We start from the raw sequence: 115,343 nt of genomic DNA, 5'->3' as shown, positions 1-115,343 counted from the left end.
GACCGAGTTTACCCTGTTTTCGGTGTGATCAAAAGAAAAGCCCGCCATCGGAAATGGCGGGCTTTGGTGTTCTTATTGGTAACTGGCTATCCACCGAGGAACGAGGGCACAAACAAGGTGAGTGCCGGGACGAAGATGATCAGAAAAATACGGATAATCTCTGCGCCAAAGAACGGCATCACACCCCGGAAGGTCTGGCTCATCGGGACACCCTTGGCCAGCGCGTTAATGATAAACACGTTAAGCCCGACGGGTGGTGTTATCAGCCCCAATTCGACGACAATCAGAGCGAGAATACCAAACCAGATTTTAAGGTCCTCGGCCCCCATGCCATAGGCCGCCGTTGCCGCCGTTGCCCAATCGCCACCATTGATGTCAACAAGGGCCGGCCAGAAGAACGGGATCACCACGACGATCATCGACAGGCTTTCCATGAAGCAGCCCAGAACGATCAGGGCGAGGAGCATCAGAACCATGATCAGCCACGGATCAAGGCCGCTGGTGGCCGCAGCTTCGGCCATATAGGCCGGAAGGTTGGCACGGCTAAAGAAGCCTTTAAGGATTTCGGCACCCAGAAGGATGAAGAAAATCATCGAAGACGTTACCGCCGTGTCCTTAAGCGACTGAACCAGCCCCTTCATCGACAGGCCGCCCTTACCACGCCAACGCATGTAGGCGCCATATACCAGAATGGCGAACACGCCAACACCGGCAGCCGGGGTCGGGGTGAACAGACCGGCACCCAGACCCAGAATGATCGCGCCAAAGATCACCATGACAGGGATCAGGCGCAGCAGGGCTTCTTTGCGTTCGGCCGGGGGCATCGGGGCGGGTATCGGGGCCAGTGACGGGTTGATGCGCACCTGAATGGCAATCACCGCCATAAAGAACAGAACCGCGATGAGGCCCGGAATGATCGCGGCTTGAAACATCTGAATGATTGATGCTTCGACGGTGACCGCATAGATCACAAGGGCGACCGATGGCGGGATCAGGATGCCAAGTGTGCCGCCCGCCGCCAGCGTACCGGTTGCCAGACGCGGCGAATATTTCAGCCGGTCGAGTTCAGGCAGGGCGACTTTGCCCATGGTCGATGCGGTGGCAAGCGATGATCCGCAGACCGCGCCAAACCCGGCGCAGGCACCAATGGCGGCCATGGCAACGCCCCCCCGGAACCGGCCAAGGATGGCATTGACCCCCTGAAACAAATCGCGTGACAGGTTGGCCTGACTGGCAAGATAGCCCATCAAGACAAACAGCGGCACGACGGACAGTTCATAGTTCGACACAATCCCGTAAAACAGGGATTTGAATTGCTGCAGATACGGATCAAACCGCAGGAACGGGAAGAACAGGCTGAGCACATAGTTGCCGCCAATCCCGACACCCACCATTGCAAGGCCAACCGGAACGCGCAGTGCGAGAATGAAGAACAGCAGCCCAAGGCCACCAAGGCCGATTAATTCGCGTTCAGACATTGGACTCTCTTTCGAAAACCTGATTTCCGGCAATCAGCGCCCACAGGAACATCGATGCGATGCCCGGCACATAAAACGGCCAGATCTGCCACCCCAGAATTGCCGAAAGCGTATTGTCGCTGCGCACTTCGATCAGTCCATGCACCATCATATAGCCAAGGAACAGTGCCAGCAGCGTCATGCAGATGCCCGATGCCGTGTCGACAACACGGGCAAACCACGTCGGAAACATTTTAATGAACACGTCAACAGCGACATGGCCGTGGCGCGACTGGCAGTAGGGAAAGAACATCAATGCTGCCGAACTGACGATCATGCTGACGAAATCTTCGTAGCCGATGATCGCGGGGACATTGGCGTCAAACAGTCGGGCCAGTTTGTCGAGGCCAAACGCGGTCACATTGACCATCGTCACCACAGCAATCAGCAGGGCAAGAAACCCGCCGGCAACGGCAAACCAGGCGGCGGCCTTATTTAGCACGTTTTTCATATGATTAGGGTCCGGACCTTAACAATCTCGCGGGAAAAACAGGGTCACGCATCGCATGATACGTGACCCCACAAGATTTTCCAGTACCTTGAAAAGGTTACTTGGTATGGGACAGAACGGCTGCTTTGGCGTCTTCGACCAGTTTTGCACCGTCGATACCATTCGAGCTTGCTTCTTCGATCCAGCGATCCACAACGGTTGCGGCCGGGGCATCAAAGGTTGCTTTTTGTTCTGCCGTCAGCTGAACGACCTGACCTTTGCCATCGTTGATCATTTTTTTGCCGACTTCTTCGACGTCGTTAAAGACATCGCCGATATGACCGGCAAACTCACGACCGGAATTGCGATCAAGGATTTCCTTGAGATCATCAGGCAGGCTGTCGTAACGGTCCTTGTTCATCGCGAACAGGAAGGTCGAGGTGCCAAAGCGTGAATTTACACCTTCGCCTTCGACGGAATAGGAAACCAGTTCAGCCAGTTTAAGTGGCGGCACCACTTCGAACGGCACCAGACCGCCATCAACAACGCCAAGTGACATTGCCTGCGGCAGAGCCGGGACCGGCATGCCAACGGGTTCAGCGCCCCATGCTTCGATCATCCATGACCCGGTACGGGTCGGGGTGCGCAGTTTCAGGCCTTTGACGTCTTCAACCGTGCGGACGTCTTTTTCGGTCAGATGGATGGCCTGACCGGCATGAACGTGAACCGCAAGGGTATGAACGTCTTTCAGGTCTTCGGCGTATTCGTCTTTGAGGTCCCACATCGCAAGGTTGGTTGCGCGTGCATCACCAAGGTGAACGCCCGGAAGTTCAAAGACTTCCAAACGCGGGAACACACCCGGGGTATAACCCGGCAGGGTCCAGACGATATCAGCAACACCATCACGGACCTGACGATACAGTTCCGGCGGGTTGCCGCCCAAAGACATGGACGGGAAGATTTCAAACTTGATACGGCCGTTTGATTCTTCTTCGATTTTCTTTGCCCATGGCTCGATCATTTTCGACTGGGCCGGTGCTTTCGGACCCAGGAAATGGTGAACGGTCAGGGTAACTTCCTGTGCGTGTGCGCCGAACGACACCATGGTCGCGACAGCAGCACCAGCCAGCAATTTGGTGATGTGTTTCATTCTTCCTCCTTTGAACGTTTTGCCGCGTTCATAACACTGGCAAACGTTTCAGCCACGATGCGCACCCTTAAAGTACGAAGTTTTCCAAGATATTTTATTCTTGTTTTTAGGACTGTTTTTAGGCGTGGCCTGCGGTTGACGCAGTTCTGCCATGCCGATTTTGAACCAATCTAATGGGCACGAGATGGTTATGTATAATGATATGTAAGCACATATGCATAACCAAACGATTATGACTTCCTGCTCGAAAGTGTTGTGTGATGGGCGGATGCTTCTTCACGTACGGCATTGATCAACATTTCGACGGGGGGCGATACCGGGCTATCAATTCGGGTGGTCAAGCCCACCGGACCAAAGGTGTCGCTGGTATCAATCGGCAGTTCAACCAAGTTACCCTCGGCGATATCGGATGCCACAGCCCCGTTTGATATGATCCAAATCGCATCGGTTTCACGGGTAAAGGCCCGACCAAAAGATGTCGAAACAGTTTCGATCCGGTCCGGTAGGGCACCGATCCCATGGGCAATCAGCATTTTATCAACCGTCGAATGAATGATCGCGTGTTTGGGCGGGACCAGAACCGTAAATTCGCGAATGCGGGTGATGTCGGGGTTTTTATCGGCCAATAATGGATGGCCGGGGCGGGCGACCAGCGAAATATGTTCGGAATAGAGATGGATGAACGACAATCCCGACATCTGATCAGGTTCGGCCAGCCGTCCGACCACCAGATCAAGCTCACCAACGCGTAATTGCCCCATCAACATGACGTTTGGCCCGGCGACAACCTTTACGGTGGTGTCAGGGCTAAGCGCCTTGAACCGGCGAATGGCGGCGGGCATCACACTTGCCGCAACCGTTGGCAAAACGCCAAGATTAATCGACAATCCACCTTGCATGCGGACCTGACTGATGCTGTCGACACCTTGGCGCAAGGCCGTGACACTGGCCCCGGCATAGCGCAGGAACACCTTGCCAAAATCGGTCAGGGTGACACCGCGTTTTGATCGGTCGAACAGCCGCGCATCAAGATGTTCTTCAAGTTCGCGGATGGTTTTTGAGACGGCGGGCTGGGTGATTGACAATGTATCGGCGGCTTTGCCAACGCTGCGTTGGCGGGCAACTTCGAGAAAACACGTCAGGTGGCGAAACTTAATACGTTGGTCCAGCATGCTACCCTGCTACCGTGAGGCGGATCGTTATTGGGATCGTCTTATTTATGGTACTTGTATACTTATATAGTTATGCAAAATACGCAAATCCTCATTTTACATAACCAAAACCGTCTGAGAATGTAGGGCGAAATAGTCAGGGTGGAAACGACATGAGTTTACACGTCGCCCCGATCAACGGGACACATATCCATTATGCCCAGACCGGCCCAAAAGACGGCCCGGTGCTGGTTTTTTCGAATTCTCTCGGTACCGATTTGCGGATCTGGGACGATGTTGTTGCCGGGCTTTCGGACCGGTTTAACATTGTCACCTATGACAAACGCGGTCACGGGCTTTCAGGGATTGGTGATGCGCCATATGACGTGGCGTTGCATGCCAATGACCTGATCGGGTTGCTGGATCATCTTGGTCTTGATCAGGTGATCATTTGCGGTCTGTCGGTGGGTGGTTTGATTGCCCAGAAAGTTATCGCCGAGCAGCCAGAGCGTATTCGTGGCCTGATCCTGTGTGATACCGCATCGAAACTTGGCGATTATGACGGCTGGAACAGCCGGATTGAGGCGATCAAGGCCGACGGGATCGAGGTTCTGGGTGATGCGATTATGGAACGCTGGTTGTCGCCTGATTTTCGTGCCAACCGTCCGCTTGAAACCGCGATGTATCGCGACATGCTGGTCCGCACGACCGCAGATGGCTATATCGGTACCTGTGTCGCACTTCGCGACGGGGACTTGCGCGATGCGGCGGGCAAAATTTCTGTGCCGACCTTATGCATCTGTGGATCAGTTGACCTTGCAACGCCGCCCGATGTGGTGCGCGCAATGGCGGACATGATCCCGAATGCGACATTTGAACTGATCGACGGGGTCGGGCATTTGCCGTGCATCGAAACCCCGGAACAGCTTACCCGGTTGATCGACCGATTTACCAAGGAGAATAACCTTGTCTGAGAGCCGGTATGACGTTGGCATGAAAACCCGCCGTTCTGTTTTGGGCGATGCGCATGTGGATCGTGCATCGAAAAACATCACCGAAATTGACGAAGGTTTTCAGCGCTATATCACTGAAAATGTCTGGAACGGTGTCTGGACGAGTGACAAATTTACCAAGCGTGAACGTTCGATTGTGACCATCGCTCTTCTGGCGGGGCTTGGTCATGAAGAAGAACTTGCCATGCACATTCGCGCGACACTCAATACCGGAGCGACGCGCGATGATATCCGTGAAACCCTGATGCATGTTGCGGTCTATGCCGGTGTTCCCGCCGCCAATACGGCTTTCCGCATTGCCAAACAAACCTATGCCGAGATCGACGCGGCGCCCAAGGGAGAGTAGTCACATGTCCGTTTTCAAACCGCGTGATTGGGGATCCCACGCCCCGCTTATTGCGCCGGGTTACAAGTCCACCTTGTTGCGTGGCCCGTCGCGTCCGCCGCTTGCGATCAAATCAGGATTGACCGAGGGGACAGGCCCGCGCTTTGCCCCGGCATCGGTGCGTGAATTTGATTTCGATCTGACCAAAAACGGCATCACCAATGGTGAGCCGCTTGGCGAGCGCATTGTGGTGCATGGGCGTGTGCTTGATACCGATGGCCGCCCGCAGCCCGATATTGTTGTTGAAATCTGGCAGGCCAATGCGGCCGGGCGTTATGTGCATAAAGTTGACCAGCATGACGCACCGCTTGATCCGAACTTCCGGGGATCGGGCCGGTGCATCACCGATGCCAACGGCAATTACATGTTCTATACGATTAAGCCCGGCGCCTATCCGTGGGGCAACCATTTCAACGCGTGGCGTCCAAACCATATCCATCTGTCGGTGTTTGGTCCGGGGTTTGCCACCCGTCTTGTCACCCAGATGTATTTTCCGGGCGATCCGTTGCTTGATCTTGATCCGATCTTCCTTGAAACCAAGGATGCGGCGGCGCGCGAACGTCTGATTGCCAAATTCTCGATTGAGAAGACCGAGGAGGGCTTTGCCCTTGGTTATCAGTTTGACATTGTCCTTCGCGGACGCAACGGCACCCCGATGGAGAATTAAGTCATGGCATATGGTGAAACCCCCTCACAGACGGTTGGCCCGTATTTCGCCTATGGCCTGACCGCTGGACAGTATGGATACGACTTTAGCGATATCGTCAATCCGACCGTTGCCGGCCCGGATGCCGATGGCGAGCACATCCGCATTACCGGCACCGTTTTTGACGGCGAAGGTAATCGCGTAAATGATGCGATGATCGAAATCTGGCAGGCCGATGCCAATGGTGTTTACAGCGAAAATCCGGTTGATGTTGCCGATAGTGGTTTCCGCGGCCTTGGCCGTTGCGGGACGGGCACGGATGCCGATAACCGGTTCTGGTTTGAGACGATCAAACCCGGTGTGGTCGAAGATGCCAAGGCACCGCTTGTCAATGTGATTGTCTTTATGCGCGGCATGCTTGTTCACGCCTTTACCCGGTTTTATTTCGATGATGAGGCCGCGTTGAATGCCAAGGACGATGTCCTGCAATCAGTACCCGCCGATCGTCGCGACACCTTGATTGCCAAGCGTGTCGAAACGTCGACCGGAATTGAATACCGGATCGATATCCACATGCAGGGGAATGCGGAAACCGTGTTCTTCGACGTGTAAGTCGATCTGGCGCGATGGCTGTGGGTGCTGCTTTGGGGAAAGCCAGCTGTCACAGCCATCGACCCTTATTCCTAACGTTATCAGGGCTCTGGCCCCGCGTTTGTTCTGTTTTGTTGGTTTGATACCACAGGAGTTTTTGCCGTGGTTGCACGTTTCATGACGCTTAAACAAGCCGTCGCATCCTGCATTAAGGATGGCGACACCATCGCGATGGAAGGGTTCACCCATCTGATCCCGCATGCCGCCGGGCATGAAGTGATCCGTCAGGGGATCAAGGATTTGACCCTGATCCGGATGACGCCAGATGTGATTTACGATCAGTTGATCGGGGCGGGTTGTGCCAAGAAACTGGTGTTTTCATGGGGTGGTAATCCCGGGGTTGGATCGTTGCATCGTCTGCGCGAAGCGGTTCAGGAACACTGGCCGCATAAACTTGAAATCGAAGAACACAGTCACGCGGCGATGGCAAATGCCTATGACGCCGGGGCGGCGGGCCTGCCGTGTGCGGTATTTAAAGGATACCGTGGTGCGGAATTGCCGCGTGTGAACAAGAATATCAAGTTCATCGAATGCCCGTTCACTGGCGAAAGTTTGGCCGCGGTGCCGTCAATCCGCCCGGACGCGACGGTTGTGCATGCCCAGAAAGCCAACAAAAAGGGCGATGTCCTGTTTGAAGGCATTGTCGGCGTGCAAAAAGAAGCTGTTCTGGCCGCCAAGAAATCGATCATTACGGTCGAAGAGATCGTTGATGATTTTGGTGATATTTCGCCAAATGCTGTGATGTTGCCGAATTGGGCCGTGACCGCGATTGTCGAGGTGCCGGGTGGCGCACATCCGTCCTATGCCCAAGGATATTACAAGCGCGACAATGCGTTTTATAAGGCGTGGGACCCGATTGCGCGCGACCGCGAGGCGTTTAAAGCCTGGATCGAAGAACATGTGATGAATGGCGGGCCCGAAGATTTCGCGGCCAAGTGTCGCGCCAACAAAGCGTAAGCGGAGAAAAGATCATGGTTGACTATACCCCGACTGAAATGATGACGGTATCCGCCGCACGTGCGCTTAAAAACGACGATGTGTGCTTTGTTGGTATTGGCATGCCGTCTGCGGCCTGTAATCTGGCGCGGTTGACCCATGCGCCGCAACTGACGCTGATTTATGAAAGTGGCACGATTGGCACCAAGCCAGATGTTTTGCCGTTATCCATCGGTGATGGTGAGCTGTGTGAAACGGCGATGAACACCGTGGCCGTGCCGGAAATGTTCCGTTATTGGCTTCAGGGTGGCAAGATTTCGGTCGGCTTCCTTGGTGCGGCACAGCTTGATAAATTTGGCAACATCAACACCACTGTGATTGGCGATTACGACGATCCCAAAGTCCGCCTTCCGGGCGGTGGTGGTGCGCCGGAGATTGCGACAAGCTGCGGCGAAGTGTTTTTGGTGATGAAGCAAAGCAAACGCGGTTTTGTGCAAAAGATCGATTTTGTGACGTCGCTGGGGCATGGCACGGGCGGGGATGATCGCGCGTCCTATGGTGTGGATACCAAGGGACCGTCGCGTTTGATTACCGATCTTTGCATCATGGAACCGCATCCGGTGGGCAAACAGTTCATCGTGACGTCGATCCATCCCGGTGTGACGCGCGAAGATATCATCGAAAATACCGGCTGGGACGTTGAATTTGCAGACGAAGTTGCGCAAACTCCGATCCCGAATGAAAACGAGCTTAAAGTTCTGCGTGAACTGCATGCCCGTACCGCCAAGGCCCATGAAGGCCAGCAGTAAGACTGCCAGCAAGGATCAAGAACATGGCTGACGCATATATTTGCGATTACATCCGCACCCCGATTGGCCGCTTTGGTGGCAGCCTGTCTCAGGTGCGCGCCGATGATTTGGGCGCTATTCCGCTTAAGGCGTTGATGGACCGCAATCCCGGTGTCGATTTTGGCGCGGTGGAAGACATCATTTTTGGCTGTGCCAATCAGGCCGGTGAAGACAACCGTAACGTTGCACGCATGTCCGCACTTTTGGCCGGTTTGCCTGAAACAGTGACCGGCACCACGGTCAACCGCCTGTGCGGGTCGGGCATGGATGCGATCATTATTGCCGCGCGTGCGATCAAGGCCGGTGAAGCCGATTTGATGATTGCGGGTGGTGTTGAAAGCATGTCACGTGCACCGTTTGTGATGCCCAAGGCATCCTCGGCCTTTTCGCGCAATGCGGAAATCTATGACACGACGATTGGCTGGCGGTTTGTGAACCCGGTGATGAAGAAACAGTACGGCGTGGAATCCATGCCCGAAACCGGTGAAAACGTCGCCGAGGATTTCAAAGTTTCGCGCGAAGATCAGGACGCATTTGCCGCCCGATCACAGGACAAAGCCGTTGCGGCACAGGAAAACGGTATTCTGGGCGAAGAAATTACCCCGGTGACCATTCCACAACGCAAGGCCGATCCGGTTATTGTCGATAAGGATGAACATCCGCGTCCGGGTACCACGGCGGAAAAGCTGTCTAAATTGCCGACCCCGTTCCGCGAAGGCGGATCGGTGACGGCGGGCAATGCATCGGGTGTCAATGATGGCGCGGCGGCTTTGATCATCGCGTCTGAAGCAGCGGTCAAGAAATACGGCCTGACGCCGATTGCCAAGGTTGTTGGCGGTGCGACGGCGGGTGTTGCGCCGCGCATCATGGGCTTTGGCCCGGCACTGGCCAGCAAAAAGCTTTTGACGCGTTTGGGCTGGACCACCGATCAGCTTGATGTGATTGAGTTGAACGAAGCCTTTGCATCGCAAGGTTTGGCGACCCTTCGTGATCTTGGCATTGCCGATGATGATGCGCGGGTGAACCCCAATGGCGGGGCGATTGCGCTTGGTCATCCGTTGGGTATGTCGGGTGCACGTATTGCAGGGACGGCAGCCCTTCAGCTTAAACGCACCGGGGGTAAATATGCGCTGGCGACCATGTGCATTGGCGTTGGTCAGGGCATCGCGATTGCGCTTGAGGCGGTTTAATCTTGACTGATTTTTAAAGCCAAGCCCCTGTGCCGGTTGACGGGCAGGGGCTTGGCTTTTTGCGGTGTTGACCAACGGTGTTGGTGGCGCGACACTCGCACCCTGATTTCACACCTGTTGATGATGGTGGATTAAGCCTGATGACCATTTCGCCCTTTGATTCCGCCCTGCTTGGCGGTCTTTTCGCCGACCGCGAAATCGCCGAACTGTTTGAGGACAGCGCGCAGATTGCATCGATGCTGTTGTTTGAGGCAGCATTGGCCGCCGCCCAAGCGCGCGCGGGCGTGATCCCCGAAGCAAGTGCGACCAGAATTGCCGAGGTGTGCCGCGATTTTCAGCCTGACCCGGCAAGTTTGGCGGCGGGTACGGCAAGTTCAGGCGTGCCGGTTCCGGCATTGGTTAAGGCGCTTAAGGCGGAAATTGATGGCGGTGATGCGCGCTACGTGCATTTCGGGGCGACCAGTCAGGATGTGGTTGATACCGGGCTTGTGTTGCGGCTACGCGATGTCATTTCGATCATGCGGCGGCGCATTCGCAAACTGGCCAAATCGCTTTCGGTCATGTCCGAGACACACCGCAACACTGTGATGATCGGGCGGACCCGATCCCAACAGGCCGTGCCGACGACATTCGGACTTAAGGCAGCGGGCTGGTTAGCACCGTTGGTGCGGATTGATCGGCGGATTGAGGGGCTTTCGCATGATTTGCTGCGCCTGTCGTTTGGTGGGGCTGCGGGGACGCTGGCATCCCTTGGGGGTAAGGCCGCAGCGGTTGAAAACAATCTGGCGGAGGAACTTGATCTTGAAACCAGCGACATGCCATGGCATGCGCAGCGTGATGTTTTGGTCGATTTCGCCAGCCAGTTAACAGCGTTAACCGGCGCGCTGGGCAAGATGGGGCAGGACCTTGTTTTACTCGCGCAGTCGGAAATTGCCGAAGTCCAGCCGGGCAAGGGTGGGGGATCATCGACCATGCCCCATAAATCCAATCCGGTGCAGGCGGAAATGCTGGTGACGTTGGCGCGGTTTAATGCCGGTCAGTTGGGGACCTTTGCCCAGTCGCAGCTTCATGATCACGAACGATCCGGGTCAAGCTGGCTTCTGGAATGGTTGACCTTGCCGCAAATGATTATGGCGGCGGGAACCGCACTTGCGCAGGCAGTCGATATGGTGCCCGCGCTTAAAGTTAATCAGGACCGCATGGCGGCCAATCTTGACCTGTCACGCGGGGCGATGCTGGCCGAGGCGGCGACATTTGCGCTGGCCGATCATGTGGGGCGCGATGCGGCGGATAAATTGGTCAAGGATGGCCTGGCGCGCTCGGCGTCCAATCAATCCAATCTGTTTGATGAACTGCCCAAACTGACCGATGCGCCGGTGGATTGGGCAGCGGTGCGTGATCCAGCCAATTATGTCGGGCAATCGGATGCCTACATCGACCGGGTTCTGGCCACGGCCAAGCGTGGGTTGCGCGATTAGATACTGCTGATACACTGATGTGCGGCAGCGGTTTTCTTGAGATGCGTGGCCTCGAACTTATGGTTGGGAGGGGCGGCGCAAAGCTTCAAGATGTTTGATGCGTGCGCGAACTTGGTCTGGGTTATGTTGACCCACACCTTCGAGCAGGGCTTCAAGCATGACCATGCTGGCGGCCGAGCTGTCCCATGTCGTGCCGGTTTCGATGCGCACCGGGAAAACGTGGCGGGCAAACTGGGCGATGGGGCTTAGCCACTGGTCGGTAAACAGGATGATCTTTGCGTCCTGTTTTGAGGCGGCTTCGGCAAAGGCAATCACATCAGACTGATAGCGACGGACATCAAAGATAACCAGAACGTCGCGCTTGCCGATATCAAGAAGATCTTCTGCCCATTTTGCACTTTGGCCCGACACGCGGCGGACATGGCTTCGCATGGTGCGAAGATGTTCATAGGCATAGACCGCCAGTGCTGATGTGAAACGCCCCCCCAGCAAATAAACAGATCCTTTGCAATCACCGATCAGTTTGATCGCGCTTTGCAATTCCGCCGGATTGATATTGGCAAGGCTGGTTCGAATGTTGTTGGTTGCTGCTTCTGCGATTTCATGAAGTAGTTCACCCATCGGATGGCTGGACCGGTTGCGTGACCGGGGCAGGCTGCTTCGGGTCAAGGGTGACTGAAGGCGTGCTTCGAGTTCGCCACGTAGTCTGGCCTGCATGTCGGGGTAGCTGTCAAAGCCGATTTTACTGGCGAAACGCAGGACCGTCGGGGCAGAAACGCCGCAACGATCAGCAAAAGTCGCAACCGTCTCAAGCCCGGCCATTGGATAATTGCCAAGCAGGGCATGGGCCAGCTTGCGTTCCGATGCCGTCAGCGTATCAGCCTTTTGCGTGATTTGTTCGGCGACGGTTGGTTTTGTGTCCTGCTGCGTCACGTCCAAGTGCAACTTTCCCCGTTCATACCATTCACCCAGAATGGTCAAGTACCCCTGTATAGGTAGGGTCAGGCGCGGTTTAACCTGCCTGTCATACAAATACAATGATTGTAATGAATTTTACAACAACTGATGTTCTTGTCATGAAAATTGAATTCATGTAACGTTCATTACAAAGGGTTAAACCCATGCCGCGAAAAGCAGCAAAATAATTCAATGACTTGGTGATTGTTCGGTCTTTCAGGGAGGCGGGTTATCACGCGGCATGTCCCGTCATGGGGGCATGCATTCAAGGGGGCGTAATATGGGTTGTCAGGGCCTGAAGTCTTTCCGTTCAAAGCAGACGTCGATACTCGATCTGTCCGCACATGGTGTGGACGGCAACAGGTGTGTTTGCGTCTGACCGGGGCGTTACGGGCCGTTACGACCTATAAACTGGGAGATGTTGGAGTGGCGTTAAATGCCTGAGTTTATCAAAACCTATGTCAGATGGGTGGATCGCGTTAATCGGATTATTGGCCGGTTTGCCATGTATTTGATTTTCGCAATGCTTGCCGTGCTTATTTATTCCTCGGTCACCAAGCTGATGGAGTTCCCGGCTCTTTGGACGCTGGAAGCCGCACAATTTATCATGGTGTCGTATTTTCTGCTGGGGGGCGGCTATTCCATGCAACTGGACTCACATGTCCGGATGGATTTGCTGTATGGCGCATTGTCGCCGCGCAAACAGGCCGGACTTGATGCGATTACAATCCTGTTTCTGATCTTCTATCTGGCATTTTTGCTGTATGGCGGCATTTCGTCGACCTCTTATGCTTTTCAGTATAACGAGACCAGCTATTCGGCCTGGTCGCCACCCATGACGCCGATAAAGTCGATCATGACATTTGGCGTGTTTATGATGTTACTTCAGGCGATTGCGACCTTCTTTAAGGATCTGGCCGCAGCCCGTGGGGAGAGCCTTTCATGAGTTATGAAATGATTGCTCTTCTGATGTTTTCCACGATGATGCTGATGCTTCTGACCGGGAAACGGGTTTTCGGTGCCATTGGTTTTGTCGCGGTTGTTTTTGCCCTTGGCATGTGGGGCGACGGCGGATCAGAAATGGCGTTCAGTGCCGCCATGAAGTTGATGAAATGGTATCCGCTTCTGACGTTGCCGCTGTTCGTTTACATGGGCTATATGCTGTCGGAATCCGGGCTGGCGGATGATTTGTACCGGATGTTCCATGTCTGGATGGGGCCGGTGCGTGGGGGCCTTGCCATCGGGACAATTGTCTTGATGGTTGCGGTTTCTGCCATGAATGGCCTGAGCGTTGCGGGCATGGCCATCGGCGCCAGTATCGCCTTGCCGGAACTTTTGCGGCGCGGTTATGACAAAGTCATGGTGACCGGGGTGATCCAGGCGGGCAGTTCGCTGGGTATTCTGGTGCCGCCAAGCGTTGTTCTGGTGCTCTATGGCATGATTGCGCGTCAGCCTGTCGGGCAACTCTGGCTTGCGGGCGTATTCCCCGGTTTGATGATGGCGGGGATGTTTATCCTTTATATTGCCGTTCGGTGCTGGATACAGCCTGATATGGGCCCGGCACTTAGCAAGGAAGAACGTGCGGAAATCACGTTGTCGGAAAAGATCGGCTTGCTCAAGGCCGGGGTTGTTCCGCTTTTCATCTTCTTCTCGATGACCGGTTTGTTCCTGATGGGGATTACATCGCTTGTTGAAAGTTCGGCTGTTGGCGCACTTGCCGCAACCCTTGCGGCCTTGGCCAAGCGTCGCCTTAATCGTTCGGTCATGGAAGAAACCCTTCGCAAGACGTTGTCGATCAGTTGCATGTTCATGTGGATCATTTTGGCGGCCCTCGCATTCGGGGCGGTGTTTGATGGCTTGGGCGCAGTCAAGGCGATTGAGGGTTTCTTTGTTGATAAGCTGGGACTTGGTCCTTGGCAGATCCTGATCATGATGCAGATTTCCTTCATCCTGATGGGAATGTTCCTTGATGACACCGCAATGCTGGTGATTGTCGCGCCGCTTTATGTGCCGCTGGTCGGCGCACTTGGTTTCGATCTGGTCTGGTATGGCGTGCTTTATACGATCACCTGTCAGATCGCCTATATGACACCTCCGTTTGGGTACAATTTGTTCCTGATGCGCGCCATGGCGCCGCCAGAGGTGACGTTAAAGGACATCTATAAGTCGATTACGCCGTTTGTGATCATTATGGCGATTGCGCTTGGCGTTGTGATGGTGTTCCCGCAAATCGCGCTGTGGCTGCCAGAATGGCACTACGCCCGGTGAACAGCCTGAAGACCCACTACTGGCGGGGTCGGATTGGCCCCGCCAGCCACTAAAAAAAGCAATTCAGGGGAGGTGTTGATTTTCAAGAAGAGGAGGCGCTGTCGAGCCCGATTGACGGGCAGGGCAGTACAACAAGTGCGTTAACAAACTTCATCGATCAGGGAGATGATACAATGACGACGAGACGCGACTTTATGAAAAAAGCCGGTATTGTAACTGCTGCAGCCGGTACCACAGCGTTCGCTTCGCCTTACGTCAAGGCGCAGAACGCAAAGATCACTTGGCGTTTGCAGACATATGCGGGCCCGGCACTGGGCGAGCATGTGATCAAACCGGCGATTGATGCCTTTAACAAGGTCGCCAATGGTGAAATGGAAATCGAGCTTTACTATGCCGATCAGCTGGTCCCGACCGGTGAACTTTTCCGTGCCATGCAGCGTGGTACCATTGATGCGGTTCAGTCAGACGATGACTCGATCGCAGCCCCAGTTGATGTTTCGGTCTTTGGCGGTTATTTCCCATTTGCCACCCGCTACAGCCTTGATGTTCCGGTCCTGTTTGAAGAATACGGCCTGAACGAAATCTGGGAAGAAGCATACGGCGAAGTGGAAGGCGTTAAGTGGCTTTCGGCTGGTTCGTGGGATCCTTGCCACTTTGCAACTGTTGAGCCAATCCACAGCCTTGCCGACCTTAAGGGCAAGCGCGTCTTTACCTTCCCGACGGCGGGTAAGTTCCTGTCACGTTTCGGGGTCGTTCCGGTGACGTTGCCATGGGAAGACATTGAGGTTGCAGTTCAGACCGGCGAGCTTGACGGCATCGCATGGTCGGGCATTACCGAGGATTACACGGTCGGTTGGGCTGATGTGACCAATTACTTCCTGACCAACAATATCTCCGGTGCCTGGTGTGGTTCGTTCTTTGCCAATGAAGAACGCTGGAACGAGCTTCCGGACCATCTGAAAGTGCTGTTTAAATTGTGCATGGACAGTTCCCACTATTATCGTCAGCACTGGTACTGGGGTGGCGAAGCCAAACTCCGTACACAGGGCACAAAGATGAAGCTGACCTCAATCCCGGACAGCGAATGGGCAACGGTTGAAGCCGAAGCACACAAGTTCTGGGATGAAATCGCACAGACCAGTCCGCGTTGCGCGAAGGTTGTCGATATCTTCAAGCAGTATGCTGCGGTGATGGAGAAGGCTGGTAAGCCGTATCGTTACAGCTAAGCCGATCAATTGAGCGGGCAGGGCACCAGATGTTTCCGGATATTCGGTGCCCTGCATCTACTTGAATTTGAAGTATTTTTAAGTTGTAATAAATAATACAAAAAATCAAAATTTATGTATATTTGTTCGAAAATGTAATATATTTTTCGTTGAGAAAATCAAAAAAATGCGTCGAGAAAGCCGGGAAAAACGACCAATTTGACGTAATAACAAAGCCCAAATAACAGGAGGCCACCGATGCAGGCGCAAGATGTCAAAACCGCCGATGACGCACGAAAACTTATTCAGGAACGTGATATCAAATTCGTCAAAATCGGGGTGTTCGACGTCGATGGAATTATGCGCGGCAAATATATGCATCGCGATAAATTTTTGTCGGCTCTTGATTCCGGTTTTGCTTTTTGTGACGTGGTTCTGGGCTGGGATTCAAATGATCAGCTTTATGATAAATCGGAATTCACCGGCTGGCATACGGCCTATCCGGATGCACCGGTGCGGGTGATCCCGGAAAGCTGCCGTGAATTGCCAATGGAAGACGACACAATCCTGTTTCTGGGTGAGTTCGAAGGACGGGCGGAAACCGTTTGTCCGCGTGGAACGTTGCGCCGTGTCCTCGATAAGGCATCGAACATGGGATACGACGTTTCAGCCGCGTGCGAGTTCGAATTCTTCCTGTTTGAGGAAACGCCGCATTCCGTGCGGGAGAAAAACTATCGCAATCTGACCAACATCACGCCGGGTTTCTATGGGTATTCGATGTTGCGCAATTCAGTGCACTCGGAATTCTATCGCGACCTGCTTGAACTTGGCGAAAGCATGGATTTCCCGATTGAGGGATTGCATACCGAAACCGGTCCGGGGGTTCTCGAAGCTGCGATCATGCACGACGAGGCTCTTATGGCTGCTGACAAGGCGGCACTTTTCAAGACCTTTACCAAGGTTTTGGCGCAACGGGCCGGTTGGATGGCAACCTTTATGGCAAAATGGTCGCCCGATTGGCCGGGACAGTCCGGGCATATGCATGTCTCGATTAAGGGCAAGGATGGCCGTGCTGCATTCTATGACGCTGATAAGCCCGACAACATGTCCGATGAAATGCGCTGGTTCCTTGGCGGGCAGCAGAAACTGATGCCTGAGCTGCTGTCGATGGTGGCGTGCACGGTAAATAGTTATTCCCGTCTGGTTCCCGGTTTCTGGGCGCCAACGACGGCGACCTGGGGTGTTGAAAACCGTACAACGGCTCTTCGGGTCATTCCGGGGAGTGAAAAATCGCAGCGGGTTGAATATCGGATTGCTGCGGCGGACATAAACCCCTATATCGCGCTTTCGGCAGCGATTGGTTCAGGACTTTGGGGGATCGAGAACAAGGTGGAGCCGGGTGAAATGGTTGTCGGCAACGCCTATGAACAAGAATTCCCAGAAGACGTGACATTGCCAGCAACGCTTTTTGAGGCCGCCGGACGCCTGCGCAATTCCGAAGCGGCAAAATCGTTGTTTGGCGAAGAATTCGTCACCCATTACGCCCAGTCACGCGAATGGGAAGAGCGCGAATTTCGCAAGGCGATTACCGATTGGGAATTGCAGCGTTATTTCGAAATTATTTGATCGGGACTATCGAGTGGAACCAACCCTGTTGATACCTCGATCAAATCACTCATCACATCTTTAACTGTGAGGCACTATGTCTGAGAGTTTACGCACTATCTCGCCCGTTGACGGTTCGGTTTATGTCGAGCGCCCGCTTGCTGGTGCGGCCGAGATCAATACCGCACTTGATGTTGCCCGCGCGGCGCAAGCCGAATGGCGCAGCGTACCAGTTGCAACCCGTCAGGAAATCCTGCGCAAGGCCGTTGCCGCCTTTGTCGCAAAGAAGGACGAAATTGCCGCAGAAATCAGTTGGCAAATGGGTCGTCCGATTTCCCAAGGTGCAGGCGAGGTTGCCGGTTTTAAAGAACGTGCCGATTACATGATCGACATCGCGCCCGAAGCCCTTGCCGATTATCATCCGGGTGAGAAGGACGGGTTCAACCGGTTTATTCGTCGTGAGGCACTTGGCGTTGTTGCAATCATCGCGCCCTGGAACTTCCCATACCTGACGGCGGTGAATGGTGTTGTGCCGGCCTTGATGGCAGGCAATGCCGTGGTTCTGAAACATTCGCATCAAACCCCGCTGTGCGCAGAACGCTTTGCACAGGCGTTTGAGGCCGCAGGCCTGCCCAAGGGACTGTTTCAGTATCTGCATCTTAGTCATGCCAATGCTGAAAAACTGATGGGTGATGTTCGCGTCGATTATGTCAATTTCACCGGATCGGTGCCCGGTGGTCACGCCGTTCAGAAAGCTGTCGGCGGTAAATTCATCGCAACCGGCATGGAACTGGGCGGTAAGGATCCTGCGTATATCCGTTCTGATGTCAATCTCGACCATGCTGTGGAAAACGTTATTGACGGTGCATTCTTTAACACCGGTCAATCTTGTTGCGGGATCGAACGTATTTACGCCCACGAAAGCGTCTTTGACGCGTTTGTCGAAAAGGCGGCTGATCTTGTTGGGCAGTACCGACTTGGCAGCCCGATTGATACGGATACCAATCTTGGTCCGATGGTGCGTGCATCCTCGGCGGCATTTGTGCGCGGTCAGATTGCCGATGCCGTCCGTGACGGGGCAAAGGCCCTGATTGATCCGACAAAATTTGCCGCCAACGCAGAAGGGACGCCGTATCTTGCGCCGCAGGTTCTAATCAATGTTGACCATTCCATGCGTGTGATGAGCGAAGAAAGTTTCGGTCCGGTTGTCGGCATCATGAAAGTCAAATCGGATGCAGAAGCCATTTCATTGATGAATGACAGCGAATTTGGTCTGACGGCGTCAATCTGGACAACAGATGAGGATGCGGCCCTGAGCATTGGTGATCAGCTTCAGACCGGGACGGTATTTATGAACCGGGCGGATTATCTTGATCCTGCCCTTGCGTGGACCGGGGTTAAGAATTCAGGACGGGGGTGTACGTTGTCGAAAGTCGGCTATGAGTCTCTTACCCGTCCTAAAAGCTTCCATCTGCGGACAAAGATTTAACGACGCCGATTGGCGCAAAGGATACAGACATGACTAAAAAGATTGTTGGAAACTGGAGCTTCCCGACCTCTGTTCGCTTTGGTCCGGGCCGTATTTCCGAATTGCCTGATGCCTGCAAGGCGACAGGCATGAAAAAGCCGCTTCTGATCACGGATGAGGGTCTTAAAGACCTGCCGATGGTGCGTGATGCGATTGCCGCAAATGAGGCTGTTGGAATTCCGACCGGCCTGTTTGCCGGGGTCAAGGGCAACCCTACGGGCAAGAACGTTGATGATGGTCTGGCTGTTTACCGGGCAGGGAGCCATGACGGCGTCATCGCATTTGGCGGTGGGTCGGGGCTTGATGCGGCCAAGGCCGTTGCCCTGATGGCCGGACAAACCCGTCCGATGTGGGATTTCGAGGATATCGGTGACTGGTGGACGCGTGCGGACCCAGACGGTATTGCGCCGATTATTGCCGTGCCGACAACATCGGGCACGGGGTCTGAGGTGGGCCGTGCCAGTGTGATCACCAAGGAAGACACTCACGAAAAGAAAATCATCTTCCATCCCAAGATGCTGCCAGCCATCGTTATTTCTGATCCCGAACTGACGGTTGGTCTGCCTGCGCATGTGACGGCAGCGACGGGTGTTGATGCCTTTGTGCATTGCTTTGAAGCGTATTGTGCGCCGGGCTATCACCCGATGGCCGAAGGTGTTGCACTTGAGGGCATGCGCCTGATTGCTGAGGCCTTGCCGCGCGCCTACGATAACGGAAGCGACATCGAGGCCCGTGCCGATATGCTGGCTGCGGCATCCATGGGGGCAACCGCGTTCCAAAAGGGACTTGGTGGGGTTCATGCACTGGCCCATCCGGTCGGGGCGATTTTCGATACCCATCACGGCCTGACCAATGCGATTTTGCTGCCCTATGTCATGCAGGCCAACCGCCGCGCAATTGAAGAAAAATGCAAGGTCGTGTGTCGTCTTTTAGACCTTGCGTCACCCGGTTTTGACACCTTGTTTGAATGGGTTATGGCGTTTCGTTCACGGTTGGGGGTGGTTAATACACTGGCCGAAATCGGTGTTGATGTTGATCGCGCCGACGAAGTTGCGGTCAAGGCCAAGGGCGATCCGTCTGATGGTGGCAACCCGATTGAACTTTCGGTTGCCGACTATACGGCGATATTCCGCCGGGCCTGTGTCGGTGATCTCGGCTAGGGGCATCGCGTAAACGCGTCTTTTGCGGGATCAGGGTGTTGGAATGAGGGAAGCATGAAAATTTTAATTGTCGATGGCAATGTGCGTGCAGTGAACGAACTTAACCGTTCTCTGGGCGGAACACCATCTGGCGAGGGATATGAAGCCGCCCTTAAGCACCTTGATCCCGATCTTGATATCACGATCATTCGTCCTGCTGATGATGGTCCTGACTGTTTGCCAAGCGGGGCAAAGCTCTCGGATTTTGATGGCATTGCCTGGACCGGATCGGCGCTGAACGCTTATATCGACGACGAAGCAGTGCTTAACCAGTTACCGCTTGCGAAATTGACGGTCGCCAGTGGTATTCCGGTATTTGGCAGTTGCTGGGGCATGCAGATCGTTGCGCGCGCGTTTGGCGGGCAGGTCCGTGCCATCCCCAAGGGGCGTGAAATTGGCATCGGGCGCATGATCCAATTGACCCCGGAAGGTGTCAGCCACCCGATGTACTCGGGAAAACCGGCGTGTTTTTCGGCCTTGACGGTTCATATGGATGAAGTGTCCGTTGCGCCCGAGGGGGCGGTTATTCTGGCGGGCAACGATTACAGCGACATTCAGGCTTTTGTCATGGAGAATGACGGGCTGCGATTCTGGGGTGTGCAATATCATCCGGAATATACGCTTGCGGAACTGGCGGCAATTTTCCGCCGTTATGGGCAGCGTCTGATTGATGCGGGTCTGTTTGCCGATCAGGGTGCACTTGATCGTATGGCAAACGACTGGGAGACCCTGCATAACCATCCCGGACGGAAAGATTTGGCGTGGCAATATGGCGTTGATGACAATGCGCGTCTTGCGGAACGCCGTATGACCGAATTGGGCAATTGGCTGGCGTCAATCTGAGTTGGTTTAAGCTACTGTCGCGGCCGACGGTGCGCGCAGGCGTTTTTCAACGGCGTAATTATGAATGGCAACGCCTGCGACTTCAAAGTCGCGCCGTTCGACGACCTTAAATCCCTTTTTCAGCAGGAAGCTTTTGGCAAGTTCGCTGGCCTCGCAATACATCTTACCAAGGTTGTCGGCGGTGGCCTTGGCTTCGATCGCGTCATACAGGGTGGAGACGACGCCGGTCCCGGCGACGTCAGGATCGGCATACAGAAATTGGATGTGACCATCCGCCTCGAGATCGCCAAACGCGACGACTGTGTCGTCTGATGTGACGGCCACAAAGCCCGTGCGTCCATCGTTCATCAATTCGGTCAATCGGTCCGCATCAGGGGTAAGCTTTGCCCAGACGGCGACTTGTTCCGGGTGATAGCGAAGCTTGCCAAGTGCGGTCACAGCACGAAGATAAATCGCCGTCATCTGTGGCGCGTCACTATCTTTGAACTGGCGAATGGTCGTCATTCCTGTGGTCCCCACGCGGTATCGAAAAAGGCAACTTCAAGCGATGTCGCGCGGCGGAAATGATCAAGGCATTGCGCGCGGTCATCGGCCGATAGACCCGGGCCACACTGATCAAGCTGATCGTTTAGATAGGCAATCACACTTTCGAAATACGCACCGATGTGAAGATCGAGCCATTCGGAATACCAAAAGTCATCCGGGCGTTTGGCGATGGCCGTGTTGACCCGGTCTGCCCAACCAAGATAGGTGCCTTCGGCAACAGCCAAAACCGCAAGCATGTTGGTGTAGCTGTTGCTGTTTGTTGCATCGGTCATCAGCTGTTTGAAGGCTTTGGTTGCGGGCCAGTCGGGTTGATTTTCGCGGTCCGCGTCTGAAACGCCAAGCGCGTCAAATGATCGTTCGAAATAGGTGTTTTCAGCACCGGTCACAAGGGCAAGGAACTGACACCCTGGAATGCGGTCCTTTAGCGTTGGTGCACGGGAAACTGCCGCGGCCAGCAAGGCAACAAACCGGTCAATAAAACGATGATCCTGAATAAGATAATTTTTCAGGTTGGCGCCGGGCAGGGCACCGTCACCCCATGCATCGGTAAACGGATGGTGTGTTACCCGTTTCCAGTCATCACAGACCGATGCTTTCAGCCAGTCGGAAAATGTGCCAGATGGGTGATTTTCCTGCCAAACCGGAAAGTCATCAGCGGGTTCAATTTTGGGTGCAGGTTGCGTCGCGGCGAGGGTGCTCATGTATCGGATTTCCCATTCAAGTTTCTTGTCTTTTGGCACGTGCGGGGCATCGCGACAAGATACTGGCAGCGTAATTCCATTGTTGGCACAGATTTTTGCGCTACGTTGCGCCATGTCAATGTATTCCATTATTTTATGATGTAATGGTTATGTGGTGTTTTACCAGTATCTGTTGACGAGGAAGAACCATGAAAAATATTGGCGGGTTGGATCGTGTCTTTCGGATTGTTCTTGGGCTCGCACTTTTGGCCATACCGTTCGTGATGGTTAAACCTGATGATGCGATTGTCGCGTTCGGGGCTTATGGCTGGCTGATGGTTGCCGCCGGGGTTGTGATGCTGGTGACGGCAGTATTCCGGTTTTGCCCGTTGTATCGCGTTTTGGGGATACGGACCTGTTCGACGCGAATGTAATAGGCGGAAAATGAAGATAGCCATCCGGTAGATATCTAGTGGACGGACATCGAGGAAGATGGGTTTTTGTCTGTATTTTTCCCACAGGCAGTTGCCATAGCCGCCAGATAATGGCATCGGTTATAGCAACTGCTGTAAGGGGACAGACAAAAATGAAACGCTTGAGTGATGAGCTGACCGTATCGCCGCAATTGCCAATAGAGGCCATTGACGAGATTGCCAAAGCCGGTTTCAAAACCGTCATTTGCAATCGCCCGGATGACGAAGATCCGGGGCAGCCATCATTCGCGGAAATTGCCGCCAAGGCAGAAGCCGCGGGCATGAAAGCGATTTTTCAGCCTGTCGCCAGCGGCAATGTTGCTGATGCTGATGCCGATGCGTTTGCCGCCAATCTTGCCGCGGCAGAAAAGCCGGTATTTGCCTATTGCCGCAGCGGAACGCGCTGTACGATCCTGTGGTCTTTGGCCAGTGCGGGTAAGCTGCCGGTGCAAGACATCATCAAATCAGCGTCAGATGCCGGATATGATATGTCGCCGTTGGTACCACGCATTTCCGCACGCGGCTGAGTGTTGGGTGCTTGCATGAAGTGCCGCATGGCATAAATGCGCGGCACGCTTACCGAAATTGCACTATTGCATTTAAACGTTTCGTGTCGATATGACGCCGTGACATGCTTTGAATGTCGTGGGTGCGCAACGCAGGTGTGATTTTGGGCCAACTTGATGACAGCCAGATCGGGTTTCGATTGGCACATGACGGGGATCTTGATGCCCTGTGTGATGTTGAAAACCGTTCCTTTGACATTGACCGACTAAGCCGCCGGGCGTTCAAACGCTTTATCGGCAGCGAAACCGCACGTCTGCGCGTTGCGGAATGTGATGGCGCGGTCGTTGGCTATGCCTTGGTGGTGTTTCGCAGCAACGTAGCGTTGGCTCGGCTTTATTCGATGGCGGTCGATCCGAACTTTCGCCAAAAGGGCATCGGGCGCGCGCTTGTGGGGCAGGCAGAGGAGCTTAGCCTTGATTACGGCGCGCCGATTTTGCGGCTTGAAGTCAGTCAGGGCAACGCGGTTGCCATCGCGCTGTTTCATGGTGCCGGTTACCGTGAATTTGCGCTGTATCCCGATTATTATCCTGACCATTCCGATGCCCTGCGTATGGAAAGGGTTCTTGTGCCCCAATCAATGCGCCTGCCATCGCCGATCCATTTTTATCACCAGACCCTGCCATTCACCTGTGGTCCGGCGTCCTTGATGATGGCGATGAATGCGCTTGATCCGTTGGTTGAAATGGACAGGAGCCTTGAAATCGCATTGTGGCGCGAAGCCACCACTATTTTCATGACATCAGGTCACGGCGGCTGTGGTCCGTTGGGCTTGGCATTGGCGGCAGATCGACGCGGGTTTAACGTCGAGGTCTTGCGCAGTCGCGACGGGCCGCTTTTTGTTGATTCCGTGCGCAAAGCCAAAAGCCGCGAAGTGGTCGAACTGGTGCATTATGATTTTGCCCGTCAGATCGAACAGGCAGGCATTCCCGTATCTGTTGGTGCGTTTGGCGTGACCGAGATTGAAAACCGTATGCGCAACGGCCAGATGGCGCTGGTTCTAATCAGCCAGTACCGCATTTACGGCGATAAAATTCCCCACTGGGTGGTGGTGTCGGGCTTTGATGACCGGTTTGTCTATGTCACCGATCCTGATATTGGCGATGATCATGACCCGTTTAACGGCAGTGATTGCCTGTCATTCCCGATCCTGCGTCATGAGTTTGATCTGATGGCGCGCTATGGCCGCGATAAAGTGCAGGCGGCGGTGTTTGTTAGCAAAAAGGCCGGGTGATCCGCGCTTTCGATCCCCGGCCTTTGATTTGTCTGCACGCCGCGTGATTAAGGACGGGCGATCTTGCCCAGAAGATGGGCGATGATGCGGCGATAAAGCTCCATCCCAAGCACGGCATCCTCAACCCCGCCGTCGATGTTGGGGTTATCATTGACCTCAATCACCATCGGACCGTTTGGGGTTTCTTTCATATCGACACCATAAAGCCCGTCGCCCATCAACCGTGCGGCGGCAAGGGCGGTTGTGACGATGTCTTGGGGGGCGTCTTCGATGGCGACGGTTTCAAACCCGCCTTCTTCGTAACTTTTACCGTCGTCTTCATGTTTGACGATCTGCCAGTGGCCCGGCGCCATGAAATAGCGGCTGGCAAAAATTGCTTCGCCGCCCAGAACGCCAATGCGCCAGTCAAAGGTGGTTTCGACATATTCCTGAATGACCAGTAATTCGGAATTCTTGAACATGTCGCTGGCAACTTCGGCCAGATGTTCTGGCGATTTCACCTTGCGCACGCCGCGTGAAAAACATCCGTCGGGCACTTTCAGAACCGACGGGAAGCTAAACTGCTGACCGATTTCGCCAATGCGGCGCTTATCGAAAATCGCACTTTTCGGCGCCGGAATGCGGTGCGTGCGGAGCAATTCGGCCAGATAGACCTTGTTGGTACAGCGCAGCATCGAGTCCGGGTCATCAATCACCGGGATGCCTTCCTTTACCGCGCGTTTGGCAAAGCGATAGGTGTGGTGGTCAAGGGCGGTGGTTTCGCGGATCAGAAGAGCATCAAATTCTGACAGATGATGAAAATCCTTTGCCGTGATCAATTCGGCGCGTGCGCCAAGGTCGGCTGCGGCCTGCACGAAAAGGGCAAGGGCGTCTTTGTCTGATGGCGGCATGATTTCGTCGGGGTCGTGCAGGATTGCCACCAAGGCGGTGGGTTGGGTGACGTTGCCCTGTTTGCGCACACGTCCACGTAAATAGGCGCGCAAGGCGGCTTCAAATGCGGTCATATGGCCGCTGTTAAGCTGGCTTAGTGATGGGGCTTCGATTTCGCGCAAGGAGGCTTTGCCATCTTTATTGTTCAGATGCAGCCGCAGGATCGGGCAGCGGAACTGATCAAAGGCCCGCTGGGCGATGTGGCGAAACCGTTTATCCGTGCTGCGCCCGAAATAGACATCAACATAGGTCGGATGATCGCCCGGTTTTGTCAGCGCCTCGGTAATTTGCGGGCCAAGATCATTGCGTGCGGCCTTTTGCAGGCGTTTCCAGTTCAGGTCCAGCAAAACATCGGCTTCGGGGATCACGCGTTCAGCGCGGGCCGCGGCCAGCAGGCTGCAATAATAACCACGCGACAGATATTCATAGGACCGGCACAGGTTGATTACACGGCGGTTGCGCACCCCGTGATCAAGGGCGAGATAATCGCGCACCCGCATGACGCGCGCACCCGAAACGGCAAAGGGGATGTCAGACAGCCGATCAACAAGGATGAGCGGTGCACCAGTTGAAACCGCAGGCGACTTTTCGGCAATGACATCATAAAGGTCATGCTGCAAACGGATGCCATCCGCACCATCTTCATAATATCCGGGCAGGTCGGAAACTTTTTGATATCCGTGACGTTCATAAAGGCCACGCGCGGTATCGTTTTCGATGCGCACTTCAAGGCGAATGCGAAGACAGCCAGCTTCGATGGCAAGGTTTTCCATCCCGGCCAGAAGTTGCGTGCCCAGACCGATGCCCCGCCAGTCTTTGGAAATGGCCAGTGAATATATCCGTGCTGTTATCGAATTTTCGCGCAACAACAACAAGCCGTAGCCGACAACGTTGGGATGTTCGCCGTCGCCGGCGTCCGCGACAAGAAGACGCGCCGAGCTACGGCGCAGAAAACGCAAAAAGGATGCACGTGTGATACCATCACTTGTGAAATTCGCTGTCTCAAGTGCGCAAAGCCCGTCAATATCGGCAGGCATGGCATTACGAAGAATGACTGCATTGGACTGTGTCGATGTCACGAGATGGATCTCCTGCAATTGGGGGCACGCTGCATCGTGCATTCAACCCCCGGTACGCTCAATGTATTTTTCTGACAAGTGCGATTATGGGTCATTGCCATGCCATTTTTACATGCGAGTTGGCACAGCGGGTCCTCGACCTGTAGAGTAATTGAAAATATGGTGTTTTCAGATAACTGCTTTAAAAGTTGTTCTGATCCCAATAGGCGCCATCGCCGTAAATGATAGCAAACCAAAAGACTGTTATCGGTCAAAATAACGGCCCCCAAAGGCCCGGTTGGAACGAAGCAAAAGGATACGACGTTTTTTGACAGACTGCATGTTCCACAACTTCCGGTCTTATGGCCGACGTGTTGCATTTGTACCGCTTTTAATGGCGGGAACGTTGCTTGCAGGCTGTTCGTCGGATGAGGGCGCTGTGGGGTTTGGCTTTGGCGAGGATGAAGCCGTTCAGCAGAACGACCTCCGTTCGACCATTCCCTATGAAGTGGAACTTACCGGTATTGATCCGCAAGAAGAACAATTGATCGCAAGTCTGAATGATGCAAGTACCGCACGGCGTTTGCAGTCGCGCCCGACCGCGTCACGTGCCGGTCTTCAACGCCGGGCCGAAGATGACATTGAACGGTTTCAGGCTGTATTGCGTTCAAAGGGTTTCTATGAGGCGCAGGTCACCTTTGACATTGCTGAAAAGGTATCAGCTGATCCGGTCGATGCCCAATCGCCCGACGCCGAAGATATGCCTGAAAACGCATCGGAAAACCCGACAGAAAATAAAAACGGCGATATTGACGCCAGTGCTGCGGGCAGTGAACAGGCCGAAGGTGCCGATGCGCCAACACCGCTTGTTCTGAGTTATCAGATTGATGTCGGAACACCTTACCTGATCGAGGCGGTTGATCTTAAAACAACTTATCCCGACAAGGTGATCGAGCGCGCCGCAACTGATGCCGAACTTGAAGCAACCCATTTGCAAATCGGACAGCGCGCCACGGCGGAACCGATTATTCTAGCCGAACAGTATGGCGTTGATTTACTGCGTAGCCGCGGGTACCCGTTGGCGAAGGCAGGGAAACGCACCGTCATGGCCAACACCGCCAATAAGACAATTTCCGTAACATATGCATTTGATGCCGGGGCCGAGGCCAATTTCGGCGCAGTCAATGTCAATGGTGCAGAGGAAGTCGATGCCGACTTCATCGCCGGTTACCGGAGTTGGGGGGCGGGCGAAAAATACGATCCCGAACAGGTCAGAACCACGCGACGTGATCTTGCGCAGTCCAATCTGTTTGACAGCGTTATCGTCAAGCCGGTTGGCCCCATCAGTGACAGCGGCGAAATTCCCGTCGACATCACAGTGGTTGAACGCAAACACCGTTCGATCGGTGGTGGTGTTAACTTTTCGACCGCCGACGGGCCGGGGGCCAATGCGTTTTGGGAACATCGCAACCTGTTTGGTGCGGGCGAAAAATTGCGGTTGGGGGTTGAGGCTTCTGGTCAGGAGCAGGGGCTCACAGCAGAGTTTCGCAAACCGCAGTTCCTGCGTCGTCGTCAGGCCCTTGTTGCCGAGGGCAATGCCAAGAACCATGATACCGATGCGTATCAGGGGGAACTGGTCGACAGCTTTGTTGGTGTCGAACGCAGGCTGGGTGAAAACTGGTCGGGGACATTTGGCTTCACAGCGGAATATTCCGACCTGACCGGTGCGGATTCCCCCAATGAGCAATTCTATCTGGGCGGTTTGCGCGGCATTTTAAAGCATGACAATACCGACAACCCGCTTGACCCGACCGAGGGTAACCGTCTTGAACTAAATGTATCGCCCTATGTCGGGTTGACCGATACCGACACCAGCTTTACGTCCGTTTCACTGGGCGGGTCGCAATATTTGTCGATTGATGATGACGGTGATTATGTTATGGCCGCCCGGGCGCGGACCGGAACGATTATCGGGGAAGAACGCGGCAACTTGCCATCGAACAAACGGTTCTATTCCGGGGGTGGTGGTTCGATCCGGGGCTATGAATATCAAAAGGTCGGGCCGCTTGCCGATGATGGCGATCCGGTTGGTGGGCGTTCTGTGCTGGAAGTCGGGTTTGAATTCCGTGCGCGCATTACCGAAAGTTTTGGCATCGTGCCGTTTATCGAAGGCGGCAATGTGTATGAAAGTAACAATCCCGACGACATTTCGTTGCTGTGGGCGACTGGGCTTGGTTTCCGCTATTACACGGCAGTCGGGCCGTTGCGCTTTGACGTCGCCGTGCCACTTGATAAACGTGAAAATGTTGATGACGATTATCAGTTCTATATCAGTCTGGGGCAGGCATTTTGACCAAGTCTGATCCCTTGTCCCCACGTCCCACCCAGCCCGCCGCATCGAAACGCCCGTTGAAAAAGTGGGCGCGCCGAAGTGCGATGGCATTGGGTGCGTTCATCGTGCTTTTGCTGGTGATCATTGGTGTTGCCGGTACCGGGCCCGTTTTGCGTGCGATCACACCGATGCTCAATGAAACGGTTGCTGCGGCCACTGACAGCCAGTTTGAACTTGGCCGGGTTGAAGGCAGCATCTGGACCGGATTGCAGATCGACAGCCTTTTAATGGCCCGCGACGTCGATGGTTTCCATCTTGAACTTAATAACGGTGTGTTTGACTGGTCGCCCCTAGCCCTTCTGATGGGGCGGTTACAGATTGACCGGGTGTCAATGGCGCGCACCAGCGTGATCCTGCCAGATGGAACAGCACCATCCGAACCCGAAGAAGAAACCGACGAAGAAAGTTCCGGATTTTCGCTGCCGCTTGAGATCGGGCTGGATGAACTGGCCCTTGATGAGATCGCGATTGTTGATCCGATATCGGGCAAAAGCTTTTTGTATGAACTGCATGCCAGTGCGGCGGTGGGACGTAATCTTTCGGCCAAGGCGAAACTTGATTTAACCCCGCTTGATGGTGGTGCGGATCGGTTGACGGTTGATCTGGATTTTGATGGGCCAGACCAGAAACTTCGTGCCGACATTGACGGTAAGATTGACCGCGAAGGCCTTGTCATGACACTTGCCGGGCTGGATCCGGAAAGTGCAGCTGACATAACGATATTGCTCAAGGGGGCGGGGCCTGCGAACGACTGGAAGGGTAATATCGACCTGTCGGCCAGTCGTTATGCGACCCTTCGTGGTGATGTTGGTGTGCAACTGTCGTCGGATGCAGTTGGTTTTGGCTTTGACGGCGGGTTGGAACCGCTTGAGCTGATTTCTGATCAATTGCCCGAACAAGTGCGCAAGGTGATCGAGCTTGGCATTTCCGGGGCGTTTGACCTTGAAAGTGACCATCTTTCGTTTGACCGTCTGGCTGTTGAGATGCCCGGTGCGTTGGATGTGTCGGGTACGGCGGATATCGATCTTGCCGAAAGTCAGGTTGCGGCAAAAATATCGGCCAATGTCGATCCGGTTTTATCGTCCCTGATCGATGATCAGGTCCGCTGGGGGATGCTTAATGTTGATCTTGCCGCCAAGGGTGGTTTTGATCTGCCCGACGTGCAGCTTTCGATTAATGGACGCGATATAGAAACGCCGGTTTCAACCATTGCGGGACTATCGGCCCGTGCCGACCTTGCGCCGGTATCTGGCGGGATTATTGGCGATGATGATCTTGCGGCATCGGTTACGGTGACCACCAAAGGCCATGTTTGGCAGGATGATAGTCTTGGTGCGATTGTCGGGGACAATCAGTCTCTGTCGCTTGAAAGTGTGATTTCATCGGACTTTGCCAATATCAATCTGCGTCAGCTGTTGCTTGAAACGCCCGCGATGACGGTGCGGGGGCAGGCAATGCTTGATGATGCCATGGTTGTGTCTGATGCGGGTCTGACGGCTGATGTGGCCGATCTTTCGATCTTTGGGCCCATTTCCGGGCTTGATTTATCCGGGCAGGGGCAAGTTTCCCTGACGGACATAAAATGGTCGATGGAAAATGGTGGCGGTTTTGACGTTGCGGTTAATGGCACGCAAACCGGATTTGGCATTTCTGATCTGGATCGGATTGTTGGCCCGTCACCAACCCTTGCCGGATCGGTTGCGATCAGCCCGGCATTTGATATGGCCATTGACCTTAATCAGGTTCAAACCGCCACAGTGACGGGGGCGGCAATGGTCGATCTGACTGAAACATTTGGTCAAATGGCCATCGACGCCAATCTTGATATCGCGCCGGGAACCGTACCGCCGGGGATCGGGGTTGCGATTGCACCGGCGAAATTGACCATCGCACTTGATGGCCCGACCAGCGCACCAGCCGGGGTGATTAACCTTAGCACCGCCAAGGTCGATGCGGCGGGGCAGCTTCTTGAAAACGTCAAGCTTGTCAGCAAGATGGGATGGTCGGCGCAATCGGTGTTGTCACTGACGAATACGGTCAAATTCAACCGCGCGAATGCCAAATATGATCTTGCGGCCAATGTTGTTCTGCCAAGTGACGCCTTGCGGGTTGAGGGCATTTCCCTGAGCGGGGAGCATATTGACCTTCGCGGGGACATCACCCTGCCTGAATACGCCGTGCCGATGCAGGGCAAATTTGCATTGTCGAAACTTGATGCGGTGATGCTGTCTGATTTTGGTGTGCCCTTTACCAATGGTGCAATGACAGCCGACATCGCGCTGGTGCCTGACGGTACACAGCAAACCGTCAATGTGACGGCGACGACCAAGGGGTTGCGTCTGGAGGCTGCACCGGGTGAAGACCCGGTCAGGGTCGATCATATCAATCTTGCCGCAGACGTTGCCAATGCGTTTGAGGCCCCCGGGATCAGTGCGACCCTTGAAGGCAAAGATATCTTTGCCAGTGACGTTGCGATCAATGACGTGACGGTTGGGGCTAACGGTGGGCTGGACGCGCTTGATGTGTCGCTTAAAACCCGTGGCACATGGCAAGCCAACGTTCCGTTTTCAGTTGATGCGCTTACCAAGCTTGGCCTTGGTGATGATCTGCGCGTGGATGCCAGCAAATTTGATGTCTTTATCGCAGACCAAAAAATTGCCTTGCGTGAACCATTAAGCTTTGTTCAGAAAAGAGATGGTACCCAGCAGCTTGACGCCGATATCACAGTTGGCAGTGGTCAGTTGCGTGCGGTTCTTGACCATAAGGCAAAGCAGATGATTTCTGCGGATGTAACGCTTGAGGGCGTTGATCTTGGCCCGTGGGGGGCGATTGCCGGGTTTGATGGCCTTGACGGGACTGCGAACCTTGCGGCCATGCTGCGTGAAAAGCCGGGTGAGACGCCAACCGCATCGGTCAAAGGTCAAATTGACGGCATTACTGCCAAGGCGGCAAAGGGGCTCAAGCCGCTTAAAATGGATTTGGACGTCAGCCTTAAAGATGCCGAGCTTTCTGGTGCCGCATCTCTGGGCAATGCTGATCAGCAGATACTGAAAGCCAATGGTAAGGTGCCCCTGGCGATTTCAATCCTTGAGCAGGAATTTAGTCCCGATATGTCGGCACCTGTTGTCGGATCGGTGCGTCTTGACGGTGAGATTGCGGAATTCTGGCCTTATGTCCCGGCGCCTGATCATGATCTTTCGGGCAACATCAAGCTTGCCCTTGATGTCAGTGGGCGTCTTGATGACATCGCGTGGAAAGGTGACATCAAGCTTGCCGATGGTGCGTATGAAAACCTTGAATACGGGACCATTATTGATGGGCTGACATTCACCGGTGACTTTGACCAGACCGGGCTTTCGATCCCGTCTATAACTGCGACCGATGGTGGTTCGGGGACACTTGATGGGTCGGTTGACCTGGCCCTTAATCAAGGATCAATGGTCAAATACGATGTCGGCCTTAAGCTTACCAATATGGCGCTGTCGCGCAAAGATGAGCTGCAATTCTGGGCTGATGTTGACACATCTGTCACGGGTACCGAAGGCGGGGCGGACATCAAAAGCACCGTGACGCTTCAGCGCGGTGAGGTCGACTTGAGCCTTGCCTTGCCTGAATCGGTTCCAAGCCTTGATGTTGCCAACCTTCCGGGTGCGCAGGAAGAAGCAAAAGCCAAAAAAGAACAGGAAGCAAAAGGCGGCTTTGTCGGCAATCTGGATGTAACGGTGAATATCCCCGCACGACTTTTTGTCCGCGGTAAAGGGCTTGATTCCGAATGGGGCGGCACGCTTGATATTTCAGGCACAACCAATGATCCGCGCATTGTCGGCAAATTGTCGGCGTTGCGCGGGCAGCTTGATATTATTGGCAAAACATTCGTGATCAAGGATTCCAGCATCACGTTTGCCGGCGCATCCCCGCCTGATCCGATGCTCGACATCAAGGGGGTCTATACAACGTCCGAGCTTGAAGTCACCGCAGGTTTTCAGGGGCCAGCAAGTGACCCTGAGCTTGTACTGACGTCTAATCCGTCCTTGCCGGAAGACGAAATTCTGTCTCAGGTCCTGTTTGGCAAATCGCAAGGCAGCCTGAGTGCGATTGAGGCGGTCCAGCTTGCCAGTGCGGTCAATGAGCTTTCAGGTGGTGGGTCGGGAATTGATGTTGTCGGCAGTGTGCGCCGGTTCATCGGGGCCGATGTCTTGCAAGTTGGTGGTGGTGAAGACGGGCCGGAGGTCAAGGTTGGCAAGTATCTGACCGACGGGGTCTATGTTGGCACCAAGGCCGGTTCAACGCCGGGATCAAGCGGGGTCGAAGTCGAAATTGAAATCACTCCGAACATCAGTGTGACCAGCGAAACCACCGAGATTGATAGTACTGCTGGTATTCAATACAGGTTGGATTATTAGCGGCTGTCTCAGGCGAGGGTGAGCTCGCTGATGTCGACCAATGCCCCGTGACGGCCAATAACTCGGCCTGCAACTTGTTGCGCAATTACAACGGCCTGAGGGGTTGTCTTGCCGTGCGACTTTGCACCAAGGAACGCCCCGTTAAACGAATCCCCGGCTGAGGTGGTATCGACAATGTCGGTGATAACGGGGGGCGTGATCGACCCGGTGTCGCCGGTTTGGGTTGTATAGAATGTCGGATCACCGCCCGACTTTACGATGACTTCCGAAGCCCCGGCAGCCAGCCATCGCTTAGCGGTATCGGTCGGGGATGCGTCACCAAACACGGCCGCATCATCATCAAATGTCGGCAGAACCGTGTGGCATAGCGGGGCAATCGCCTTATAGGCGGTAATGGCGGTTTTGCTATCAGACCAAAGACGCGGGCGGTGATTGGTATCGAAATAAACCTTGCCACCCTGATCGGCGAAATCAGCCACCAGCTTGATCATTTTTGTCCGATCTGACTCCGACAGGATCGCAAGTGTAATTCCCGAAAGATAGATGCCGTCCAATTGTGCAAAGGCGGTTCTGATTTTATCGTCATGACCATCAGACAGCATTTGTTTGGCCGCAGCATGTGCGCGCCAGTACGAAAAGCTGCGTTCGCCATGGGCATCGGTCTGAATGGCATAAAGGCCGGGCAAGGCACCGTCAATCTGGCGCACGAGGTCGGTTCCAATACCGTCTTGCTGCCATGCGTGCAGCATCGCGTTGCTGTAGGGGTCTGTGCCCAATGCGGTGATGTAGGATGCCATGTTAGCGCTAACATCGTTGGTGTTCTGCGCTTTCCCATCAGCAAGAAGACGCGATGTCCGCGCCATATAGGTCGCAGCGTTTAAGGTATCCCCGGCAAAGCCAAGCTGTGCGGCGCCAAAAATCGCATCGGGTTTTGAGCCCGAAAGTTCGATCATGCATTCACCGATAAAGGCAATATGGGACATTTGGGGACCTCTGATGTGCGATGCGGGGGCTGGCGGTGACGGGATTAATCGCCGATGGGTTGGCGACCGGTCGGCGGGTTAAGCGGTAATAACGAAGACCGAATACGGCGCAGTTTTTCCTTGGCCTGATCAGGCATGCGACGTGCAACGGCGGTGGCGATGACATCAATCGTTGCCAGAAATGCGTGTCGGGTGGCGGTCGGTTTATAGATATCGGGGTTTTCAGGCATATCAATCGCCACCACCAGATCGCTCTCGGCCGCAAGGGGGCTGTCGGGATGGGTCAGTGATATGACCTTGGCGCCATATTGCCGTGCAATGGCCGCAGAATGGATCAGCTCGGTCGGTCGGCCGCTGGTGGAAATGGCAAAAATCACATCCTCCGGGCCAAGGGTGGACGCCAGCATGCGCTGTAAATAGCCATCACTTTGCGATTGTGCCGGAATGCCGAGCCGGAAAAAACGGTTGGCGGCATCAAAGGCCACGGTTGTTGAACCGCCCCCGACGCCCAAAAAGGCAATCTGTCGGGCCTTGACCAGAATGTCGGCCGCCTGATCAACCTGATCGGATGAAATCTGATCACGTAGCAGGCGGAGGTTATCAATGATCACGCCAAGAACGTGGTTTGATAAAACATCGGCAGCGGTGGTGTCGTCCGAGATATCCTCGGACGTTAGATATTGCATGCTGACGGCCAAATTTTGCGCCAGCTGCATTTTGAAATCGCGAAACCCGTCACAGCCCAATGTACGACAAAACCGGATCACGGTCGGTTCGCTTACACCAACATTTTCGGCAAGCTCCGACAGGGCAATGGTGGTCACCGCTTCGAGATGCTCGCTGACATAATCGGCAACCTGTTGTTCGCGGTTGGGGAATTTCCCCGATTGACTGCGCAACAGACTGATGATGTCGGCTGTTGGTTGCATGGGTCTTGTCCGGTGCTGTTCAAAGGACGGGCAGGGGTGCCATTAACGGCACCCCCTTGGGAAGTATCACTATTCAGGCTTATAAGCGATAGCTTCAATTTCAATCTTGGCGTCCACCATCATCTGCGATTGTACCGTGGAGCGTGCAGGGCGCTCGCCCGGGAAAAACTCGGCATAGACGCGGTTGAACGTCCAAAAATCGCGTGTATCGGCCAGCCAGACATTCATTTTGAACACATCATCAAGCGTGCACCCGGCAAGTGCCAAGGTCGCCTTGACGTTTTCCATGGTGCGACGGGTCTGATCTTCGATGCCGCCATATTCGATTTCACCATTTTCTTTCATGGCAACCTGACCGGAAATATAGACGTAGTCGCCGGCACGAACGGCGGGTGAAAATGGCAGCTTCTGTCCACCGGCACCGCTGCGTTCATTGCCGTAATGTTTGATCGCCATGGATAATCTCCCTGTTGTGGCTGGTGGGGTCGATTGAAAACGACGCCCGTCTGAAAATGTAGTTTAACTACCTAAATCAGCTTTTGGAGAAGGTCAATAGTGGAAAAATCGCTCGATACATGTCAAAAATATGTAGACAAGCTACAAAATGATACTCAGTATGTAGAAAAATTACATAAAAGATTCATCAGCGGAGAGTTTGGCGAAGATGGCATTACGCCGTGTTGAAACAGCAGCAGCAACCATGAGCCGGTCTTTGAACTGGGTCGTCGAACGCGTTATCGCGGTTTTGATGTTGACCCTTGTTCTCGATGTCTGGCTTGGCGTTATTGATCGATACATCTTTCATTGGCAGTTGCCTTGGCCCGAAGAGCTGGCGCGTTATTTGATGATCTGGTCGGCCTTACTGGCGATATCGGCCGGGATCGCACGGCGCGAACACATCGGCATTGGCATGGTTGTTTTAAGTCTGCCGATGCCGCTGCAGCGATCCATCCTGTTTCTGGTCGATCTGATCGCATTGTCGGCGTTTTTGTATCTGGCGATTTACGGATTTGATTTTGCCATGGGCGGCATGAGCCGACAGGCCATGATTTTTGGCATGTCCCTGGCGCTGCCTTATGCGGCTGTGCCGGTGGCGTCATTGCTGGCGGCCATTCAGCTTTTGCTTGTTGCCTTGCGCGATCAGGGCCGCTTCGTTCCGATTGATATTGCGGAGGGCGCAGAATGATCGTCGCCATTATCTTTGTCGTTCTGATGGTTTTGGGTATGCCGATTGGTTTTGCCCTTGGTGTCGCCGGTGTTGCGGGCCTGTTTGATATGGGCGGGGGGATTTTCTTATCCCAGGGTCCAAGCAAGGTTTTCAACGGTCTGAACGTGTTTCCGTTCCTTGCCATGCCGTTCTTTATTCTGGCCGGTGAGATCATGAACCATATCGGCATCACCAGCCGGTTGGTGCTGTTTGCTCAAGCACTTGTCGGGCATCTGCGTGGTGGCCTTGCGCACACCAATATGCTGGCGTCTGTGTTCTTTGCCGGATTGACCGGGGCGGCAACCGCCGATGCGGCCGCCTTTGGCAAAACCCTTGTGCCGGCCATGGTCGAACGCGGTTATCGCCGTGATTATGCCTGTGCGGTGACGGCGGCGGGATCGATCATTGGTCCGACCATTCCACCATCGGGTTTGATGGTTGTGTATGGGTCGTTGATGGGGGTTTCGATTGGCGGGCTGTTTGCGGCCGGTATTTTGCCCGGGCTTATGATTTGCCTGATTTGCATGACCGTGATTGCCGTAACGGCACGGTCCAAGAACCTGCCCAAAAATGAACGCCGGGCATCGCTTTTGGAAGTCTGGAAGATTTTCAAATCATCGATCACAGCGCTCATCATGCCGTTGATCATCCTTGGCGGTATTCTGGGTGGGATCGTCACCCCGACCGAGGCGGCATCCGTCGCGGTTGCATACGCCTTATTTATCGGTGTGTTCATCTACCGGGCCCTGACATTCAATGCCTTCTTCAGGATGCTGATCAGAACGGCGCGTGTGACCGGGGTGATCTTTGTCATCATTGCCTTTGCATCGATCCTTGGCTGGTGGCTGAGCTTTAACCGCATCCCGCAAGAAGTTGCGAACATGGTTCTGGGCGTTTCGGACAACCGGTACATCGTCATTTTCATGATCGTCGGCATGCTGCTGATGATCGGCATGGTGATGGATATCAACGCGATCCTGATCATTCTCGCCCCGGTTCTGGTGCCACTGACCATGCAGATCGGGATGGACCCGATCCATGCCGGGATCATCTTTGTTCTGGCGCTCAATATTTCACTGATGACGCCGCCCGTCGGGGCTTGTCTGTTTGTGCTGTCATCAGTCACGGGTGAAAAACTTGAAAAAATTGCTGCGCAGCTTTGGCCGTTTTTGCTGGCCGAACTGGGTGTGCTGTTCCTGTTTGCCTTTTGGTCGGACTTGGCCCTCGCGATACCGCGATTTCTGGGTTTCCGCTAAGCACGGGGCATCGAAATAGCCCCCGGTCAGGTCCGGGCCGGGGTGCGACATGAACCAACAATCGGACACCATAAAGTCGTTAATCAAGGAGAGGCAGTATAATGAAAACCGCAAAACGTTTGGGCGCAGCCGCCCTGGCAACCGCAATGCTGATGGGCAGCACGTCAATGGCATTTGCCGAGACGAAAGTCCTGAAATTCGCCCATGATAACAAGGCCGATCCGTTTGAAAATCCGGCCCATGCCTGTACGGCTGTTTTTGCCAATATCGTCGAAGCCGACACCAATGGCGAAATCGAAGTTGAAGTCTATCCGTCCAACCAGCTTGGTTCGGCTGCTGAACATGTACAGATGGTGCGTGATGGTATCATTCAGGCAACCCTGACTTCGACCGGGGCGTTGGCATCCTATTACCCGCGTATCGACGTTTTGAACCTTGCATTCGCCTTTGACAGCAACGCATCGACCTATGATGTGTTTGATGGTCCGTTTGGTGAAAAACTGGCCGCAGACATCGAAGCAACCCTTGCCGATGTCAAGGTTCTTGGCTTCCCCGATACCGGCGGGTTCTTTGCCGTAACCAACTCCAAACACCCGATTGCCAAACTTGAAGATTTCGAAGGCATTCGTGTGCGCACCATGTCGCTGCCATCGCATCAGAAAATCATGCAGGCACTGGGTGCCGAAGCCTATCCGATGGCATGGGGTGAAGTTTATGCCGGTCTTCAGACCGGTGTGATCGATGGTCAGATGAACCCGGTTCCGACCGTGACCTTTGCCAAGTTCAACGAAGTACAGGGCTATCTGACCCTGACCAACCATCTGTTTTCGCCCTATACCATGATGCTGTCAAAAGCATTCTGGGATGACCTGACCGAAGACCAGCAGAAAATCGTGCGCTATGCCGCCCAGTCTTGCGTTGTTGCAAGCCGTGGTGTTTCGCGTGTGATCGAGGCATCTGATCGTGGTTTGGCCGGTCTTAAAGACAAAATGGAAATCACCGCATTGTCGGCTGAAGACCGTGAAAAGTTCAAAGAGGCAACCCAGCCGGTCGTGATCAAACACGTTCAGGAAAGCCTTGGCGACGAAGGTGTTGAGTTGCTCGACCTGTTCAAAGCAGAAGTCGAGAAAGCCAACGATAATCGCTACATGGCTGAATAAGCCTTTGCATTGTTGAAGGGGCGAGAACCTCGCCCCTTCAAACCCTAAACCGTTATTAAAAGACCAAAAACAAAAGGCACGGGCCATGCGGATTTTTTGCGCCTCGATTGCAACCGAGACCAATACATTTTCACCTTTACGGACTGATTTTTCCGATTTTCAGGAAAGCTTTTATGCACCGCCGGGTCAGCATCCGGTCACCCCGACCCTGTGCAGTGCCGTCTTTACCGAAGGGCGCCTGCGGGCCGCCAAAGAAGGCTGGGATTTGATCGAAGGAACCGCTACATGGGCGGAGCCCGGCGGGCTGGTCAACCGCGAAACATATGAGAAACTTCGCGATGAGGTCCTTGGCCAATTGCGGGCCGCCATGCCGGTTGACGGTGTTATCCTTGGCCTGCATGGCGCAATGGTCGCACAGGATTACCTTGATTGTGAAGGCGATCTGATTGCGCGCATTCGCGCTATGGTCGGGCCGGATGTGGTGATTGGTACCAGTTTTGATCCGCATAGCCATTTGACCGATTTGCGCGTGAAAAACGCTGATGTCATTGTCGCGTTCAAGGAATTCCCCCATACCGATTTTGTCGAAACAGGGCGCGCGGTTGTTGACCTTGTCTTGAAAACGCTGCGGGGCGAAATCATTCCGACCAAGGCAGTATTTGATTGCCATATGATCGAGGTGTTGCCGACGTCGCGTGAACCGATGCGATCCTTTATCGACCGTGCCAAGGATATGGAAGGCACGGGCGATATCCTGTCGGTATCGTTCATCCATGGATTTATGGCTGGTGACGTGCCTGACCTTGGGGCCAAGGTGATTGTCACCACCAACAATAACCCTGCGGAAGCCAAGCGGGTTGCAAACGACCTGGGGGTCGAGCTGTTTGGTTTCCGTGGGGCCACCCGACCCAGTTTTGTCACACCGGACGTCGCCCTTGACCAGGCGTTAGCATCGGATGCCAAACCAATCGTTCTGACTGATGTCTGGGACAATCCGGGCGGCGGGGTGCCCGGCGACAGCACCATGTTGCTGCGCGCGGTGATGAAACGGGGGCTACGTGATTTTGCCGTGGGCACCCTTTGGGACCCGATGGCGGTGCGGACCTGTTTTTCGGCCGGTGAGGGGGCGACTTTGCCGCTTCGTTTTGGTGGGAAGACCGGCGCCCATGCCGGCGCGCCAATTGATGCCGAGGTCAAAGTCAAAAAACTTGAACGCAATGCGTGGCAGTATTTTGGCGAAAGCATCGTGCCACTTGGTGATTGTGCGGTGATTGAGCTGCCGGGCGGTGGGGAGGTAATCCTGAATTCCAACCGGTCGCAAAGTTTCGATCCCAGCCTGTTTTCGAATATGGGCATTGATCCAAAATCAAAAAAATATCTGTTCATCAAATCGACCAATCACTTCTACGATTCCTTTGCCAAGATTGCCGGCGAAATCATTTATGTGGATGTGCATGGTCCCTATCCGTCGGATCCTAAAACCAACGGATACCGTCATTTGAACCGTCCTCTTTGGCCAATTGTTGATGATCCGTTTGCTGCCAAGGCAAGTTGATGATCAAATGCCCTTCGCGTCACCACCGAAAATGAAGGACGGTTTTTATGACCCGCTCACCGCAATATTCTGAACTTGATACCCCATGTGCGGTGATCAATCTTGATACCGTGGACCGCAACGTAAATGCCTATCAGGCCTATTGCGACACACATGGTATTGCATTGCGCCCGCACATCAAAACCCACAAAATCCCGGCATTCGCCAAACAGCAACTGGCCGCCGGGGCCAAGGGTATTACTTGCCAAAAAATTGGCGAGGCCGAGGTTATGGCCGATGCCGGGCTTGATGACATCCTTTTGACCTATAACGTGCTTGGGGCGCGCAAACTGGCACGTCTGCGCGCGTTGTTTGACCGGGTGAAAACGCTACGCGTGGTGGCCGATAATGCGGCCGTGGTCGAGGGGCTTTCGCGTGCCTTTGCCGATAGTGACAAGCCGCTTGAAATCCTGGTCGAATGTGACACCGGGGGTGGGCGTTGTGGGGTTCAAACGCCAAAGGCGGCGGTGGAACTGGCGCAGAAAATCGAAAGCCTGCCCGGTGTATCCTTTGCCGGTTTGATGACCTATCCGTCGGCTGGCGGTGGCCCAAAGGTCGGCGGGTTCTTTGGCGATGCGATGGCGTTGCTTGACGGGCTTGGTATTGCCTGCCCGATCAGAAGTTCCGGCGGGACGCCCGATATGTGGAAGGCACACGAAGTTGCCCATGTCACCGAGCATCGCATCGGGACGTATATCTATAACGACCGGTCGTTGATGGCGCGAGATGTGTGCGGTGAAGACGATTGCGCGTTGCGGGTTCTGACCGAGGTGGTGTCGCTTCCGGCACCGGGGCGGGCCGTGATTGATGCCGGGTCAAAAGTTTTGACATCTGATTTGTTGGGGCTTGATGGATTTGGCTATGTCGTTGGCCATCCCGAGGTCGATGTGGTTGGCCTTTCCGAAGAACACGGTGTTTTGCATTTCGAGCCGGATTTGACGCCATTTGAAATTGGCGAACGGATCGAAATCATTCCCAACCATGTTTGTGTGGTCAGCAATATGCTTGATCAGGTGCATCTGGTGCGCGGCGATACCGTGAAAACCGTTAATGTCGCGGCGCGCGGCAAGGTTCTTTAAGGCCGTTAATCTGGATCGTGATTGGGCAGATAACCGGTAAATCCGGTAATCAGCCACTTACCACTGTCCTGTTTTTCGCAGTAATAATGGGTTTTCCAAAGCAGACGGTCTTCGGACCCGTCTGCTTTTTTTATGCGCCCGTTAAAATGTTTGCGGACCAATGCGCGGTTGCCGATGATGTCGATTTTATCAAGCGTGGTGGCGCGAAAGACTGCCGTATAGAGGTCTTCGGCATAGGGCACATCCTTAGTCGCAACTGCTTGGCGCAGCCATTCATCCCGGTAAGCCGCGAGATCGGGGAACATCATTTTCCATACGTCGGGATCATCGGACCTGCAGGCATCAATCGCGTAAAACCCATCGGCCTTGAAATCATCTTCGACCATCGACCAGTCGGCGGCGACAAAGGCGGCAATGTCGCGCGGGACCAGCATGTGCCAAATCTGATTGCGATCAAGGTCGGATGCGGGGAACGGGCTTTGAGTTGGGGCAGTCGTCATGATCTATCCAGTTGATCTGAAATTGCTTTCGCGCATTTTCGCATTCCGGTCGGGTAGGTTCAATCATTGTTGGCCATTGAGTGCAAAAAATACGTAGAGCGCATGTGAAGTATTTGCAAATGGTCAAAAATTAAACAAAGATCGTTGTAGAATAGTCAATCGTATACAAGACAGACCCGTAAATTCGAGGTGGCGGATGAGTTGGGGCGGTTTCACAGCAGCAGAATTGGAATGGCAATATAATCCGCGCGAAACCGTGCCGGAGTTCATGACCCATTTCGACCGCTTCGTGAAATTGTCTGATGAGACGCGGGCACAACTCAAACCTAAAATCGATGTCCGTTTTGGCGACGGGCCAAAAGAAACCATGGATGTGTTTCTGTCGGCCGATGCAGGCGCACCAGTGCATATCTTTTTCCATGGCGGCTATTGGCGCAGTCAGGACAAAAAGGATTATGCCTTCGTCGCCCGTGATTTGGTGGCGGCGGGCTTTACGGTGATTTGTGCAAATTACGATTTATGTCCCGGTGTGACGGTTGCCGACATCACCCAGCAAGCGGTGCGTTGCGTGAAACATGTCTATCAGCATGTGGGTGAGTTTAACGGCGATCAGGACCGGATTTCAATTTCAGGTCATTCGGCAGGTGGGCAGATTGTTGCGCGACTGGCGTCCTGTGACTGGGAAGATATCCTTGGCGATCCCAACCCGTTTTGTGCTGTGGTGCCGATTTCAGGTGTGTTTGACCTTGAACCGGTGCGCCATACAACGATGAATGATGACATCCGCCTTGATGAGGCATCGGCGGCGGACAATTCACCGATGCTTGATGCGGTGCCGGTGGATGTGAAAATGATGGCAATTGTTGGTGGCAATGAAAGCCCGGAATTTGTTCGGCAAAGTGATGCCTATGCCGCGTATTGCAGGCGTTCTGGCCTGACCGTTCCGGTCTATAAGGCGTGGGGGGCCAACCACTTTACCGTGCTTGAAGAAGTTTTTCTGGGCACTGGATCACTGTTTGGCCATCTCAAACGGTTTTTGCAGCCGTAAAACGACGGCAATTCCCAAAAAAAACAGCATAAAAAACCAGTCCTCTTCCTGTGACTGAGACGATGTGACGTGGTATAAAAGAGGCCGCTACCACACTGAAATCAAAAATAGTTATACAGGAAGGCTCATGCGTTTCGTTTCGGCAGAAGATATCGACAAGTTTGTTTCGCCCCGTGATCTGGTCGAAGCCCTTCGTGACGGGTTTGCACAAGGGTGTGAGGCGCCGCTGCGCAGTCATTTCAACATGGAACGCAGTAACGAGGATGATGCGACCTTCCTGATTATGCCAGCCTGGCAAAAAGACGGTGCGGCGGGGGTGAAGGTCGCCGCCGTGGTGCCGGGGAATTCGGCGCGGAACCTTCCGGCGGTGTCGGGGACCTATATTCTGCTTGATGCGGTGACCGGGCAGCCATCGGCGGTGATTGATGGCACCAAATTGACCACACGTCGCACGGCGGCGGCATCGGCACTGGCCGCGGACTACCTTGCGCGTAAAGATACCACCGACATGGTGATGGTCGGGTCGGGGGCGATGGCGCCGCAATTGATCCGCGCACATGCATCGGTCCGCCCGATCAAGAATGTCACAATCTGGAACCGCAATGGCGATAAGGCAAACAAGCTTGCGGGCGAGATTGCCGAACTTGGGTTTAATGCCACCGGCACGGATGATCTTGAAGGTGCGTGTAAAGCAGCTGATCTGATTTCATGTGCGACGCTTTCGACCGAGCCGCTGGTACGTGGCGATTGGTTGCGTGATGGCACTCATGTTGATCTGGTGGGCGCGTTCAAGCCGACCATGCGCGAAACCGATGATGCGGTGATGAAAAAATGCCGCATCTATGTCGATAGTTTTGAGGGCGCGAGTGCCGAGGGCGGTGATGTGGTGCAGGCAATCGACAGTGGTGCGATTGCAAAATCCGACATCATTGGCGATCTGTTTGGCCTGACGCGCGGTGAGGTCAAGGGCCGCGAAAGTGATGGCGAATGCACGGTGTTTAAATCGGTTGGTCATTCACTGGAAGATTTCGCCGCCGCCGTTGCCGTGGTCAAGGCCGTCGGGAAATGATCAGTACGGATCTTTTTGCGCCACAACCGCTTGAGGCATATCGCGGCACGATCAAACCGGAATGGATTGATTTTAATGGCCATATGAATGTCGGCTATTACGTGGTGGCGTTTGATCTGGGCTCGATGGCGTTTTTAAACGCGGTCGGGATGGGGGCAACCTATCCCAAGGAGCGCGGTGGATCGACCTTCGGTCTTGAAATGCATGTGACCTATGACCGGGAAATTCATCTTGATGCGCCGTTTGTGATCCATACGCGTGTGCTAGATTGCGATCCGAAACGCATTCACATGTATCATGAAATGCGCCATGGGACCGAGGGTTGGCTGGCATCGACCAACGAAATCATCACCATGTATATCAATATGGAACAGCGGCGTTCCGCACCGTTTCCCGATGACATTATGGCGACACTCAACAAGATCAAGGACGCGCATGCTGGTCTTCCGGTTCCGACCGGGGTCGGGCGCAAGATCGGTATTCGGCGTTAATCACCAAATTCGGTGACATAGAGGTCACAAACCTCGTCACTTTGATGGTTCACATCCTGTGCGCGGAGGTAGCGCATGCCAAGTTTTTGCAGCAACCTCACCGAAGCCGCATTGTCGGGCAGGGTGTAGCCATAAAGACGCGTCAGGCCGAGATCGGTTTTGGCATATGTCAGCAATGCCGATGTAACCTCAAAAGCATATCCTTTGCCCTGATGCGCGGTGGTGATGGCATAGCCGATATCGGGTGCATCAAGGGCATCACGTTTGACAATCCCGATCAGGCCGATGCATTCAAGACCGGTCTTGTCGGTGACGATATAGGAACCGAAGCCGTTTTGATGGTAGCTCGAAATGAGTCGTTCATCGATATAGGTCCGTGCGGCGTCAAGATCGTGAATATTGCGATCACCGATGAAGCGTATCCAACCGGGTTCGTTGAGCAGTTTTAACATAAACGGCGCATCGTCATGGGTGGCGTGGCGCACGATGGTCCGCGCCGTTTCAAGAATGATCATCAAACTGTCCGTGTTATGGTGGCACGAATGCCATCCTATCTGTCGATCACAAATATAAAAGCAGGCTTTTAATTTTCATCCGGTTGGAGGACACAAATGTCGGGAAAACCCATCAAACTGACTTTCGATGGCGCACATGGAGCCAAGCTCGCAGCACGTCTTGACCTGCCAACTGGACCGGTAAAAGCATATGCCTTGTTTGCGCATTGTTTTACCTGTAGCAAGGATTTGACGGCATCACGCAAGATTGCCGAAGCCCTGACCATGGCCGGGATTGGGGTTTTGCGGTTTGATTTTACCGGACTTGGCGGGTCGGGTGGTGATTTTGCTTCAACCAGTTTCACATCCAACCTTGATGATCTTGAACGGGCGGCTGATTTCCTGCGCGCCGAGTTTGAGGCCCCAAAACTCCTGGTCGGTCATTCGCTGGGCGGGGCGGCGGTTCTTGCGGTGGCGGAACGCATTCCCGAGGCAACCGCAATCGCCACCATCGGCGCACCTGCCGATGTTGATCATGTCACCCATAACTTTGCCGATCACCTTGAAACGATCAAGAAAAACGGCGAGGCAGAAGTATCATTGGGCGGGCGACCGTTTGTCATCAAGCGCAAGTTTGTCGATGATCTGGCAAGCCACGATCTTGCCCGGTCGGTCGCACAGATGAAAAAGGCGCTTCTGGTGTTGCATGCGCCGATGGATCAGACCGTGGGGATCGAAAATGCCGGTCGGATTTTTGATGCGGCAAAGCATCCCAAAAGTTTTGTGTCGCTTGATCACGCGGGCCATTTGCTGCGTGATCCGGACGATGCGACCTATGCCGCGTCGGTGATTGCGGCATGGGCGCAACGTTATATGCCGATGGGCCCTGCAACCCCGGTTGAAATCGGCGAAGGGGTGATGGTGCGTGAAACCGGGCTGGGCAAGTTTCAGTCCATGGTGGCGGTCGGGCGTCATCGCATGCTGGCCGATGAACCGGAATCGGCTGGCGGGCTTGATAGCGGCCCGTCGCCTTATGGCTTTTTATCAACCGCCCTTGGCAGTTGCACGGTGATGACCGTGCGCATGTATGCCGATCACAAAAACATCCCGCTTGACGCGGTTCGGGTGGAGATCCTGCATGATAAAATCCATGCCGATGACTGTTCGGAATGTATCGGTGACCATTTGCAGAAGGGCGGTAAGATCGACCGGTTTGAACGCAAACTGACGTTTATCGGCAATCTTGATGCGGATACACGGGCCAGATTGCTTGAAATTGCCAATAAATGCCCGGTGCATCGCACCCTTGAGGCAACGTCGCTGATTGTGACGCGCGAAGAGCGGGATTGAGCCGTTTGAAGATCAAAAAACGCCCGGTAGATTAATCTGACCGGGCGTTTCTTTTTGGCGTGTCAAAGATTACGGCTTTGCCGCAATAATCATGAATTCGACCAGAAAATCAGGGGTGGCAAGTTTGGCTTCGCCACAGGCACGGCCCGGGGTGTGACCCTGCGGAACCCATGCATCCCAAACTGCGTTCATGGCGGCGAAATCTTTCATGTCTGCCAGCCAGATGGTGGTCGACAGGATGTTTTCTTTGCTCGAACCGCATTCGGCCAGAAGGGCATCAACCTTTGCCAGACATTCTTTGGTCTGGTTGGTGATGTCACTTTTGGCGTCGCCAACTTGACCGGCAAGATAGATGGTGTTGCCATGGACAACGGCCTGGCTCATGCGTGGGCCGGTGTGAAAACGTTGAATGGTCATGAAACTCTCCTTGTGGGGTTTAGTATATATTATTCAATAATACGAATTAGCTAGCACGCTTTTGCACGCCGCACCAGTCGGCAATGAACAGGGCAAGAACCTCGGTGACTTCCATCATCGATGCGATTGAAACACGTTCATCAATGCCATGAATGCGTTCGGCTTTTGGGCCATAGCAGGTTGCCGGGATGTCGCCATAAATCTGGAAAAACCGGGCATCGGTTGTCGCGGTCGAGGCATAATTTTTGATCGCGCATCCGGTGACTTCCTGATGGATGTCGCCCATCATCGTCATCATCGGATGATTGACATCCATCTCGCATCCTTCGGCCTGAAACCCGCGATAGGTGATGTCAAACGACGCACCCTTGCACGCCGGGTGATTGTCAATCGCACTTTGTTTGACCGCCTCAATCGTTTCGCGGACTTTTTCAAGTTCCATGCCGGGGTAAAACCCGACACGAATATCAGCAGTGCATACCGGCGGCACGGTTGATGCCCATTCGCCGCCGTCAATTTTACCAAGATTAAAGTTCACCGGGTGAACATGCGCGCCATAGGTGGCATGACGGTGGGTTGGATGGTTCCAGATTTCTTCGACTTCTTTAAGAACTTCAAAAAAGCCAAAGACGGCTTCAATCGCGTTGCTGCCCGCCGAGGTATCAAGAACATGCGCCGGGCTACCCGACACATGAAGTTGAAACCACATCACGCCAAGCTGGGCGGTCATAAGGGTTTGGTTGAACGGTTCGGGAATGATCGCGCAATCGGCCTTGTACCCGGCATGAAGACAGGCCAGCGCGCCGTTGCCCGTGCATTCTTCCTCAATAACCGATTGTAAAATCACCGGTGCTGCGGGTTCCAGCCCGATATCGTGAAGGGCGCGAAGCGCGTGGCAATAGGCAATGATCCCGGCCTTCATATCCCCGGCACCGCGCCCATAAAGCCAGTCACCCTCGACATAAGGATCAAACGGGCCGCGCCGCCATTTGCTTGCGGGGCCGGTTGGCACAACATCCATATGGCCATTAAGGATCAGGCTGCACCCGGTTGGGTTTTGAGGGCGGTGCAGGCCAATGACGTTCTCGCGTCCGTCATAATCATCAATCACCGGCGGGGAAAAGCCCGGTTGATCGCGCAGCGCGTCGATATCAATTGCAACCCGTTCGACATCAAGGCCCATGTCGGAAAACTGATCGGCAATCCAGCCTTGTGCGGAGGCTTCGTTGCCGAGCAAGCTGTCATGACGCACCAGCGCACACAGGTCATCGACCGCCTGCGTCGTGCTATTTGATACGGCCTTGCGCAAGTTGTTGCGGTCAAAGCGGGTCATTGATGTGTCTCCGTTCAGGCGGTGCAGCCGGTTATTTCCCGGTCACCAGCGACGGGCGGGTTGCCGAGAGCGCATCCTCGGTAATGCCAAGCTTTTGCATATGGGCCGGGATGCCGTCGCCACAGATCAGGCTGGCGGCATATTCCCCCATGGCCGGTGCGGTTTGAATGCCATATCCGCCCTGACCGGCCAGCCAATAGAAACTGCCATCAGCCGGATCAAATGCTGAAACCGGGTCGCCATCTGCAAAGAAGCTGCGCAACCCGGCCCAGCTTTCGCCGGGACGGCGGACTTCGATGCTGGTTGCGGTCATCAGCCGGTCAATCGTGATCGCGATATCGAGTTCTTCGGGCTGAACATCATGGGGTTCGGTCGGGGTGGTATCGGCGGGGGAGACCAGCAACCGTCCGGCGTCTTCCTTGAAATACAGGCTTTCATCAAGGCTGGCGACCAGTGGCCAGCCATGGGCATTCACATCCGATGGCAAATCCACCATTACGGCTGTGCGGCGTTTGGGCGTAATGCCAAGCGGGTTGACACCGGCCTTGGTGGCGATGTCATCGACCCATGCGCCTGCGGCATTAACGATGATATCACCGCTGTGGGTTTGCCCATTGCCAAGGGTTACCTGCCATGTGCCATCGGTTTTAGTGATCGCACTGACATCGGCCTTGGTGATCAACGTTCCGCCCAGTGATTTGAACTGGCGGATAAAGCCCCAATGAAGTGCGTGAACATCAATGTCCATGGCATCAGTTTCATGGGCCGCACTGGCAATCAGATCGGTATTGATCACCGGGATGATTTCTTTGAGCTCGGCCGGGGTCAGGGAAACAAAATTTGCCCCGTTTGCGCGGCCTTCGGTCAGGATTTCGTCAAGTTTGGCTTCTTCGCCGGGGGCGGCGGTCATGATGATGCCGCGCGGGGTCAGGATCGGGTGGTCGGTAAACCCGTCGGGCGGAGTGATGAAGAAATCCCGACTTGCAGTCGACATCTTGCGAATGATTTTGGGGCCATAGGTTTCGCTATACAGGGCCGCAGACCGGCCGGTGCTGTGATACCCGGGCTGGTCTTCGCGTTCCAAAACCGTGACGGACTTTCCGGCCTTTGCCAGAAAGAATGCCGCAGACATACCGGCGATACCGCCGCCAATAATCAGGATGTCGGAATGGGTCATTTGGGGCCTTCTGATGTCTAAGCGTTTTTTGGGGCGTTTTTGTCGTTGGTGGTGCGAAACGCGCTGATGAATTGATACAGGTTTTCTGCCAGCGTGTTACTGACATAACCCCCTTCCTGCACTAGCACGGTTGGGCACTTAAGGGTGCCAATTTTTTCACCGATTTTGGCAAATCCGTCCGGGCTGACGGTCAGGCCGCCAAACGGATCATCGCGCGATGCATCAAGTCCAAGGGCGATGACAACCGCACCAGGATTGAAATCATCCATCACCGCCAATGCCCGGTCAAGTGCGCTGAGAAAGGCCGCATCACCGCTGCCAAGGGGCAGGGGATCGTTATGGTTAAAGCCAACCCCGGCACCTTCGCCACGTTCCTGCGCATGGCCCCAGAAAAATGGATAAAAATCACTGGGGTCGGCATGGATCGAAAGCGTCATGACATCATCACGGTCATAGAAAATATGCTGCGTGCCATTGCCATGATGCAGATCGACATCAAGGATCGCCACCCGGTTATATTTGGCGCGCAATTCCTGTGCGGCAATCGCACTGTTGTTGAGATAACAGAACCCACCGGCGATGTTGGAACTGGCGTGATGGCCGGGCGGACGACACAGCGCATAGGCGGTGTTGGCGCCGTCATCACGGACATGGCGCGTGGCGGCAATGGCGGTTTGCGCACTGGCATAGGCCGAATACCATGTGGTTTCCGATACCGGACAGGACGTATCGCCCAGATGGAAGCCTGCCTTGCCGACATGGTGACGCGGATAGGGACCATTGCGATCAAAGGGATGAATATTGGGGATCACCAGTTCCGATCCACCGGCAGCCTGCCATTGCAGGTAGATGGTTTGAAGGAATGTCAGGTAATTGGCATCGTGAATGGCGGCAATCGGGTCCATCCCGAAATCACGGGGCGCATGCAGCGAGAGCCCAAGGCGCGATACCGCCCCGCTCAGGATTTCGGCGCGTTCGGGGACTTCGGGGATCGGTTTGCGTTCACCGGCAACAATGAATGTTTTGCCGTGATGGCGTAACTGATCGTCTGAGAAATAGGCATGCATCATAGCTGCCGCCTTTCACGTTAAGCGTGGTCGTAACGGGTGATGGCGTCTTTGTTTCTTGGCGCTGGTCGCGCGATGGTGTTTTGGCTAAAAGGCAACCTTATCGCCGCCTTTCAGCCCAAGTTGAGCACGGGCATCATTGGGGGTTGCGATTTCAAGCGATAATCCGTCAAGAACCTCGCGGATTTTACGGACTTGGGATGCGTTATCGGGGGCCAGTTCACCCTTGCGCAGATAGAGGTTGTCTTCCAGCCCGACCCGCACGTTTCCGCCCATGTCGGCGGCCATGCTGGCAAGCGGCATCTGATGGCGGCCCGCGCCTAAAACCGAAAACTGGTATTGGTCGCCAAACAGCTTGTCGGCGGTACGTTTAAGATGGGCGAGGTTATCCGGGTCGGCACCAATGCCGCCCAGAATGCCCATTACAAACTGGATGAAAAGCGGGCCTTTGATCAGGCCGCGGTCAACAAAATGAGCCAGCGTATAAAGGTGCCCGACGTCGTAACATTCAAATTCAAACCGCGTGCCATTGGCATCCCCCAGATCGGCGAGAATGGTTTCGATGTCGGCAAAGGTGTTTTTGAAAACAAAGTCGCGGCTGTTTTCAAGGAATTCTGGTTCCCAGTCATGTTGCCAGTCACGATCCACCACAAGGGCGGGAAATAATCCAAAATTCATGGTTCCCATATTCAGCGATGCCATTTCGGGGGCGGCAATGCTGGCGGCGCGAATGCGGTCCTTGACCGTCATGGTCATGCCGCCGCCGGTTGATATGTTGATCACCGCATCTGTTTCGGCCTTGATCTTGGGCAGGAATTCTAAAAACAGATCGGGGTCGGGGCTGGGAAATCCGGTTTTGGGATCACGCGCATGCAGATGCAGGATCGATGCCCCGGCATTGGCGGCATCAATCGCCTGTTTGGCAATGTCATCGGGGGTGATGGGCAAATGCGGGCTCATGGATGGGGTATGAACCGATCCCGTAATCGCACAGGTAATGATGACTTTGCGGCTCATGAGAAGGCTCCGGCAAGGGCAAGTTCGTCCTGAAGGTCGCTAAGGGCGGCGCGCAGCGGACCCAGAATGTCGGCAAACTGATCCGGGGTGATCGACATCGGCGGGCAGATCATCACATGATCGCCACGATACCCGCCGCGTGTGCGGCGCCAGTAAATGATCAGGCCCATGTCATAGGCGATATCGACCAAACGGGCGGCTGCCGTATGTTTGGGATCAAGTGGTTCCATGGTGCTGCGGTTTTTAACCAACTCAATGGCGAGCAACAAACCAAGGCCGCGCACATCACCGATCATGGTGAAGTCATCGGCAAGTTTACCAAGTTCGGCCTTTAACGCAGCCCCACTGGTTGCGGCATTTTCAAGAAGTCCGTCCTCATCAATGACATCGAGAACCGCATTGCCCGCCGCACAGGCAAGCGGATTTCCGGCATAGGTATAACCATGAATGAACCCGCCGTGATCCAGCACCGGTCCGACAATGCGGTCGGGCGCAATCATCGCGCCAAGTGGGGCGTATCCTGCGGCCAATCCTTTGGACACGGCAAGGATATCGGGCGTGATGCCCCAATGTTCGGCGGCGAAATATTTGCCGGTACGACCGGCACCGGTCATGACCTCGTCATAGATCAGAAGGATGCCGTAGTGATCGCAAATTTCACGAATGCGGTGATAATAACTGTCGGGTGCAACCAGTGCCCCGGTCGCCGCCCCGCCAACCGGTTCCATGATGAAGCCAAGGACGGTTTCGGGACCCTGTTTTAGGATTTCAGCCTCAAGCATGTTGGCATATTTGATGCCGCGTTCATGGTCGGTCAGATCATCGCGATCCAGATAACAGGTCGGGGCGGGGATTTTCGGTTGATCAACCATCATCGGTGCAAAGGGCGCATGCATTGGCGTATAGCCGGTCAGGGCCAGCGCGCCCAGTGTTGCGCCGTGATAGCTTGGAAACCGTGAAATAACCTTGGTGCGTTGGGCATCACCCTTCGCCAATGCATATTGGCGGGCAAGCTTGATGCAGCTTTCGACTGCCTCGGACCCACCAGACACAAAGAAGACCCGTTCCAGATCACCCGGTGCGCGTTCAGCCAAACGCCACGCAAGGTTTTCCGCCGCATCATTTTCAAAATGCAGGCGATAGGCAAAACTGGCTTTTTCAAGCTGTGCATTCATCGCGGCGATCACGCGCGGGTCGCTATGGCCGATATTGCTGACCATGGCGCCGCTGGATGCATCGATATAGCGTTTGCCATCGACGTCCCACATATAGACGCCTTTTGCACGGTCAATCAGCGGACGGCGCGACCGGCTTTGGTAAAACAGGCGGGATTCCCGGTTGTGACCGACCGGGGCTTTGTCGGTATGCGTCATTTTTGGTGGCTCTCCTGATCCGGTCAGATTGGCAAGTCGATCTTGGTGAAATCAATCCTGGTGACCGGGCAACAACACACAATTACGAGCAGCGATATGCATAAAGATATCGGCACCTTCCTGATGGGGGCGGGCATCTATCGGATTTATGACCTGCCAGTCGCGGCCATTGGCTTCGACAAAATATCGGGCCTGTTGACCGAGATAATCGACCGTCTTGATCTTGCCGGGAATGGAAATAACGCCGTCACCCGATCCGTCCTGTTCGGACAGACCAATTTTTTCCGCTCGAATGACCGCACGGACGTCTTTGGAGCCATTGGCCTTGGCCGTTTGTTCATCGGTGGTCAAAAGTGTTTCGCCCGATTGCAAGTTTACATTGGTAAAGGCCGCATCGGGACCGCCAAGGGCACCGGCAATGATATTTGAATGGCCAAGGAAGTCGGCAACAAAGGCCGACGCCGGATTGTTATAGACGTCTTGGGGCGCGCCTTCCTGTTCGACAAAGCCATTGTTCATCACAACAAGTTTGTCAGACATCGCCAATGCCTCGGACTGGTCATGGGTGACGAATACCGTGGCAATACCCAGTTCGCGCTGAATGCGTTTAAGCTCGACGCGCATTTCTTCGCGGAGATTGGCATCAAGGGCCGATAGCGGTTCATCAAGCAGCAAAACATCGGGTTCGATCACAATCGCACGGGCCAGTGCAATACGCTGCTGCTGCCCGCCGGAAAGCTGATTGGGATAGCGTTCGGCAACATTGGGCAATTGTACCAGATCAAGGGCCCGATTGACCTTGTCGCGGATGTCAGACTTGCTGATTTTGCGGTATTTCAGGCCAAAGGCAATATTGTCGAAAATCGATTTATGGGGGAACAGGGCATAGTTCTGAAACACAAGGCCCAGATTGCGCTTGTGGATCGGCAGGCTGTTGACCCGCTTACCCCGGATCAGTAAATCGCCCTCGGTGATGTCGGTCAAACCGGCAATCATGCGCAATGTCGTGGTTTTTCCACAGCCCGACGGACCCAGAAACGTGACGAAACTGTTGTCTGGTACGGTCAGGTCAATGCGTTTGACGGCAGTAAATTCGCCGTAGCGTTTGACGACATTTTGCAGTTCAACGGCGTTTTCGGTGTCTGCCATTGTTATATACCCTGTCAGAAATAAGCCGCACCTTGAAAAAGGCGGCGAAGGTGTCCTGGCCGGTTGTGCAATGGCCAGGACACCGGTTCACGTAAGCAGGAACGGCTTAGTAGCCGCGCTGCACACGGGAGAAGGTTTTCGACCAGTCAGCTTCGTTTTCGTTCCAATACGCCGGATCGAAGAAGCTGAGTGATGAAAGCGTTCCGGACGGATCGAATGCTGGCAAGGTCGGGATGATCTTGCCAAGTTCGACTTTGTTCGGATCAAGGGCAGGCGGATAGCTTTGACCTTCGGCAACCGCAATCGCGACTTCGGGTTCAAGCATGAAGTTCAGAAGCTCTTCACAGGCGGCCATCGGGCTTCCGCGCAGGACAAAGATGCATTCCTGCCACCCCAGGCCACCAGCCGGATCATGATAGCCGATGTCATGGCCCTGATCCTGAAGTGCCTTGATACGGCCAGACCAGCCTTCGGTGACATAGATTTCTTCTTCGGCCAGAAGGCTCATCAATTCCGCCCCTGAACTCCAATACTTAAGAGCCAGATCACGGTGCGAACGGATCATGTCCCAAACCGCATCAATGTCCTTGATGTTGTTCGGATCCTGATCGGACTGAAGTGCGCCGTACCAGATACGGGTTTTCCATTCGCCCCAGCCGCCGATTTTGCCTTTGTAGGCTTCATCGACCATCAGTTTTGCACCTTTGGCCTTGGCTTCTTCATCGCTGATGTATTTGCGGTTATAGGCAATGCCGGTGGTGCCATAATCATATGGTACAGCCGACAGTGTGCCGCCGGTGATTTTGCGCAGCGGCTCAATCAGGCTGGGGATGACGTTTTTCAGGTTTGGAATGTTGTCTTCGTTCAGTTCCGACGTCAGTTCCAGACCATGATAACGGGCATAGTCAAACACACCGGAAAGATGGGCGAGGTTAAACTCACCCGGCTGACCGGCTTTGACACCTGCGATATATTCATCCGCACCGCCAAAGGTGCCCGAGACAACGTCGATGCCGGTTTTTTCGGTATAGGGCGCGAAGGCATATTTTTCAAACGCCTCGGACACAACGCCGCCCCAACCGTCAAAGCGGACCTGTTCAGGTGTGGCTGCATGTGCCTTGCGGGCCAGCATGCCCATCGGGCCACCCGTGACACCGGCAACAACACCGGCAGCACCAAGGGCGGTCAGGAAAGTACGGCGGCTGATGTCACCGTCGCGATAGCGATTAAGCAGGCGTTCGTAACGTTTGGTATCGTCCATTTAGGCCTCCTGATAAGGAATTATCCGTTAATCGGTTATGTTCTTGGTCGTTGTTATTGTATTGGTCTTGTTGTTGGTTTTGGCGGTTTCCCGCGATATTCAAGGTCCGTATTAGGCAGTTTGTTCAGAGCGGTTACTTGCACGATTGCTAGCGCGTATTTTGCGCATTGAAAGAACGCGTGATACCGATGCCGCCACCAGTGGCAGCGCAATGGTAAAGATCACCATCACAGCGCCCAGCGCGTTGATTTCCGGGCTGATGGAATTGCGCAGCATGGCGAAAATCTGGGTCGGGACGGTTTCAACCCCACCGGGTTTCCAGAACAGCGTGCCGGTGATGTCATCAAAAGAAATCGTGAATGAAAACAACATCCCAGCCAGCACCGCCGGGAGCATCAAGGGCAGGGTGATTTCAAAGAATGTCTGGATCGGTGTGGCGCCAAGGCTCATGGCGGCTTCTTCGACGTCGCGACGGATGGAGACAAGCCGGGCCTGAACCACCAGCACAACAAACGGTAGGGTAAAGACCACATGCCCCATCAAAAGAAGGCCAAAGCTTTTGGGCATGGACAGGAACTGCAAGAACAGCAGCAATGCCACGGCCAGAACGACTTCCGGGATCAGGATCGGGGCAACCAACAGGGTCGAAATGGTCCGTTTTCCCGGAAAATCGTATCTGACCATGGCAAGGGCGGCGAGGGTGCCCAATGTGGTCGAAATCGCACTGGTCAAAAGCCCCAGCAAGAGTGAAGTTTTAAACGCCCGCACAATGGCGTCATTGTTCCAAAGCGCATCAAACCAGCGCAACGAGAATCCCTCGATCGGAAAGCCGCCAAACTGATTGGCGTTAAACGCCAGCAGGATCACAACCGCGACCGGGGCAAACAAGAACAGATAGACAAGGATCGTGGCAATTCGGATCAGGGACCAGCCAGACATGATTTTCATCTTCTTGCCCCTTACTTGAAACTCTTGGCGATTTGATCGACGCCAAGATAACGGGTGTAGATGACGACCAGCACACCCAGAAGGGCCAGCAGGACGAGTGAAAGTGCCGATCCAAGCGGCCAGTTGAGCTGGGTAACGATGGCCTCAAACACCAGGTTGGCAAACATCGCATCGCGCGGTCCGCCCAGAACAATCGGGGTGATATAGGTGCCCGCTGCCAGCACAAAGCACAAAAGCGATCCGGCAGCGAGGCCTGGCATTGAAAGTGGCAGGGTGACTTCGCGAAATGCCTGCCATCCCGTGCAGCCAAGACTTTGGGCGGCTTCGGTCAGGTTTTTATCAATGCCATCAAGGCTGACATAGACATTGAGGATCATGAACGGCAGCAGATAATGGACCAGACCCAATACAACGGTCGTCTGGTTATAAAGCATCTGTATCGGTTCATCGATGATGCCAATCGACAGAAACAGCGTGTTAAGCGCGCCCGATGTGCCCAGAATATTGATCCATGACATGGTGCGGATGATGTAGCTGATCCAGAATGGCAGCATCAGCATCAAAAGCAAAAATGCCTTGGACTTCATCGGTGTATTGGCAACGAAATAGGCCGGGATATAGCCAACAAACGCACAAATTACCGTAGTGTAAAAGGCGATGGCAAAGGTCTGAAACAGGATATCGCGGTAAAACCGGTCGCCCAGCACTTCAATCCAGTTATCAAGATAAAAGCCAACCTGATCCGCCCCGGTCGCGGTGCGCAACCAGAACGAATACACGACGATAAACAGCATCGGGATGATCAGAAGCAACCCGACTGTTGCCAGCGATGGTGATAACAGCACCCACGGGGCTCTGCGCTCCCCGGCGATATCTGCGGCCATTTATGCCTCCCGTTATATGCTCCGGCTGTGCCGTGCGAATTTATTTGGCCGTGATTAAATGGTGAAGCTATTCCACCCCAGACTTGCATATAGCGCAAATAGATAAGTAGAATAGATCCCATAGCCAATGGCTATGGGGGCAAAGGAATGGGGAGAAACGGGTATGAATGAACTGCTGCGCCGCCAGTTTGACTGGAACCTTTTGCATACCTTTACCGTGATTGTCGAAGAACGTTCGATCACCGGGGCGGCCAATCGGCTGTTGTTGCGCCAACCCAGTGTCAGCAACGCGTTGAAGCGGCTTGAAGACCAGATTGGTGCGCGACTGATTGACCGGGAACGCGGCCGGTTTGAGGTCACCGAACAGGGATTGGCACTCTATCATGAGTGCCGGGAAATCTGCGGCGCTATTGGGCGACTGTCTGATGTGATGTCAGACAGCGGCAATCAATTGACCGGGCATTTGCATCTTTGGTTGGCCAGTCATGTGGTGTTTCCACCACTTGATGATGCGTTGTTCGAGTTTAACCGATCCCATCCGGAAGTGACCTATGAGATCAATGTCGCAACATCGGGCCATGTGATTGATCAGGTCCTGTCCCAGCAGGCCAGCTTTGGCATCTGTCTGGTTCGCGAACAGCATCCCCGATTGGAATATCGCCGGCTTTACCGCGAACATTTTGGGTTTTTCTGTGGGCCAACGCATCACTTGTTTGGCCGAAAGGACCTCAAACTCGCCGATTTAAAAAGCGAGGCCTTTGTGTCCTTCTCCACCGATCAGCTTTCCGATGCGCTGGCACCCGTCGCCGTATTGCGCGCGCAGGAAGGGATGAAAGGCAAGGTTGTCGCGGTCAGTCCGCATCTCGAAGAAGTCCGGCGCTTGATCAATGCCGGGCTTGGCATCGGCCCGCTTCCGATCCACGTTGTGCAGAATGCCACGGAACGCGGGCAGCTTTGGCGGTTGCCGCCCTATGACGCGCCGCCCGCAATTGACATTTACCTTGTCACCAACCCGCGCATGTCGCAAAGCCGTGCTGAACGGTTCTTCATCGACAATCTAACGGCACGGTTGGAAAACGCGCCTGAGGGGTATTTTGTGTATCCATAATCACGGGATCAGGACTTGCGCGATGACACTGATTGCGTAAGCATGTCTATCATTGAATGCCAACCATCAGGATTGAATATGAAGCTGGTCTATTTTTCCTGGGTCAAAGACCGTATCGGCATGGCCGAAGAAACCGTTGAGCTGCCTGAAGATGTGAAAACCGTTGCCGATCTTTTGGTATGGCTGCCCGGTCGTGGGGCGAACTTCGCCGATGCACTGGCCGAACCTGCCATCATTCGAGTTGCGGTTGATCAGGAATATGCAACACCGCAAACCGATGTGACCAAGGCATCGGAAATTGCCCTGTTTCCGCCGGTAACAGGCGGATAGGCTGTATTTGAATTCCTCATACAAAAATGGCGGCACATGATTGAGCCGCCATTTTTAATGTGATGATTTGAAATCAGTCTGGTGCAGATGCGGTCTGTGTCAGACTGTCAAAGAATTCCCGACGGCCCAAGGTGCCCGATATCTTGCCCTCACGGGTCAGGATGACCGGGTTCTGGGTGATCGATCGCATTTCAATCAGGACTTTAAGCAGCACATCATCAGGTGCGACAAAGATCACCGAGTTATCGGTGGCATCAAGATCGACGGGCAGGGTGCCATCATATGTGATCAGCTTGAGCTGCCCGCTTTCAGCCGTGCTGGCGGCCTGAACCACCCCATCATCAAGCGTGATGCGAAGATCTTCATCGTCAATTGTGATGTCACCGGTTGCGTCGCGTTGATCCTTGGTCACGCGATGCATGATTGCGCGACCGCGCAGGATATTGACCGGGTTCATATGTGCAACAAAGTCGGCAACATAACCATTGGCCGGACGAAGCGCGATGTCTTCGGGCGTGCCATGCTGAACGACATAGCCGCCTTCCATGATCGCAATGGAATTGCCAAGTTTCATGGCTTCATCAAGGTCATGGCTGACAAACAGGATGGTTTTGTTCAGCTTTTCCTGAAGATCAAGCAATTCGTCCTGCAAACGGTTGCGGATCAGCGGATCAAGGGCCGAAAACGGCTCATCCATCAAAAGGATCGGCGCGTCGGTGGCAAATGCACGGGCAAGGCCAACACGCTGCTGCATACCGCCCGACAGTTCATGGGCATATTTATCCGCCCATTGATCCAAACCGACAAGAGCCAGCTTTTCATCAACGATGTCGCGGCGTTCCTTGGGGGCAAGGCCGCGGAGCTCAAGCCCGAAACCGACATTCTCGGCAACGGTCCGCCACGGCAGAAGGCCAAATTGCTGAAACACCATGGCAACACACTCACGGCGCAATTTGCGCAAGGTCGGGCCATCGCACTTTGTGACGTCGACCGACCAGTCGCCATCATATACCCGTAGCGACCCGCGTGAGACTTTGTTCAACCCGTTCACACAGCGCAAAAGCGATGATTTACCAGACCCTGACAGGCCCATCAAAACGCAAATCTCGCCCTGTGGGACATTGAAGCTGACATCGGCAACGCCAAGGACATTGTTTGTCACCTTGGCAATTTCTGCGCGTGTTTTGCCGTCATCGAGCAGTTTTAGCGATTCTGCCTGACGGTTGCCGAAGATCACGTCGATATTATCAAATTCAACAGCATTGCTCATGATCACTGCCCCGATGTTTCGTTGTTATCACGACGGCAGATGCGGTCCAGCACAATGGCAAGGATCACAATCGCAAGACCGGCTTCGAACCCTTGGGCAATGTTCACGGTGTTCAATGCACGCACAACCGGTTTGCCAAGGCCATCTGCCCCGACAAGGGCAGCAATCACCACCATAGAAAGCGACAACATGATGCACTGGGTCAGACCGGCCATGATCGATGGCATGGCGGACGGCAGTTCGACCTTAAACAGCAACTGGCGCGGCGTGCAGCCAAAGCTTTCGCCCGCTTCAAGCAATGCCTTTGGCGTACTTGAAATGCCAAGGTGTGTCAGGCGGATCGGGGCGGCAATGGCAAAGATAACGGTTGAAATCAGTCCCGGTACAACGCCCAGACCAAACAGGATCAGGGTCGGGATCAGATAGACAAAGGTCGGGATCGTCTGCATCAGATCAAGAACCGGCCGCATGGCTTGATACAGCCATGGGCGGTGGGCGGATGCCACACCCAGCGGCACCCCGATAACCATGCAAAACAGCGACGCATAGATCACAAGCGCCAGTGTTTCCATGGTTTCTTCCCAATAGCCAAGATTGACAATCAACAGCAGGGAAAGAACGGTAAAGGCCGTCAGTTTCCAGGATCTATGCAGTGCTGCCGCAAGCACGCCAAACCCGGCAATAATCAAAAGCGGTGGGAGCCACAGCAGAAAATCGATGGTGTTTTCAATAATGAATTCAAGAACATCCGAGATGGTATAGAAAACGAAATCGGCATGTTCGTTCAGCGCATCCATCAAAGACGAAATCCACTGTCCCAGCGGAATTTTGGTTTCCGTGAGCCATTCCATGGGAATATTTCCGTTTGTTTTTAAAATCAGTTAAATGCACGATACGCCCACGCAAAGGTCCGAATTATCGGGTGCGGGGCGTATCGGCAGGATCATAAAACCGGACGTTGCCGGTTAGATGCGAAGCTTACAGGCCAAGATCGTTTTTAAGGGCGGCCTTTGCATCGCCACCGTCAAAGGTGGTGACACCATCAAGCCATGCATATGCCGCGTCCGGGTTGGCTTTAAGCCAAGTGGAGGCTGCTTCGGCCGGGTCGGTGCCATCATTTAGGATCGCATCCATGATTTCGTTTTCCATGGCGAGGCTGAATTTCAGGTTGGTAACGAATTTACCGGCATTCTGACATTCATCTGTGTAGCCGGCTCGCAGGTTGGTATGAACCGTGGCACCGCCAAAGTTCGGACCAAACACGTCGTCGCCACCATCAAGATAGGCCATGTCGTATTTCGCGTTCATCGGGTGCGGTTCCCAACCCAGGAAGACGATGAACTGATCACGCGATGATTTACGCTTAACTTCCGACAGCATGCCCTGTTCAGAAGATTCAACCAGTTCAAAACCGCTGAGACCGAACTGATCGCCATCGATCATGTCTTGGATCAGGCGGTTGCCATCGTTGCCCGGTTCAATGCCATAAATCTCGCCATCAAGTTTGTCTTTGAACTTGGCGATATCAGCGAAATCTTTCAGGCCTGCGTCATAGGCGTTCTTGGAAACCGCAAGGGTGTATTTCGCCCCTTCAAGGTTTGCACCGGCGCTAACAACCGTTCCTTTGTCAAGGTACGGCTTGATGTCAGCGGCCATGGTTGGCATCCAGTTGCCAAGGAATACGTCAACGTCGCCATTTGCAAGGCTGGTGTAGGTGACAGGAACCGACAGAAGTTCGGTTTCGGTGTTATAGCCCAATGCGTCGAGAATAACCGATGCGGTTGCCGTGGTTGCGGTGATGTCGGTCCAGCCAACATCAGAGAACGTCACGGTTTTGCAGGCTTCGCTATCAGCAGCCTTGGCACTTGCCGCACCAAAAAGTGCACCGGCAATAATAGTGCTGCCAAGAAGACGGCCGAAAGTGGAAAGATTGGTCATGTTTCTGGTTCTCCCTTGTGTAAACCTAATGTTACTGCGGACCGCAAACGGCGGTCTGCAGAAGCTCTCGGTTCCGGAGGCCAGACGAACATCAACGCAATATCGTTGTCGCTAACACTCGCCCAGAGCCGTACGAAAAGGTTCCCCCGAACCTGTCCGTATGGACCGGAATAATCACAAAAACAGCCGCAAAGCCGCGCAGCAAAGGAAGCACCCTTGATCATTGCGCCGCAAATATCGGCGTGTTTTATTGATTGATTGTTCAATTAAAATACAGCATATTCCCGATACGTCAATTGAGAAGGGTTAAAAAGTACGCTGCATGACGTTGCGGCGGTTTCAAGCCCTTCAGATCGCTTTGAATTGGATTGCTTGAATGCCCAAAGTTGGTATGCAGCCTGTACGCCGCAGGCAGTTGATCGACGCAACGATTGAAACCATTCACCGCCATGGGTTTGCCGATACGACGATTTCGCGTATCGCAAGTGCGGCGGGGATGTCATCGGGCATTATTTCGCATTATTTCGGTGGCAAGAACGCGTTGCTCGAAGCAACCATGCGTTTTCTGATGCAGGAATTGCGCAACGATTACCTTATGCGTCTGGACCGCGCCAAAACGCCGGTTGATCGGCTCGAAGCGATTGTAAACACCAACTTTAATGAAGAACAATTCACCCCGCAGGTGACTGTGGCGTGGTTATCCTTCTGGGCGCAGGTGCCGTTTTCAAAGGCGTTGCACCGGATCAACAGCATCTATTTTCAGCGACTGGCATCCAATTTACGCCACGAGCTGCGCCAGCTGACAACAGATCAGCGGGCAGACGAAATTTCGGCCGCAATGGCGGCCATGATTGATGGCATCTGGGTACGTTCGGGGCTTTCGTCCGGGCGCGCAGATGTCGGGGCCGCGCGTGTGATGGTGCTGGGTACCATGCATCTCTATTTGGCCAATTCGCCGGCGCGCTGAGCCGAACAGACACACCAAGATTACGGTCGCCCGGTTAGGATGCGGCCCGCAGGAGTTTTGACATGAGCCTTTACCAGATACAGAATTTCATCAACGGCAAGAAAACCAACGGTTCTGGCGCGGAAATGACCACGCTGAACCCCGCGACCAATACTGTTCTTGCCAAGGGCAATGAAAGTACAGCCGCCGATGTTGATGCGGCGGTAAAGGCCGCACGGGCCGGATTTGAAATCTGGAAAGCGACACCTGCCGCTCAGCGTGCGCGTGTGTTGTTCAAGGCCGCCCAGATTTTGCGCGATCACAACGATGAACTGGCACTGGTTGAAACCCGCGACACGGGCCGCGCCATTCAGGAAACCGAAATTGTCGATGTGGTTTCCGGTGTCGAGTGCCTGGAATATTTCGCTGGTGTCGCCGGGAGCCTTGCCGGTGAGCATATCGACCTTGGGGCGAACTTTGCCTATACCCGCCGCGAAGCGGTTGGCGTTTGTGCCGCGATTGGCGCATGGAACTATCCGATCCAGATCGCCTGCTGGAAAGCTGCCCCGGCCTTGGCGTGCGGGAATGCGGTTGTTTACAAACCATCCGAAGTCACTCCGCTGTCGGCGATTGCGGTGGCCGAGGCATTACAGGAAGCAGGTCTTCCAGATGGTGTTTACAATGTCGTGCAGGGTGCGCGTGAATGTGGTGCTTCGCTGGTTGAGCATCCCGGCGTGGATAAAGTATCGCTGACCGGGTCGGCGGCAACCGGGGCCAAGGTGGCATCTGTTGCGGCGGGCGGTATGAAGGCCGTGACCATGGAGCTTGGCGGCAAATCACCGATGATCGTGTTTGAAGATGCCGATCTTGATAATGCGGTGTCGGGTGCGCAGATGGCGAACTTCTATTCATCGGGGCAGATCTGTTCAAACGGGACGCGGGTTTTTGTCCATGAAAGTGTCGCCGATGCCTTCATCGAAAAACTGATCGCGCGCAGCAAGGATCTTGTGCTGGGCGATCCGGAAAAGCCCGATACACAGGTCGGCCCGATTGTGACCAAAACCCAGTATGACCAGATCATGTCGTTCATCGAAACCGGCAAGAAAGAGGGCGCGAAATGCGTTCTGGGTGGCCATGCGGTTTCAGACGGCATGCCAGAAGGCGGTCTGTTTGTTGCCCCGACGGTTTTTGCCGGATGTACTGATGACATGACCATCGTGCGTGAAGAAATCTTTGGTCCCGTAATGTCGGTTCTGACATTCACTGATGAAGACGAAGCCATCAAGCGCGCCAACGATACGCCATATGGCTTGGCCGCAGGCGTCTTTACCAAGGATTTGTCGCGCGGACATCGTGTTGTATCGCGCCTTGAAGCAGGGACCTGCTGGATCAACACCTATAACATTACCCCAATTGAAATGCCGTTTGGTGGGGTGAAGAAATCGGGTGTGGGTCGTGAAAATGGCCGTGCGGCGATTGAACATTATACCCGCATTAAATCGGTTTATGTCGAAACCGGCGATGTAGAGGCGCCGTACTGATTGGCTTTTACCAATCAGACAATGGCTGCGCGCAACGCTTGAAAGATAAAGGGATCAAACATGTCGACCCCGACCAAGACTGAAAAATATGATTACGTAATTGTCGGTTCCGGCTCCGCCGGGGCTGTTTTGGCCAACCGGTTATCTGAAGACCATGATGTTAAGGTTCTGGTCCTTGAAGCCGGCCCCGTCGATCATTGGTGGGATTGGCGCATTCATATGCCAACTGCTTTGTCTTATCCGATGCAGTCGGAAACCTATAACTGGGCCTATTGGACCACACCGCAAGCCAATCTGAACAACCGCCGCATGGAAACGCCGCGTGGGCGGGTTTCGGGCGGTTCAAGTTCGATCAATGGGATGGCCTATGTCCGTGGTCACGCGCTTGATTACAATCGCTGGGCCGAAGAAGACGCCGCACTTAAGGAATGGGATTATGCGCGGTGCTTGCCCTATTTCCGCAAGGCCGATACCCGTAATGAAAATACCGGTGGCGATGAATATCACGGCGGGGATGGTCCGCTACATGTGACCACCGGGGCGTGCCAAAATGATCTTCACAAGGCATGGATGAAGGCAGGTGTTGAGGCCGGATATACCCATACTGACGATCAGAACGGCTATCGCCAGGAGGGGCTTGGGACCATGGATATGACGGTCTATAAAGGCCGTCGCTGGTCCACCGCACAGGCGTATCTTCACCCGGCTGCCAAGCGTGATAACGTCACAGTTTACAATAAGGCATTCGCGCAGCGCGTTGTTTTTGAAGGTAAACGTGCGATTGGTGTTGAGTTCATCCATGAAGGCGAAACAAAGCGTGCGGTGGTTGAGCGTGAAGTCATCCTGTCGGCGGGATCAATCAATTCGCCCAAACTTTTGATGTTGTCGGGCATTGGTCCAGCGGCTCATTTGCGCGAACATGGCATTGATGTTGTCGCCGATCTTCCCGGTGTTGGTGAAAACCTTCAGGATCATCTTGAGCTTTATGTTCAAATGGAATGCACCAAACCGGTCAGCCTGAACAGCAAGCTTGATTGGTGGAGCAAACTTAAGATCGGTCTGGAATGGTATCTGTTTAAAACCGGGCTTGGTGCGACTAACCATTTCGAGGCGGGTGGTTTCATTCGATCCAAAGCAGGCGTCAAGCATCCGGACTTGCAGTATCACTTCATGCCAGCGGCGATTAACTACAATGGGTCGAAGGCCGCCGAAGGTGATGGTTTTCAGGCCCACATTGGTCCGATGCGATCGAAATCACGCGGCACGGTGCGACTGGCATCAGCCGATCCCAAAGACCGTCCGATCATTGATCCAAATTATATGAGCCATCCCGAAGACTGGGAAGAAATGCGCGCATCGGTGCGCCTGACCCGTGAGATATTTGGTCAGGAAGCCTTTGCCGATTTACGCGGGCGTGAAATTGCTCCTGGCAAGGATATCCAGACAGATGCGGAAATTGATGCATGGGTCGCCGATCACGCCGAAAGTGCCTATCACCCGTCATGTTCATGCAAGATGGGCAGTGATGACATGTCCGTGGTTGATGCGCAAACCCGTGTGTATGGCGTCGAAGGCCTGCGCGTGGTCGATAGTTCAATCATGCCAACGATTGCCACAGGTAATCTGAATGCGCCGACCATTATGATTGGCGAAAAGGCGGCTGATATCATTCGCGGGCGTGATCCGCTGGCACCATCGAATGCGCCGTATTTCGTGCATCCTGAATGGGAAACCAAACAGCGTTAAAATGCTGCGAGGGACGCTATTTGCTCTTAAAATCCCCGGTCGATTGGCCGGGGATTTTTTGTTTGGGTGATTGCATTCGCATCATAAGCAGGTGATCATTCGAACATATTGTATCGACCACATCGCACTTTCCCGCGACCCTTTAAAGTATCCTGTCATGCAAGAAATCAGTCTGCTGAATTCCGTTATTGGTCCCGTCATGCGTGGGCCGTCAAGTTCGCACTGTGCTGCGCCCTATATGATGGCGAAACTGGCGCGTGAACTGTCTTGCTCAAACGGGGAAGTGTTGAAAGATGCGGTTGTGAGGTTTGATCCACGCGGCTCTTTTGCGCCGGTGTATAAGGCGCAAAGTTCGGATGAAAATTTTGCTGCCGGTCTTGCCGGGGCGCAGCTTGCCGATACGGATTACCGCGATATCTTACCGCGCGTGATGCGGGGTGAGGGATTTCAGTTCACCATTGAGATATGTGAGCTTGAAAACAACAACCATCCTAACCGCGTTGACCTTGAACTAACGGTAGAAACCGTCGAGGGGGAAGCGCGAACCGATCTGTATGCCGGTGCATCAGTTGGCGGGGGGATGTATTACATCGACGCGATGAATGGTGCGCCGGTTTTTCAAACGGGTAAAAGTGCTACTGTCTTTATCTGGGGCGAAGCGGCGGTTTTGGCGGCCGATGGTATCGCCGGGCAACTGGCGGCGGGCGGCAACAAGCTGTTTGGAACATCGGTTGATCCGGAACGCAACCGCATTGAAGTTTCCCTGCAATCTTTGCCGGGGGCGGATTTGATTGCGGCTGTGCGTGGGCGTGAGGGTGTTAACGACCTTCGGTATGCTGATGCATCGCAATATCCGGTTTGTGCGACCGAGGATTTGTTTTCAACCAGTGATGCTGTGATCTCGGTTGCCGAGGAGCAGGGCGGATCATTGGCCGATGCCGCCCTTGTGCTGGAGGCCAAACGCCTTGGCCTGTCACGCGACGCGACGCGCGTCCTTTTCCGCGAACGGTGTGAGTTGATGCTGCGTGTGGTTGCCGAAGGGTTCGATGCCAAACCTGAAGACAACGTGATGCGGTTTTTAACTCTGCGCGCACGGAAGGTCCGCGATGCCAATCTGCCATCTGGTCTTGGCGGTGCGGTTTTGCAGGATGCCATGGCGGGCGCATTGTCGGCGATGGAGCGTGATTCAAACCGGGGGCTGGTCTGTGCAGCACCAACGGCGGGCAGTGCCGGTGTTGTGCCCGGAACGCTGTATGGCTTGATCCGCCATGGGATTGATATCGAAGGTGCTACTGACGCGCTGCAAGTCATGGCGGTGATTGGGGCTGTGTTTGCTGCACGTGGGACATTTGCCGCCGAATGTGGCGGATGTTCGGTCGAAACCGGCGCATCGGCGGCAATGGCAGCAGCGGGTGTTGCGCAAGCATACGGCGGGGATGCCAAACAATGCTTTGACGCAGCCGCGATGTGTTTGATGAATACGCTTGGCCTGGTCTGTGATCCGGTCGGCGGGGATGTTGAAGTTCCGTGTCATGCGCGCAATGTCGCCGGGGTATCACACGCCTTTTCATCGGCGACGGCCATTCTGGCCGGGTTCGATGCGGTTCTGGCCTATGACGAACTGGTTGATCAGACAGTGAAAATTGGTGCGATGATGCATCCTGATTTGCGCTGTACGGCGCGTGGGGGCTGTGCCGCAACCAAAACTGCTCTTCGCATGGTCGAAGCCGTGACCCACGGGGCTTAAGACTCTGTTTTAATTGCGTAGGTCTTGGTCGGTGAGATTAAAAAGGGCCGCAGGTATCGCGTTCTATACGCGTCTTTGCGCAATCCTTTTTCCTTGGCGATGCCTATTTTGGTATAATCGGTGAAATCCATCCAAATACAGCTGGAAACGGCTGTTTTCCCTTGATAGATGCCCCTGATCGGGCAGGATGTCGCGACAAAGAACAACCAAATTGAGGCTCCCTCGTGTTTACCCCGAATTTGCTGACCGCCAATGACAAGGCAGGAACCTATCCGGCATCCTATTATGCCGCGACCGCCAATACGACCGCACCGTTCGAGACAATCGAAGGGGATCAGTCGTGCGACATTGTGGTCATCGGTGGCGGCTTTACCGGGTTGTCATCGGCCTTGCATCTGGCCGAACGTGGCTTTGATGTCATCCTGCTTGAAGCCCATCGGGTTGGCTGGGGCGCATCGGGCCGCAATGGCGGGCAGGTCGGATCGGGCCAGCGCCGCGAACAGGATGACCTTGAAAAGATGGTCGGGCGCGATGATGCCAAAAAACTGTGGGATATCGCCGAGCAGTCCAAGGACATCGTCAAATCCCTGATCACCAAACACGACATCAAATGTGATTGGAAACCGGGCATTTTACATGCCGACCATCGCGCGCGGTTTGTGTCAGATACCCATGCCTACACCGAAAAGCTGCAAAGCGAATATGGCTATAACCAGATCCGCAACGTTGACCGTGCTGAAATGCGCGAGATGCTGGGGACTGAGTTTTACCATGGCGGGTCGCTTGATATGGGGGCGGGGCATATTCACCCGCTGAACTTCGTGCTTGGCATTGCCAATGCGGCCCGCGCTGCAGGGGCGCGCATTTTTGAAAATGCGATGGTGACATCCTATGAAAATCAGTCGGGCAAGGTCACGGTTAAAACCAGCAACGGTGCGGTTGTTAGCGCTAACAAAGTGATCCTTGGCTGCAATGGGTATCTTGATGCTCTTGAAGACCGTGTGGCAAAGCGCGTGATGCCGATCAATAATTTCATCATTGCCACCGAACCGCTTTCCGATGATTTGGCGCGTGATTTGATCCGCGATGATGTGGCGGTTGCGGATTCAAAATTCGTGATCAACTATTACCGGCTTAGTGCGGATAACCGCATGCTGTTTGGTGGCGGGGAAACATATGGCTATCGCTTCCCCAGCGACATCAAATCGTTCGTCTCACCCCATATGCTGGAAGTCTATCCGCAGCTCAAAGACGTTAAAATTGATTACGGTTGGGGCGGGACGTTGGCGATTACGATGAACCGGATGCCGTTTTTCCGTAAGATCGAGGATAATGTCTTTACCGCAACGGGTTATTCCGGGCATGGGGTTGCGATGGCAACCTTGGCCGGGCAGATCATGGCCGATGCGGTTGCCGGAACAATGGAACGGTTTGACGTAATGTCGAACTTGAAAATACCGGCATTCCCCGGCGGCAAGACGCTGCGGTATCCGATGCTGGTGGCGGCTATGGTTTGGTACTCGATCCGCGACCGGCTTTAGGTCCTGATCCTAAGCCGGTTCGCTTTGTTTGGCTGTGGCTGTGGCTGTGGCTGTGGTGTCTGAGACGGCATCGCTGGCTTTTTCGTCAATCCTATCTTTCGCGCCAAGTGCGATAAGGCGGGATTTTGTTTTTCGCCAGCTTTGTGGGTTTTGGGCGAGGGTGGTTGTGTCACTAAACGACACATCATAGCCGCGATTAAGTGCGGCCTTCATGGTGGCGTTGACGCAAAAGTCTCCATCCAATCCGACGATGATGAGTTTGCCAACCTGATGCCGGTCCAGAACCAGGGATAATTCGGGTTCATGAAAGGCGTCTGCGCGTGATTTAACGATGTCGTGGTCAATATCGCCATCAATCCGGGCATCAATGTCGAGTCCCTTTGATTTCGGGCAGCCGCGTCCTTCATTGAGCAATTTGACAAGAAAGTTGACGTACCAGCCAGCGAAGGTTTGTCGGATTGAAATGACCGGAAAGCCATTGGCGTTGGACGTTTCGACCAGTTTGTTGATGGCCATGATGCCATTTTTCATCGCGTCGGCAGGATAGGTGTGCCTTGCGTTATCCGATGTGAAATCGTCTTGCAGGTCAATCAGCAGAAGGGCAGTGTTTGGACGTGACGCCGGGTCAATTGTCGGGCCAATGCTGATGGCCAGATGGCGGCGATGTCCATACAAAGTATAGGCAATCAGTGCAACCAGCAGAATGGCGGCGACAAGGATCGCAAACCACATCGTTATTTTCTCCGTTTTTGTTTCAATCGGGAATGGGTGCAGACCCTAGTCAAAACCGATAATGCACAGATTGATGGATTTTCTTATGGGTTTCAATGTCCTGATGTCCGCAAAAGGGATATCTTGGGGTGAAAACATCATGAGACCAGCGTTGTCATGCACGCCAAATCTGCATCAACTCTTTGCGTTTCGGGATGTTGGGGGTGTTGTTTTTTACATCACGAAGGGGCTGAGCTGCCTTCTGGCACGTCATGGGGCAGGTTCCAGCCGAAATAGACCTCGACCGATGTAACACGGCCATCACGGATGGTCAGAATTTCGGTATTTCGAAAACGGCGGCCAGTATTGATGTCCCCTTCATAGGTGACAAAAACGTCATCCCCGTTCGCAACGAGATGTATAAGGTTGAACCTGTCAATCCGTTGATGATTGGGCCAGCAACATTCGAAATAGGCGTTTCGATCCAACTGGTTGTCGAGCGGGCTGGTAAACCGGAAATTATCGGAAACCAGACGCTCGATCGCATCGCGGTCCGAATTTTCATAGGCCTGGAAATAGCGCTGGGCAATGGCAAGTGTGTCAGACATCGGGGCACCTTTGGTTTGATACATCGTGCAGTCGAGGGCACGGTATCAAAACTGATTGCAAAATGCAACTGGTGTGGCGTTGCCTATTGATCCGGTGTCCAGCTTGCGACCGGGTCATAGCGTTCGCCCTTGGACAGGATTACCCCATTGTGGGCCGCGATCCCGACTTCAAAGCTTGATGCGATGCGAAGGGCGCGTTCCATGAAATGCTTGGCCGCGGGTTCATCGCAATATTCCGAAAGGGTCTGTGCAAAAAGTTGCAGCCAGCGGTCAAAATGATGGCGGGTGATTTTAAGCGGCATGTGCTTTTGCATCGGACGCCCATCGTAATTGCCGGTTGCCAGTGCGACCGATGACCAGAACATCACCATGCGATCAAGGTGAGTGTCCCAGTTTTTAACTTTTTCCTCAAACACCGGACCAAGCATGTCGTCTTCTCGGACCTTGGCGTAAAATCCGTGAACGATATTTTTGATCATGCCCTGATCAATCCCGGTGTCTTCCTTGATCCGCCGGGTGGCGATTTCGCGGCGTTCCTTGATTTCGGCAAGGGTTGGCTGTTTGTCAGACATGGTGAATCGGCCTGTGATGCGGTCAGGATGTCACAGGATTAGCGCAACCTGCGACGGTTCATCATGACATATGTCAGTTTGCCCAATTACGCAAACCGATCCCGTAATCCGTAATATCGATAGGCCGCTGACCGGGCGACACGGCGCAATTTTGGCAACGGGAAATTATCCATCGGGGTCCCAAGAACCGCGCCCAGATCTTCGTTGCCAATTGCACCTTGCATCCGTTGGGCCAGAAGTTTGCCGCCCTGACTTGCCAGCGCAACCCCATTGCCATGCCAGGCAAGGGCTGTCCACACATCCCGATAACCGGGAACCCGCCCGATATAGGGCCGCCAGCTTTGTGACAGACAGGCAAGCCCATTCCAGTGATGGGTGAGCTCAACATCACGCCATGCCGGGAACATACGGTTAAAGTTGCTCAGCAAGTCGCGTTTGCCCGCGTCAAAGGCCGCCGGGGTGGCGGTAATGCCGCCGCGTCCACCAAACAGAAACCTGTTGTCGGGCAGTTTGCGGAAATAATGCAGTAAAATCCGGCTATCAAATGCCATCAGGTCGCTGGTCCAGCCCTGTGCGGCAAGTTCATCGTTGCTCATGGGGCGGGTGACAAAAATCCCCGAAAAGACCGGCATCAGCTTGCCCCCAATCCAGTCGGGCAGGTTTTCCGCACTGTATCCGTTGGTGGCGATGATGATCTTATCGGCAGTGATTTGGGTTGCGCCTGCATGCAGGGTGTATTTGCCGTCAGCTTCGTCAAAACGGTCGATCTTTGCCTGTTCGAATATTCGAACACCGGCCTTGATGCACTGTGCGTGTAATCCGATCAGATACTTCATCGGGTTAAGGCCAAATCCGGCTTTCACATGCAGCCCGCCGTATGTTTCCCCGGCATTCAGGCCACGTTCCACAAGGGTATCACGATCAAGAAGTTCTGATTTAATGTCAGTGAAATGGTTGAGTTCGTCGATTTCTTCGTGCAGTTCACGCACCCGGTTGGGTTTATGAGCCAAAACGACCTCGCCATCCGAATGGCGGTCGGCATCAATGTCCCAATCGCTCAGGCGTTGATCGACCAGCTCAATTGCATCGCGTTGAATACGGGCAAATTTACGGGTTTCATCCACGCCAAATCGTTTGGCAAGATAGCCGTATCCCTTGCCACTGCCGCCCATGCAACAAAAACCGCCATTACGTCCCGATGCACCCCAACCACTGCGTCCGGCATCAAAGACGGTAACATTTGTGCCGCTCGTCGCAAGTTCCAGGGCCGCTGACAAACCGCAATACCCGCCGCCAATAATCGCGACGTCGGTTTTAAGCGCGCCATCAATCGGAAGCTTTTCGCAATCTGGCAGTGGTGCGGCACTTTCGACCCAATAGCTGTCGGGCAGGGTGTCAGTTTGATAGGCGGCGGGCTGGTAAATGCGTTTGAGCATGGGGCACTCGTTGCGATGGGGTAAAACGATGGGATCGGATGCGCGGGATTAAAAATACCCGGCGATGATAGGTCATGCCGGGTATTTCGTTAAGTCACAGAAATTGTATGATGATTACATTTTACCGATTTTCTTGGCAGTATCATCCAGTGCCGCACGGAGCCGTTTGACCAGCTCGTCGACTTCGTCGTGAGTAATGCAAAGCGGTGGTGAGAGAACCATACGGTCGCCACAGGCCCGCGAGATGACACCATTGGCAACGCATGCATCGCGGCAGATGGTGCCGACGGTGCCCGGCTTATCAAATGCTTTGCGGGTTTTCTTGTCATCAACCAACGGCATGCCAGCAATCAGGCCAATCGCTTCAACCGCCCCGACCAGCGGATGGTCTTTAAGGGTGTCAAGCTGTTTGCGGAAATACGGGCCGATGTCATCACGGACCCGTTCGACCATTTTTTCATCGCGCATGATGCGGATGTTTTCAAGGGCGACGGCGGCCGCCGCCGGGTGGCCGGAATAAGTAAAGCCGTGGGTGAACTCACCGCACTGATTGATCAAAACATCGGCAACACGTTCGCCAACCATAACCGCCGAAATAGGAAGGTAGCCAGACGACATACCCTTTGCCATCGGCATCAGATCGGGTTTGATGTCAAAGGTCTCAGACCCGAACCAATTGCCGGTCCGGCCAAAGCCGCAAATGACTTCATCGGCAATCAGAAGAATGTCGTATTTTTTGCAGATACGCTGAATTTCTGGCCAGTAGGTTGACGGCGGAATGATTACGCCGCCAGCCCCCTGGATCGGCTCACCGATAAAGGCGCCAACGCGGTCTGCGCCAAGTTCCTCGATTTTTTCTTCAAGCTTGCGCGCGGTCAGCAGACCGAATTCTTCGGGGGTATGGTCGCCGCCTTCGCCGTACCAGTAAGGCTGATCAATATGAACGACATCGCGCAGCAGTGAACCACCCTGTGCATGCATACCCGACATACCGCCAAGCGATGCACCGGCCACGGTCGAGCCGTGATAGGCGTTCTTGCGACTGATGATGTGGGTGCGCTCAGGTTTGCCCTTAAGATTCCAGTATTGATGCACCATACGAACAACCGTGTCGTTCGCTTCAGACCCGGAATTGGCGTAGAATACGTGGTTGAGGCCTTCGGGCGTGATTTCGGCGAGAACTTTGGAAAGCTCAATCGCAGGCGTATTCGCACACTGGAAGAAGTTGTTGTAGTAGGGCAGTTCAAGCATCTGCTTATAGGCCGCTTCGGCAAGTTCCTTGCGACCATAACCGATATTGACACACCAGAGGCCCGCCATGCCGTCAAGATAGCGCTTGCCGTTGGAATCCTCGATAAACACGCCCTTGGCGCTGGTAATAACGCGCGTGCCACGATTGTTCAGGTCCGCCGTATCGGTGAACGGATGAATATGGTGTGCCTGATCTATGTCCTGCCAATAGGCGGTTTTGTCGAAATTATTCATAGCGTCTCCTGACAGCGGTACTTGCCTGTTTTGTGCGATATGTTGAACATCTGCTTTTAGTGTTCGTTTTTTTGAACACCTTTGCAAGAGGAAATTTTGGATAATATTTTGCGGTAAAATGCGTTGTTTTTTGTTATCTGCTGGTTGTTGTGGGATGCTGGTGTCCGCTGATTAATTTCACGTATTCAGAAATTGTGCGCTGCGCGAATTGCACGATATATCGCACGAATGGGCTTGACCGGGGCTGTTTGGCACGGCACGATGCGGCAGGGATAAACCCTGCGAATACGAGGCCTTTTCTGGGAGTATAAGACGATGAACAAGTCGTTCGTCGAAGACAGTAGGGCAGAAGCCCAACGATTCTTTGAAGAAAATCCTGATATCGAACTTATTGAATTGCTGATCCCCGACGTTAACGGGGTGTTTCGTGGCAAGCGAATCAGCAAACAGAAATTCCTTAAAAGCTTTCAGGAAGGCGTTAATCTGCCGGGTTCCGTCTGTCTTGTCGATATCACCGGTGACAATCCGGAAGGCACGGGACTTCTGTGGTCCAGTGGTGATCAGGACAATATAGCAAAGCCGATCGCCGGTACGCTGTGCCGTGTTCCATATGGCGAACTGCCTTTGGCCCAAGTGATGATGAGCTTGTATAACCTTGACGGTTCGCGCTTTTTTGCCGATCCGCGCAATGTTTTGCAGTCGGTTGTTGATCGCATGGCCGCGGACGGTTTTTATCCGACTGTGGCACTTGAGCTTGAATTCTATCTTGCCGATCAGGATCGGGAAACAGCCGTGCCATTGCCCCCGCAGCCGCTTGGTGGCGGGATCGCATCGGATGGTGTGCAGGTTTATGGTCTTCAGCAGATCGAAGATTTCGAACGGGTTCTTCATGATGCGGTTGCCGAACTGAACCGTCAGGGTATCCCGGCCGATACCATCGTTGCCGAAGCAGGCCCCGGACAGTTTGAAATCAATCTGGGCCATGTCAGTGACCCGATGATGGCCGCAGACCATGCCATGCAGCTTAAACGCGTGGTTAAGGGCATTTCATGGGATCACGGTGTGACCGCGACCTTCATGGCAAAGCCGTATTCTGATCAGGCTGGTAACGGCTTGCACGTCCATGTCAGCTTGCGCGATGAAGACGGCAACAATGTTATGTCGCCCAAAGGCGATGAAGAAGTGTCAGACAATCTGCGCTTTGCCATTGGTGGCCTGCAGGAAGCGATGTTTGAAAGCATGGCGATCTTTGCGCCGAACCCGAATTCATTCCGCCGTTTCCAGAACAAGGCCTATGCGCCGATGTCGCCGAACTGGGGTCTGAACAACCGGACTGTGGCATTGCGTATTCCTGCTGGCAGCCCAAAAGCCGCACGTGTTGAACACCGTGTATCTGGTGCGGATGCAAACCCGTATCTGGTTTTGGCCTGTGTTTTGGCTGGCGTGCATTACGGCATGAAAAACAAGCTTGATCCGGGTGAGCCAACAGTTGGCAACGGCTATGAACAGCACGGAGGCAAGATCGTCCCACGCAGCATGATTTCCGCCCTCGACCGGTTTGTCGAAGGCGATATCGTCAAAGAATATTTGGGCGAGAAGTTTGTTGAAGTTTTCGACATTTGCCGTCGTGCCGAATATGACGAGTTTTTCTCTGAGGTGACCCAGCTTGAATATCGCTGGTACCTTGATGCGGTTTGACCGCGCATAAAAATATAAAAAGCGTGCGATAGGGAAAAGAACAGGAATGTCACAGAAGGTAGGGGATCGCCTGAAGGCTGTGCGCAGCATGTATGGGCTGTCACAACGGGAACTGGCACGGCGTGCCGGTGTCACCAACAGCACGATTTCGACGATTGAACAAAACCGCGTCAGCCCGTCGATTGATAGTCTGGCCAAGGTTTTGGCAGGAATCCCCATGACCCTGATCGATTTCTTCACCATCGATCTTGATACCGGTGAAGAGATTTTCTTTAACAAGGAAGATCTTGTTGAGCTGGCCGACGGGACGATGTCGATGCGTCTTGTCGGGGCAACGCGCAAGGATCGTAATTTGCGTGTTCTGCATGAAACCTATCCGGCTGGCGGTGACACGGGTGACAAACTGATTGTCCAGAAGGGTGAAGAAGCCGGTGTTATCGTGCGTGGCAAACTTGAGGTAACCGTTGGGGAGCGGGTCAAGATTCTTGGCCCGGGGGACGCATATTATTTCAATGCGGAAATCCCGCACCGTTTCCGAAATGTCGGGGATGGTGAATGCGAAGTTGTCAGTGCCGCGACCCCGCCATCTTATTGATCACGTCACAAAACGGGCAAAATGCCCGTGTATGTTTATCGAAATCGAACAAGGCCCAAAGCGCCATCCGTCAGGAGACTTCCGATGACCAATCCGTTGAATTTTGAACAGCTGACCGCACAGGCCGCAGCCCTTGATATTCGCAATAAGGCGTTCATCAATGGCGCCTATGTCGATGCGGCATCCGGCAAGACCTTTGACTGTATCAGTCCACGTGATGGTTCGGTTCTGACCAAGGTTGCCGAATGTGATGTCGAAGACGTCAACCGCGCGGTGGCGTCAGCCCGTGCTGTGTTTGAAAAAGGCAGCTGGTCCGAAGCCGCGCCGGCAAAGCGCAAGGCAATCCTGCTGCATTTTGCCGATCTTCTCGAAAAGAATGCTGCTGAACTCGCCTTGCTCGAAAGCCTTGATATGGGCAAGCCGATCACGCTGGCGTCGCGCGATGATATCCCGCTTTCATACAAATGCATTCGTTGGTATGCCGAGGCGATCGACAAGATTTATGACGAAGTATCGTCATCGGAAATCAATGCAATTGGCATGATCACCCGTGAACCGCTTGGCGTGATTGCGGCTGTTGTGCCTTGGAACTTCCCGTTGATGATGGCGGTGTGGAAACTTGGCCCGGCCTTGGCGATGGGCAATTCCATTATCCTTAAACCGGCCGAACAATCGCCGCTTACCGCCCTTCGTGTGGCTGAGATCGCGGTTGAAGCGGGTATTCCCGAAGGTGTCCTGAACGTTGTTCCGGGCTTTGGCCCAACAGCGGGCAAGGCGCTTGGCATGCATGAAGATGTTGATTGCGTGACCTTTACCGGGTCTGGCGAAGTCGGCAAGCTGTTCTTGCAGTATTCTGGTCTGTCAAACATGAAGCGTGTTTGGCTGGAATGTGGCGGGAAAAGCCCGAACATCGTTCTGGCCGATTGCCCGGATATGGATGCGGCTGCTGCGGCTGCCGCAGGTGGCATTTTCTATAATCAGGGTGAAGTCTGTACCGCGGGTTCGCGCCTGATTGTCGAAGAAAGCATCAAGGACGAACTGATCGAAAAAGTCATTGCTGCGGGTGCAAAAATGCAGCCGGGTGATCCGCTCGATCCCAAAACCGAGATGGGTGCGATTGTCGATGAAGGTCAGATGAACCGTGTTCTGGGCTACATCGAAAAGGGTTCTGCCGAAGGCGGCGTTTTGCGTACTGGTGGTAAACGTGCGCGCACCGAAACCGGTGGTTATTACGTTGAGCCAACCGTGTTTGATGGTATCAAAAATGACATGACCATCGCCAAGGAAGAAATCTTTGGCCCGGTTCTGTCGGTTATTTCGGTCAAGGACTGGAAAGAAGCTGTTCAGACCGCAAATGATACGCCATATGGTCTGGCCGCAGCCGTCTGGACGCGTGACATCAACAAGGCACATCTGACCGCAAAGAAACTGCGGTCTGGTCTTGTCTGGGTCAATTGTTGGGACGGTGGCTCCATCACCATGCCGTTTGGTGGCTACAAGCAGTCAGGGACAGGTCGCGACCGCTCCCTGCATGCGTTGGACAAATATTGTGAAATGAAGTCGACCTGGATTGCACTGGGCGACGCGTGACCGAACTTTAATTCTTCTGAGCTTCATTCAGAGATAAGGGATGAAAAATGAGCAGCACCGGGGTCATTGATTCCAAAGGCGGCGATAACGCCTTTACGGCGAAATCCGTGCATCAGAACACCAGCGAGCCGATGTATTCCGGCGCACTGTCATTCATGCGCCGAAAATATTCCCGCGATCTTAGCGGCATTGATGTGGCGGTAACAGGCATTCCCTATGATCTGGCGACCTCAAGCCGACCGGGCACGCGACTTGGCCCGCAAGGTGTGCGCCGTGCCTCGGCCAATCTGGCATGGGCGCCGCACTTTCCGTCAGGGCGCGATATTTTTGCCGAACTGTCGGTGATTGATTACGGCGATATGGTTATTGATCCGGGCCATCCGGAAAAACTGCCCGACATGATCGAAGACCACGCGCGCGATATCGTGCAGTCAGGATCCAAGATGCTGACGATTGGTGGCGATCATTTCATCACCTATCCGGTGTTAAAGGCCCATGCCGAAAAATACGGCGATGGTATTTCGCTGATCCAGTTTGATGCCCATTCCGATACTTGGGAAGATGACGGCGACCGGATTGATCATGGCACCATGTTCTGGCATGCAGCGCAAAAGGGCATTGTCGATCCGTCAAAATCCATTCAGGTCGGCATTCGCACCCACAATGAGTCGGCGCATGGGTTTAACATCCTGTATGGCCCGGATGTTCAGAACATGTCGATTGACGCCATTGTCGCGAAAATCAAGGAAACGGTCGGCGATCGTCCGGCCTATATCACCTTTGATATCGATGGTCTGGACCCGTGCTATGCACCGGGGACGGGAACACCTGTTCTGGGTGGGATGACCACCCATCAGGCCGTTTCGATCCTGCGTGGCCTTGCCGGGCATATCGATCTGATCGGTAGCGACGTTGTTGAAGTTTCCCCGCCGTATGATGTTTCTGACATCACATCGCTTGCCGGGGCGACAATGGCATGGGAAATGCTGAACATTCATGCGGTTAACCGTTCGAAATAAGCATTGCGACATAAGTGTTTAACGCATTGGGCCGGGCTTATTTCATGAGTCCGGCCCTTGTTTTTTTAGATTGCTGTGCTCTTATGTCGTGAAAACATCACTTAGGAGAACGACATGAAACAGATTTCCATTTCCATGCTGACAATTTGCGGCATTGATGAGCTGCCAACCCATCGCAGCAGTGCTGTTTCACATGTGCTGTCCATGATTGATCCTGATCGGGATGATCCCGATGTTTTTACGCATTACAGCCCGCATGAACGGACCTTGCTGCGGTTTCATGACATTATTGATGATAAAGCCGACATGATTGCTCCGAGCCCCGGCATTGTCGAAGAGGTGCTGCGTTTTGGTGAAGTACTGAAAAATACGGTGGATCAGCGGTCAAACGGGCATTTGCTTGTTCATTGCCATATGGGGGTGTCACGTTCGACTGCGGCAATGCTGACATTGATGGCACAAGCGCAGCCTGACCTTGACGAAGATAGTCTGTTTAACGAGCTTCGGACCATTCGGCCGATTGCATGGCCAAATTCACGCATGATTGGCTATGCCGATGATTTACTGGGTCGTGATGGCCGGTTGGTTGCGGCGTTGCATCGCCATTACCGCGCACAGCTTGATCGCGATGCCAGTTTTGATGAGTGGATGCGGTCCCTTGATCGTGGACGTGAAGTGGATCAGGGGTGGGCGGTCTGAGTGCCGCGCGGTCATAGTTCGAAGATCGGAAAACAGGTCGTTTCGAAAGATACGGCCTAATTCCTTTGCGTGATGAATTGAATCGATTTAAAAGCGGTGCGTCCCACAGCAAATGATATGATCCCGATCCATGATCCGGGTGATAAAAACGGAGAAACGTAATGACGGCAAAAGCTGTTTGCCTTGGGGAACTTCTGATCGATTTTGTACCGACCGTGACGGGAACCGGCCTTGCCGATGCGCCTGCTTTTGCCAAGGCTGCGGGTGGCGCGCCGGGGAATGCGGCTGTGGGATTGCAACGTCTGGGTATTGAAACCGGCTTTATTGGCAAATTGGGCGATGATGCCTTTGGTCATTTTCTGGTTGATACGCTTAAAAGTGCCGATGTCGACACATCCGGTATTGTCCTGACCAAGGAAGCCCTGACCGGGCTTGCCTTTGTGTCGTTGCGCGCTGATGGGGAACGGGAATTTTCGTTCTATCGCAGCCCGTCGGCCGACATGCTGCTGTCACCGGCTGACCTTGATCAGGATATGCTGAAATCTACCGATCTGTTCCATTACGGAACGCTGTGTATGATTGATGATGATCCGCGTGCCGCGACGCTTGAAGCGATCAAGATCGCGCGCGAAAACGGTGCGATTATTTCCTGTGATCCCAACCTTCGTTTGCCGCTATGGCCAAGCGAAGAGAAAGCGCAGGAAATCCTGCGTCTGGCGATCAGTCAGGCCGACATTGTCAAAATGTCGGATGAGGAAATCCTTTTTGTATCGGGCAAGGATGACCTTGAAGACGGCATCAAGGATTTGTGGTGTGACGGATGGCGGGCCTTGGTTGTGACCTATGGCCCCAAAGGATCGCGCTTTATCACGCCGGAATTTGATGGTTTTGTCCCGTCTTATAAAATCACGGCTGTTGATGCCACCGGGGCGGGGGATGGCTGCACGGCGGGTTTCCTGTCGCGGCTTTTAAAAGATCCGGATTTGCTGGGATCAGAAGAAAAACTCCGCGACGCATGTGCCTTTGCCAATGCGGTGGGGGCGATTACGGCCACCAAACGCGGTGCGATCAACGCGCTTCCGACCGAGAAAGAAGTCGAAGCCTTTCTTTCCGCGCGTTGAGGATTTAGGAATACCGTGTAAGCGTGGCGGCAGCCCCATCACCGCCACACTCTTTACGCAAACTGTCCCACAAACAGTATGATCATCGTGCTAGGCTGCCTGGCATGGTGATTGTGTGTGAAATGATTTGAATTGGCCGAGGGTGGTATGTCCGCAGATAAAATGACCGATAGCTGGGAAAAACTTGATCGCCTTGGTGCGGATATTTCCGAAAAATTGAACCTGCGTCAGGCGTTCGCCGACGATCCCAAACGGTTTGATCGCTTTAACGTGTCACTGGATGACCTGTTTGTTGATTATTCGAAAAACCTGATCAGCGATGACGTCATGGTCGCCCTACGCGAACTGGCGACTGCGGCCAATGTCGAAGGTTGGCGCGACCGGATGTTTGCCGGCGACCGGATCAATGTCACCGAGAATCGTGCTGTTCTTCACACGGCCCTTCGCAATCTTGATGGCGGTTCGATCGAGGTTGATGGCGCAGATGTCATGCCCGCGATCAAGGACGTTCTCAGCCGGTTAAAAGCCTTTGCTGCGCGGGTTCATTCGGGCGCGTGGAAGGGCCATACTGGCAAGAAAATTACCGATGTCGTCAATATTGGCATTGGTGGATCGGACCTTGGTCCGGTGATGGTTAATGAGGCGCTGCGCCCGTATCACATTGACGGCATCCGATGCCATTTTGTGTCGAACGTCGATGGCGCGCATATTGTCGATACGCTGAAACACCTTGATGCGCAAACAACGCTTTTTATCATCGCATCCAAAACCTTCACCACTGATGAAACCTTGACCAATGCCTATTCGGCGCGTGATTGGCTGATTAAGGCATTGGGCGACGAAAATGCCGTTGCTAAGCATTTTGTCGCCGTTTCAACTGCGCTCGATAAGGTCGCGGCATTCGGGATTGATACCGATAATGCGTTTGGTTTTTGGGACTGGGTTGGTGGGCGCTATAGCCTGTGGTCGGCGATTGGCCTGCCGATCATCCTCGCCGTTGGCTATGACAAGTTCGAAGAATTGCTGCGCGGTGCGCAGGCGATGGATACTCATTTCAAAACAGCACCGCTTGACGCCAACATTCCTGTGACCCTTGCCCTGATTGGGGTGTGGTATCGCAATGTGTTGGGCGCATCGAGCCAGGCCATCCTGCCATATGATCAGCATCTTTCGCGGTTGCCTGCCTATTTGCAGCAGGCCGATATGGAAAGTAACGGTAAATCAGTGACCCGTGATGGTCAGCCAATTGCCTATGAAACCGGCCCGATCATCTGGGGGGAGCCCGGCACCAATGGGCAGCATGCGTTTTATCAGTTGATCCATCAGGGAACCGAACTGATCCCGGTGGACTTCTTAGTCGCGGCCAAGGCGCTGCATCCGTTGTCGAACCATCATGAAAAGCTGGTTGCCAATTGCTTTGCACAGGCCGAAGCCCTGATGCGCGGTAAGACCGAAGCAGAAGTTCGTGATGAGCTTGCTGGTGGTGATCTGTCCCCGGCGGAGATTGATGTGCTTGCCCCGCAAAAGGTTTTTGCCGGGAATAAACCTAGCACCATGATCCTCTATAAGCAGCTTGACCCGTTTACGCTGGGCCAGTTGGTGGCGATGTATGAACATAAAATCTTTGTTCAGGGTATCATTTGGAATGTGAATTCCTATGACCAGTGGGGTGTTGAGCTTGGCAAACAATTGGCCAAGGAACTGCTTCCGATGGTACAGGGCACTGAAAGTGCTGCATCACGTGATGCCTCGACCGCGGGGCTTGTCAAACAGTTGCAATCGTTACGTAGCTGACTGCCGGGGGTGGTCATCGCGTGCATTTAATGCGTGAAAAGAGCGACGTTTGCTTTGTCTAACGTCGCTCTTTTTGTGAGCGCTGGTTGCGGCATCTCTCCGAACAATATCGCACCGTGTCCCAACAATCCTTCCATTTACGCCGCCATGAAAATGGTCGATTGCAGGCCGGGCATGTCTTTTGTGGCAAGTCGGCCTTTGAAGGGCGTTGTCCGTTTGCGTTACGCGGCATGTTGGTATGTTCTGTTGTTAGCGCTACCCAATCAGGGTTTGCATCATGGCGTGCGCGGCGGTTTGGCCGCTGCGCCATGCGGCTTCGACCCGCGCGCCAAGGCACCAGTCACCTGCGGCAATCACCCGACCATTCATACCGTTCAAATAGCTTTTGCCAAGCGGCACTTCCGTACGGGCATAGCGCCAGCGATGGGCGGCGATGCTATGCAGTTCGGGCAGTTTGACACCACTTGCGGTGCGAAGGGCCGATAGAAGCTTTTCAATTACCCGGTCTTTGTCTTCTTCGAGATGGTCGCGCGACCATTGTGGTGTTGCGTGCAAAACCCATGGGTCGGGGGTGCGGGGGTGAAAGACGCCTTCGTTTTGTGTGCTGCGTGCCGCCCAGCTAATTTCCGGAGACGGATAGAGCATGGCATCAAAGGCCGTCGGCAGCGGCTTTTCAAATGCCACCATCACCGCCCAGCAGGGCGCCATCACCACATCACCAATCGGATCAAAACGGGGGCTGAGCGGGCGTAAAATATCCGCAGTTTGTGGTGCGGGTGCGGAGACAATCACACCGTCAAATGGCCCAAATGTGCCATCAAGATCATCATGCAACATGAACTGGCGCGGGCCGGATGGCTCAATCGCGATGATGCGATGCTGTTTTTTGATGTCAAATTCATCCACCAGCGGATGGATTAGCTTATTCATCTGTGGTGCCCCCTGAAACCAGCAATCAACTGCAAGGTTACCGACCATGCTGGTCTGCGCTGTTTGATCAAGTTGCGAGATGGTATCTGGGTTTTGTGCGATCTGGTCGGTAGAGGTTATCGATCCACTTTCTATGTCGCCGCGATGAAGGTTCGGGCGCCAGTTTCGCGCGGATTTATGGTCGGTTGCCTGACGCAGGAATGCATCAAATCCTGGATTTCGGGCAGTCACATATTGAGCACCATGATTGAAATGACCAAAATCGGTGCGCCGGGATGCCAGACGTCCGCCAAGCCCACGGCTTTTTTCAAAAACGGTGACGTTCATTCCAATGTTATGCAGCGTGCTGGCGGCTTTTAGACCGGCCATTCCCGCGCCGATAACGGCGATGTTAATCTGTGGCATGAAGGCAATCCTGTCTGGCTTGGGTCCTGACAACGCGACGGTTTGACTATTATTACGGCTTCGCACGCCGATTGGAGCAGTCATTGCCGAAAGATATTTATGAAACGGTCACCATTCGGTCATCAAACCGTTACAGCAAATCCGCAGGTTGTCTGTTTTTATGAACCATTTACCAAGGGGGAATTATGCGTTCTTCACTTCTGGCAACTGCCGCCGTTTCCGTACTGCTGAGTGCCTGTGCCGGGACCGCCAGTAACAGTGTCATGATGGCCGATGGGAGCACCAACGTTGGTGCACATCCACTCACGATTGTCCCGATGGGCGAATATCGGACAGGAATGCTTGACGAAAGTGCGGCTGAAATTCCGGCCTTTGACCCGGAAACAAAGCGTATTTTCGTGGTCAATGGTGCCGACAAGGCGATTGATATTCTTGACATGTCGAACCCGGATGAACTGACCAAGGTCGGTGCCATCACACTTTCGGCGTGGGGCAAGGGTGCCAACAGCGTTGCGATCATGAATGGGGTTGTCGCGGTTGCGGTTGAAAATGCCGACAAACAGGCCTCCGGACAGGCTGTGTTTTTCAATACTGATGGCGACTTCATCTCGGCTGTTACCGTCGGGGCATTGCCCGACATGATCAAATTCAGCCCGGATGGTAAACATGTTTTGGTTGCCAATGAGGGTGAGCCGAACGACGCCTTTACCAACGATCCGGAAGGCAGTGTTTCGATCATTTCACTGTCAGGCGGTGTTGATGGGCTGAGCGATTCTGATGTGCGCACAGTTGATTTTACGTTCCTCAATAATGCCGACCTGCCATATGGCATGCGGACATCAAACCCCGGCACCTCCAGCGTCGCGCAGGATGTCGAGCCGGAATATATTGCGGTTAGCAAAGACAGTAAAACCGCCTATGTCTCGCTTCAGGAAAACAACGCGGTCGCAATCATTGATATCGAAACCGCAAGCGTTGTCCGCATCGCGGGTCTTGGTTTCAAGGATCATTCGGTTCATGCGTTTGATGCCAGTGATAAGGATGGCAAAATCAACATCCGCACATGGTCGGTGATGGGCATGTATATGCCAGACACCATTGATGCGATTGAGATTGGTGGCAAAACGTGGGTTCTGATCGCCAACGAGGGCGATTCACGTGATTACGACGGTTACAGCGAAGAAACGCGTGTTGGCAAGCTGACGCTTGATCCGGTTACCTTCCCGAATGCAAGCAGCCTTCAGAAAGATGAAAATCTGGGCCGGTTGAAAACCACAACCGCACAGGGCGACACCGACGGTGATGGTGACGTCGATGTGATTTACAGCTATGGGGCGCGGTCGTTCTCGGTCCTTGATGCCGATGGCCAAATGGTCTTTGACAGTGGTGATGCGTTTGAGCAGTACTTGGCAGCAAATTACGCAAATGTATTTAACGCATCGGATACCGAAAACTACAGCCGCGACAACCGTTCTGATGACAAGGGGCCAGAACCCGAAGGCATCGCGTCGGGCTATGTCAACGGCACGCCTTATGCCTTTATCGGTCTGGAACGTCAGGGTGGCTTTATGGTTTATGACCTGACAAACCCGAGCAACCCGCAATTTGTTACTTATCACAGTGATCGTCGTTTTTCGGGCAGCCCGGAACATGACACTGCTGGTGAACTCGCACCTGAGGGTTTCCAGTTCGTCGCGGCCACTGACAGCCCGACTGGCAATGCGATGCTTGTTGTTGCGTCTGAAGTATCGGGCAGCACGAAGGTTTATGACCTGAAATAGTCCATCACATCACAGGATGTAAAGGCGTTGAAACGCATTGGAGAAAGCCGGGTAAAGCCCGGCTTTTTCTTTTATCAGCGACAATTGGTAAAATGGTTCAAACCGTTGGCATTATCGACTAAACTCCGCCCAAGGTCCTGATCGGGCCTGTCTACCATAGGGAGGTGGGGACTCTGACTACGCGACGTGAACCTCATATTCTGGTTGTCGATGACGATCAGGAAATCCAGAAGCTTTTGAAAAAATTCCTGCTGCAACATGGCTTTCGGATCACCACGGTGTCTGATGGTAATGAGATGCACAGGGCTTTACGTGACTGGAAAATCGATCTGGTGATTCTTGATATCATGTTGCCAGGTGAAGACGGCTTTGCATTGTGCCGTGACGTGCGTCGTACATCCAAGGTGCCGATTGTTATGCTGACGGCGGTGGGTGAGGATACGGACCGTATTCTTGGGTTGGAACTTGGTGCGGATGACTATCTGACCAAGCCGTTCAATCCGCGCGAATTGCTGGCACGTATTCGTGCCGTGTTCCGCCGGTTTGAAACCGGTACCGCGGGGCCGGTTGATAACGAAGTCGCGCCAACCAAACGGATCATTTTTGGCGAATGGACCCTTGATATCGGGTCACGTGAATTGCTTGATGCCGACCGTGTGGCGGTTCACCTTTCAACAGGTGAATTTTCGCTGTTGCTGGCATTGGTGAAAAACAACAAGCGTGCGCTTTCACGTGAACAACTGGTTGATATCGTGCGCGGGCAAAGCTCGCTGCCGTTCGATCGCAGTATCGATATCCAGATCAGCCGCCTGCGCCGCAAAATCGAAAAAGATGCCAAAAACCCCAAGCTGATCAAAACCGTGCGCGGTATCGGTTATCAGTTCTGCGCAGATACGCAAACGCTTTAGGGTCGGCTGATGGGCGGTATGTTCGCGGAATTTAGCAACCATCTTCGCCGCTATAAACCGCGTACCCTTGGCGGGCGCATCTTTATGCTCATGATGCTGGGCGGTGTGATCATCGCCATTCTCAGCACCATGGCATCCCTCTATGTCATTGAGCGTAACGAGCGGATCGGGCGGGCCTATACACTGGGCTTTACCATCCGCGAATTGCTTCGTATTGCCGAAAATCCCGAATTTGAATCCAATATTGTCGATATCGCGGCGCGCGATGGCATGGCGTTACGGATTTTGCCCCCTGATGATCTGGGAACGTTGCTTTTGTTCTCCCGCCCGGCACAGCACATTGCCCTTCCGGTCAGGTTGGCCAACACCGGGTGGCCGATTTCGGTGAAGGTTCATTTTCTGCGTGGACGGCTAAGTGCTGAACAGCGCGCCGTCATCGAGGCCACCGAAAATCCCAGCCTGTTTCTCGCCGAGCTGTCGCGCGAAATTGCGCGGCTTGGTCTGGAAGCCCAAGTTGAAATTATGATGCCATCGGGCAAACGGTTTCTGGTGAGCCATGATGAACTTTGGGCAAACTATTCGTCGCCGTCGCTTGTTTTCTTGATGTTTTTGATGGGGGTCGCCGCCGTTTTGGCGGTGTTTGCAGCCCTTGCTGATTTGCTGGCTGGACCGTTCAAGAACCTGACACGTGCCATCATCAATCACGGAGATGAAGTCGATAATCCGCCAGTCGAAGAACGTGGCCCGACCGAAGCCCGGTCGATGGCAGCAGCCTATAACGATTTACGCGAACGGATATCGCGCATGCTAGGCGACCGAACCCGGATGCTGGCGGCGATTTCGCATGACTTGCGCACACCCAGTACGCGGTTGCGTCTGCGGGCAGAATTTATTGAAAATGATGAGTTGCGTGAAACGGTCCTGCGCGACCTTGATGAAATGGACAGCCTTTTAAACGATGCGCTGGACTTTCTGGGCGACTGGATTCAGAAGGAAGAAGAACGCACCGTTGATTTCGTGTCCGTTCTTGAGGCGATCTGTGACGATTACGCCGACCTTGGTCGCCCTGTGTCCTTTGATGGCCCTCAACCGTTGCAATTCAGTTCCGTCCATACGGTGTTTGGCGGCGGGGATGAACCACATTCCTTTGGCGGCAAACGCAGCATTCGTTTGTCCTGTCGACCGGGCACCCTAAAACGTGCCTTTACCAACCTGATTGAAAATGCCCTGAAATACGGTCATCGGGCAAAGGTCAGTCTTGAGGCAACAGCCGACACGGTTTTGGTCACGATCCGCGATGAAGGCCCGGGTATTCCCGATGAGCATCAGGATAAGGTGTTTTTACCGTTCTATAGGGTTGAAGGATCACGCGCGCGAAAGACAGGCGGCAGTGGCCTTGGTTTGTCGATTGTCAAAACCGTAGTTGATGCCCATGACGGTCATATTGCGTTGCGCAACATGCCGGGCAGGGGGCTTGAGGTGATTATATCGCTGCCCCGTCGGGTTACGGTCAATCCGTGATCTGTTGAATGCGGTAACAAAAAAAACGGCCCACAGCGGGACCGTTTACAATCTACGTGAACCTGCAATTTGATGCATGTTCTGACGCCGCCTTCGATTTGGGCATACGACAAAAAGAAGAATGGCGGGTGGCCCCCAGAACCACCCGCCAGTCAGATCAGATCCGCAACTCGGAATCCGGGTCAAACAGACTGATCTGAGACATGTCGGCCGAGAACGTCATGCTCTCGCCCGGTGTTGGTGCCCGGTCTGGCCGGACACGCGCGACGATTTCTTTGCCGGCAATTTCAATCACGGTCATGGTGTCGGCACCTGTCGGTTCGATCACTTCGACCTTGCTATCGAAATTGACGTACTGGCTGTCGGCAGAGTCTGAGCTGCTACGTTTGTGCGTAAGCGCCTCAGGACGGATGCCAAAGACAACCTTTTTGCCAGCATATGCGCGGTAGCTTTCCGGTGCTTCAAACAGTGGAAGGCTGATCGGGCTGCCTTCGCGGTCAATATGAACCGAAAGCGTGCCATTTTCATCGCGCAGGGTCGCATCCATAAAGTTCATCGACGGTGAGCCGATGAAGCCGGCAACAAACATGTTGTTCGGGCGCTCATAGATGTTCTGCGGGGTATCGAACTGCTGCAGGATACCACCCTTCATGACTGCGATCCGCGATGCCAGTGTCATGGCTTCGATCTGATCGTGCGTCACATAGACAATGGTCGATCCAAGGCGCTGATGCAGTTTCTTGATCTCGGTACGCATATCGACGCGCAGCTTGGCATCAAGGTTCGAAAGCGGCTCATCGAACAAGAAGATGTCCGGATCACGTACAAGCGCACGCCCCATGGCAACGCGTTGACGCTGACCACCTGAAAGCTGGGCTGGCTTACGATCCAGAAGCGGTTCGATTTGCAGAAGTTTCGCAACATCGGCAACTGCCTTGTCACGTTCCGCGTTTGAGACGCCCCGGATTTCCAGACCAAAGGTGATGTTCTTACGCACCGTCATATTTGGATAAAGTGCATAAGACTGGAACACCATGGCGATGTTACGGTCTTTGGGGTGCACGTCATTAATGACGCGATCGCCAATGCGGATTTCCCCGTCCGTGGACGTTTCCAGACCTGCAATCAGGTTCAGAAGGGTCGATTTACCGCAACCTGATGGACCGACAAGGACGAGAAACTCGCCATCGTCAATCGACAGGTTGATTTCCTTGAGAACTTCAACAGGGCCAAATGCCTTGCGAACTTTATCGAGGGTGAGTGATGCCATTTGCTTATCCCTTCACCGAACCAGCGGTCAGGCCGCGGACGAAGTATTTGCCTGCCAGAACATAAACCAGCAACGTCGGAAGACCCGTCAGCAGAGCTGCGGCCATATCAACGTTGTATTGCTTTACGCCGGTAGTGGTGTTGACGATATTGTTGAGTGCGACAGTCATTGGTGCGTTTGCGCCAGAGGCGAATGAGGCACCAAACAGGAAGTCATTCCAGATCTGGGTGAACTGCCAGATGACCGAAACCACGATGATCGGGGTCGAGATCGGCAGAATGATACGCCAGAAAATGGTGAAGAAACCCGCACCATCAATGGTAGCTGCCTTGACCAGTTCGTCGGGGATCGAAACATAGTAGTTCCGGAAGAACAGGGTGGTAAAGCACAGGCCATACACGACGTGGACCATCACAAGGCCCGGGGTCGAACTGGCAAGACCAAGCTTGCCAAGAACCTGCGACATCGGCAGCAGAACGACCTGAAACGGAATGAAGCAGCCAAACAGCAGAAGGGCAAAGACGATGTTTGCACCCTTGAACCGGAATTTGGTCAACGCATAGCCATTGATCGCACCAAGGAAGGTCGAAATCAGAACAGCGGGAACCGCCATTTTGACCGAGTTCCAGAAATAGATTTTGATACCCGTACATTCCACGCCGACACATGCCTCGTTCCATGCATAGTTCCAGGCATCAAATGTGATGACACGCGGAAGTGAAATCAGGGACCCTTCGCGAATTTCGTCAAGCGACTTCAATGACGTTGAAATCATGACAATCAGCGGGAAGAGGTAGTAGATCGCAAACAGGATCAAAACGAGATACAGCAACCCGCGCAGTACGACGTTTTTCCAGCCTGCGTCTTGGCTATAGGTCTGAATATCAGCCATTTTTCTTGCCTCCGCGCAGTTCGGAATACAGGTACGGCACAATGATCGCCATAACGGTTGCCAACATCATCATCGCACTGGCCGCGCCAATACCAAGCTGGTTGCGCTGGAATGCCATGGTGTACATGAAGGTTGCCGGAAGATCGGATGAATAGCCCGGGCCGCCACCGGTAAGGGCGATGACCAAATCAAAGCTTTTGACAGCCAGATGGGCCAGAACGACAATCGCACTCAGGAAGACCGGGCGAATTGACGGAATGATAATGCCGAAATAGATGCGGGGCAGGCTGGCACCATCCATATAGGCTGCGCGAATGATGTCTTGATCAACGCCGCGCAATGCCGCAAGGAACATTGCCATGACAAAGCCCGATGCCTGCCAGACGGCTGCGATGACAACGGTGTAAATCGCCATGTCTGAATTTACCAGCCAGTCGAACTTGAAGCTCTCCCAGCCGAGGTTATGCATCATGCTTTCAAGGCCAAGGCCCGGATTAAGTAGCCATTTCCAGACAGTACCCGTCACAATGAACGACAGGGCCATCGGATAGAGAAAGATCGTGCGAAGAGCGCCTTCGGCGCGAATACGCTGATCGAGAAGAACTGCCAAAAGGCACCCGATAAACAGGCAGGTCACAATAAACAGACCGCCAAATATAAACAGGTTTTCAATGGCAACATGCCAGCGCTCCATCTGCCACAGACGTTCGTACTGCCGCAAGCCTGCCCAATCCCAAACGGGAAGCATGCGCGACTTGGAAAACGCCATATAGCCGGTCCACAGGATAAACCCGTAAACGAAAAACAGGGACGCAGCAAAGGACGGTGCAACCACGATCTTGGAAAGATGACGTTGGATGCTGGCCGCCAGGTTGCTTTCGGTGCTTTGAGAAGCCCCCATACCCTTTGCCTCAAAAGTTAAAGTAGTGGGAAGCAGGCCCCGGAAATCCGGGGCCTGCGCGCTATTCAGACAGCAATACTGTTCTGATCAGATGAGATTAGTCTTTGGCCAATTCAACAGCTTCGACCAGACGCGAGACGGCTTCGTCAGATGTCATGTCGGAGTTGAAATGTGCTGTCACGACGTCGACGATGGCACCTGAAAGGTGACCGCGAAGCGCCATGCCATGTGCCATCGACGGCAGGAAGCCGCCAACATCCTGAGCAGACTTGAGGTCAGCTTCGGATTTTTTCGCACAATCATCAAACTTGTCCATCGGAACGCCAAGGCGTGCCGGGATCGAACCTTTGAGAAGGTTGAAGGTTTCCTGGAACTTCTCACCAACAATCAGTTCAGCAAGCAGCTTCTGGCCGGCAATTTTGTCGTCGCCAGAAACGTTGAACATTGCAAAGCTGTCGGTGTTGAACAGGTAACCATTTTCTGACGGGGTCGGTGCGCAAAGGAAGTCTTTGCCCGGTACTTTACCAGCAGCAAGGAATTCGCCTTTGGCCCAGTCGCCCATGATCTGCATGGCGGCATCGCCATTCATGACCATTGCGGTGGCAAGGTTCCAGTCACGACCCGGGAAGTCAGCATCTACATATCCGCGGATTTTACGCATCTGGTCAAACACCGCTTTCATGGTGTCGGAATTCAGCGCGTCGTCGTCCAGATCAACGAGTGCTTCCTGATAGAATTCCGGACCGCCAAGGCCAAGAACGACGGTTTCAAAGATGGTTGCGTCCTGCCAAGGCTGACCACCATGGGCAACCGGCGTAATACCAGCAGCCTGCAGTTTGTCAGCAAGGGCATTGAACTCGTCCCAAGTGGTCGGAACCGTATCAGCACCGACTTTTGCCAGAAGGGTCGGGTTTGCCCAGATCCAGTCAACGCGGTGGATGTTCACCGGAACAGCAACATAGTCGCCTTTGTACTTCATGACGTCCTGGATTGCTGCCGGAATGACATCATCCCAATTTTCGGCTGCGGCAACGTCGTTAAGGTCGGCAAGTGCGCCTTCTTCGGCCCATTCCTGGATCGCCGGACCTTTAAGCTGCACAGCAGCCGGTGCATCACCCGACAGAACGCGCGAACGCAGAACGGTCATGGCTGCATCGCCAGCACCACCAGCGACCGGGCTATCGACCCATTTGCCGCCTTTGGCTTCAAAATCTTCTTTAAGAGCTGCGACAGCTTTTGCTTCGCCGCCCGAAGTCCACCAATGCAGGACTTCAGCGGTTGGCTCGGCATGAGCAAAGCTGGCAGTTGCGAGAGCTGATAACGCCACACCTGTGGCGAGGATGGTTTTGCGCAGATACATTATATGTTTCCTCCCTGGCTTTAAACCAATTACAGCGACAACATGCTGCGAGAGGCGATCTATTGCATCCACAAAACTGTAACAGGGCGTTTCCAGAATGCGAACTGAAACAAAGTGTTACAAAAATAACATGATAAATACCGATAATACACCAGCAGGCGATTATTTTTATCCATCACATCGGAATGACAGTTGTTCCGTATGGGAATAATTAGTGGCGGACTATCCCCAAACCTGTGCGCCTCTGTCCGAAGTGCGCAGGTGCAAGTTTATCAAGTTACCAAGTTATCAAATTGTTTTTGTATGAAAGATCGGAAATTCTGTGTTGCTGAAATATGGAAATGACCCGTTGCACACGCGTTGAAGCTGACATGCAACATGCAACGGGTCCGTCCTGTTTTAGTCGCGTGCAAGGTTGATATTTTCAAGCAGCTTGGCGACAGCACTTTCTGATGCCATGTCTGAATTGAAATGTGACGTAACTGTATCGATGATCGCCCCGGTCAATGCACCAGGCAATGCCATATCGACCCCAACTGATGGCAAGAACCCATCAGACACCTGAGAAGCCTGCATGTCTTTTTCCGATTGCAGGGCGCACTCGTCGAAATCGTCCATCGGCACCCCAAGGCGCGCAGGAATGGAACCTTTGAGAAGGTTAAAGGTCTCTTGGAACTTTTCGCCAACGATGAGTTCGGCCAGAAGTTTCTGACCCGCAATTTTGTCGTCGCCCGAAACGTCAAACATTGCAAAGCTGTCGGTGTTAAACAGATAGCCATCGTTTGATGGTGTTGCTTCACACAGGAAATCCTTGCCCGGTTCTTTGCCAGCAGCAAGGAATTCACCTTTGGCCCAGTCCCCCATGATTTGCATGGCGGCCTTGCCATTCATCACCATGGCCGTCGCAAGGTTCCAGTCGCGACCGGAAAAGTCGGCGTCTACGAAACCGCGCAGGGTGCGCATTTGATCGAACACCTTTTTCATCGTGTCCGATTTCAGGGCATCTTCATCGAGGTCGATCAATGCCTTTTGATAAAAGTCGGTGCCACCAATTCCCAGAACGACGTTCTCGAAAAGAATAGTTTCCTGCCAGGGCTGACCACCAATTGCGAGTGGGATGACACCTTTCGCCTGAAGTTTTTCGGCCACGGTGTTGAATTCGTCCCATGATTTGGGAACTTCCGTTGCTCCGACACTGGCAAGAAGTTCGGGATTTGCCCAGATCATGTCTGTCCGGTGAATGTTCACCGGTACTGCAACATAATGGCCGTCATACTGCATCAATGTTTGCAATCGTTTGGGCAGGACATCGTTCCAGTGTTCTTTTTCTGCGACCTCATCAAGGTTCGCCAATGCGCCCTGATCCGCCCATTCTTGAATGGCAGGACTTTTAAGTTGTACGGCTGTCGGGGCGTCTCCTGAAAGAACCCGTGACCGCAAAACGGTCATTGCGGCAGATCCGCCACCACCGGCAACCGGGCTGCCGATCCATTTTCCACCGTGATCTTCAAAGTCCTTTTTGAGTGCCGCTGCAGCCTTGGCTTCCCCACCGGACGTCCAGTAGTGCAGAACCTCAACTGTTGGTTCTGCTTGTGCAACGGTTAGGTTCAGGAGCAAAGCGGGCAGACAGATCGCTGCGTGTAAGGCAAGGCGTTTTGAGAATTTATGTGTGCGGTTCATTTTTTCCTCCCGGAATTTTTTATTTTGACCGGAAGACCTTAACAAGCAGATCAGAATGTTTGCACTTACAGAACTGTAACGAATTACGTCTAAGGGGCAAATTGAAACAAACTGTTACCAAAAAATGTTAGCGCTAACATGGTCTGTATCTCTTTATTTCCCTCAATAAATTGATGTTGGTATTTTAATTATTTAATTCTAATATATGGACTGTGAAGTGGGTGTCTTTCTAGCATCAGCGCGGAAAATTAATGCAGATTATATGATGTTAGGGGGAGAGAAGAAATCGTTAGGCAATAGCGAAATTGTTGCGTTGCGATGTAGCTTGGCTATGTGTGGCTGTTACCAGTGTAGCGCGAAAAACATAGCTATTAGTCCAAAGCTTAACGGTAAGTTCCAACGATACGCTGCTATCTGTGAATTTTTGGAATAGATGATATGCAAACTTAGGTGATTGAGGATCGAAAGAGTTTTGGACATATTGCATCGCAGAAGTTGACGAGCAGAACGCGCCAACAAATACAGAAGCTCAAAACGATCAGGCTTTAGGCAGCGTTCTTTTTTTGTAACCCAAGGAGGTTCAACATGATCTTATCTAGTATTTTTGTTGCTGTTCGCCGTTGGGCCTATGCTCGCTCTGTTGCGGATGAACTTTACGGTCTTGATAAACGCGACCTTGATGATGTCGGGATTTCCCCATGGCAGATCCGAGACGTTGCACGTAAGGCAGCTCGCGACGCGATTGCATAACGCCAGCGATATATAGGCGCCTTTTCAATAAGGGAATGCCATGCGAAAGCCGGACATCTGTCCGGCTTTTTGTGTTTCTGGAGGTGTGTTTGGGGCGGGGACTTAAGAGCCCAAACCGATCTGCAAGCCGTGCACGCACAGAAATTTGGGCCATTCGCAAGAATGACACCTTCCGCGATCAAGCCCGCCAAATTGTTGATCAGCGCGGCAGTCGTACCTTCAAACAACGCAGACCCGCCAGTGGTCGTGATACGTCAGATACGCAGATTCCCTTTGATTTCTGACATGTTTCGAAAAGTACCCGTCATAACAAGGTGGGTTGTTCCGAACGTTTGATCAGTTTGCCGGCATCAAGCTGGCGCAGGAACATGTCAGCCTGCGTGATCAGATCGCGTTTCGTATCATCTTTCATTCGGGCCCAGTTGCGATAGGGCATGCCAAGACGCGGGTTTTTACCAAGTTTATCGGCATTGCGATCAAGGAAGTGCCAATACAGCGCATTAAACGGACAAGCATCCGGGCCAGTGTTCTTGCGCGGTGAAAACTGGCATTCAGCGCAATAATCCGACATTCGGTCGATATATTTACCACTGGCGGCATAGGGTTTTGATGCCATGACCCCGCCATCAGCATAAAGCGCCATGCCGAATGTATTGGGCAACTCGACCCATTCAAACGCATCAATGTAAACGCCAAGATACCAGTCGCAGACCTCTTTGGGGTCAAGTCCAGTCAGCAATGCAAAATTACCAATGACCATAAGGCGTTGGATATGATGACCATAGGCGTTTTCAAGAGTCTCGCCAATCGCCTGATGCAGGCAGTTCATCGGCACATCCCCAGTCCAGAAAAAATCAGGAAGGGGGCGTTCCGCCTTGAAATAATTGTCTTTTCCGTAATCTGGCCCCATGAACCAGTACAGCCCTCGAACATATTCCCGCCAGCCCAGAATTTGGCGAATAAATCCTTCAACTGCGTTTAAGGGTGCCATGCCGTCATAATAGGCCTGTTCGGCCGCGCGACAGACTTCATCAGGTAGCAATAGGCCAACATTGATATAGGGGCTGATCAGGGAATGATAAACGGTGGGACTTTTAACCGTCATTGCATCCTGATAATCGCCAAACTTGGGCAGTCGATGAGTGATGAAATGATCAAGTGCTTCCTGTGCATCTTGTCGCGTCACCGCCCAGCCAAATGTATCCACCGTACCAATCGCGTCTGGAAAATCGTCGGTCACTGTCGCCAGAAGTTTCTGGGTAAGATCGTTTGGCGAAAACGATTTTGGGGCAGGGGGCGTGACATCGTCGGGCAGACGTTTGCGATTGTCGTGATCAAAATTCCACTGACCGCCGACGGGGTTACCATCGGGTTCCATCAGAATTCCGGTGTCACGTCGCAAACCGCGATAGAAATACTCCATCCGAAGTTCTTTTCTGCCCTCGGCAAAGTCGGCAAAGGCTGACAACGGAGCAAAGAAACGGTCATCAGGGCGAATGGTCAGTGAGACATTGGCTTCTTGTGGCCATCGATCAACTTCGCGCAGGACCCGCCATTCGCCGGGTTCGGTAATGATCACGGACGATATATCGTGCTTGGCCACCGCCAATTGCAGCGCATCGGTGAAGCTGTCTGTCCGGTGATGTATGTAATCAAAATATTCGACAGTGAAGCCTTGTTCGCGCAACTCGGTGGCAAAGTGGCGCATGGCCGATAGGATCAGGACAATCTTTTGACGATGATGCGCAACATAGAGTGCCTCGCACCGTGGTTCGGCCATGACAATCAGGTCATGGTCGGGATTGGCATCAGACAGGCTCGACAGGGATCGACTCAGCTGATCGCCAAGTACGAAACGGATGGTGCTATAATGGGACATTATATTCTGCATCATTTGATTGCATAAGAGTTACGACTCGTACGAACCAAAACCACCAAAAGATCGAAATTCGTTGGAAATTTCGCTAAGCGATTTGCATTCTCATGTGGCAGTGTGCGAATGATTTTTACTAAACCGCAATTGAAACCGGATTTTGGGAAAAACGCCTAAATTATTGATAATGGTAATCAAAGGCGTGGTTTTCCCTTGAAACAAGGGTGTATGGTTACCAATATCTGGTCAGCCGAACCATCAGGAGAGCCACGATGAAAGGTGATCCCAAGATCATCACGTATCTTAATCGCATTTTGACCAGCCAGTTGACTGCGATTAACCAGTATTTCCTGCATGCCCGTATGCTCCGTGACTGGGGTGTCGAAGAAATGGGCGAGTATGAATACAAGCTCTCGATCCAGGAAATGAAACGCGCCGATGACACCATCGAGCGCATTCTGTTCCTCGAAGGGCTGCCCAATCTTCAGAACCTCAATAAACTCATGATTGGTGAGAATGTTGAGGAAATCGTCACCTGCGACATGAAGTTTGAATTGGCTTCCTTGCCGCTGCTACGCGAAGCAATCACGGCCTGCGAAGCCGCCGAGGATTTTATCACCCGCGACCTGCTGGTTAAATTCCTTGAAGCACAGGAAGAGCATGTCGATTGGCTTGAGACCGAGCAGTGGCAGCTTGAGAACATTGGAATGCAGAATTACATCCAGAGCCGTTCGGGCGACGGCGATTAATCAGATCAGGAGCTTACGCCATGAAGGGCAGTAAAAAGGTTATCGCCGCGCTAAACAAACAGCTTACCGCTGAATTGTCGGCAGCCGATCAATATAATACCCACGCAGAAATGTACGCTGATTGGGGTCTGCATGCGCTGTATGAACGCATGCATCATGAAAAGGACGAAGAGCTTGAACACGCAAAGCGTTTGATCGAGCGTATTTTGTTCCTTGAAGGTGTGCCAGATACCGCATCACGTGAGCCGATCAAGATTGGCAAAACCGTGCCCGAGATGATGAAAAATGATCTCGAACACGAGTATCATGTGATCAATCTTCTCAAAAAGGCGATCAAAATTGCCGAAGCAGAAGACGATTTCCAGACCCGGAACATGCTGACCGTGCTGCTTGATGATAGCGAGGAAGACCACGCATATTGGATCGAACAGCAAATTCGCCTGATCGACATGATGGGTCTGCCAAACTACATCCAGTTCAAAGCCGCAGGTGAACCAACCCCGCAGGGGTAAGGCTTGATACGTTAAGATCAAAAAGGCCCCGGTGCAGTGTTGCATTTCGGGGCCCTTTTGTTTGTTGCGACCTTGCTTTGGCATTTGGTTTGCGGTTGTTTGATTTTCCTGCTTGACCTTCCAGTTGCTGGAAGGTCTATCGTCGCCTATATCAGACATGAAACCACGTTAAGGGTTCAGGAAAATGAATAGCCGGACAGAAGCAAGAGACGCCGCGATCAACGATCCTGCGTCAGACGCCAAAACACCACAAAGCCCAAGCACCAACAGCCGCGACGTGAACCTTGAAATTACCGGTATGAGTTGTGCCGGATGTGCCGGACGGGTGGAAAAGTCGGTCGGCGGACTTGAGGGGGTCACAAGCGTTGATGTCAATCTTGCCCTCAATACCGCACATGTCGCCTTTGATGGCGACAAAGTGGGGGTGCGGCGCATTGCGCAGGCGGTCGCGGATGCCGGTTATTCCGTCGCCGAAGAAACCTGGTCCTATGACATTGATGGCATGACCTGTGCCAACTGTGCCGGTCGTGTGGAAAAGGCATTGGCCGCATTGCCCGGTGTGACAGAGGCCACTGTGAATTTTGCTCTTGAGCAGGCCAGCATCACCGCACTTCCCGGTCAGATGAGTGATGAAATCGCTATCCGTTCGGTTGAAGATGCCGGATATCATGCGACATCACGGAATAAATCATCTGCAAACGACAATAATGATAGCGAAACCGCGGCGCGGTCAAACAAACCGGTTGACCGGTCGTTGCTGTTGCTGGGCGCGTCGGTTGTTCTGACCGCACCGCTGGTGCTTCAGATGATCTGGATGTATCTCGGCGTTGAATATCATTTGCCTGCGTGGGTTGAACTTGCCTTGGCAACACCGGTTCAGTTCCTGATCGGGTGGCGGTTTTATCGCGGGGCGTTTGCTGCACTACGCCATCGCAGTGCCAATATGGACGTTCTCGTCGCATTGGGCACGTCATCGGCTTATTTCCTGAGCCTGTACAACATGATTGTCGCCCAGAGTGGCCAATCACATCTGTATTTTGAGGCGTCTGCCGCCATCATTACCCTGATCCTTGGCGGTAAGATCATGGAAGATCGCGCCAAACGTGGGGCATCTGCCGCCATTCGCGAATTGATGGCATTGCGTCCGCGCCGTGCCCGAAAAATCATCGATGGCAAGGACATCGATGTTGCCATCGACGAACTGAAGGTTGGCGATATCGTGCGGGTACTGCCCGGTGAACGTTTGCCTGTTGATGGCATTGTTGACGCTGGCGAAAGCGAACTTGATGAAAGCCTGATCACTGGTGAAACGCGGCCGATTGCGCGTGTGGCTGGGGATGAGGTTGTCGGTGGGGCGGTCAATGGCACCGGACGAATTGATATCAAGGTCAGTGCTGTTGGCGATGACACCACGTTGTCGCGCATCATTCGCTTGGTAGAAAAGGCACAGACCGGCAAGGCACCCGTTCAAAAATTGGTGGATCGTGTTTCTGCTGTCTTTGTCCCCGTCATCATCGTTATTGCGCTGGTGACGCTGGCTGGTTGGTTGTTCGCCGGTTTCGGGGTGGAAGCATCTATCGTTGCGGCTGTGTCAGTGCTGGTGATTGCGTGCCCCTGTGCGCTTGGTCTTGCAACACCAACGGCGCTGGTTGCCGGTACGGGCAGTGCGGCGCGTGCGGGTATTCTGATCCGCAATTTTGATGCGCTTGAACAGGCTCATAACATTGATACCGTCATCTTTGATAAAACCGGCACCCTGACCGAAGGCAGCCCGACGGTACGCGATGTCAAACCTGTTGACGGTGTTGATCAAAATGATCTTTTGCGTCTTGCCGCCGCGGTTCAGGCGGCCAGCGAACATCCATTGGCTCGTGCTGTGGTGTCGATTGCTCGTGATCAGGGGATGGATATCCCAGATGTGACCGAGTTCCGGGGTAAAACCGGTGCTGGCGTGATGGCAACGGTCGAAGGCAAATCTGTTGTCATCGGAACGGACACCATGTTGCGCGATCAATCAGTTTCCATGCCGGATGCCGATGTCATTTCGGCTGATATTTCGCAACATGAGGCGCGTGGGCGAACCGTCATCCTGATCGCGATTGATGGCAAATATGGGGGTTTTATAACCCTTGAAGACCGCATTCGCGAAAGTGCCAAACAGACGATTGCCGACCTTAAGGCGCGCGGGATTAACAGCATCATGCTGTCAGGTGACAGCCAGGAAGTTGCAAGCTATGTCGCCGAACAACTTGGTCTTGAACGCGGTGAAGGGCGTATTCGTCCGCAGGACAAGGCGCTAGCGGTTGAAAAACTGCGTAAAGAAGGCCGTCATGTCGCCATGGTTGGCGACGGGATCAATGATGCACCAGCGTTGGCCGCAGCGGATGTCGGTATTGCTATGGGCGGGGGAACCGATGTTGCCATGGAAACGGCTGGCATTACCCTGATGCGTTCCGATCCAGCGTTGGTGGCCGACGCCATTGATATTTCAATCGCAACCCGTCGCAAAATTGCCCAGAACCTGTTTTGGGCCTTTGCCTATAACGTCATCGGTGTTCCTTTGGCTGCCTTTGGTGTGCTGAGCCCGGCGATTGCCGGGGCAGCGATGGCGCTTAGTTCCGTATCGGTTGTCAGTAACTCTGTGATGCTGCGACGCTGGAAAGCGCGGGGGGCACAAAAATGAATATTTCCGACGCGGCAAGTGCTTGTGGGTTGTCCGCCAAAACCATCCGGTATTACGAAGATATCGGTCTGGTGACGCCGGGACGTCTTGCCAATGGTTATCGCGATTATGGTGAGGATGATTTGCACAAGTTGCGCTTTTTACAGCGTGCACGCGGGCTTGGGTTCTCGGTTGAGGATTGCCGCGTGTTGTTGTCGCTGTATGAAGACCGCAACCGCGCGTCATCGGACGTCAAAAACATCGCAAAAACCCATCTGGCGGAAATCGAACGCAAGATTGCTGAGTTGCAAAGCCTGCAAAAGACATTGTCACATCTGGTGCATGCCTGTCATGGGGATGATCGCCCGCATTGCCCCATCATCAATGATCTCGCCAGTTAAAAACGCGTGATAAAAAACAAAGAGAGAGTTCACAGTGAAAGATAAAGGCGTTTTCGTCATCGGCGGGGTGGTTGGTGCCGCCATTGTTTATGGCATCATCACTCTCTTCGGACCGGGGGCTGGTGGGGATCAATCCGTTGAACTTCGCCCGGATGATTTGAAGTTGGTCGCACTTGGCAAGAAAGTCTATGACGCCAATTGTGCGTCGTGCCACGGTCGGCAATTCGAAGGACAGGACAACTGGCGTGAACGCGATGCCAACGGATTGCTACCTGCACCACCTCATGATGAAACCGGACATACGTGGCATCATCCTGATGCGGTGCTGTTTGCTCTAACCAAATATGGGCCATCGGTCATGGCCGGGGATGATTATCAGTCGGCGATGCCCGGTTTTGAGGATGTCCTGACGGATGAGGAAATTCTGGCCAGCCTTTCGTACGTCAAAAGCCGTTGGCCCGACGAAATCAGGCAACGCCACGATCAGATAAACCTTTCTGCCAAGCAGCAATAAGCCAGACCAGAGGCCAACAGACAGCAAAGCCCGCATCAGAAGCCAAAGTGCTCCGTTGCGGGCTTTACGTATTTTGGATCTGTCTATTCAGGCGGTGATCAGAGACGGGGCAGGGTAATGCCCACAGTCGTTCCTTTGCCAAGCGCACTTTCGATGCTCATGCGGCCACCATGCAGTTCCACCAGAAGCTTTGCCAGCGGCAAACCAAGGCCGGTCCCTGTGCTTTCCTTAACTCCGGAAGGATGAAGCTGTGCAAACCGCGCAAAGGCGCGCGGGATGTCATTTGGGCTCATGCCGACACCGGTATCTGCGATGGAAATCGTGATGTCCTTGTCCGTCTGGGCAAGGTCAACGGTGATGACACCGCCATCTGGGGTGAATTTTGCCGCGTTGCTCAGGATGTTGATCAGGATTTGCTTTATCTTGAGCTTGTCACAGCGCATCGGGACTGGTGTTTCGGCAATATTGAAGTGCAGGCTGTGCTGGTGGCGGGAAATATCTTCACGTGCAAGCTTTGTTGCTTCTTTGATAACGCACACAAGGTCTTCGTCGTTTAACTGCAACGTCATGGACCCTGCCGACAGCTTGGAAACATCAAGAACGTTGTTGACCAGTTCCAGCAGGTGCTTGCCAGCCTCAAAAACATCGCGACCACAATCACGGTATCCGTCGGTAATATCGCCAAGCACGCCTTCGGCAATCAGTTCGGAATTGCCGATAATTGCATTCAGCGGTGTGCGTAACTCATGGCCCATATTGGCGATAAAGTCCGATTTTGACGCATTGGCATCGGACTGATTGCGATTTTGTTCCATCAGGCTGCGTTCGGCCTGTTTTTGACGATCATTTTCAAGAAGTGTCATCAAGACAGCCGTGCGGGTCTCATTGTTCTGGAAGTATTCCAGCGGCGCAATCGACAGGTCACAGACATGGCTGTCGTTATTTGCGCTGACCAGCACAATGTCACCGCGCCAGGACCGCCCGGATGCGAAAACATCTTCAATGTCGTTCAGAAGGCCTTTGGACAGGAAGCCGGCGGTGGTGCCCAGCATGCGTTCCTTGGAAACGCCAATCATCCGTGCAATGGCTTCGTTACATTGCAGGACCTTGCCGTTGCGATCACAAATGATCGCGGCATACGGAAGGGCGTTAAGAACGACCTGATCTGCCAATGGTACGGTATGCGTGCCAATCGGTGTATTGCTGGTCATGTCGTCCCCTGATCCCATCATTCGTCAGTAACGCCCGTTCAAAAACGTTCGATACCTAACCCCGTTAGTGGAATGTCTGGGCGTTTGCGGCTTATCAGGTCGGCGATTGCCTTGCCTGATCCACAACTCATTGTCCAACCCAACGTCCCATGCCCCGTATTTAGAAATAGATTACCATATTTTGTGCCGCCAAGAATAGGGGCAGAATCCGGCGTAACCGGGCGCAGGCCTGACCAAAACTCAATTTTGGACCGATCGCCGGAATTCGGGAATAATTCGAATGCTTTATCAACAATCAACTGTTTACGACGTTCGGACATTCGCAGGGAATATCCATCCAGTTCGGCTGTTCCCGCCACGCGAAGCCGGTTGCCAAGGCGCGCATAAACCATTTTCACACTGTCATCAATCAGGGCGGTTTGCGGAGCACCATCATGCCCGGTGGTATCGATGCTGATCGAGTAGCCCTTACAGGGATATATCGGAAGATGGATACCAAGGGGTTTGGTCAAAAACGGGCTGTAACTGCCCAAGCAGACGACAAAGGCATCGCCGGAAATCTTCCCTTGATCGGTGCGCACAGACGTAATGCGCCCCTGATCATGGTTAAGACCCGTGATCGTGGTGCCAAATTTGAAAATTGCGCCACGTTCGATGCATTTTTCTGCCAGAAGGCTGGTGAATTTTTGCGCATCCCCGCTTTCATCGTCGGGTGTATAGCTGCCGCCGATGATGCGGGCCTTGCTGTGACGCAAGGTTGGTTCAATCTCGTAACATTCTTCGGCACTGACCACGCGCCGGTTCAGACCAAAGTCACGCATTTGCGCGGTGGCTGTCTCAACCGCGGTTAATTCATCGTCATCACGGCATATGTGCAGGATGCCCTGTTGGCGGTGATCATAGTCAATGCCGGTATCCTTGCGCAGTTGCCTTAGGCATTCACGGCTGTAGACGGCAACCCGCAACGCCTTTTCAAGGTTCTCTTTGGCCCGTGCATCGGTGCAATTGCGCAGGAAGCGAAGCCCCCAGGCAAAAAGCTTTGGGTCAAAGCGCATCCGAAACAAAAGGGGGGCTTCTTCGCGGCCCAGCCATTTCAGGATTTGTTTGGGAGTGCTTGAATTGGCCCAGGGTGTTGAATGACAGGCCGAAATTTGCCCGCCATTGGCAAAGCTGGTTTCCTGTGCGCTGGCATGTTGGCGGTCAATGACAGTAACCTGATGGCCATTTTCCAAAAGATACCAAGCCGCCGTCGTCCCAATGACGCCAGCGCCCAAAACGACAACATGCATGCCGGAAAAGCCTCGTTGTGAATTCTCGCGTATGCGGGCCGATCAGACCAAAACACCGATGCAAATGATCGTAACTGTCTTAACTGTCTGACTCGCGAAATCGTTTGCAATATACTGAGGCGAAAAACAAATGGCTACCGATGTCTGTTGCTGATTTACAATCGGTGCTTAGGTTGACTGAGCAGAGGATGTTGATAGGGAATGTTGGTAGGGAATTTTGAGGGTGAAAAATGTTTGAAATTCTAACAACCGACCAGATGTATGACGCTGACCGCAAGACGATTGATGGTGGCATTCCCGGTGATGTCCTGATGGAAAATGCCGGGCGAACGGTGTTTGAGGAAATCATACGCCATTGGTCACCCAGATCAGTTTCGGTTCTGTGTGGTCCGGGCAATAACGGTGGTGATGGTTTTGTCATTGCCAGATTGCTGCGTGACGAAGGCTGGTCAGTGCGGCTTGGGTTACTAGGTGAGGTCGAACACCTTGGCGGTGATGCGGCCACCCATGCGCAAAAGTGGGACGGTGCAACCGAACGCTTATCACCAGCATTGGTGGTTGGTGCGGATCTGATTGTTGATTGTATTTTTGGCGCGGGGCTGGCGCGTGACATTACTGGCGACGTTGCCGACCTTGTTGCATCGGTCAATGACAGCATGTCTGTGGTGGTTTCGGTCGATGTGCCAAGCGGTGTTGACGGAAACACCGGGTGCATTATGGGGTGTGCGATCAAGGCGGATCTGACGGTGACATTCTGTCGGGCCAAGCCGGGGCACTATTTGTTGCCGGGACGGCAGCTGTGCGGTGAACTTGCCATCCGTGATATTGGCATTTCCGATCAGATAGTGTCGGAAATCCGTCCGACATGCTGGCGCAATGATCCGGTGTTGTGGCGGGCTGGTATTCGCTGGCCGGGGCTTGATGGTCATAAATATCATCGTGGCCATTTGCTGGCTTTTGGTGGGACCATTATGACGGGGGCGACACGGCTTGTCGCGCGCGCAGCACGGCGTTCGGGTGTTGGGTTGTTGACCATTGTTTCCGATGCGTCTGTATTGCCGGTCTATGCCGCCGATGCCCCGGGCACTATGACGGCATCCATTTCCGGGCTTGAAGCCCTTTTGAACGACTGTCGGCATAATGCTTTTGTTGTTGGGCCGGGCTATGGGGTTGGTGACAGTACGCGCGGTTTGGTGTTGCAGCTTTTGCATCTTTGCCGATCAACCGTGTTGGATGCGGACGCGCTGACCAGTTTCTCCGACGATCCATCCACATTATGTTTTGCCGTGCAGGGACCAACGGTTCTGACGCCGCATGAAGGCGAATTTACACGCCTGTTTCCCGATATTGACGGCGATAAGCTGGCCCGTGCGCGTGCGGCGGCCAAGCGCAGTGGTGCCACGGTACTGATAAAAGGGGCGGACACCGTTATTGCGGCCCCGGATGGACGTGCTGCCATCAGTGCGGTTGATGCCCCATGGTTGGCAACAGCCGGGTCGGGGGATGTTTTGTCCGGAATGATTGCAGGGCTTATGGCGCAAGGCATGGAGATGTTTGATGCGGCCTGCATGGGTGTTTGGTTGCACGGACGCAGTGGCACAGATATTGGGCCGGGTTTGATTGCCGAGGACATCCCCGATCATTTGCCGGTGATCTTGCGCGAATTGTGGCTGGCATCGCGCAAATAGCTTTTACTTAGCCTTTGCGCGGTCATTTCGATGACATCTTTGTTGCGACGCTAGACGCAACACATAGCAACCCCGATATACCAAGACATCAAGCATGACAAAGCGATGCGTACCTTGTGCCGTCATGCCTGATTTTGAAATCGTCGGCGCAGTACAATATTTCTCCCAACAGAGCGTTGGAGGTCATCATGTCGCAAACATTTCTCGACAGAACACTTGATAATTTGCGTAGTGCGTGGCGTGAACTGCGTGACAGTTCGGTTGTGCGCAGTTTGGGACGCGATGAAAACCAGAGCCGTCAGGAACACTGGCGTCGGCAGATTGCTGATTGTCTTGCCGGGCGCGGTGGGGCGGTGTCGGCACGAGGGCGTGCGGCCGCTCTTGGTCATGATTTCTTGCGTCTTGATGACGATGGCAAGCGGGCTTTCTTGCACTTGCTGGTCAATGAATTTGGGATCGATCGTGACCGGGTTGCGGCCATCATGACAGATTGGGATATGGCCGATGATCTGGCGGAAAGGGCGTTGCTCGAATCTGAACTGCGCGATGCGCTTGTGCCACCATTTCGATCAATTCTCAAGGAATTCAATTCGTTACCGCAGGGGGTGAAGTTTCTGGTTGATCTGCGCGGTGATCTTTTGCGCTGGCGCAAAGAAGCCCCCGGACTGGCAATGTTGGAACGTGATCTTAAGACCTTGCTGGCGGGATGGTTTGATATCGGGTTTCTTGAACTCGAACGGATCACGTGGAATTCACCCGCGTCGCTTCTGGAAAAACTGATTGCCTATGAAGCTGTTCATGCCATTCAGAGCTGGGATGATTTGAAACGTCGGCTTGCACCCGACCGGCGTTGCTTTGCCTTTTTCCATCCGGGGATGCCAGATGAACCTTTGATCTTTGTCGAGGTTGCCTTGGTCAATGGAATAGCCGGAAACATCGACAAGCTTATTCAAGCCGACGATGATGATGAAAGTCATGATGGCGATAATGCGGGATCAGTCGAGAGGGCTGATACAGCAATTTTCTATTCCATTTCCAATGCGCAGGCTGGTTTGGCCGGGATCAGCTTTGGTGATTTCCTGATCAAGCGGGTGGTAAGCCAACTGCAACGCGATTTGCCGCATCTGAAACAGTTTTGCACCTTGTCCCCCATACCGGGGCTGCGGACATGGATGGATCGTCAGCTTGACGCCATGGCAAGGGGGGCGGAAACAGGCTTGCCCAAGGTCATCGAAGCGGCATTAAACGATTGTGATGAATTGATGGGGCCAAAACCACCCGCGCGTAGCCCTGATGCTGTGGGGGAACGCACCAAAACCAATATCGAGTTTCTGACAGCATGGTATCTTCTGAATGCCAAACGACCGGAAACCGGGGCGGCATTTGATCCTGTTGCACATTTCCATCTCAGCAACGGCGCACGCGTCGAGCGTTTGAACTGGAACGGCAATGGCAAGCCGGACGGTTGGGCGCAGTCATTTGGTATGATGGTCAATTATCTTTATCACCTGCCGATGATCGAAAAAAATCATGAAAACTATGTCGGGCAGGGCGAAATCGCTGTTTCAAGCAGTGTGAAGCGCCTTTTGCGTTAGTTTCATGACATAACGAAGCCAGTAGAACCGCAAGGTTTTGGGGTGTTGAAGCGGTTTAATTGAAGCCAGAACGCAAATGTCTAAAGGCGATGCTTGCATGAGGTCAGCGAAGTTTGTATTAAGGCGCACTCATGCCGGTTCGTCCGGCGTGTTTGGTATGCTTGTGTGCGGGCGTGGCGGAATTGGTAGACGCGCCAGGTTTAGGTCCTGGTGAAGCAATTCGTGGGGGTTCGAGTCCCTTCGCCCGTACCACTCTGCAGACCATACATTTGGACCAGATTACATATTCGTTTAGTCATTTTGACTTTCTGACGTCCGGACTGCGTCGCGTAACGGACATTATTCGAACCAAGCAAAAGAGTTATCTATGCAGGTTACTGAAACCAAAAACGAAGGCCTGGCGCGCGAGTTCAAAGTCGTGGTGCCAGCCGCACTCATCGAAGAAAAAGTCGTCGCCAAGCTTGACGAGATCAAAGACCAGGTTCGCCTTCCAGGCTTCCGCCCGGGCAAAATCCCGGCGAAACTCCTGCGTCAGCGCTACGGTCAATCGGTCATGGGCGAAGTTCTTGAAGCCACTGTGAACGAAAACACAGGCAAAGTGCTTAACGACAATGACCTGCGCCCGGCCGTTCAGCCGAAAATCGAAGTAACCAAATTCGATGAAGGCGGGGATCTTGAGTTCGACATTGCTGTTGAAGTCATCCCGGCGATCGAAGCCATGGACTTCAAAAAGCTGAAGCTGACCCGCGAAGTCGTTGAACTCGACGATGCCAAAGTCAATGAAACGCTTGAGCGTATTGCAGCGGCACAGGGCACCACTGCTCCGTTGGCGCGCAAACGCAAATCGAAAACCGGTGATGTTGTCGTTATCGACTTCCTCGGCAAAATCGATGGCGAAGCATTCGAAGGCGGCAAAGCCGAAGCCTACGAACTTGAACTGGGTTCCGGCTCGTTCATCGAAGGCTTCGAAGAACAGCTTACCGGTGTTAACGCTGACGACGAACTCGTCGTTAAAGTTAAATTCCCGGAAGAATACGGTGCGGCTGAACTTGCAGGCAAAGATGCCGAGTTCGACGTAACCGTCAAAGAAATCAAAGAAAAGAAACCGGCTGAGCTGGATGATGAACTGGCCAAAAAACTCGGTCAGGACAGCTTTGAGGCGCTCAAAGACGCAATCCGCAAGGATTACGGTCGTGAGTACGAATCGGTCGCGCGTCAGAAAATGAAGCGCGAACTGCTTGACGCGCTGGCTGAGAACCACAAGTTCGAACTGCCGACCTCCTTGGTCGACAACGAACTCGAAGGTATCATTGGTCAGATCAAACAGGCCCGTGAAGCTGGACAGGAAGACGACGAAACCAAAGGCAAGTCCGAAGAAGAGCTGACCGCCGAGTTCCGCGAAATCGCAGAACGCCGCGTTCTTCTTGGTCTGCTTCTGGCTGAAGTTGGTCGTAATAACGACATTCAGGTTACTCAGGAAGACGTCAACAAGGTTCTCGTTGCCGAAGCCCAGAAATATCCGGGTCAGGAACAGCAGGTTATTGAATTCTACAAAAATAACCCGCAGGCCTTGCAGGCGCTTCAGGGCCCTGTATATGAAGACAAGGTCGTTGATTTCATCGTTGAGCTTGCCAAGGTTGAAGAAAAGACCGTTACCGTTGAAGAGCTTCTGAAGCCTGAAGAGGAAGAAGAAGCTCCGAAGAAAAAATCGGCTGCCAAAAAGGCACCGGCGAAAAAGGACGCAGAGAAAAAGGCTCCGGCCAAGAAAGCTGCTGCCAAGAAGCCGGCTGCTAAAAAGAAAGCTGACTAATCGGAAGTGAATACATCCTTACCGGAATCGGTTTGGGATCATGCAGGAGGATTGCAGTTGATGATTGAAGAACGGATGAACTCGCTCGTGCCGATGGTGGTTGAACAGACCAGCCGTGGTGAACGGGCCTATGACATCTTTTCGCGTTTGCTCAAGGAGCGGATCGTCTTCATCAACGGTCAGGTTCATGACGGCATGTCGTCGTTGATCTGCGCGCAGCTCCTGCATCTCGAATCGGAAAATCCTGATAAGGATATTTCGCTCTATATCAACTCTCCGGGCGGTGTTGTGACTTCTGGTCTCGCCATCTATGACACCATGCAGTACATCCGTTGTGATGTCTCTACGGTGTGCATGGGGCAGGCGGCTTCCATGGGGTCACTGCTGTTGATGGCCGGTGCAAAAGGTAAGCGTTATTGCCTGCCAAATGCACGTGTCATGATCCACCAGCCGTCTGGCGGCTTCCAGGGGCAGGCATCGGATATCGAAATCCATGCCCGCGAAATTCTGGCACTGCGTCAGCGTCTTAACGAGATCTATGTCGAACATACCGGCCGCGATCTCAAGACGATCGAAGATGCGATGGAGCGTGATAACTTCCTGACCCCCGATCAGGCCAAGGAATTTGGTCTGATTGACGAGGTGGTCACGTCGCGTCCGAAGACGGAAAGCGCCGAAAAGAAAGACTGATCGTCTGATAACGGTCGGTGAAAACGCCCCGGTCGTTGGCCGGGGCGTTTTTTTATGACTTGCCTCATGGCAGTTTTAAGTCATAGACAAGAGGGTGCGTGGCTTTTTGGCCGTTGATTGGAACTTGCGGGTTACTCAAACGTTTGGGTGATTAGAGTAAGGGGTTTCGCAACCACAATGGCGATCCCATATCAATCAAGTAGCCAAATGGCCGAAAAGCGCAGATTAAACGTTGAGATCGGTATCGTTTACCGGCTAACATGGCGATAAAAGATAACGTCAAACGTAATTGGGGTTTGTATGAGCAAATCGAATAGCGGGGACTCCAAGAACACTCTGTACTGTTCTTTCTGTGGAAAGAGCCAGCACGAGGTTCGCAAGCTCATCGCCGGTCCAACCGTATTCATCTGTGATGAATGCGTAGAGCTTTGCATGGACATCATCCGCGAAGAGCACAAAACCCATCTCGTCAAATCGGCTGACGGGGTGCCTTCTCCGCAAGAGATTTGCAAGGTCCTTGATGACTATGTCATTGGTCAGGGCCATGCGAAAAAAGTTCTCTCGGTCGCGGTTCACAACCATTACAAGCGTCTGCATCACGCCAGCAAGAACGAAGATATCGAACTGGCAAAATCCAATATCATGCTGGTGGGTCCGACCGGTTGCGGTAAAACGCTTCTGGCCCAGACCTTGGCACGGATTCTTGATGTTCCCTTCACCATGGCGGATGCCACGACACTGACCGAAGCCGGTTATGTCGGTGAAGATGTCGAGAACATCATTCTTAAGCTGTTGCAGGCTGCAGACTACAACGTCGAACGCGCCCAGCGCGGCATCGTCTATATTGACGAAGTCGACAAAATCTCGCGCAAGTCGGACAATCCGTCGATTACGCGTGATGTTTCGGGCGAGGGCGTCCAGCAAGCATTGCTGAAGATCATGGAAGGCACTGTTGCCTCTGTGCCGCCGCAGGGTGGCCGGAAACATCCGCAACAGGAATTCCTCCAGGTCGACACGACCAACATCCTGTTCATCGTAGGTGGCGCATTTGCGGGCCTCGATAAGGTGATCTCGCAGCGTGGCAAGGGTAGCGCAATTGGCTTTGGTGCCGATGTTCGTAGCCCTGAAGAGCGGCGCACGGGGGATGTCTTGCGCGGTGTCGAGCCGGAAGATCTTTTGAAATTCGGTCTTATCCCGGAATTCATTGGTCGTCTGCCGGTTTTGGCAACGCTTGAAGATCTCGACGATGATGCTTTGGTCCAGATCCTGACCGAGCCGAAAAACGCGTTGATCAAGCAGTATGAGCGTCTGTTCGATATGGAAGACGTTAAACTGACCTTCCAGACCGATGCGCTCAAAGCAATTGCCGAGAAGGCGATTCAACGTAAAACCGGTGCACGTGGCTTGCGGTCGATCATGGAAGGCATCTTGCTTGATACCATGTTCGACCTGCCAACCCTCGAAAGTGTCGAGGAAATCGTCATCAGTGCTGATGTTGTCGAAGGAAAAGCAAAACCATTGCTGATCCATGCGGAACGTCAAGAAGGTGTCGAGCACTCTGCCTGATATCAATTTCCCGCACCGGCAACCTATTGCGGTGCGGGAATTTCAGATTATCTTCTGAATGTTCGCGTTGCTGGCGGGGCCTAAAGCAGGACCGCAGCAACGTTTTGGCTCAGATTAGGGAATAGAACATAATGGTCGAATTAGCGCGTGGCGAAATATATCCGGTGCTGCCGTTGCGCGACATTGTCGTGTTCCCGCACATGATTGTCCCCCTGTTTGTGGGACGTGAAAAGTCTGTGCGTGCGCTCGAAGATGTCATGCGCGAAGACAAGCAGATCCTGCTTGTCACACAGAAAGACGCCGGTCTTGATGATCCGGCAGTCGAAGATCTCTATGAAGTTGGTACTGTTGCAACTGTTCTGCAGCTTCTCAAGCTGCCGGATGGCACGGTAAAGGTATTGGTCGAAGGCGGTAAACGCGCCGAAATTTCGGGATACGTTGATAATCCGGAATTCTTCCAGGCCCATGCTGGCGTGCGTGAGGATGCTGACGAAGACGACAGCGAACTCGAGGCCCTTGCCCGTTCTGTGGTCACACAGTTCGAACAGTACATCAAACTCAACAAGAAAATTCCGCCAGAAGTCCTGGTTTCGGTCAATCAGATCGAAGAACCAGCGAAGCTTGCTGACACGGTTGCATCGCACCTGTCGCTTAAGATTTCCGAAAAACAGGAACTTCTGGAAACCGCCCTTGTTGGTGACCGTCTGGAACGTATTTTCGGGTTCATGGAATCCGAAATCGGTGTGCTGCAGGTCGAAAAGAAGATCCGCAACCGCGTCAAACGCCAGATGGAAAAAACCCAGCGCGAGTACTATTTGAATGAGCAACTTAAAGCCATTCAGAAAGAACTGGGCGAGGGTGAAGACGGCAAGGATGAAGCTTCTGAACTCGAAGAGAAGCTGAACAAAGCCAAAATGCCCAAAGAGGCAAAGGAAAAGGCCGAAGCCGAACTCAAGAAACTGCGCAATATGAGCCCGATGTCGGCAGAAGCCACCGTGGTGCGCAACTATCTTGACTGGATGGTGTCTATTCCGTGGAACAAGCGTTCTCGTGTGTCGCACGACCTGAAAAAGGCGAAAAAGGTTCTGGATAAGGATCATTTTGGTCTGGAAAAGGTCAAGGAACGCATCCTTGAGTATTTAGCCGTTCAGGCGCGCACCAAAAAAGTCAAAGGCCCGATCCTGTGTCTTGTTGGTCCTCCCGGCGTTGGTAAAACCTCGCTTGGTAAATCAATGGCCAATGCGACAGGTCGCAGCTTTGTGCGGATGTCACTTGGTGGCGTACGTGATGAGTCTGAAATCCGCGGTCACCGCCGGACCTATATCGGGTCCATGCCGGGCAAGATCGTGCAGGGCATGAAAAAAGCCAAATATTCGAACCCGCTTTTCCTTCTCGATGAGATTGAAAAAATGGGATCGGATTTCCGTGGCGACCCTGCGTCGGCATTGCTTGAGGTGCTCGATCCGGAACAGAACTCGACCTTTAACGATCACTATCTTGAAGTCGATTACGATCTTTCTGATGTCATGTTCGTCACCACGGCGAACTCGCTTCGGATGCAGCAGCCGCTGTTGGACCGTATGGAGGTCATTCGTCTTTCGGGGTATACCGAGGACGAGAAGGTCGAAATCGCCAAGCGTCACCTGATTCCTAAACAGGTCAAGGATAACGGCCTGAAAAAGGATGAGTGGAGCATTTCGGATGACGCGTTGCGTGATCTGATCCGTTACTACACCCGCGAAGCCGGGGTCCGTAGTCTTGAACGTGAACTGGCCCGTCTTGCCCGTAAGGCGACCAAGCGGATTTTGCTCGAAAGCATCAAATCTGTGCGTGTAACCCCGCGGACCCTTGGTAAATATGCCGGGATCCGTAAGTTCCGCTATGGCGCAACCGAGGGTGAAGATCAGGTCGGTGTTGTTACCGGTCTTGCCTATACCGAATTTGGTGGCGATCTGTTGCAGATTGAATCGGTCACTGTACCGGGCAAAGGCAACATGAAAACCACCGGTAAGCTCGGTGAGGTCATGACTGAATCGATTCAGGCCGCGACATCGTTCGTGCGCTCGCGTGCCGTAGACTTTGGCATCAAGCCGACCCTGTTCCAGAAACGTGACATTCACGTTCACGTTCCCGAGGGTGCAACACCAAAAGACGGTCCGTCCGCTGGTGTTGGCATGGTGACGTCGGTTGTTTCGGTTCTAACAGGAAATCCGGTGCGCAAAGATGTCGCCATGACAGGCGAGGTCACCTTGCGTGGTCGTGTTCTTCCGATTGGTGGTTTGAAAGAAAAACTTCTGGCCGCATTGCGCGGCGGGGTGAAAGTTGTCCTGATCCCGCAGGAAAACGAAAAGGATCTCGAAGAGATTCCCGATAACGTTAAACGCGGTATGGAAATCATTCCGGTGTCGCATGTCGACGAGGTTCTCAGCCACGCACTGGTCAATCCGCTGGTGCCGATTGAGTGGGAAGAGGGCGTCGATGACGTTGTCGTCAAATCCAAAGACGACGAAGAATCGGATGTTGGTGGTGTGACCACGCATTAATAAACGCCCGAACTGGCAGAAATCAAAGGGGAGCAGCATGGTTGCTCCCCTTTTTCTGTGGATAACTTTGGCCAAGAATCGACAAAGGTCTATGTCTGGGGGAGTGTAAAGTGCAAAAAATCGAAAAAAACGTCAGAAACCGCAGAAAACTGCGTCTCTCGCATTGACGAGATGTTTGCGACCTGCTTACACTGCCCATGCAACAGGTTTGGGGCAAACCAAATTTCCTCATAACTCCGAACGTCCAAACAAGGGGGCCAGGAAGTGAATAAAAACGATCTCGTTGGAAGTGTAGCTGCTAAAGCCGATCTTTCAAAAGCTGACGCCGCTAAGGCAGTTGATGCTGTTTTCGATTCCATCACCGATTCTTTGAAATCCGGCGACGAAGTTCGTCTGGTTGGTTTCGGTACCTTCGCTGTCGCTGCTCGCGCTGCTTCAAAAGGTCGCAACCCGCGCACCGGTGAAGAAATCGACATCCCGGCATCGAAACAGCCGAAATTCAAGGCTGGTAAAGGCCTTAAAGACGCCGTCAACTAAGTTTGGCGATGTTTTGAATAAAAATGCCGGTGACATCAGTCACCGGCATTGCTTTTTCTAAAATCCATGCTATGTTCCGCCCGCTTTCGCAAAATAGCGCGGAAACATCGGGTGATTAGCTCAGCTGGTTAGAGCATCTCGTTTACACCGAGAGGGTCGGGAGTTCGAATCTCTCATCACCCACCATGATTAAGGCACCCCTAAAGGGTGCCTTTTTTATTTGTCTGTTTTTGATCGAATCACATCGTCGTCAAATTCGTTTCGGGCTGTTTTGATATTGCGCCGTTTTCTGCTGTAAAACGCGTAAAACAGGGTGCCACGGTTGACCATGTGGCAATGTTAAGTACCCTTGAAATAGAAGTTTCAATTTTCTGAAATGTATCGATTGCTTTTTGCAAAAAGCATGCTAAGTTCCGCCCCGCTTCCGCAGAATACAGCGCGGGAACATCGGGTGATTAGCTCAGCTGGTTAGAGCATCTCGTTTACACCGAGAGGGTCGGGAGTTCGAATCTCTCATCACCCACCACGATTAAGGCACCCCTAAAGGGTGCCTTTTTCTTTGCCTGTTTCACATCCCCGATAATTCCCGTCTTCCCACACGTAACGCCATCTTGGAAAGCAGGGTCCAAAGCTGCCATGCCTTAATGGCCCAAGTCCATTTCGTGCGTGAGCTGGCATCAGGATATCCTGCGGCGCGTCATGGAGAAAGTGTATGGTTCAAAAGGGTTCTAGGCCCAAAGTGCC

100 protein-coding genes and 3 tRNA genes are annotated in these 115,343 nt (G+C 53.5%); 62 read left to right on the top strand and 41 right to left on the bottom strand.

Annotated elements, in window-relative coordinates; translation table 11 throughout:
* Positions 1-86 precede the first annotated feature (86 nt).
* The 4 genes from AMM48_RS03405 to pcaQ form a co-directional block, all read right to left on the bottom strand.
* A complete protein-coding gene (locus tag AMM48_RS03405; protein WP_102782893.1) occupies positions 87-1,478 on the bottom strand; it encodes a TRAP transporter large permease in 1,392 nt (463 codons plus the stop codon).
* The gene (locus AMM48_RS03400; protein WP_102782892.1) at positions 1,471-1,968 is read right to left on the bottom strand and encodes a TRAP transporter small permease subunit; all 498 of its coding nucleotides are present in this window, start codon (positions 1,966-1,968) and stop codon (positions 1,471-1,473) included. Before AMM48_RS03400 ends, AMM48_RS03405 begins: the two co-directional genes overlap by 8 nt.
* A gap of 97 nt (positions 1,969-2,065) precedes the next feature.
* Positions 2,066-3,097: a TRAP transporter substrate-binding protein gene (locus tag AMM48_RS03395; protein ID WP_102782891.1), complete on the bottom strand. Its 1,032-nt coding sequence runs from the start codon at positions 3,095-3,097 to the stop codon at positions 2,066-2,068.
* 230 nt (positions 3,098-3,327) lie between these two features.
* Entirely contained in the window at positions 3,328-4,269 is a 942-nt protein-coding gene (pcaQ, locus tag AMM48_RS03390; RefSeq protein WP_022732497.1) for a pca operon transcription factor PcaQ, read from the bottom strand.
* 152 nt (positions 4,270-4,421) lie between these two features.
* Here pcaQ and pcaD point away from each other — a divergent pair, with 152 nt between their 5' ends.
* From pcaD to AMM48_RS03350, 8 genes are all read left to right on the top strand, one after another.
* Positions 4,422-5,222, top strand: coding sequence for a 3-oxoadipate enol-lactonase (gene pcaD / locus AMM48_RS03385; RefSeq protein WP_102782890.1), 801 nt, complete (start codon positions 4,422-4,424; stop codon positions 5,220-5,222).
* A complete protein-coding gene (pcaC, locus tag AMM48_RS03380) occupies positions 5,215-5,607 on the top strand; it encodes a 4-carboxymuconolactone decarboxylase (RefSeq protein WP_022732495.1) in 393 nt (130 codons plus the stop codon). Before pcaD ends, pcaC begins: the two co-directional genes overlap by 8 nt.
* A gap of 4 nt (positions 5,608-5,611) precedes the next feature.
* Positions 5,612-6,313 (top strand): protocatechuate 3,4-dioxygenase subunit beta, encoded by a 702-nt coding sequence (pcaH, locus tag AMM48_RS03375; RefSeq protein WP_102782889.1) that lies wholly within the window; start codon positions 5,612-5,614, stop codon positions 6,311-6,313.
* Positions 6,314-6,316: 3 nt separating this feature from the next.
* Positions 6,317-6,904, top strand: coding sequence for a protocatechuate 3,4-dioxygenase subunit alpha (gene pcaG / locus AMM48_RS03370; RefSeq protein ID WP_102782888.1), 588 nt, complete (start codon positions 6,317-6,319; stop codon positions 6,902-6,904).
* A gap of 141 nt (positions 6,905-7,045) precedes the next feature.
* Positions 7,046-7,900 (top strand): CoA transferase subunit A, encoded by an 855-nt coding sequence (locus AMM48_RS03365; protein ID WP_102782887.1) that lies wholly within the window; start codon positions 7,046-7,048, stop codon positions 7,898-7,900.
* Between the two features lie 14 nt (positions 7,901-7,914).
* The gene (locus AMM48_RS03360; RefSeq protein WP_102782886.1) at positions 7,915-8,688 is read left to right on the top strand and encodes a CoA-transferase subunit beta; all 774 of its coding nucleotides are present in this window, start codon (positions 7,915-7,917) and stop codon (positions 8,686-8,688) included.
* 23 nt (positions 8,689-8,711) lie between these two features.
* Complete coding sequence (gene pcaF, locus AMM48_RS03355; RefSeq protein ID WP_102782885.1) at positions 8,712-9,917, top strand: 3-oxoadipyl-CoA thiolase; 1,206 nt, start codon at positions 8,712-8,714, stop codon at positions 9,915-9,917.
* Between the two features lie 140 nt (positions 9,918-10,057).
* Positions 10,058-11,395, top strand: a complete 1,338-nt coding sequence (locus AMM48_RS03350; RefSeq protein ID WP_102782884.1) for a 3-carboxy-cis,cis-muconate cycloisomerase — start codon at positions 10,058-10,060, stop codon at positions 11,393-11,395.
* 57 nt (positions 11,396-11,452) lie between these two features.
* Here the strand turns inward: AMM48_RS03350 and AMM48_RS03345 are convergent, their stop codons facing one another.
* Positions 11,453-12,328, bottom strand: coding sequence for a MurR/RpiR family transcriptional regulator (locus AMM48_RS03345; protein ID WP_158246415.1), 876 nt, complete (start codon positions 12,326-12,328; stop codon positions 11,453-11,455).
* 460 nt (positions 12,329-12,788) lie between these two features.
* Between AMM48_RS03345 and AMM48_RS03340 the strand changes: the two genes are divergently transcribed.
* From AMM48_RS03340 to AMM48_RS03310, 7 genes are all read left to right on the top strand, one after another.
* Positions 12,789-13,298 carry a TRAP transporter small permease subunit gene (locus tag AMM48_RS03340; RefSeq protein WP_022732487.1) on the top strand — a complete coding sequence of 170 codons (510 nt, stop codon included), beginning with the start codon at positions 12,789-12,791 and terminating at the stop codon, positions 13,296-13,298.
* Positions 13,295-14,620, top strand: a complete 1,326-nt coding sequence (locus AMM48_RS03335; RefSeq protein WP_022732486.1) for a TRAP transporter large permease subunit — start codon at positions 13,295-13,297, stop codon at positions 14,618-14,620. Before AMM48_RS03340 ends, AMM48_RS03335 begins: the two co-directional genes overlap by 4 nt.
* A gap of 173 nt (positions 14,621-14,793) precedes the next feature.
* Positions 14,794-15,846: a TRAP transporter substrate-binding protein gene (locus AMM48_RS03330; protein ID WP_102782882.1), complete on the top strand. Its 1,053-nt coding sequence runs from the start codon at positions 14,794-14,796 to the stop codon at positions 15,844-15,846.
* Between the two features lie 237 nt (positions 15,847-16,083).
* On the top strand, positions 16,084-17,451 hold the full coding sequence (locus AMM48_RS03325) for a glutamine synthetase (protein ID WP_101300784.1): 1,368 nt from the start codon (positions 16,084-16,086) through the stop codon (positions 17,449-17,451).
* Positions 17,452-17,527: 76 nt separating this feature from the next.
* On the top strand, positions 17,528-18,919 hold the full coding sequence (locus AMM48_RS03320) for an aldehyde dehydrogenase family protein (RefSeq protein WP_102782881.1): 1,392 nt from the start codon (positions 17,528-17,530) through the stop codon (positions 18,917-18,919).
* Positions 18,920-18,948: 29 nt separating this feature from the next.
* Positions 18,949-20,118: an iron-containing alcohol dehydrogenase gene (locus tag AMM48_RS03315; RefSeq protein ID WP_102782880.1), complete on the top strand. Its 1,170-nt coding sequence runs from the start codon at positions 18,949-18,951 to the stop codon at positions 20,116-20,118.
* Between the two features lie 54 nt (positions 20,119-20,172).
* Entirely contained in the window at positions 20,173-21,000 is an 828-nt protein-coding gene (locus tag AMM48_RS03310) for a type 1 glutamine amidotransferase (RefSeq protein WP_102782879.1), read from the top strand.
* A gap of 6 nt (positions 21,001-21,006) precedes the next feature.
* Here AMM48_RS03310 and AMM48_RS03305 read toward each other — a convergent pair whose 3' ends face one another.
* Positions 21,007-21,504 carry a GNAT family N-acetyltransferase gene (locus AMM48_RS03305; RefSeq protein ID WP_102782878.1) on the bottom strand — a complete coding sequence of 166 codons (498 nt, stop codon included), beginning with the start codon at positions 21,502-21,504 and terminating at the stop codon, positions 21,007-21,009.
* The gene (locus AMM48_RS03300; protein ID WP_102782986.1) at positions 21,501-22,247 is read right to left on the bottom strand and encodes a TenA family protein; all 747 of its coding nucleotides are present in this window, start codon (positions 22,245-22,247) and stop codon (positions 21,501-21,503) included. Before AMM48_RS03300 ends, AMM48_RS03305 begins: the two co-directional genes overlap by 4 nt.
* A 188-nt stretch (positions 22,248-22,435) precedes the next feature.
* Here AMM48_RS03300 and AMM48_RS03295 point away from each other — a divergent pair, with 188 nt between their 5' ends.
* From AMM48_RS03295 to AMM48_RS03285, 3 genes are all read left to right on the top strand, one after another.
* Positions 22,436-22,660, top strand: a complete 225-nt coding sequence (locus AMM48_RS03295) for a DUF2892 domain-containing protein (RefSeq protein WP_102782877.1) — start codon at positions 22,436-22,438, stop codon at positions 22,658-22,660.
* Between the two features lie 152 nt (positions 22,661-22,812).
* Positions 22,813-23,226 carry a TIGR01244 family sulfur transferase gene (locus AMM48_RS03290; RefSeq protein ID WP_102782876.1) on the top strand — a complete coding sequence of 138 codons (414 nt, stop codon included), beginning with the start codon at positions 22,813-22,815 and terminating at the stop codon, positions 23,224-23,226.
* A 113-nt stretch (positions 23,227-23,339) separates the two neighbouring features.
* Positions 23,340-24,497, top strand: a complete 1,158-nt coding sequence (locus tag AMM48_RS03285) for a peptidase C39 family protein (protein WP_102782875.1) — start codon at positions 23,340-23,342, stop codon at positions 24,495-24,497.
* 47 nt (positions 24,498-24,544) lie between these two features.
* Here the strand turns inward: AMM48_RS03285 and AMM48_RS03280 are convergent, their stop codons facing one another.
* The gene (locus tag AMM48_RS03280) at positions 24,545-26,506 is read right to left on the bottom strand and encodes a GNAT family N-acetyltransferase (protein ID WP_102782874.1); all 1,962 of its coding nucleotides are present in this window, start codon (positions 26,504-26,506) and stop codon (positions 24,545-24,547) included.
* A gap of 319 nt (positions 26,507-26,825) precedes the next feature.
* On the opposite strand from AMM48_RS03280, the gene AMM48_RS03275 reads away from it, so the two are divergent.
* Entirely contained in the window at positions 26,826-28,838 is a 2,013-nt protein-coding gene (locus AMM48_RS03275) for an autotransporter assembly complex family protein (RefSeq protein ID WP_244271104.1), read from the top strand.
* A complete protein-coding gene (locus AMM48_RS03270) occupies positions 28,835-33,280 on the top strand; it encodes a translocation/assembly module TamB domain-containing protein (protein WP_244271103.1) in 4,446 nt (1,481 codons plus the stop codon). Before AMM48_RS03275 ends, AMM48_RS03270 begins: the two co-directional genes overlap by 4 nt.
* Before the next feature lie 8 nt (positions 33,281-33,288).
* Here AMM48_RS03270 and AMM48_RS03265 read toward each other — a convergent pair whose 3' ends face one another.
* The 3 genes from AMM48_RS03265 to AMM48_RS03255 form a co-directional block, all read right to left on the bottom strand.
* Entirely contained in the window at positions 33,289-34,263 is a 975-nt protein-coding gene (locus AMM48_RS03265; RefSeq protein ID WP_102782873.1) for a sugar kinase, read from the bottom strand.
* Positions 34,264-34,307: 44 nt separating this feature from the next.
* Positions 34,308-35,192: a MurR/RpiR family transcriptional regulator gene (locus AMM48_RS03260; RefSeq protein ID WP_102782872.1), complete on the bottom strand. Its 885-nt coding sequence runs from the start codon at positions 35,190-35,192 to the stop codon at positions 34,308-34,310.
* A 69-nt stretch (positions 35,193-35,261) separates the two neighbouring features.
* Positions 35,262-35,648, bottom strand: coding sequence for a RidA family protein (locus tag AMM48_RS03255; protein WP_022732470.1), 387 nt, complete (start codon positions 35,646-35,648; stop codon positions 35,262-35,264).
* A 208-nt stretch (positions 35,649-35,856) separates the two neighbouring features.
* Between AMM48_RS03255 and AMM48_RS03250 the strand changes: the two genes are divergently transcribed.
* The 5 genes from AMM48_RS03250 (at position 35,857) to AMM48_RS03230 (ending at position 41,488) form a co-directional block, all read left to right on the top strand.
* Complete coding sequence (locus tag AMM48_RS03250) at positions 35,857-36,378, top strand: TRAP transporter small permease (RefSeq protein ID WP_022732469.1); 522 nt, start codon at positions 35,857-35,859, stop codon at positions 36,376-36,378.
* Complete coding sequence (locus AMM48_RS03245) at positions 36,375-37,655, top strand: TRAP transporter large permease (RefSeq protein ID WP_102782871.1); 1,281 nt, start codon at positions 36,375-36,377, stop codon at positions 37,653-37,655. Before AMM48_RS03250 ends, AMM48_RS03245 begins: the two co-directional genes overlap by 4 nt.
* 101 nt (positions 37,656-37,756) lie before the next feature.
* The gene (locus tag AMM48_RS03240; protein ID WP_022732467.1) at positions 37,757-38,815 is read left to right on the top strand and encodes a DctP family TRAP transporter solute-binding subunit; all 1,059 of its coding nucleotides are present in this window, start codon (positions 37,757-37,759) and stop codon (positions 38,813-38,815) included.
* Between the two features lie 85 nt (positions 38,816-38,900).
* Entirely contained in the window at positions 38,901-40,370 is a 1,470-nt protein-coding gene (locus AMM48_RS03235) for a M81 family metallopeptidase (protein ID WP_102782870.1), read from the top strand.
* A gap of 47 nt (positions 40,371-40,417) precedes the next feature.
* Positions 40,418-41,488: a D-TA family PLP-dependent enzyme gene (locus AMM48_RS03230; RefSeq protein WP_102782869.1), complete on the top strand. Its 1,071-nt coding sequence runs from the start codon at positions 40,418-40,420 to the stop codon at positions 41,486-41,488.
* Between the two features lie 5 nt (positions 41,489-41,493).
* Here AMM48_RS03230 and AMM48_RS03225 read toward each other — a convergent pair whose 3' ends face one another.
* Positions 41,494-41,988, bottom strand: coding sequence for a hypothetical protein (locus tag AMM48_RS03225; protein WP_102782868.1), 495 nt, complete (start codon positions 41,986-41,988; stop codon positions 41,494-41,496).
* Between the two features lie 196 nt (positions 41,989-42,184).
* Here AMM48_RS03225 and AMM48_RS03220 point away from each other — a divergent pair, with 196 nt between their 5' ends.
* The 3 genes from AMM48_RS03220 to AMM48_RS03210 all read left to right on the top strand — a co-directional run bounded on the left by AMM48_RS03220 (position 42,185) and on the right by AMM48_RS03210 (position 44,596).
* Complete coding sequence (locus AMM48_RS03220; protein ID WP_102782867.1) at positions 42,185-43,036, top strand: alpha/beta hydrolase; 852 nt, start codon at positions 42,185-42,187, stop codon at positions 43,034-43,036.
* 127 nt (positions 43,037-43,163) lie between these two features.
* On the top strand, positions 43,164-44,105 hold the full coding sequence (locus AMM48_RS03215; protein WP_102782866.1) for an ornithine cyclodeaminase family protein: 942 nt from the start codon (positions 43,164-43,166) through the stop codon (positions 44,103-44,105).
* Positions 44,102-44,596 (top strand): thioesterase family protein, encoded by a 495-nt coding sequence (locus AMM48_RS03210; protein ID WP_102782865.1) that lies wholly within the window; start codon positions 44,102-44,104, stop codon positions 44,594-44,596. Before AMM48_RS03215 ends, AMM48_RS03210 begins: the two co-directional genes overlap by 4 nt.
* Here AMM48_RS03210 and AMM48_RS03205 read toward each other — a convergent pair.
* A complete protein-coding gene (locus AMM48_RS03205) occupies positions 44,593-45,111 on the bottom strand; it encodes a GNAT family N-acetyltransferase (protein ID WP_102782864.1) in 519 nt (172 codons plus the stop codon). The genes AMM48_RS03210 and AMM48_RS03205 overlap by 4 nt on opposite strands.
* A gap of 96 nt (positions 45,112-45,207) precedes the next feature.
* Here AMM48_RS03205 and AMM48_RS03200 point away from each other — a divergent pair, with 96 nt between their 5' ends.
* Entirely contained in the window at positions 45,208-46,440 is a 1,233-nt protein-coding gene (locus tag AMM48_RS03200; protein WP_102782863.1) for a bifunctional alpha/beta hydrolase/OsmC family protein, read from the top strand.
* A gap of 69 nt (positions 46,441-46,509) precedes the next feature.
* Here the strand turns inward: AMM48_RS03200 and AMM48_RS03195 are convergent, their stop codons facing one another.
* The 10 genes from AMM48_RS03195 to AMM48_RS03150 form a co-directional block, all read right to left on the bottom strand.
* A complete protein-coding gene (locus AMM48_RS03195; protein ID WP_102782862.1) occupies positions 46,510-46,857 on the bottom strand; it encodes a RidA family protein in 348 nt (115 codons plus the stop codon).
* Positions 46,858-46,903: 46 nt separating this feature from the next.
* Entirely contained in the window at positions 46,904-48,190 is a 1,287-nt protein-coding gene (locus AMM48_RS03190) for an ArgE/DapE family deacylase (protein WP_102782861.1), read from the bottom strand.
* A gap of 31 nt (positions 48,191-48,221) precedes the next feature.
* Complete coding sequence (locus tag AMM48_RS03185) at positions 48,222-49,367, bottom strand: FAD-binding oxidoreductase (RefSeq protein WP_102782860.1); 1,146 nt, start codon at positions 49,365-49,367, stop codon at positions 48,222-48,224.
* 17 nt (positions 49,368-49,384) lie between these two features.
* Complete coding sequence (locus AMM48_RS03180; RefSeq protein ID WP_102782859.1) at positions 49,385-50,437, bottom strand: histone deacetylase family protein; 1,053 nt, start codon at positions 50,435-50,437, stop codon at positions 49,385-49,387.
* Positions 50,438-50,521: 84 nt separating this feature from the next.
* Entirely contained in the window at positions 50,522-51,451 is a 930-nt protein-coding gene (locus AMM48_RS03175; protein ID WP_102782858.1) for a 3-keto-5-aminohexanoate cleavage protein, read from the bottom strand.
* Positions 51,448-52,824 (bottom strand): aspartate aminotransferase family protein, encoded by a 1,377-nt coding sequence (locus AMM48_RS03170; RefSeq protein ID WP_102782857.1) that lies wholly within the window; start codon positions 52,822-52,824, stop codon positions 51,448-51,450. Before AMM48_RS03170 ends, AMM48_RS03175 begins: the two co-directional genes overlap by 4 nt.
* A gap of 51 nt (positions 52,825-52,875) precedes the next feature.
* Positions 52,876-53,973, bottom strand: a complete 1,098-nt coding sequence (locus AMM48_RS03165) for an ABC transporter ATP-binding protein (RefSeq protein WP_102782856.1) — start codon at positions 53,971-53,973, stop codon at positions 52,876-52,878.
* 106 nt (positions 53,974-54,079) lie between these two features.
* On the bottom strand, positions 54,080-55,234 hold the full coding sequence (locus tag AMM48_RS03160) for an extracellular solute-binding protein (RefSeq protein WP_102782855.1): 1,155 nt from the start codon (positions 55,232-55,234) through the stop codon (positions 54,080-54,082).
* 111 nt (positions 55,235-55,345) lie between these two features.
* A complete protein-coding gene (locus AMM48_RS03155; protein WP_244271102.1) occupies positions 55,346-56,182 on the bottom strand; it encodes an ABC transporter permease in 837 nt (278 codons plus the stop codon).
* An 11-nt stretch (positions 56,183-56,193) separates the two neighbouring features.
* Positions 56,194-57,066 (bottom strand): ABC transporter permease, encoded by an 873-nt coding sequence (locus AMM48_RS03150; protein WP_101300725.1) that lies wholly within the window; start codon positions 57,064-57,066, stop codon positions 56,194-56,196.
* Between the two features lie 163 nt (positions 57,067-57,229).
* On the opposite strand from AMM48_RS03150, the gene AMM48_RS03145 reads away from it, so the two are divergent.
* Together AMM48_RS03145 and moaD are read left to right on the top strand one after the other, a co-directional pair.
* Complete coding sequence (locus tag AMM48_RS03145; protein WP_240626345.1) at positions 57,230-58,174, top strand: LysR family transcriptional regulator; 945 nt, start codon at positions 57,230-57,232, stop codon at positions 58,172-58,174.
* Positions 58,175-58,252: 78 nt separating this feature from the next.
* Positions 58,253-58,504, top strand: a complete 252-nt coding sequence (gene moaD, locus AMM48_RS03140) for a molybdopterin converting factor subunit 1 (RefSeq protein WP_102782854.1) — start codon at positions 58,253-58,255, stop codon at positions 58,502-58,504.
* 73 nt (positions 58,505-58,577) lie between these two features.
* Here moaD and choV read toward each other — a convergent pair whose 3' ends face one another.
* The 3 genes from choV to AMM48_RS03125 all read right to left on the bottom strand — a co-directional run bounded on the left by choV (position 58,578) and on the right by AMM48_RS03125 (position 61,712).
* A complete protein-coding gene (gene choV / locus AMM48_RS03135) occupies positions 58,578-59,774 on the bottom strand; it encodes a choline ABC transporter ATP-binding protein (protein ID WP_102782853.1) in 1,197 nt (398 codons plus the stop codon).
* A gap of 2 nt (positions 59,775-59,776) precedes the next feature.
* Positions 59,777-60,625 (bottom strand): choline ABC transporter permease subunit, encoded by an 849-nt coding sequence (choW, locus tag AMM48_RS03130; RefSeq protein ID WP_102782852.1) that lies wholly within the window; start codon positions 60,623-60,625, stop codon positions 59,777-59,779.
* A gap of 127 nt (positions 60,626-60,752) precedes the next feature.
* Complete coding sequence (locus tag AMM48_RS03125; protein ID WP_102782851.1) at positions 60,753-61,712, bottom strand: choline ABC transporter substrate-binding protein; 960 nt, start codon at positions 61,710-61,712, stop codon at positions 60,753-60,755.
* A 376-nt stretch (positions 61,713-62,088) separates the two neighbouring features.
* Here AMM48_RS03125 and betI point away from each other — a divergent pair, with 376 nt between their 5' ends.
* The 5 genes from betI (at position 62,089) to AMM48_RS03100 (ending at position 69,233) form a co-directional block, all read left to right on the top strand.
* Entirely contained in the window at positions 62,089-62,679 is a 591-nt protein-coding gene (gene betI / locus AMM48_RS03120) for a transcriptional regulator BetI (protein ID WP_022732443.1), read from the top strand.
* A 62-nt stretch (positions 62,680-62,741) separates the two neighbouring features.
* Positions 62,742-64,199, top strand: coding sequence for a betaine-aldehyde dehydrogenase (gene betB, locus AMM48_RS03115; protein ID WP_102782850.1), 1,458 nt, complete (start codon positions 62,742-62,744; stop codon positions 64,197-64,199).
* A gap of 60 nt (positions 64,200-64,259) precedes the next feature.
* Positions 64,260-65,945, top strand: a complete 1,686-nt coding sequence (gene betA, locus AMM48_RS03110; protein ID WP_102782849.1) for a choline dehydrogenase — start codon at positions 64,260-64,262, stop codon at positions 65,943-65,945.
* Positions 65,946-66,102: 157 nt separating this feature from the next.
* Positions 66,103-67,692: an L-serine ammonia-lyase, iron-sulfur-dependent, subunit alpha gene (locus AMM48_RS03105; RefSeq protein ID WP_102782848.1), complete on the top strand. Its 1,590-nt coding sequence runs from the start codon at positions 66,103-66,105 to the stop codon at positions 67,690-67,692.
* A 224-nt stretch (positions 67,693-67,916) separates the two neighbouring features.
* On the top strand, positions 67,917-69,233 hold the full coding sequence (locus tag AMM48_RS03100) for an FAD-binding oxidoreductase (RefSeq protein WP_102782847.1): 1,317 nt from the start codon (positions 67,917-67,919) through the stop codon (positions 69,231-69,233).
* A gap of 9 nt (positions 69,234-69,242) precedes the next feature.
* Here AMM48_RS03100 and AMM48_RS03095 read toward each other — a convergent pair whose 3' ends face one another.
* The 5 genes from AMM48_RS03095 to AMM48_RS03075 all read right to left on the bottom strand — a co-directional run bounded on the left by AMM48_RS03095 (position 69,243) and on the right by AMM48_RS03075 (position 74,045).
* Entirely contained in the window at positions 69,243-69,965 is a 723-nt protein-coding gene (locus AMM48_RS03095) for an isochorismatase family cysteine hydrolase (protein ID WP_102782846.1), read from the bottom strand.
* A 218-nt stretch (positions 69,966-70,183) separates the two neighbouring features.
* A complete protein-coding gene (locus tag AMM48_RS03090) occupies positions 70,184-70,552 on the bottom strand; it encodes a nuclear transport factor 2 family protein (RefSeq protein ID WP_102782982.1) in 369 nt (122 codons plus the stop codon).
* An 83-nt stretch (positions 70,553-70,635) separates the two neighbouring features.
* A complete protein-coding gene (locus AMM48_RS03085) occupies positions 70,636-71,124 on the bottom strand; it encodes a group III truncated hemoglobin (RefSeq protein ID WP_102782845.1) in 489 nt (162 codons plus the stop codon).
* 86 nt (positions 71,125-71,210) lie between these two features.
* Positions 71,211-72,560 carry an FAD-dependent oxidoreductase gene (locus AMM48_RS03080; protein ID WP_102782844.1) on the bottom strand — a complete coding sequence of 450 codons (1,350 nt, stop codon included), beginning with the start codon at positions 72,558-72,560 and terminating at the stop codon, positions 71,211-71,213.
* A 114-nt stretch (positions 72,561-72,674) separates the two neighbouring features.
* Entirely contained in the window at positions 72,675-74,045 is a 1,371-nt protein-coding gene (locus tag AMM48_RS03075; RefSeq protein WP_102782843.1) for an aspartate aminotransferase family protein, read from the bottom strand.
* Positions 74,046-74,360: 315 nt separating this feature from the next.
* On the opposite strand from AMM48_RS03075, the gene AMM48_RS03070 reads away from it, so the two are divergent.
* The 7 genes from AMM48_RS03070 to pgi all read left to right on the top strand — a co-directional run bounded on the left by AMM48_RS03070 (position 74,361) and on the right by pgi (position 82,561).
* Positions 74,361-75,743 carry a glutamine synthetase family protein gene (locus tag AMM48_RS03070; protein ID WP_022732433.1) on the top strand — a complete coding sequence of 461 codons (1,383 nt, stop codon included), beginning with the start codon at positions 74,361-74,363 and terminating at the stop codon, positions 75,741-75,743.
* A 46-nt stretch (positions 75,744-75,789) separates the two neighbouring features.
* The gene (locus AMM48_RS03065; RefSeq protein WP_022732432.1) at positions 75,790-76,338 is read left to right on the top strand and encodes a cupin domain-containing protein; all 549 of its coding nucleotides are present in this window, start codon (positions 75,790-75,792) and stop codon (positions 76,336-76,338) included.
* 84 nt (positions 76,339-76,422) lie between these two features.
* Positions 76,423-77,928, top strand: a complete 1,506-nt coding sequence (locus AMM48_RS03060; RefSeq protein WP_102782842.1) for an aldehyde dehydrogenase — start codon at positions 76,423-76,425, stop codon at positions 77,926-77,928.
* Between the two features lie 47 nt (positions 77,929-77,975).
* Complete coding sequence (gene speB / locus AMM48_RS03055; protein ID WP_102782841.1) at positions 77,976-78,947, top strand: agmatinase; 972 nt, start codon at positions 77,976-77,978, stop codon at positions 78,945-78,947.
* Positions 78,948-79,061: 114 nt separating this feature from the next.
* A complete protein-coding gene (locus AMM48_RS03050) occupies positions 79,062-79,646 on the top strand; it encodes a protein-tyrosine-phosphatase (RefSeq protein ID WP_102782840.1) in 585 nt (194 codons plus the stop codon).
* Between the two features lie 161 nt (positions 79,647-79,807).
* Positions 79,808-80,767 (top strand): PfkB family carbohydrate kinase, encoded by a 960-nt coding sequence (locus AMM48_RS03045; protein WP_102782839.1) that lies wholly within the window; start codon positions 79,808-79,810, stop codon positions 80,765-80,767.
* Positions 80,768-80,914: 147 nt separating this feature from the next.
* Positions 80,915-82,561, top strand: coding sequence for a glucose-6-phosphate isomerase (gene pgi / locus AMM48_RS03040; protein WP_102782981.1), 1,647 nt, complete (start codon positions 80,915-80,917; stop codon positions 82,559-82,561).
* A 58-nt stretch (positions 82,562-82,619) separates the two neighbouring features.
* On the opposite strand, the gene AMM48_RS03035 is transcribed toward pgi, so the two are convergent.
* Positions 82,620-82,793 carry a DUF2256 domain-containing protein gene (locus AMM48_RS03035; protein WP_102782838.1) on the bottom strand — a complete coding sequence of 58 codons (174 nt, stop codon included), beginning with the start codon at positions 82,791-82,793 and terminating at the stop codon, positions 82,620-82,622.
* Positions 82,794-82,816: 23 nt separating this feature from the next.
* Positions 82,817-83,896, bottom strand: coding sequence for an FAD-dependent oxidoreductase (locus AMM48_RS03030; protein WP_102782837.1), 1,080 nt, complete (start codon positions 83,894-83,896; stop codon positions 82,817-82,819).
* Positions 83,897-84,081: 185 nt separating this feature from the next.
* Between AMM48_RS03030 and AMM48_RS03025 the strand changes: the two genes are divergently transcribed.
* The 3 genes from AMM48_RS03025 to AMM48_RS03015 all read left to right on the top strand — a co-directional run bounded on the left by AMM48_RS03025 (position 84,082) and on the right by AMM48_RS03015 (position 88,106).
* Entirely contained in the window at positions 84,082-85,677 is a 1,596-nt protein-coding gene (locus AMM48_RS03025; protein ID WP_102782836.1) for a choice-of-anchor I family protein, read from the top strand.
* Positions 85,678-85,841: 164 nt separating this feature from the next.
* Positions 85,842-86,585, top strand: a complete 744-nt coding sequence (locus AMM48_RS03020) for a response regulator (protein ID WP_028791561.1) — start codon at positions 85,842-85,844, stop codon at positions 86,583-86,585.
* Between the two features lie 9 nt (positions 86,586-86,594).
* Complete coding sequence (locus tag AMM48_RS03015) at positions 86,595-88,106, top strand: ATP-binding protein (RefSeq protein ID WP_102782835.1); 1,512 nt, start codon at positions 86,595-86,597, stop codon at positions 88,104-88,106.
* Positions 88,107-88,263: 157 nt separating this feature from the next.
* Here AMM48_RS03015 and ugpC read toward each other — a convergent pair whose 3' ends face one another.
* The 5 genes from ugpC to AMM48_RS02990 form a co-directional block, all read right to left on the bottom strand.
* Positions 88,264-89,376 carry a sn-glycerol-3-phosphate ABC transporter ATP-binding protein UgpC gene (gene ugpC, locus AMM48_RS03010; protein ID WP_022732422.1) on the bottom strand — a complete coding sequence of 371 codons (1,113 nt, stop codon included), beginning with the start codon at positions 89,374-89,376 and terminating at the stop codon, positions 88,264-88,266.
* A gap of 4 nt (positions 89,377-89,380) precedes the next feature.
* The gene (locus AMM48_RS03005; RefSeq protein ID WP_102782834.1) at positions 89,381-90,268 is read right to left on the bottom strand and encodes a carbohydrate ABC transporter permease; all 888 of its coding nucleotides are present in this window, start codon (positions 90,266-90,268) and stop codon (positions 89,381-89,383) included.
* A complete protein-coding gene (locus tag AMM48_RS03000; RefSeq protein ID WP_022732420.1) occupies positions 90,261-91,169 on the bottom strand; it encodes a sugar ABC transporter permease in 909 nt (302 codons plus the stop codon). Before AMM48_RS03000 ends, AMM48_RS03005 begins: the two co-directional genes overlap by 8 nt.
* A gap of 97 nt (positions 91,170-91,266) precedes the next feature.
* Entirely contained in the window at positions 91,267-92,529 is a 1,263-nt protein-coding gene (locus tag AMM48_RS02995) for an ABC transporter substrate-binding protein (RefSeq protein ID WP_102782833.1), read from the bottom strand.
* A 399-nt stretch (positions 92,530-92,928) separates the two neighbouring features.
* Positions 92,929-94,209: an ABC transporter substrate-binding protein gene (locus AMM48_RS02990; protein ID WP_102782832.1), complete on the bottom strand. Its 1,281-nt coding sequence runs from the start codon at positions 94,207-94,209 to the stop codon at positions 92,929-92,931.
* Between the two features lie 585 nt (positions 94,210-94,794).
* On the opposite strand from AMM48_RS02990, the gene AMM48_RS22260 reads away from it, so the two are divergent.
* A complete protein-coding gene (locus AMM48_RS22260) occupies positions 94,795-94,959 on the top strand; it encodes a DUF1127 domain-containing protein (RefSeq protein ID WP_146030363.1) in 165 nt (54 codons plus the stop codon).
* A 304-nt stretch (positions 94,960-95,263) separates the two neighbouring features.
* Here AMM48_RS22260 and AMM48_RS02980 read toward each other — a convergent pair whose 3' ends face one another.
* Positions 95,264-96,838: a cryptochrome/photolyase family protein gene (locus AMM48_RS02980; protein WP_102782831.1), complete on the bottom strand. Its 1,575-nt coding sequence runs from the start codon at positions 96,836-96,838 to the stop codon at positions 95,264-95,266.
* A gap of 266 nt (positions 96,839-97,104) precedes the next feature.
* Between AMM48_RS02980 and bfr (AMM48_RS02975) the strand changes: the two genes are divergently transcribed.
* The 5 genes from bfr (AMM48_RS02975) (at position 97,105) to AMM48_RS02955 (ending at position 101,670) form a co-directional block, all read left to right on the top strand.
* Positions 97,105-97,581, top strand: coding sequence for a bacterioferritin (gene bfr / locus AMM48_RS02975; RefSeq protein ID WP_102782830.1), 477 nt, complete (start codon positions 97,105-97,107; stop codon positions 97,579-97,581).
* Positions 97,582-97,601: 20 nt separating this feature from the next.
* Positions 97,602-98,093, top strand: coding sequence for a bacterioferritin (bfr, locus tag AMM48_RS02970; protein ID WP_102782829.1), 492 nt, complete (start codon positions 97,602-97,604; stop codon positions 98,091-98,093).
* Between the two features lie 184 nt (positions 98,094-98,277).
* Positions 98,278-100,776 carry a heavy metal translocating P-type ATPase gene (locus tag AMM48_RS02965; protein ID WP_102782828.1) on the top strand — a complete coding sequence of 833 codons (2,499 nt, stop codon included), beginning with the start codon at positions 98,278-98,280 and terminating at the stop codon, positions 100,774-100,776.
* Positions 100,773-101,156, top strand: a complete 384-nt coding sequence (cueR, locus tag AMM48_RS02960) for a Cu(I)-responsive transcriptional regulator (protein WP_102782827.1) — start codon at positions 100,773-100,775, stop codon at positions 101,154-101,156. Before AMM48_RS02965 ends, cueR begins: the two co-directional genes overlap by 4 nt.
* Positions 101,157-101,190: 34 nt before the next feature.
* Complete coding sequence (locus AMM48_RS02955; protein WP_102782826.1) at positions 101,191-101,670, top strand: cytochrome c; 480 nt, start codon at positions 101,191-101,193, stop codon at positions 101,668-101,670.
* Positions 101,671-101,768: 98 nt separating this feature from the next.
* On the opposite strand, the gene AMM48_RS02950 is transcribed toward AMM48_RS02955, so the two are convergent.
* Entirely contained in the window at positions 101,769-102,881 is a 1,113-nt protein-coding gene (locus AMM48_RS02950) for an ATP-binding protein (protein WP_102782825.1), read from the bottom strand.
* 38 nt (positions 102,882-102,919) lie between these two features.
* A complete protein-coding gene (locus AMM48_RS02945) occupies positions 102,920-104,170 on the bottom strand; it encodes a D-amino acid dehydrogenase (RefSeq protein ID WP_102782824.1) in 1,251 nt (416 codons plus the stop codon).
* Between the two features lie 230 nt (positions 104,171-104,400).
* Between AMM48_RS02945 and AMM48_RS02940 the strand changes: the two genes are divergently transcribed.
* The 10 genes from AMM48_RS02940 to AMM48_RS02895 all read left to right on the top strand — a co-directional run bounded on the left by AMM48_RS02940 (position 104,401) and on the right by AMM48_RS02895 (position 115,125).
* Entirely contained in the window at positions 104,401-105,858 is a 1,458-nt protein-coding gene (locus AMM48_RS02940; protein WP_102782823.1) for an NAD(P)H-hydrate dehydratase, read from the top strand.
* Positions 105,859-106,046: 188 nt separating this feature from the next.
* Positions 106,047-107,453 (top strand): malonyl-CoA decarboxylase, encoded by a 1,407-nt coding sequence (locus AMM48_RS02935; RefSeq protein WP_102782822.1) that lies wholly within the window; start codon positions 106,047-106,049, stop codon positions 107,451-107,453.
* 167 nt (positions 107,454-107,620) lie between these two features.
* Positions 107,621-107,705: transfer RNA gene (locus AMM48_RS02930), tRNA-Leu, on the top strand.
* 115 nt (positions 107,706-107,820) lie between these two features.
* Entirely contained in the window at positions 107,821-109,263 is a 1,443-nt protein-coding gene (tig, locus tag AMM48_RS02925; protein WP_022732407.1) for a trigger factor, read from the top strand.
* 60 nt (positions 109,264-109,323) lie between these two features.
* The gene (gene clpP / locus AMM48_RS02920) at positions 109,324-109,953 is read left to right on the top strand and encodes an ATP-dependent Clp endopeptidase proteolytic subunit ClpP (protein ID WP_022732406.1); all 630 of its coding nucleotides are present in this window, start codon (positions 109,324-109,326) and stop codon (positions 109,951-109,953) included.
* Between the two features lie 300 nt (positions 109,954-110,253).
* Positions 110,254-111,519 (top strand): ATP-dependent Clp protease ATP-binding subunit ClpX, encoded by a 1,266-nt coding sequence (gene clpX, locus AMM48_RS02915; protein WP_022732405.1) that lies wholly within the window; start codon positions 110,254-110,256, stop codon positions 111,517-111,519.
* Positions 111,520-111,650: 131 nt separating this feature from the next.
* Entirely contained in the window at positions 111,651-114,062 is a 2,412-nt protein-coding gene (gene lon / locus AMM48_RS02910) for an endopeptidase La (protein ID WP_102782821.1), read from the top strand.
* Positions 114,063-114,326: 264 nt separating this feature from the next.
* Complete coding sequence (locus AMM48_RS02905; protein WP_008891813.1) at positions 114,327-114,599, top strand: HU family DNA-binding protein; 273 nt, start codon at positions 114,327-114,329, stop codon at positions 114,597-114,599.
* 109 nt (positions 114,600-114,708) lie between these two features.
* Positions 114,709-114,785: transfer RNA gene (locus tag AMM48_RS02900), tRNA-Val, on the top strand.
* A gap of 263 nt (positions 114,786-115,048) precedes the next feature.
* Positions 115,049-115,125: transfer RNA gene (locus AMM48_RS02895), tRNA-Val, on the top strand.
* The last annotated feature ends 218 nt before the right edge of the window (positions 115,126-115,343 follow it).

This window comes from Thalassospira sp. GB04J01 (assembly GCF_000751115.1).
Classification (GTDB): Bacteria; Pseudomonadota; Alphaproteobacteria; order Rhodospirillales; family Thalassospiraceae; genus Thalassospira; species Thalassospira lucentensis.
This window is presented reverse-complemented; position numbering and strand designations above follow the sequence as displayed.

Excerpts from the sequence above, each read along its gene's own strand:
- AMM48_RS03405 (WP_102782893.1), bottom strand. The coding sequence starts at position 1,478 with ATGTCTGAACGCGAATTAATCGGCCTTGGTGGCCTTGGGCTGCTGTTC.
- AMM48_RS03400 (WP_102782892.1), bottom strand. The coding sequence starts at position 1,968 with ATGAAAAACGTGCTAAATAAGGCCGCCGCCTGGTTTGCCGTTGCCGGC.
- AMM48_RS03395 (WP_102782891.1), bottom strand. The coding sequence starts at position 3,097 with ATGAAACACATCACCAAATTGCTGGCTGGTGCTGCTGTCGCGACCATG.
- pcaQ (WP_022732497.1), bottom strand. The coding sequence starts at position 4,269 with ATGCTGGACCAACGTATTAAGTTTCGCCACCTGACGTGTTTTCTCGAA.
- pcaD (WP_102782890.1), top strand. The coding sequence starts at position 4,422 with ATGAGTTTACACGTCGCCCCGATCAACGGGACACATATCCATTATGCC.
- pcaH (WP_102782889.1), top strand. The coding sequence starts at position 5,612 with ATGTCCGTTTTCAAACCGCGTGATTGGGGATCCCACGCCCCGCTTATT.
- pcaG (WP_102782888.1), top strand. The coding sequence starts at position 6,317 with ATGGCATATGGTGAAACCCCCTCACAGACGGTTGGCCCGTATTTCGCC.
- AMM48_RS03360 (WP_102782886.1), top strand. The coding sequence starts at position 7,915 with ATGGTTGACTATACCCCGACTGAAATGATGACGGTATCCGCCGCACGT.
- pcaF (WP_102782885.1), top strand. The coding sequence starts at position 8,712 with ATGGCTGACGCATATATTTGCGATTACATCCGCACCCCGATTGGCCGC.
- AMM48_RS03350 (WP_102782884.1), top strand. The coding sequence starts at position 10,058 with ATGACCATTTCGCCCTTTGATTCCGCCCTGCTTGGCGGTCTTTTCGCC.
- AMM48_RS03340 (WP_022732487.1), top strand. The coding sequence starts at position 12,789 with ATGCCTGAGTTTATCAAAACCTATGTCAGATGGGTGGATCGCGTTAAT.
- AMM48_RS03335 (WP_022732486.1), top strand. The coding sequence starts at position 13,295 with ATGAGTTATGAAATGATTGCTCTTCTGATGTTTTCCACGATGATGCTG.
- AMM48_RS03330 (WP_102782882.1), top strand. The coding sequence starts at position 14,794 with ATGACGACGAGACGCGACTTTATGAAAAAAGCCGGTATTGTAACTGCT.
- AMM48_RS03325 (WP_101300784.1), top strand. The coding sequence starts at position 16,084 with ATGCAGGCGCAAGATGTCAAAACCGCCGATGACGCACGAAAACTTATT.
- AMM48_RS03320 (WP_102782881.1), top strand. The coding sequence starts at position 17,528 with ATGTCTGAGAGTTTACGCACTATCTCGCCCGTTGACGGTTCGGTTTAT.
- AMM48_RS03315 (WP_102782880.1), top strand. The coding sequence starts at position 18,949 with ATGACTAAAAAGATTGTTGGAAACTGGAGCTTCCCGACCTCTGTTCGC.
- AMM48_RS03310 (WP_102782879.1), top strand. The coding sequence starts at position 20,173 with ATGAAAATTTTAATTGTCGATGGCAATGTGCGTGCAGTGAACGAACTT.
- AMM48_RS03305 (WP_102782878.1), bottom strand. The coding sequence starts at position 21,504 with ATGACGACCATTCGCCAGTTCAAAGATAGTGACGCGCCACAGATGACG.
- AMM48_RS03300 (WP_102782986.1), bottom strand. The coding sequence starts at position 22,247 with ATGAGCACCCTCGCCGCGACGCAACCTGCACCCAAAATTGAACCCGCT.
- AMM48_RS03295 (WP_102782877.1), top strand. The coding sequence starts at position 22,436 with ATGAAAAATATTGGCGGGTTGGATCGTGTCTTTCGGATTGTTCTTGGG.
- AMM48_RS03290 (WP_102782876.1), top strand. The coding sequence starts at position 22,813 with ATGAAACGCTTGAGTGATGAGCTGACCGTATCGCCGCAATTGCCAATA.
- AMM48_RS03285 (WP_102782875.1), top strand. The coding sequence starts at position 23,340 with ATGTCGTGGGTGCGCAACGCAGGTGTGATTTTGGGCCAACTTGATGAC.
- AMM48_RS03275 (WP_244271104.1), top strand. The coding sequence starts at position 26,826 with ATGTTCCACAACTTCCGGTCTTATGGCCGACGTGTTGCATTTGTACCG.
- AMM48_RS03265 (WP_102782873.1), bottom strand. The coding sequence starts at position 34,263 with ATGTCCCATATTGCCTTTATCGGTGAATGCATGATCGAACTTTCGGGC.
- AMM48_RS03260 (WP_102782872.1), bottom strand. The coding sequence starts at position 35,192 with ATGCAACCAACAGCCGACATCATCAGTCTGTTGCGCAGTCAATCGGGG.
- AMM48_RS03255 (WP_022732470.1), bottom strand. The coding sequence starts at position 35,648 with ATGGCGATCAAACATTACGGCAATGAACGCAGCGGTGCCGGTGGACAG.
- AMM48_RS03250 (WP_022732469.1), top strand. The coding sequence starts at position 35,857 with ATGGCATTACGCCGTGTTGAAACAGCAGCAGCAACCATGAGCCGGTCT.
- AMM48_RS03245 (WP_102782871.1), top strand. The coding sequence starts at position 36,375 with ATGATCGTCGCCATTATCTTTGTCGTTCTGATGGTTTTGGGTATGCCG.
- AMM48_RS03240 (WP_022732467.1), top strand. The coding sequence starts at position 37,757 with ATGAAAACCGCAAAACGTTTGGGCGCAGCCGCCCTGGCAACCGCAATG.
- AMM48_RS03235 (WP_102782870.1), top strand. The coding sequence starts at position 38,901 with ATGCGGATTTTTTGCGCCTCGATTGCAACCGAGACCAATACATTTTCA.
- AMM48_RS03230 (WP_102782869.1), top strand. The coding sequence starts at position 40,418 with ATGACCCGCTCACCGCAATATTCTGAACTTGATACCCCATGTGCGGTG.
- AMM48_RS03225 (WP_102782868.1), bottom strand. The coding sequence starts at position 41,988 with ATGACGACTGCCCCAACTCAAAGCCCGTTCCCCGCATCCGACCTTGAT.
- AMM48_RS03220 (WP_102782867.1), top strand. The coding sequence starts at position 42,185 with ATGAGTTGGGGCGGTTTCACAGCAGCAGAATTGGAATGGCAATATAAT.
- AMM48_RS03215 (WP_102782866.1), top strand. The coding sequence starts at position 43,164 with ATGCGTTTCGTTTCGGCAGAAGATATCGACAAGTTTGTTTCGCCCCGT.
- AMM48_RS03210 (WP_102782865.1), top strand. The coding sequence starts at position 44,102 with ATGATCAGTACGGATCTTTTTGCGCCACAACCGCTTGAGGCATATCGC.
- AMM48_RS03205 (WP_102782864.1), bottom strand. The coding sequence starts at position 45,111 with ATGATCATTCTTGAAACGGCGCGGACCATCGTGCGCCACGCCACCCAT.
- AMM48_RS03200 (WP_102782863.1), top strand. The coding sequence starts at position 45,208 with ATGTCGGGAAAACCCATCAAACTGACTTTCGATGGCGCACATGGAGCC.
- AMM48_RS03195 (WP_102782862.1), bottom strand. The coding sequence starts at position 46,857 with ATGACCATTCAACGTTTTCACACCGGCCCACGCATGAGCCAGGCCGTT.
- AMM48_RS03190 (WP_102782861.1), bottom strand. The coding sequence starts at position 48,190 with ATGACCCGCTTTGACCGCAACAACTTGCGCAAGGCCGTATCAAATAGC.
- AMM48_RS03185 (WP_102782860.1), bottom strand. The coding sequence starts at position 49,367 with ATGACCCATTCCGACATCCTGATTATTGGCGGCGGTATCGCCGGTATG.
- AMM48_RS03180 (WP_102782859.1), bottom strand. The coding sequence starts at position 50,437 with ATGATGCATGCCTATTTCTCAGACGATCAGTTACGCCATCACGGCAAA.
- AMM48_RS03175 (WP_102782858.1), bottom strand. The coding sequence starts at position 51,451 with ATGAGCCGCAAAGTCATCATTACCTGTGCGATTACGGGATCGGTTCAT.
- AMM48_RS03170 (WP_102782857.1), bottom strand. The coding sequence starts at position 52,824 with ATGACGCATACCGACAAAGCCCCGGTCGGTCACAACCGGGAATCCCGC.
- AMM48_RS03165 (WP_102782856.1), bottom strand. The coding sequence starts at position 53,973 with ATGGCAGACACCGAAAACGCCGTTGAACTGCAAAATGTCGTCAAACGC.
- AMM48_RS03160 (WP_102782855.1), bottom strand. The coding sequence starts at position 55,234 with ATGGACGATACCAAACGTTACGAACGCCTGCTTAATCGCTATCGCGAC.
- AMM48_RS03155 (WP_244271102.1), bottom strand. The coding sequence starts at position 56,182 with ATGAAAATCATGTCTGGCTGGTCCCTGATCCGAATTGCCACGATCCTT.
- AMM48_RS03150 (WP_101300725.1), bottom strand. The coding sequence starts at position 57,066 with ATGGCCGCAGATATCGCCGGGGAGCGCAGAGCCCCGTGGGTGCTGTTA.
- AMM48_RS03145 (WP_240626345.1), top strand. The coding sequence starts at position 57,230 with ATGAATGAACTGCTGCGCCGCCAGTTTGACTGGAACCTTTTGCATACC.
- moaD (WP_102782854.1), top strand. The coding sequence starts at position 58,253 with ATGAAGCTGGTCTATTTTTCCTGGGTCAAAGACCGTATCGGCATGGCC.
- choV (WP_102782853.1), bottom strand. The coding sequence starts at position 59,774 with ATGAGCAATGCTGTTGAATTTGATAATATCGACGTGATCTTCGGCAAC.
- choW (WP_102782852.1), bottom strand. The coding sequence starts at position 60,625 with ATGGAATGGCTCACGGAAACCAAAATTCCGCTGGGACAGTGGATTTCG.
- AMM48_RS03125 (WP_102782851.1), bottom strand. The coding sequence starts at position 61,712 with ATGACCAATCTTTCCACTTTCGGCCGTCTTCTTGGCAGCACTATTATT.
- betI (WP_022732443.1), top strand. The coding sequence starts at position 62,089 with ATGCCCAAAGTTGGTATGCAGCCTGTACGCCGCAGGCAGTTGATCGAC.
- betB (WP_102782850.1), top strand. The coding sequence starts at position 62,742 with ATGAGCCTTTACCAGATACAGAATTTCATCAACGGCAAGAAAACCAAC.
- betA (WP_102782849.1), top strand. The coding sequence starts at position 64,260 with ATGTCGACCCCGACCAAGACTGAAAAATATGATTACGTAATTGTCGGT.
- AMM48_RS03105 (WP_102782848.1), top strand. The coding sequence starts at position 66,103 with ATGCAAGAAATCAGTCTGCTGAATTCCGTTATTGGTCCCGTCATGCGT.
- AMM48_RS03095 (WP_102782846.1), bottom strand. The coding sequence starts at position 69,965 with ATGTGGTTTGCGATCCTTGTCGCCGCCATTCTGCTGGTTGCACTGATT.
- AMM48_RS03090 (WP_102782982.1), bottom strand. The coding sequence starts at position 70,552 with ATGTCTGACACACTTGCCATTGCCCAGCGCTATTTCCAGGCCTATGAA.
- AMM48_RS03085 (WP_102782845.1), bottom strand. The coding sequence starts at position 71,124 with ATGTCTGACAAACAGCCAACCCTTGCCGAAATCAAGGAACGCCGCGAA.
- AMM48_RS03080 (WP_102782844.1), bottom strand. The coding sequence starts at position 72,560 with ATGCTCAAACGCATTTACCAGCCCGCCGCCTATCAAACTGACACCCTG.
- AMM48_RS03075 (WP_102782843.1), bottom strand. The coding sequence starts at position 74,045 with ATGAATAATTTCGACAAAACCGCCTATTGGCAGGACATAGATCAGGCA.
- AMM48_RS03070 (WP_022732433.1), top strand. The coding sequence starts at position 74,361 with ATGAACAAGTCGTTCGTCGAAGACAGTAGGGCAGAAGCCCAACGATTC.
- AMM48_RS03065 (WP_022732432.1), top strand. The coding sequence starts at position 75,790 with ATGTCACAGAAGGTAGGGGATCGCCTGAAGGCTGTGCGCAGCATGTAT.
- AMM48_RS03060 (WP_102782842.1), top strand. The coding sequence starts at position 76,423 with ATGACCAATCCGTTGAATTTTGAACAGCTGACCGCACAGGCCGCAGCC.
- speB (WP_102782841.1), top strand. The coding sequence starts at position 77,976 with ATGAGCAGCACCGGGGTCATTGATTCCAAAGGCGGCGATAACGCCTTT.
- AMM48_RS03050 (WP_102782840.1), top strand. The coding sequence starts at position 79,062 with ATGAAACAGATTTCCATTTCCATGCTGACAATTTGCGGCATTGATGAG.
- AMM48_RS03045 (WP_102782839.1), top strand. The coding sequence starts at position 79,808 with ATGACGGCAAAAGCTGTTTGCCTTGGGGAACTTCTGATCGATTTTGTA.
- pgi (WP_102782981.1), top strand. The coding sequence starts at position 80,915 with ATGTCCGCAGATAAAATGACCGATAGCTGGGAAAAACTTGATCGCCTT.
- AMM48_RS03035 (WP_102782838.1), bottom strand. The coding sequence starts at position 82,793 with ATGCCGCGTAACGCAAACGGACAACGCCCTTCAAAGGCCGACTTGCCA.
- AMM48_RS03030 (WP_102782837.1), bottom strand. The coding sequence starts at position 83,896 with ATGCCACAGATTAACATCGCCGTTATCGGCGCGGGAATGGCCGGTCTA.
- AMM48_RS03025 (WP_102782836.1), top strand. The coding sequence starts at position 84,082 with ATGCGTTCTTCACTTCTGGCAACTGCCGCCGTTTCCGTACTGCTGAGT.
- AMM48_RS03015 (WP_102782835.1), top strand. The coding sequence starts at position 86,595 with ATGGGCGGTATGTTCGCGGAATTTAGCAACCATCTTCGCCGCTATAAA.
- ugpC (WP_022732422.1), bottom strand. The coding sequence starts at position 89,376 with ATGGCATCACTCACCCTCGATAAAGTTCGCAAGGCATTTGGCCCTGTT.
- AMM48_RS03005 (WP_102782834.1), bottom strand. The coding sequence starts at position 90,268 with ATGGCTGATATTCAGACCTATAGCCAAGACGCAGGCTGGAAAAACGTC.
- AMM48_RS03000 (WP_022732420.1), bottom strand. The coding sequence starts at position 91,169 with ATGGGGGCTTCTCAAAGCACCGAAAGCAACCTGGCGGCCAGCATCCAA.
- AMM48_RS02995 (WP_102782833.1), bottom strand. The coding sequence starts at position 92,529 with ATGTATCTGCGCAAAACCATCCTCGCCACAGGTGTGGCGTTATCAGCT.
- AMM48_RS02990 (WP_102782832.1), bottom strand. The coding sequence starts at position 94,209 with ATGAACCGCACACATAAATTCTCAAAACGCCTTGCCTTACACGCAGCG.
- AMM48_RS22260 (WP_146030363.1), top strand. The coding sequence starts at position 94,795 with ATGATCTTATCTAGTATTTTTGTTGCTGTTCGCCGTTGGGCCTATGCT.
- AMM48_RS02980 (WP_102782831.1), bottom strand. The coding sequence starts at position 96,838 with ATGTCCCATTATAGCACCATCCGTTTCGTACTTGGCGATCAGCTGAGT.
- bfr (WP_102782830.1), top strand. The coding sequence starts at position 97,105 with ATGAAAGGTGATCCCAAGATCATCACGTATCTTAATCGCATTTTGACC.
- bfr (WP_102782829.1), top strand. The coding sequence starts at position 97,602 with ATGAAGGGCAGTAAAAAGGTTATCGCCGCGCTAAACAAACAGCTTACC.
- AMM48_RS02965 (WP_102782828.1), top strand. The coding sequence starts at position 98,278 with ATGAATAGCCGGACAGAAGCAAGAGACGCCGCGATCAACGATCCTGCG.
- cueR (WP_102782827.1), top strand. The coding sequence starts at position 100,773 with ATGAATATTTCCGACGCGGCAAGTGCTTGTGGGTTGTCCGCCAAAACC.
- AMM48_RS02950 (WP_102782825.1), bottom strand. The coding sequence starts at position 102,881 with ATGACCAGCAATACACCGATTGGCACGCATACCGTACCATTGGCAGAT.
- AMM48_RS02945 (WP_102782824.1), bottom strand. The coding sequence starts at position 104,170 with ATGCATGTTGTCGTTTTGGGCGCTGGCGTCATTGGGACGACGGCGGCT.
- AMM48_RS02940 (WP_102782823.1), top strand. The coding sequence starts at position 104,401 with ATGTTTGAAATTCTAACAACCGACCAGATGTATGACGCTGACCGCAAG.
- AMM48_RS02935 (WP_102782822.1), top strand. The coding sequence starts at position 106,047 with ATGTCGCAAACATTTCTCGACAGAACACTTGATAATTTGCGTAGTGCG.
- tig (WP_022732407.1), top strand. The coding sequence starts at position 107,821 with ATGCAGGTTACTGAAACCAAAAACGAAGGCCTGGCGCGCGAGTTCAAA.
- clpP (WP_022732406.1), top strand. The coding sequence starts at position 109,324 with ATGATTGAAGAACGGATGAACTCGCTCGTGCCGATGGTGGTTGAACAG.
- clpX (WP_022732405.1), top strand. The coding sequence starts at position 110,254 with ATGAGCAAATCGAATAGCGGGGACTCCAAGAACACTCTGTACTGTTCT.
- lon (WP_102782821.1), top strand. The coding sequence starts at position 111,651 with ATGGTCGAATTAGCGCGTGGCGAAATATATCCGGTGCTGCCGTTGCGC.